The organism is Psychroflexus torquis ATCC 700755, assembly GCF_000153485.2.
Classification (GTDB): Bacteria; Bacteroidota; Bacteroidia; order Flavobacteriales; family Flavobacteriaceae; genus Psychroflexus; species Psychroflexus torquis.
The window spans coordinates 692,060-807,402 of the sequence record NC_018721.1; the positions used below are offsets into that span (position 1 = coordinate 692,060).

Genomic DNA, 115,343 nt, shown 5'->3' on the forward strand with positions numbered 1-115,343 from the left:
GGATCGCTTCGAACAATACTTGATGTAGCATCGCCTTGTGGTAAAACTATACTCCAATCTCCATCGGCATCTGTTACAAGTGTTGTGACCACTCCAAATACATCCGTAATTTCTACATCAACATCAGGCATATCTGCTTCACTTGGCTCCTGAGTACCATTTCCGTTTTCATCGAAGTATAAATGACCAGTTAAAGTACCTGATTCATAAAAACCATCAATTTCATTAAACGTTTGTCCAGTTACAATAGCGGTCGTGGTTGGATCGTCACCTTCTGTTTGTGCTGCTCCTGTCGGGAAATCTGGATCGCTTCGAACAATACTTGATGTAGCATCGCCTTGTGGTAAAACTAAACTCCAGTCTCCATTAGCATCTGTCGTTACAGTCTGAACTTGACTGAAAGAGTCAGTAATTTCTACATCAACATTTGGCATATCTGCTTCGCTTAACTCCTGAGTACCATTTCCATTTTCATCGAAGTATAAATGACCAGTTAAAGTACCTGATTCGAAAAAACCATCTATTTCATTAAACGTTTGTCCGGTTACGATAGTGGTCGTGGTTGGATCATCCCCTTCTGTTTGTGTTGCTCCTGTTGGGAAATCTGGATCGCTTCTGACAATACTTGAAATTGCATCGCCTTGTGGTAAAACTAAACTCCAGTCTCCATTGGCATCTGTAGTTACAGTCTGAACTTGACTGAAAGAGTCAGTAATTTCAACATCCACATTTGGCATGTCTGCTTCAGTTGGCTCCTGAGTACCATTGCCATTTTCATCAAAGTACAAGTGACCAGTTAAAATACCTGTTTCGAAAAAACCATCTATTTCATTAAAGGTTTGTCCAGTTACAACAGTGGTCGTGGTTGGATCTGTTCCTTCTGTTTGTGCTGCTCCTGTTGGGAAATCTGGATCGCTTCGAACAATACTTGATGTAGCATCGCCTTGTGGTAAAACTATACTCCAGTCTCCATTGGCATCTGTAGTTACAGTCTGAACTAGACTGAAAACATCCGTAATTTCAACATCAACATTTGGCATATCTGATTCGCTTGGCTCCTGAGTACCATTGCCATTTTCATCGAAGTATAAGTGACCAGCTAAACTACCTGTTTCGTAAAAACCATCTATTTCATTAACCGTTTGTCCAGTTACAACAGTGGTCGTGGTTGGATCTGTTCCTTCTGTTTGTGCTGCTCCTGTTGGGAAATCTGGATCGCTTCGGACAATACTTGATGTAGCATCACCTTGTGGTAAAACTAAACTCCAGTCTCCATTGGCATTTGTTACAAGTGTAGTGACCGCTCCAAATACATCCGTAATTTCAACTTCCACATTTGGCATGTCTGCTTCACTTGGCTCCTGAGTACCATTACCATTTTCATCGAAGTATAAGTGACCAGTTAAAGTACCTGTTTCGAAAAAACCATCTATTTCATTAAACGTTTGTCCAGTTACAATAGCTGTCGTGGTTGGATCTGTTCCTTCTGTTTGTGCTGCTCCTGTTGGGAAATCTGGATCGCTTCGGACAATACTTGATGTAGCATCGCCTTGTGGTAAAACTAAACTCCAATCTCCATTGGCATTTGTCACCAATGTAGTGACCGCTCCAAATACATCCGTAATTTCAACTTCCACATTTGGCATGTCTGCTTCACTTGGCTCCTGAGTACCATTGCCATTTTCATCAAAGTATAAGTGACCAGTTAAAGTCCCTGATTCATAAAAACCATCTATTTCATTAAACGTTTGTCCAGTTACAATAGCTGTCGTGGTTGGATCATCCCCTTCTGTTTGTGCTGCTCCTGTTGGGAAATCTGGATCAGCTTCATCGATATTTGATGTAGCATCGCCTTGTGGTAAAACTATACTCCAATCTCCATTAGCATCTGACACCAGTGTTGTGACTACTCCAAATACATCCGTAATTTCTACATCAACATTTGGCATGTCTGCTTCGCTTAACTCCTGAGTACCATTGCCATTTTCATCGAAATATAAATGACCAGTTAAAGTACCTGTTTCGTAAAAACCATCTATTTCATTAAACGTTTGTCCAGTTACAACAGTGGTCGTGGTTGGATCTGTTCCTTCTGTTTGTGCTGCTCCTGTTGGGAAATCTGGATCGCTTCGGACAATACTTGATGTAGCATCACCTTGTGGTAAAACTAAACTCCAGTCTCCATTGGCATTTGTCGTTACAGTCTGAACTTGACTGAAAGAGTCAGTAATTTCTACATCAACATTTGGCATATCTGCTTCACTTGGCTCTTGAGTACCATTGCCATTTTCATCAAAGTACAAGTGACCAGTTAAAGTACCTGTTTCGAAAAAACCATCTATTTCATTAAACGTTTGTCCGTTTATTATAGCCGTTGTGGTTGGATCTGTTCCTTCTGTTTGTGCTGCTCCTGTTGGGAAATCTGGATCGCTTCGGACAATACTTGATATAGCATCGCCTTGTGGTAAAACTAAACTCCAGTCTCCATTAGCATCTGTCACCAATGTAGTGACCGCTCCAAATACATCAGTAATTTCTACATCAACATCAGGCATATCTGCTTCACTTGGCTCCTGAGTACCATTTCCGTTTTCATCGAAGTATAAGTGACCAGTTAAAGTACCTGATTCATAAAAACCATCAATTTCATTAAACGTTTGTCCAGTTACAATAGCTGTCGTGGTAGGATCTGTTCCTTCTGTTTGTGTTGCTCCTGTTGGGAAATCTGGATCGCTTCGAACAATACTTGATATAGCATCGCCTTGTGGTAAAACTAAACTCCAGTCTCCATTAGCATCTGTCGTTACAGTCTGAACTTGACTGAAAGAGTCAGTAATTTCTACATCAACATTTGGCATATCTATTTCACTTGGCTCCTGAGTACCATTTCCATTTTCATCGAAGTATAAGTGACCAATTAAAATACCTGTTTCGAAAAAACCATCTATTTCATTAAAGGTTTGTCCAGTTACAACAGTGGTCGTGGTTGGATCTGTTCCTTCTGTTTGTGCTGCTCCTGTTGGGAAATCTGGATCGCTTCGGACAATACTTGAAGTTGCATCGCCTTGTGGTAAAACTAAACTCCAGTCTCCATCGGCATCTGACACCAGTGTAGTGACCGCTCCAAATACATCCGTAATTTCAACATCCACATTTGGCATGTCTGGTTCAGTTGGCTCCTGAGTACCATTGCCATTTATATCGAAGTACAAGTGACCAGTTAAAGTACCTGTTTCGTAAAAACCATCAATTTCATTAAATGTTTGACCGGTTACAACGGTGGTCGTGGTTGGATCTGTTCCTTCTGTTTGTGCTGCTCCTGTTGGGAAATCTGGATCAGTTTCATCGATATTTGATGTAGCATTGCCTTGTGGTAAAACTATACTCCAGTCTCCATTGGCATTTGTTACAAGTGTAGTGACCGCTCCAAATACATCCGTAATTTCTACATCAACATTTGGCATGTCTGCTTCACTTGGCTCCTGAGTACCATTTCCATTTTCATCGAAGTATAAGTGACCAGTTAAAGTACCTGTTTCGAAAAAACCATCTATTTCATTAAACGTTTGTCCAGTTAAAATAGTGGTTGTGGTTGGATCCGTTCCTTCTGTTTGTGCTGCTCCTGTTGGGAAATCTGGATCGCTTCGGACAATACTTGATATAGCATCGCCTTGTGGTAAAACTAAACTCCAATCTCCATTGGCATTTGTCACCAATGTAGTGACCGCTCCAAATACATCAGTAATTTCTACATCAACATTTGGCATATCTGCTTCACTTGCCTCCTGAGTACCATTGCCATTTTCATCAAAGTATAAGTGACCAGTTAAAGTCCCTGATTCATAAAAGCCATCTATTTCATTAAACGTTTGTCCAGTTACAATAGTTGTCGTGGTTGGATCTGTTCCTTCTGTTTGTGTTGCTCCTGTTGGGAAATCTGGATCATTTTCATCGATATTTGATGTAGCATTGCCTGGCGATAATCCTATACTCCAGTCTCCATTAGCATCTGTCGTTACAGTCTGAACTTGACTGAAAGAGTCAGTAATTTCGACATCAACATTTGGCATGTCTGCTTCGCTTAACTCCTGAGTACCATTTCCATTTTCATCGAAGTATAAGTGACCGGTTAAAATACCTGTTTCATAAAAACCATCAATTTCATTAAACGTTTGTCCGTTTACAATAGCGGTCGTTGTTGGATCTGTTCCTTCTGTTTGTGTTGCACCCGATGGGAAATCTGGATCGCTTCGAACAATACTTGAAGTTGCATTACCAGGCGATAACTCTATAGTCCAATCTCCGTTGACATCTGTCACCAGTGTAGTGACCGCTCCAAATACATCAGTAATTTCAACATCCACATTTGGCATATCTACTTCACTTGGCTCCTGAGTACCGTTGCCATTTTCATCAAAGTATAAGTGACCAGTTAAAGTACCTGATTCATAAAAACCGTCTATTTCATTAAAGGTTTGTCCAGTTACAATAGTTGTCGTGGTTGGATCTGTTCCTTCTGTTTGTGTTGCTCCTGTTGGGAAATCTGGATCATTTTCATCGATATTTGATGTAGCATTGCCTGGCGATAATCCTATACTCCAATCACCGTTGGCATCTGTTGTTACAGTCTGGACTTGACTGAAAGAGTCAGTAATTTCGACATCAACGTTTGGCATATCTGCTTCACTTGGCTCCTGAGTACCATTGCCATTTTCATCGAAGTATAAGTGACCTGTTAAAATACCTGTTTCGAAAAAACCATCTATTTCATTAAACGTTTGTCCAGTTATAATGGTGGTAGTTGTTGGATCTGTTCCTTCTGTTTGTGCTGCTCCTGACGGGAAATCTGGATCGCTTCGGACAATACTTGAAGTTGCATCACCTACTGGTAAAACTAAACTCCAGTCTCCATTAGCATCTGACACCAGTGTGGTGAACGCTCCAAATACATCCGTGATTTCAACTTCCACATTTGGCATGTCTGCTTCAATTGGCTCCTGAGTACCATTGCCATTTTCATCGAAGTATAAGTGACCCGTTAAAGTACCTGATTCATAAAAACCATCAATTTCATTAAACGTTTGTCCAGTTACAATAGCTGTCGTGGTTGGATCTTCCCCTTCTGTTTGTGTTGAACCTGTTGGGAAATCTGGATCAGCTTGATCGATATTTGATGTAGCATTGCCTGGCGATAATCCTATACTCCAATCACCGTTGGCATCTGTTGTTACAGTCTGGACTTGACTGAAAGAGTCAGTAATTTCTACATCAACATTTGGCATGTCTGCTTCGCTTAACTCCTGAGTACCATTTCCATTTTCATCGAAGTATAAGTGACCGGTTAAAATACCTGTTTCGAAAAAACCATCAATTTCATTAACCGTTTGTCCGTTTACAATAGCAGTTGTGGTTGGATCGTCCCCTTCTGTTTGTGCTGCTCCTGTTGGGAAATCTGGATCGCTTCGAACAATACTTGATGTAGCATCGCCTTGTGGTAAAACTAAACTCCAATCTCCATTGGCATTTGTTGTAAGTGTAGTGACCGCTCCAAATACATCCGTAATTTCAACATCAACATTTGGCATATCTGCTTCACTTGGCTCCTGAGTACCATTTCCATTTTCATCGAAGTATAAGTGACCAGTTAGAGTACCTATTTCGTAAAAACCATCTATTTCATTAAACGTTTGTCCAGTTACAATAGTAGTCGTGGTTGGATCGTCCCCTTCTGTTTGTGCTGCTCCTGCTGGGAAATCTGGATCGCTTCGGACAATACTTGATATAGCATCGCCTTGTGGTAAAACTAAACTCCAATCTCCATTGGCATCTGTTACCAGTGTGGTGACCGATCCAAATACATCCGTAATTTCAACATCCACATTTGGCATATCTGCTTCACTTGGCTCTTGAGTACCATTGCCATTTTCATCGAAGTATAAGTGCCCCGTTAAAGTCCCTGTTTCGTAAAAACCATCAATTTCATTAACCGTTTGTCCGGTGACAATAGTGGTCGCTGTTGGATTGTCCCCTTCTGTTTGTGCTGCACCCGTTGGAAAATCAGGATCAGTTTCATCGATATTTGATATAGCATTGCCAGGCGATAATTCTATACTCCAGTCTCCAATCGCATCTGTAACAAGTGTCGTGACTACTCCAAATACATCAGTAATTTCTACATCAACATTTGGCATGTCTGCTTCACTTGGCTCCTGAGTACCATTGCCATTTTCATCAAAGTATAAGTGACCAGTTAAAGTACCTGATTCATAAAAACCATCAATTTCATTAAACGTTTGTCCGTTTACAATAGCTGTCGTGGTTGGATCTGTACCTTCTGTTTGTGCTGCTCCCGTTGGAAAATCTGGGTCAGTTTCATCGATATTCGATGTAGCATTGCCTGGCGATAATCCTATGCTCCAATCTCCATTTGCATCTGTTACAAGTGTCGTAGTATCTCCAAACACATCGGTAATTTCTACATCCACATTTGGCATATCCGCTTCGCTTGGCTCCTGAGTACCATTGCCATTTTCATCAAAATATAAATGCCCTGTAAGCTCTCCTGAAACAAAGAACCCATCAACCTCACTAAGTGATTGTCCGCCTAAAATCGTCGTAATCGTTGGATCTGTGCCTTCTGTTTGTGTTACTCCTATTGGGAAATCTGGATCGCTTCGAATAATCCTTGAAATCGCATCGCCTTGTGGTAAAACTAAACTCCAGTCTCCATCGGCATCTGTTACAAGTGTAGTGACCGCTCCAAATACATCTGTGATTTCAACTTCCACATTTGGCATGTCTGCTTCGCTTAACTCCTGAGTACCATTTCCATTTTCATCGAAGTATAAGTGACCCATTAAAATCCCTGTTTCGAAAAAACCATCTATTTCATTAACCGTTTGTCCAGTTAAAATAACGGTGATGGTTGGATCGTCCCCTTCTGTTTGTGCTGCTCCTGTTGGGAAATCTGGATCGCTTTGGTCAATACTTGATGTTGCATTACCTAGCGGCAGGTTTTTACTCCAGTCTCCATTAGCATCAGTTACCAGTATGGTAATCACTCCAAATATATCCGTGATTTCTACATCAACATTTGGCATGTCTGCTTCGCTTAGCTCCTGAGTACCATTGCCATTTTCATCGAAGTATAAGTGACCCGTTAAAGTACCTGTTCCGAAAAAACCATCAATTTCATTAAACGTTTCACCGCTTACAATAGTGGTTGTGGTTGGATCTGTTCCTTCTGTTTGTGCTGTTCCTGATGGGAAATCTGGATCGCTTCGGACAATACTTGAAGTTGCAATGCCTTGTGGTAAAACTATACTCCAATCCCCATTGGCATTTGTTATAAGTGTGGTGACCACTCCAAATACATCCGTAATTTCTACATCCACATTTGGCATGTCTGCTTCGCTTGGCTCCTGAGTACCGTTGCCATTTTCATCGAAGTATAAGTGACCCGTTAAAGTACCTGTTTCATAAAAACCATCAATTTCATTAACCGTTTGTCCGGTTACAACAGTGGTTGTGGTTGGATCTGTACCTTCTGTTTGTGCTGCTCCCGTTGGGAAATCTGGATCGCTTTGGTCAATACTTGAAGTTGCATCGCCTTGTGGTAAAACTAAACTCCAGTCTCCATTGGCATCTGTTGCAAGTTCCGTGATCACTCCAAATATATCGGTAATTTCTACATCAACATTTGGCATGTCTTCTTCACTTGGCTCCTGAGCACCATTGCCATTTTCATCGAAGTATAAGTGACCCGTTAAAGTGCCTGTTTCGTAAAAACCATCAATTTCAGAATAAGTTTCGCCAATCTCTACATTTTGAATCACCGTTGGATTTTCCCCTTCAGTTTGCTCTGCTCCCGTTGGGAATTGAGGATCGTTTTGATTTATTGTAGTTGTAGCAGTTCCGGCAGATACATTTATGGTCCAATCTCCATTAACATCGGTTGTCTCTATTGATGTTTGTCCAATTCCATCAACTATTTCCACATCTACGTCAGGCATATCGGGTTCAGTTGGATCCTGAATACCGTTACCATTTACATCAAAATATAAGTGCCCAGATAAAGTTGCAATTTTGAAAAAACCGTCGATTTCATTAAAAGATTGATTTATTATAACCGTGGTAGTTGTTGGGTTTGTCCCTTCTGTTTGTGAAGCATTTGGAAAATCAGGATCATTATCCACATCTATTATAGTTGAACCCACAGGAACAATAGAGCTCCATTCGCCGTTGGCATCAGTTTGGACAGTTATGGTCTCTCCTAAAGAATTTGTAATATCAATGTTAAAATTTATAAAACCAGGCTCCCCTGGATCTTGGCTACCATTATTATTTAAATCGTCGTAAAGTAAACCTGAAACTTCTCCAGATTGAAAGAATCCACTATTTTCAGAATAAATTTCACCACTCGCCACTGGATAAATTGTTGGATCTGTTCCTTCTGTTTGTGTTGCTCCGGTCGGGAAATCTGGATCGTTTTGATCAATTGTAGCTGTAGCAGTTCCCGTAGATACAGTTGCTGACCATTCTCCATCAGCATCGGTTGTTTCTACAAATGTTTGTCCAATTCCATCAACTATGTCCACATCAACATTAGGCATATCGGGTTCAGCGGCGTCTTGAGTGCCGTTACCATTTAAATCAAAATATAAGTTCCCTATTAGTTGACCTACTTTAAAAAAACCATCGATTTCATTAAAAGATTGATTTAATATGACCGTTGTAGTTGTTGGGTTTGTCCCCTCTGTTTGAGCTACTCCGCTTGGAAAATCAGGATCACTTGTGTCAACTTCAGTTGTGGTTAAGCCCACAGGAACTGTAGAATTCCATTCGCCATTAGCATCTGTTGGTACAGTTATGGTATCCCCCAAAGAAGTGGTAATAATAATGTTTACATTTTCAAACCCAGGCTCTCCAGGATCTTGACTACCATTATTATTTAAATCGTCATAAAGTAAACCTGAGAGCTCTCCAGATAGAAAGAACCCATCGTTTTCTGTAAATAGGGGAGCAAGTAAATTATCCGGAAGATTATTTATATCTATTGAAAGTTGGTACGTAGTTAGGTCTGTCCCTTCTGTTTGTGTCGCTCCCGTCGGGAAATCTGGATCGCTATTATCAATATCCACATCAAATTCTCCAATATTAATAATAGCTGCCCAATCTCCATTAGCATCTGTTATTACTGTCACAAAATCTCCTAAAAAGTCTTCAATTACCACATCAACATCTGGCATATCTGCTTCACTTGCATCCTGGGTACCGTTACCATTTTCATCGAAATACAAATGCCCTATAACATTTTTAAAAAAAGCATAACCTGTAGGCCCTGTGTCTGTTGTTGTATTTGAATCAATTGTTGCACGACCACCACCAAAGCCTTCAGTAATAACTAGGTTGTCTGCATAATCGGCTGTATCTTCACCAAAAGGTTGAATGAAATAGATTATATCCCCAGGCTGAATATTTTGAGACCAATTGCCATTTACATCAGTTTCAACATTGTCAAGTGAACCACCAGAGGGAAACCGCCGAAATTGAATTATCACACCTTCTAGACCAGGCTCACCAGCATCCTGAAAACCATTATTATTAATATCATAATAGACTTTACCAGTTACGGTTCCTGGATCTGCAAATCGTGCTAATAAACTTTCAAAAGGATTCGGAAGAAAAGGATTGGAAGTATAAGATTTTTCTTCCTGTGCGAACGCTCCAATATTTATAAAAAGAAATATAAATAAGAATAGATAGGTTGGAGTAATAATTCTCATACAACAAAGGTTTAGACAAAAATAAACTATTATTTAATATTTTAAGATAATATTAAAAGTTTTTTATGCTCTGTTAAGAACTTTTTTTAGCAAAAAATATACATATATACCAATAAATATATATGTATAAGCAATAATTATAAATATACATCAATGCACAAACATTATCAATATATGTATCAAAACGATGGACATCAGAAATTAAAAAATTAAATTTGCAGCATGAAATTAAATAAAGAAATTAATAGGAGAAGAACCTTTGGTATTGTTTCTCACCCTGATGCTGGTAAAACAACGCTAACAGAAAAGTTACTCCTTTTTGGAGGTGCTATACAAGAAGCTGGAGCTGTAAAGTCGAATAAAATCAAAAAAACAGCCACAAGTGACTTTATGGAAATAGAGCGTCAAAGAGGGATTTCTGTTGCTACTTCTGTTTTAGGCTTTGAATATAAAGGTATTAAAATCAACATCTTAGACACACCAGGTCACAAAGATTTTGCTGAGGACACCTTTAGAACTTTAACGGCTGTAGATAGTGTCATCGTCGTGATTGATGTTGCTAAAGGAGTTGAAGAGCAAACTGAAAAACTCGTAAAAGTTTGCAGAATGCGTAATATTCCTATCATTGTTTTCATCAATAAAATGGATAGAGAAGGTAAAGATGCCTTTGGATTGTTGGATGAGATCGAGCAAAAATTAGGCTTACGTGTCACTCCGCTAAGTTTCCCTATCGGTATGGGTTATGACTTTAAAGGAATTTATAACATCTGGGAAAAAAATGTTAATTTATTTACCGGAGACCCCAAAAAGGATATTGAGGAAACTGTTGAAGTCAACGATTTATCTACCGATGAAATTGACCAGCTTATAGGCACAGACTCTGCCGACACCTTAAGAGAAGAGCTAGAACTTGTAGAGGGCGTCTATCCAGATTTTGATATCGAATCCTACAAGAACGGAGATTTACAACCTGTATTTTTTGGCTCAGCCTTAAATAATTTTGGGGTTCGGGAATTACTAGATTGCTTTATCAAAATAGCCCCATCACCACGACCTAAACAAAGTGATGTTCGAGAAATTAAGCCAGATGAGGATAAATTTACTGGATTTGTCTTTAAAATTCATGCCAATATGGATCCTAGACACCGGGATCGTCTAGCTTTTGTGAAAGTTGTTTCCGGTAAATTCGAAAGAAACAAACCCTATCTCCACATCCGAAGTAAAAAAACTCTAAAGTTTTCTAGTCCGAATGCTTTTTTTGCTGAACGCAAAGAAATTGTTGATGAAATGTTTCCAGGAGACATCGTTGGGCTTCACGACACTGGAACTTTTAAAATTGGTGACACCTTAACAGAAGGTGAGATTATTCAGTACAAAGGCATCCCTAACTTTTCTCCTGAACATTTTAGATATATCAATAATGTCGATCCCATGAAGTCTAAGCAACTTAATAAAGGGATTGAACAATTGATGGATGAGGGTGTTGCGCAATTGTTTACGCTAGAACTAAACAATAGAAAAATTATTGGTACTGTAGGAGCGCTTCAATATGAGGTGATACAGTATAGACTGGAACACGAATACGGTGCTAAATGCTCTTATGAAAACATCAACGTGCATAAGGCTTGTTGGATCGAACCGAAAGATGAGAAAAGCGAAGAGTTTAAAGAATTTAAACGTGTGAAATCTAAGTTTTTAGCCAAGGATAAAACCAATCAATTGGTGTTTCTAGCAGATTCTGAATTTTCCTTGCAAATGACTCAACAAAAATATCCAAATATCATATTTCATTTCACCTCAGAATTTTAAACACGTTTAAAAAGGCAAACCTAGTATACCAAATTAGACCTATAATAACGCAATAAATCGTTTCTTTTTCGCCTGCTTTTCATCAAAAATAATTCAATTTATTCATACGGCATTATAAATATAATTTGGTATTAGAAGCCGAGAACCTGCTTTCCGCATCAAGTCCGCAGTTTTCACTGCGTAAAAACCTTACGGGCTTTTACCTACAATCAGGGCTAGGGCCACCTGGTAAACTTTCAAGATCTACGTTTTAAAACAAAAAACAACCTCTTAAAATTTAAGAGGTTGTTTTTTGTAGTTATAGATAAGAGTTTAATCTATATATCCCATTTCTCTCATCCAGTCATCGTTAAACATTTTTCCAACATACCTGCTTCCATGATCGTGAAATAAAATCACTACCACATCCTCTTTTTTGAAATGCTCCTTCAATTGAAGCATACCTTTTACAGCAGCTCCAGCTGAATTACCTAAAAACATGCCTTCTTCTTTAGCGAGTCTTTGAGTATAAACAGCCGCATCCTTGTCGGTGACTTTCGTAAATCCGTCGATGCCATCAAATCTTACATTCAGCGGTAGGATATCCTCTCCAATTCCTTCGGTGACATAAGGGTAAATTTCATTTTCGTCGAACTCTCTAGTTTCATGGTATTTTTTAAAAACGGAACCGTAAGTATCTATCCCCCAAATTTTAATATTTGGATTTTTCATTTTCAAATAACTGCTTACTCCAGAGATTGTACCTCCAGTTCCAACGCCAGATACAAAATGGGTCACTTTCCCATCGGTTTGTTCCCAAATTTCTGGACCTGTAGTTTTAAAGTGAGCTTTGCAGTTGGACGGATTATCGTATTGGTTGACATACCAAGAATTTGGAGTTTCCCTAGCCAATCTTGCAGAAGTGGAATAGTAAGATCTTGGATCGTCTGGAGCCACATCTGTAGGACAAACATAGACTTCGCAACCTACGGCTCGTAGAATATCCATTTTCTCTTTACTCTGCTTATCGCTAAGAACGCAAACTACTTTATAGCCTTTTATAATTGCTACTAAAGCCAATCCCATACCTGTATTTCCCGAGGTCCCTTCAATAATAGTCCCTCCAGGTTTTAATGCGCCATACGTTTCGGCATCTTCAATCATCTGCAAAGCCATTCTGTCTTTTACAGAGTTTCCAGGATTAAAAGTTTCGTATTTGGCCAATACCAAAGAATCGATTTCTTCTACCATTTTATTCATCTTCACCATTGGTGTTTTACCAATAGTTCCAAGGATATTTTCAGCGTAATCCATAGTTTAATTTTAGTGTGGCAAATATAAAAAAAGTAAAACTCAAAACAGCGAGATTATCAAGGCTATAATAGCTATTCAAACTTCATTGCCTTTACTGGCGAAATTTTCACAATGATAACCGAAGGAATCAACAGCATCAATAAACACAAGACTAAAGTGCCAAAGTTAATCATTAAGATATAGTCTAAACTCAGATATATTGGAGCTTCAGAAACATAGTAAGTTTCTGGGTTGAGCTGAATAATTTTAAAATACTTCTGTATTAATAAAAGACTAATTCCTATTAAGTTACCCCAAAACAGACCTTTAAAAATCAAGTAACCAGCATTGTATAAAAAGATTTTACGGATAGACCAATCTGAAGATCCTAAAGCTTTTAAAATACCAATCATTTGAGTCCGTTCCAAAATAAGGACTAATAAAGCTGTCATCATATTAATTCCTGCTACCAAAATCATAATCCCAATAATAAGGATAATATTAAAGTCAAACATTTTTAACCATTCAAAAATGGAAGGATATAATTCGACTATCGTGCTCGCATTCAAAAAGGAGTCCACTTCTTCATAGACCTTGTAGCCAACTTCTTGAATATCGTTGAAATCTTCTACAAAAAGTTCAAATTGACCTATTTCATTTGCACTCCAATCGTTGAGTCTTTGGATTTGCTTTAAGTCGGCAATGATATAGGTTTCGTCAAATTCTTTAAAACCAGAGTCAAATATTCCTGATATCGTTAAGCCGACCGATCTTGGTAACCGGTCCTGATCCTCCCTCAAAAAATAAACAATAAGTTTATCTCCAGTTTTAAAGCCTAGACGGGTAGCCAAATAATCTGAAATCAATACTTCTCGACTTATGGATTCATCAAAAACAGGTAAAACTCCGTCTACCAAAAATTCTTCCAAATATTCCCAACGGTACTGTTCATCCACTCCTTTAACAACAATGCCTTCAAAATCTGTTTCAGTCCGAATGATACCGTACTTGGTCGCTACTTTTTGGATATGCTCAATTTCTGGAATGCTCGTAAAGGAAGGATAAAATTCCTGCTGAGTGCTCACAGGATTTTGGGTGATGGTAGCTTGGTTATTGGTGAAATTATTGATGACTATGTGACCATTGAAGGCTGCAATTTTTTCTCTGATTTTTTCCTGTAACCCAAAACCCGTTGCAACCGCAATAAACATCATGACTACACCAATAGCAATCGCCGAAATCGCAATTTTAATTATCGGTGCCGATATGCTACTTTTATAATCGCTTTTAGTAACTAGGCGTTTAGAAATAAAATATTCAAAATTCAAGGTGAAGTATGATTTTTAAGAAGCTCAAAAATACAGTTTATTTTATTCTTTTGGTGTGCATTTCTTGCACGGCTCAGGAGAATAGAAAAATCACTACAGAAAATACTAAAGTAGCGGCCAACAGAACTAAAGCCTACCTCCCACTCCTCCAAGGAAAGACTATAGGAGTAGTAGGTAACCAAACCTCTGTGATCTTCCAATCTGAAAAGGATTATACCCATCTTGTGGATTCACTTTTGAAACGAAACATGTCTATCAAAAAAGTGTTTGCACCAGAACACGGTTTCCGAGGGACTGCAGACGCAGGAGAGCGCATTGAGGACGGTTTAGATTCCAGAACGGGTTTACCGATTATTTCCCTCTACGGCGATCAAAAAAAGCCAGATCCACAACATCTCCAAGATTTGGATGTTATTTTATTTGATATTCAAGATGTTGGTGCTAGATTTTATACCTACATCTCAACTTTGCATTATATGATGGAAGCCTGTGCAGAACAGGGTATTCAACTCATCGTTTTGGACAGACCCAATCCCAATGGACATTATATAGATGGCCCAGTGCTTGAAGAAAACTATAAAAGCTTTGTCGGCATGCATCCTGTTCCTGTGGTTCATGGACTTACTATTGGAGAATATGCTCAACTGATTAATGGGGAAAAATGGCTTATGAATGGAATTCAATGCGATCTAGAGGTTATCACAATGGAAAATTATTCTGCGTCTAGAGCTTATGATTTACCGATAAAACCTTCCCCTAATTTACCAAATGCAAAATCTATTAATTTGTATTCTAGCTTATGTTTTTTTGAAGGAACCAATGTAAGTGCAGGGAGAGGAACTGATCTGCAATTCCAAGTTTTTGGATCACCAGTATTAGACTCTACGTATTTTAACTTTGAATTTACTCCTGTGTCCAACCCTGGAGCCAAATATCCAAAACACGAGAATAAACTTTGCTTCGGGAAAAATCTTCAAAATGAAAAAGAGCTTGATCAATTGAACTTAGACTGGTTGCTTCAGGCGTATCATCACACCCAAGACCAAGCCTTATTTTTCAACTCATTTTTTAATAAACTGGCAGGAAATTCAAGCTTAAAGGAGCAAATTCAGCAGGGAAAAACCGCTAAAGACATAAGGGAAAGCTGGCAAGCTGACTTGGAAATTTACAAAACCAGAATCAAACCTTATTTACTTTATGAGAGATAACCCTCTAACCTTCAAAAGGGTAATTAAAGGTTTTCCTAGCCCCAAAAGCTGATTTTACTCACCTCTCAAAGCCCCATTAACCTAAATGCTACTTTACATATTACCACCAGAGGACACAGTGTCTACATAGATTTTTAGCTTGTAATCGTAGAGAGTTTTCTAGTTGACCGGTTAACAAGCCGACCAGTTTACCAAGAACACATTACTCCAAAAGTATACCGTTGAGCTCCACTTGGTATTGAATATCTACAGTTTGATCTAGCATTTTGGACACCGAGCAGTACTTTTCAAAAGACAGTTGAGCGGCACGCTTGGCTTTGTTGGAAGGAATTTCACCCTCTAACTTCACCATCAATTTGATCGTATGAAACACTTTAGGATCGGTATCGTTTCTGAGACCCTCCACCTCAACGTTTAAGTTCTTAACTTCCAGATTTTGCTTTTTAAGAATATGGATGATATCAATACTACTACAGCCTGCAGTTCCCATTAAAATAAGTTCCATTGGACTAGGAGCTTTGGGATCTGGTGCTGTAGAATTATAAAGTTCTATTTTGTGACCTAATGCATTTTCAGCTTCAAAATGAACATCACTGTTTGGTTTTTTATGTAAGCTTACTTTCATAATTCTATAGTTTCATGCAAAGCAAATGAATCTTAAGTATAAATCTGCTAAAAATAACTTAATACAATTTAGAATGAATCAAATTTATTAAGTTTGCATAGAGGAAGGATTTGACTGATTGCAACCTCTTTTTAAAATGCTAAAGCAGTTTCATTTTTAGATGAGTCGTAGAACGTCATTTCCTTCCCAACGACTATAACTTTAAAACTTATTCTATGTCATATTTATTTACTTCAGAGAGTGTTTCTGAAGGACATCCTGATAAAATCGCAGATCAAATTAGCGATGCTTTACTCGATTCTTTTTTAGCTTTTGACGATAACTCCAAGGTAGCTTGCGAAACCTTAGTGACCACAGGACAAGTTGTTTTGGCAGGAGAAGTAAGAAGTAATACTTACCTCGATGTGCAACAAATTGCAAGAGACGTCATCAACGATATTGGATATACCAAAGGAGAATATCAATTTTCTGGAGATTCCTGTGGTGTTATCTCACTTATCCATGAGCAATCTAAAGACATTTACCAGGGCGTCAATAGAACTTCCAAGGAAGACCAAGGCGCTGGCGACCAAGGAATGATGTTTGGATACGCCACCAATGAGACTGAAAATTATATGCCTTTGGCGCTGGATATTTCTCATAAGTTGCTAATAGAACTAGCAAAATTAAGAAGAGAAGGCAAAGACATTACTTACTTACGACCAGATGCCAAAGCGCAAGTTACTATTGAATATTCTGATGATAATGTCCCTCAGCGTATCGATACCATCGTTGTTTCTACACAACACGATAATTTTGATGAGGATGAGCCTATGCTTAAACAGATAGAAAAAGACATCCATTCTATCTTGATTCCACGGGTTAAAGCCTTGTTTGATGAAAGCATTCAAGCCTTATTCGATGATGATATTGCCTACCACATTAACCCTACAGGTAAGTTTGTTATTGGAGGGCCGCATGGCGACGCAGGACTTACCGGACGTAAAATTATTGTAGATACCTACGGTGGAAAAGGCGCCCACGGAGGTGGTGCTTTTTCTGGAAAAGATCCTAGCAAAGTAGATAGATCTGCTGCATATGCCGCTAGACACGTGGCCAAAAACATGGTGGCTGCTGGTATCGCCGATGAAGTATTGATCCAGGTTTCTTATGCCATTGGAGTAAGTGAACCAACTTCTATTTTGGTGGATACCACCAATAAAAAAATAGATATGAGCGATGGAGATATTGCTAAAAAAATTAGAATGATTTTTGACATGCGTCCAGGCATGATCGAAGAGCGTCTAAAACTTCGAAATCCTATTTATAGAGAAACCGCTGCTTACGGCCATATGGGAAAAGAACCGAGATTCGAAACTAAAATCTTCAAATCCGATTATTCTGGTGAAATACGTAGAGAAGTGGAGCTATTTACTTGGGAAAAATTAGATTATGTCGATAAGTTGAAAGAGGCCTTTGATTTATAATATTTTCCTGATTTTGAGGTCTAAACAAAAAAAAACCAAGCGATGAAAACCTCAACCTAGGTGTGTTTTTATGAAAATGACCTAAAATTTAAGACTAACTTTAAAGTGATTAGGGAAGTATGTTGCTGATTTGTAACCCAAATGTCGTAAACGATAAATTTTTTACTTGAATCGTCTTATATTTTGCAAAAAAGGGGGAAAACAAAGGTTATACTTCGTTTTTACTGAGGTGAAAAATAATTCAGAGTCTATACATGACATTCTAAATTTAAGTTGATCTACAAATCATAAAATTAACTCTGTTTATTAATCTTAAAAAATTAATAAACAGGGTTAATCCGTCAATTTAGGAGTTTATGTAAATTAGTAAACGAACTTATACCAATTTAGTTCTTAAATGCTGTATTAAAAATTTGAAATATACTACGACGTAGCTCAGCACAGGTTTTTTACTTAGTTGAGTTAGAAAATATAAGCATAGCTGTAGTTACGGTTCTTTTTTATGACGATTAGTAAGTGAAAAAGAAACTGATTTTATACGACATTTAGATTCTAGTTTGGTATTAAAACAAGTTTGCAATCATCACGCTTCTAAATCATAATGTATTAAGCTTTCGATATGCGTTTCTATGGAAAGACAAATATCTAATTCATTTTTTAAATTTACGTCAATATTAAGGCAACCGCTGTTATAAGGTCCGTACATATCTTTGTTAGTCACATTAAACAGGGCTACAGTAGGGGTTTGAGTTGCTGCTGCAAGGTGCATTATTCCACAATCGCCAGTTATAAATAGTGAAGTTTGAGAAATAAAGGAAGCTATTTCTCTAATGTTTTTGCTGTAAAAAGAAGGAATTTTAAAATCTAAAGCAGATATATTTTCTACTGGTAATATTTCGATAATATTATAACCAGGAAACACTTTGACCAAATTCTCATAAAAATTACTCCACCAAACTTTCTCAAAACATTTTTTGTCAGTTGCAAAAGTGTACAAGCAAATGGTTGGTTTGTTCAAATCGGCATATCGTTTCAATAATTTCCTGCCGCTACAAATTTCTTTACTAGATAGTTTAATCTCCAAGCTTGGCAAGACTTCAGCTGTCGGTGATTGCCTAAGAAAATAACGAAGGCTATAAATTGGGTATTTGGATATGTGAATTCCATCTTCACAAGTGATTAAATTATGATGGCGTTCAAAACCAAAAAACTTGTGTTTGGCTCTGGATAGTTTGGTAGATAAACGCCCAGAAGATGAGCAAGCTTCAGCATTGATTACCAAATCATATTTTTTTTGTTTAAGTTTTGTCCATGCCAATAAATATCTACCTAGCTCTTTGAAGTGCTTTTTGGGTAAGCTCATAATTTTATCTACATAGTTGTAATTTTCAAAAATGAGTCCACCCAAATTACCCTTAAGAAATAAATCGATTTTAGCTTCAGGAAATTGTTCATGAACCTCTTTTACCAATGGTGTTATCAATAATTGATTACCAAGACGATGGTTTGGCCGCGTTATTAATATGCGTTTAACTTCAGATGAATTAGGAAAATTAACACTTTGTTTATCAAGTAATCCACTAGTCACTAATCTGGTCGCTTCTCTCCGAAAAATATTAATTGATTTTTTAAATGCAGTCATTTCATAAATAACGTTAATTTTATTTAATAAATTAACAATTAACAAGAAAAAATTAAGAAAAATTAATAAATATGAAAAAATAAGATTGCCAACTGATTATTGGAATGGGAGTATAAAACAAAAAAATATAATATATTTTAAAGGAAATATCTTATATTTTTTTGTTTTCACTATAATTTATAAATTACCTTACACATCACAATCCTAGGCTGAACAAATAGTCTTCGGTCGGCGACTATGAATTCATTGACAGAATTTTGCCTTTTAAATTCAATATCAAACAAGTTGGTGGCGTTTAACTCAAATCCCCAAGCTGAATCTTCTTTTCCGTAGAATAAAGATGCATCTGCCAGTTCAAATCTATTGACGTCTCCTGTGGTTTGATTTTCAAAATAATTGTAGTCGTAATTGAACTTAAAAATAAAATCTGCCCAATCATATTCCAAATAAGCAAAGGGAGACAAAGTGGTAAACTTGTTGTCGATAGCATCTGAGTTGAGTCTGGAAAAACTTTGCCTCACGCCCGTTTCCAGATTTGGCCAATCGTCATAACGTGTGGTTACTTTTGCATTATAGCCAAAATTAATACTTTCATAATCCAACACCTCATCGTTGATAATCCTGGAGTAGTCCGATAGGCTTGAATTGCCTCCTAGAGTAAACGTATAATTAGGAATACGTTTGTTGATGATTCCACTAACATCATAGGTGTTTTCGGGCAAATCGGTAAAAATACTAGTGCTTATTTGATCGATACCTTCAATCTGAGTCTGATTTCTAATGCTGCTTTCTCGATGTGTATAAGACAAACTAGCATTATAAAATAAACCTTTGAACATATTAAACTGACTATAAAGTAAACTCGCCGTTTGGTAAATTTGATTTTGTAAATTCTCGTTTCCTCGTCCGATCTGATTAAAACTTTGCAGGCTCAATCTGTTGGCATAATTTGAAGAATTCCCAAAGTTGGTATATCGGTTATAATTAAACCTCAGTTTTTCGTCTCCCGTAAAAAAGGCTTTGCCATCTACCATAAGTTTTGTCACAGGTTTTCCGTTAACGGTGACATTTCCTTCTCGGTCCACCTCCATTCCCGGTAATTTTTTAAGGATGTCCCTAAGTTTTCTTTCCTCTCCTGTTTTAAACTGGTCTGTGCGATATGCCTTATGTTACCGCTATCATTAGTCTTTCTTCTTTTTATTAGTATTAAAAGATTTGTCTGGATAAGCGGGAGGAACAGGGACTTCTCGAGGATCTTCTTTGATGAGTTGCTTAAGATACTTGATCGCAGCATCTAGTTGCGCGTCTTGTCCATTAAACGTGGCATGTGGAAGGTTATCCACTTCAATATCGGGTTCAAATCCATGGCCTTCAATCAGCCATTCTCCGTTGTCACCATATACACCATACATAGGAGCTCTTGCAATCCCATTATCACTCAGCCTGTTGGCACTATTTAACCATATCTCACCACCCCAAGTTCGAGTTCCTATGGTTGTCCCTAACTTTAGCTTCTTGAAACCATCCGCAAACGCTTCGCCATCGGAATACGTGTTTTCATTTACAAGCACAACAATATGGCCTCTAAAGGCGTAAGGCATATTCCAGTAGGGTTCTCCTGACCTTGATTTCCAATACATCCACGCTTTTCTTAAAAGTTTTTCCAGAATAAAACTATCGATATTACCTCCAAAATTGTATCTCACATCTACAATCAAGCCCGACTTGTTGAAAACAGGGTAAAATTCACGATAAAATTGACTGATATCGTTGCTGCCCATAGCCCTTAAATGGAGATAACCTATTTCGTTCTCACCCTTTTTTTCCACGTCAAGACGGTTGCCATATTCCCAATCGCCATAGCGAAGATTATAGTCATTGGCTACTGGCTTTACGATGATGTCTCTAGAGGCGGAGCCTCGGAGGACTGTCAGTCGGACTTGTTTCCCGGTCTCATTACGAATCAACGCGCCTATATCAATGGCTGATAAGGCGTCTTTACCATTGACTTGGGTAATTATATCCCCAGCACGCATTTCTAAATAGGGATCGTCTAAAGGTGATTTTTGATCGGGATAGTCGGGATCAACTTTATAGATATACTCAATTTTAAAACCGTTGTTCTGCACGTCTCTATTAAAGACAGCTCCCAAACTGGCTATTGAGATTTTGTTATCGTCATCTCTTCGATCACCACCGCGAACGCTGGTATGCAAGGCAGATAGCTCTCCAACAAATCTACCGATGAGATCAGAAAGTTCATTGCGCGTAGTGACCCGGTCAACAAGTGGTAAATACTTGGTATGCATCGCATCCCAATCTACACCATGCATGTTTTTATCATAAAAATAATCGCGCTCCATACGCCATGCATCGGTGAAGATCTGTTTCCAGTCGTCTTTCGGTGTGATTGGGAACTTCCATCCGCTCAAATTTATTTTGCTTTTTGAGAGATCACTTACCTTCTCTGTTCCTGCATGGATCATATAATAACTTTGCTCTTTTTTTACAAGAATTTTTTCTCCATTACCAGTGATTTCAAAAGAATTAACGTCACTTACCATGGTTTTAAGGCTGATATCTTTAGTGTCTATTTTTACAAAGGACAAATGACTCTTGGCATTGACCCCAGTTTCACTTGACATGACATAGAGTGCTTTTTTATTCACTTCAAGACCATCGTAATTGCCGGGTTTAATAGGAACTTCTATGATCCTTTCCTGAATTCCAGCTTCATCAATACTGACTACCAATTCAGCTATATTTTCCTCACTCTCATTTTTCTTCTTCTGATCTGTTTTAGAAGATGTGTCCTTTTTCTTGTTTTCATCAAAGAGTTCATCGTCTTCTCGGAAAGGGGAGCGTGTGCCACTTTTCAGTGCGACATGATATATTATTTCACTAGCGTCAAAGTAAGGTTCAGGCTGTCGAGCACCCCAAGGGCTGCCAACTAAAGAGGTGAAACTTCGATCCGAAAGAAAATAAATAAACTCACCATCAGGGCTCCATCTTGGATTGAAGCTGTTGGCTCTATCTGTAGTTAGGTCAAAGGAAACTCCAGTATCCACATTGTAAATTTTGATTTGTGTCATTGTATTTAAAGCAGACTGTACAAATGCCAACCACTTGTTATCTGGAGACCATGCAAAATCTCTAATACCTTCTTGGTTCGTAGAAATCTTTTTACTAACACCGGTAGCTATCTCAAGCACATACATATTGCTTTCTAAATCGTCATAGGCAATCCACTTTCCATCTGAAGAAGGTTCACCCCCATATCTAAGCAGGTCTCCATTACGTGTCAAACGCTTTTCTGCGCCCTGACCATTAGAGGGCATACTCATAAATTCAAACTCTCCAGATTCATCTGAGAGTGTATAGATAGTTGAGCCATCATGAGAAAATACGGCATCTCTAAATCTGACAGCCGCCTTATCTGCAAAGGATACAAATCGACCTGACTTGACTGGAGCAACGAAAACTTTACCCCTAGCCGTGATAACAATTCGCTCTCCATCAGCATCAGGATGCACAGAAGTGATGTATTGAACGGGGTTATCATCCCACTTCTCTCGCAGTTGATCCAAATCAGACACCAACTTGATATTGATTTTTTTACTAGCATTGGAGGCTAAATTATGCTGCCATAGATCTGCAGCCATCTGGTACACAATTATGCCCTTAGAAACACTAGCAGAACGGACGTCAAATTCTTTGTGCGTTGTATGCTGTTTGAGGTCTTCTCCATTTTCATTTATAGACCAGATATTCATTATACCATCTCGATCTGAGATGAAATAAACCCGTCCAGAAAACCACATCGGGTGATGACTACCACCAAGGTAATCTTTTGTTAATTTAATAGCCTCGTCTGCTCCTTGTGTAAATTTCCATATTTGTCTAGCTGTACCTCCTTTATAGCGCTTGGTCACATTTCTATGATAAGCTGGTCTTACGAAATACACCGTTTTACCAGTACTATCGTAGGACGCTTCACTGGCTTGAGCAAGAGGAATCCTCGTCTTTTCCTTGGTGGCTAAATCTATGGTTATAATTTGATTATCAGGCACCTTAGAATAGGCCCGAGTATTGTAAATGATTTTGCCATCTGGGGTCCAAGAATTGGTGATAGATACATCCCGTTCATAGGTCCAGCGTATAGGCAATCCTCCTGATATGGGCATGGTGTAAACCTCCACTGGCCCTTCATAGCTAGCAGAGAAAGCAATGGTCTTTCCATCAGGAGATATCGAAGGAAAATTTTCTTCTTCTTGGTGGGTGGTTAACCGTTGTGCTAAGCCACCGTTTAAAGGAACTGTCCAAAGATCACCTTCGGCGGCAAAGACAATTGTAGTGTTGTGAAGAGTAGGGTTCTGATAGTAGCCTTCAAACCCTTGTGCAGATAAAGAACTATAGGAAAAGAAAGTAATGAAAAGAAGTAAGAGGGGGCTTGATATCCGGAAAACTGATAATGTATTCATAGGTTAGATTTTTAGTTTACAGTCGAACTCTTAGGATAGACAACTATCATTTTTTTGACAGCCTACATTGATATTCTGAACAATGTTCGTTAAGGCATATAGCTTACTAAGTTAAAGGAACATGCTTTACACTAGATTTTGATTTCCTCTAATTAATACTTGTTTGTCTCTTATTTTATTTTCGACAAAGTAGCCTAGAAATATGTCTCTATAAAATACTCTCCATATTCCATTTCCTTGATCTTCAGTACCTACATATTTTTCCTTAGGTCCATCAGTTAAATATAACCAAAAATATGACTTCCAGCGCATGGCTCGATCTTGGCATACTTCGATGACTTTCATGGTTGATGGGTAGTCCTGTTTTGGAATTTTTTAAGACTATGTGTTGGAAAAATTGTGATTTATTTGCCCGATCTCTTCTACAATGGCAGATTTAGGTATTTATTTTTTTTCAGTATTTTGACTTTCCTGTTTACAACTCAATATGTAGATAACAAAGCAGTCTTATACCAATTTAGTTTTTAAGTGTTGCATTAAAAACTAAATTGGTATAATTTCTACATTACTTATTCTTTTACCACTGGTAGTGGAGTAAAGGGTTTTATACCAAAAGCAGGGTACACCTCACTTGGATAATAGAAAGTTCCCCCACGAGATACCATTGAAATTGTTTTGATAGCCTTTAAATCCTCTACTGGATTTCCAGGAATTAAGAAGAAATCTGCCAGTTTACCAGGTGCAATGCTTCCCAAATCCTTGTCCCCTAAATAGTTCGCCATATCATAGCTGGCCAATTTCAACAGCTCTGCAGGTGTATAACCTAATTGTTGGTAAAGCTCTAATTCTCTATGGTACATAAAGGCTCCTCCTAAATCAGTTCCGGGAACAATAAAGATTCCTTTATCTTTCATCATTTTTAAGGTCTCCACAATTTTGTCATATCCCCCACGATACTTTTGGTCGTCCTCGGGGGAAGCAATATCTGCTAATGCCACTTTATATCCACGTTGAGTATTTGGCGGCATATGATCTATAAAATCTTTGGTACCCTCTCGGACTTCACCATTTCTAGCTTTCATTAACACTTCGTGGATGGCCAAGGTGGGATCCATGGCAGTCTTGTTTTGAACAAATAAATCCATGGTTTCTTGTACTCTAGGACTATTCAGATCTAGTTCTGGAAATCTTTTTAACGCCGTAAGACGAAGCAGGGAGCGTGTATCTTCCTCTGGAGTTAATACCCATCCTAACATAGTTTGATTGATATGGGTCATTTCATCGTATCCAGCTCGTAACATGGCATTAGCATTTGAGAATGCAGGAACATGGCCGCAGACGAACATCCCATAGCCATGCGCCTTTTCAACTATGGCTGGTGCCCAATCGCCATTCATAGAGTTGTATAATTTAATTCCGTAGAAACCCATGTCATGATAGCTATCTACAGCAGCCAAGGCTTCTTCTTGGCTGGAGACTAAAATTCCATTATTTGCACTATAGTCACTTTTTCCTTCAATGAAACCCAATCGGTGAATTCTAGGTCCAGCTAAAACTCCTGAATTGATTTTTTTTATTAAATCCTCCAATACAGCATTATCGTTCCCCATATCTCGGAAAGATGTAACACCGGCTAACACATTTAGCAAAGCACCTTCATCTCCAGCATGAGCATGCATTTCATACATTCCTGCTACCAAGGTACCATTTGCCCCATCGATGACTACTTCATCCTGGCCCACTGCTTCAGGGGCATCGATACTCACAATCCGCTCGCCATCCACCAACACTGATGAAAGTTCTGTGAGTCCCAAAGTAGTGGGATCGAATAGTTTTACGTTGGTGATGCGTACCTTTTTCCCATAGTTATGGGCATATTTCTTTTGAAGTGATTCAAATCGTTCTGCAGAATATTTTTCGGCATAAGCCCGAAGTTCTTTTTCCTTTGCTTCAAACCCTTCACGTACAATAATAAACAGCGGGCTAATCACCGCAAACAAGCCTTGTTCATTATCGGCAATAAGATAAGATGGGTTTAAATCGGCTCCAGATATAGCATAGGTGGTGAGGCTGGTGGTAGTTGAATCAACGCTAACCTTAATTTTCTCCATCTCTGTGAGCCGCAGTGTGCCTGCTGGAAGTATATCTGCTGAATAGTCCTGTGCTTTTAACAAGCTACGCAGTGTTAGAATTGCTGCATAAGGACTCCCCGATTGATTGACATACCACAAAGCGCTATCAACTGTAGTACTTCCACTTCCGGTAGCATCTGTCCATGAAGCAGCGTTTCCATTCAATGTATACTGCTCATCGACGGTATTCCCAAATGTTGTGTTCCCAGTGATATTCCATTGAACTGGAAAACCCTCCGTATTTAGGACAATGGTTTCCTTCATGGTAGGTCCACGACCATTGTTTTTATAATCGTAATCTATTTGGATGGTATCACCATCGGTATGAGTTTTAAGATGTCCCACAGTAGTACTACCAAAAATAATGGAATAGGTTTCATCTCCCTGATAGTTGGCCAAAGAGGATACTTTGGGGGATTCTTGTTTACAGGAATTCAGAAATAATAAGATAAAAGACAAGAAGAGGAATTGTAGTTTCATAGTGACTTGATTTTAAATGATTTACTAAGATAGTATATTATTAGTTTCGCCCTACACTACTAGTCCAAGTCTTAATGCTTTGGCTTTAGCTAAAACTTGTGCTTTTGAATATCACCACAGGCACAAGTCCCCTGACTTTCTTTGTCATCCTAGATTTGAGCCAACTAGCGGTTTTTAAACTATAATCCTTCGGATTCACTCTTCTGAAACAAGTGCCAAATGTTTGCCATCAGCACTTCCCACCATCCTTGAAATTCCATTTATTTTATCTTCCTTAAAGTCATGAAAAACACTAATAGTGTTATTAACGGTATAGAGCTTGTTAATCGTTTTGCCATTAGGAATTAAAATTATTTGATCCGTTAGCCAATACATATCCTTAATTGGATTAAGCAATGTTATGATTGTATTGATAGCTTCAGAAATAGGGTATAAAGATTTGATGGATGGATGGAATCCCATTTTCTTGATTTAAAAAACTAGTCAAATTGAAATTGGAAATCATTTAGTAGGATTGCTAGGTCTATTTAAATACAGTATGTACCTATATTGAATTACATAAATAACAAAAGCACTAACGCTACAACAGAATCTTTCAATGCTAAAATTAAAGAGTTTAGAACTCAGTTTAGAAGCCTTAGAGATGTGAAATTATTTCTATATAAATTAGCTAAATTATTCGCATAATTGGATCTGCTCCCCTAAAATAGTGTTTGATCCAGCTGGTCTCTTTTAAACTTTGCTATTTCGTTAAGTGGTGTGCCTATCAATTTTAGAAAAAGAATGAATGGAATGATGTCTTTGAAATTATATAAAATAAAAAAGCCCTTCCTATTGGAAAGACTTCTAGAGGTTTAATAATTCTAAACCTATGAATGCTATTCACATTCACAACACAACATCTTCAAAAAAAGCGGTCTGGACGAGACTCGAACTCGCGACCCCCTGCGTGACAGGCAGGTATTCTAACCAACTGAACTACCAGACCGTTGCTTAATTGCGAGTGCAAATATAGAACCAATTTTTAGTTACACAAACATGTTTGATGAAAATAATTCAACAAATTATAACCTTAAGACTTTAGCTTCTGTGTTTCAATTAAGTAAGTAGATAAAATCTTTTCAAAGTCCTCTCTTATGTCGGCTTGAACGTATCGAATTTTGTATTTTGAACAAGTTAACTTCAATTCTTGTATGAATTCTGACATCTTTTGGGCGTATTCTTTTTTGATTTGCTGAGTCTGCAAATCGATTTTGGAACCATTTTCCAAATCAAAAAAGCGCTTAGGAGTATCATCAAAATCAAATTCAACTTCTGTTTTATAATCTAACGTATGGAAAAGGACCACTTGATGTTTATTATACTTAAGATGCCTTAAAGCTTCAAACAGATCTGCTTTAGAAACTTCAGGCTGAAATAAATCTGTAAACAGAAATACAAGCGATCTACGCTTTAACTTTTCTGCAATCTCATGTAAAAATTGATAGGTGTTGGTTTTGGTATTTACTTGAGGATGTTGAATACACTTTTCCAATTGATCGTAAATCATACTAAAATGCGAACTGCTCCCCTTTTCCGTGGCTTGGAAACGAAGTTCTTCATCATAGATAGAAAGCCCTACAGCATCCCTCTGCTTGCTTAATAACTGCATAATAGAAGCAATGGATAAGGCAGAGAATGATATTTTATCTAAATTAGATAACGACGGTGATTTAACTTCAGGATAATACATAGAGGCGGACTGATCTAAAATAAAATGGCATCTCAAATTTGTTTCCTCCTCAAACTTTTTAGTGTATAATTTATCCGTCTTGGCGAACAATTTCCAATCTATATGTTTGGTACTTTCTCCTGCATTGTAAAGCTTATGCTCTGCAAATTCAGCAGAATATCCATGAAATGGGCTTTTATGAATTCCTGAAATAAATCCCTCAACAATTTGAGACGCTAATAAGGGCAAATTTGAAATCGTTGAGGGCCTCTTAGTTTCAGAATTGATATCCATAAATAGATTTTTTATTAAAAATAAAAAAGGCTTGATTTAAACAAAACCAAGCCTTTTAACTTATAACTATTGAAGATGTTTACTATAACAGGTTATCAATAGCCTCTTTGTAAGTTTCTTTTTGAGCAACGCCAACTTGACGGTTTACCATTTCACCATTTTTAAAAAACAGTACAGTTGGAATATTTCTAACTCCATATTTAGCGGCGAACTCTTGGTTTTGATCTACATCCATTTTAGCAATGACAGCTTTTCCCTCATATTCAGTATTTAATTCGTCGATGATGGGCCCTACCATTCTACAAGGTCCACACCAAGCAGCCCAAAAATCTACTAATACTGGTATGTCACTTTCTAAAACTTTTTCTTGAAAATCTTTGTCTGTTATCTCTAATGTCATAATGCAATTTATTTATTTATTCAAAATTAGGGTTTAAGGCGGAATATGTAACTTAATTATATATTAATTAATCTTATTTAAGAATCAGACTTTCTTATGTTAATATGTTCTCCATTTGATACTGCAGCCCATACTAGGTTTCTGATCTTTTAATACCTTTCTATTATTGAGCAAAGCATCTAAAGCTTCTCGAATGTATCTACCCGAGGTTGGAATACCGTTTTTAGGTCTAGAATCATCCAATTGTCCTCGATAAACTAGTTCTAGGGTTTCATCAAACACATAAAAATCTGGAGTACATGCTGCGTTATAAGCTCTAGCAACTTCCTGATTCTCATCGTATAAATAAGGAAAAGGATAATTGAGCTCCCTAGCTATTTTGAACATATATTTAGGACTATCCTCGGGATGCGCTTTTACATCGTTACTAGAAACAGCAACAAAGCCAAAACCCAAAACTCTATAATCATAGGCTAACCTAACGATTTCACTATTCACATGTCTTACATAAGGACAATGGTTACAAATGAACATGATGACCGTTCCTTTGCTTCCTCTTAAGTCATTTAAAGACAAAGCCGTGTTAGAAACAGTATCTAACAGTTTAAAATCTGGAGCTTTTGTACCAAGCTCCAACATTGTAGAAGATGTTAATGACATTATTGAAAATATTTGATACCAAATTTAAACAAAAAAGCTATCGTAAACGATAGCTTTTAAAACACATTGTAAGTTAGACTTACTTTTTACTTACTTTCTTTTCCTTGCTTTCTTTACTTTCCTTAATTTCTTTAGCGGGAGCATTCACCTTTTGAGAAAGCTCAAAAGAGAGTGATGATTTGTCAAAAGTCATTTTGCCAGATCCTGTTTCTAGGATCACAGCATCTAATTTTTCACTTAAATCAGCAATTTTACCGTGAAGACCACTTTTTGTAACTACTTTATCTCCCCTTTTGATAGATTCAATAAAGCTTTTTTCTTTTTTCTGCTTTTTCATTTGTGGCCTTATCATAAAAAAATAAAGCACAACAAAAATTAAAACTAAGGGTAGTAAACTTCCTAATTGATCCATATAAATTATTTCACTGGAGAACCAGCATTGTTATTTTTTGGATTTACAAAAGCTTTAATTCTTAAAGTCTCTTTTCCAGATGATGTATTTGCTGTAATTCTTATTTGTTTCATCTGCTGATTTGGCTTACCTGTTGTGTTGAATTTTACAACCATCTCACCTTTTTCACCAGAAGCTACAGCTTCTTTAGTCCATGTTGGGACTGTGCAACCACAACTTGCAGTAGCATTAGAAACTATAAGTGGAGCATCTCCGGTATTCGTGAATGCGAATGTATGTTCTACAACTTCGCCTTCATCAACAGTACCAAAATCAAACTCTTTTTCTTCAAATTCCATAACAGGGAATGATTGTTGTTTTGAATCACGCTCTTCTGCAATTTCTTTTTTAGATTGATCTACTTTGTCTGAAGCTTCATTTTTACAAGCTGTTAAAGACAATGTTGCTATCGCAACAAATGCTAACATAAACTTTCTCATGATAAATAATTTAAATTAATTACAAAAATATGACATTTTAAGCAATTACATTAAACCTCTGCCTATTTTATTAATTTTCCCATTGGTTTGGTATTCTTTGGAAACCGTATCCAAAACACCATTTATAAAAGTACTGCTTTTGGGAGTACTATATTCTTTGGCTAGTTCCAAATATTCGTTAATAGTTACTCTAACAGGAATAGATGGGAATTTTAAAAACTCGCACAAAGCCATTTTTATAAGAATACTATCAATATCTGCGATCCTATCTTGGTCCCAGTTTGGGGTTTTATTTTTGGTGATTTCAGTAAGTTGATCATTTGCAAGAAGTGTCTTGGTAAAAAGTTCTTTTGCAAAGTTTTCATCTTCTACATTTTTATACAATCTAGGAACTGTAATCACCTCATCGCTTTCTTTTTGCTTCTGAAGGAATTTCAAAAAGGTGGTATTTACAATCGGAAAATCGTCTATCCAAGTCAGATTTTGATCTTCGTAATAATCGTAAAGATCTTCATTGGGCGCAATAATTAATTTAAAAACGTCCACAATAAATTCTTTATCTTCCTTAAAACTCGACGTTTCCGCAAGAATATAGTCGGCGTAAAGATCTGACTCTAAAATTTTATCCCAAATCAACTTAGGATATTCATCATCGCGTTTCCAGTGGGTTAATTTCCTATCTTCGACAAGATTACTTATGGCAGCGCTATCTGAAATTCTCTTCAGAAGTTGATTATTGATAAATTTTTTGTTAGGATTCTTCTCTTCTTCTGTAGCTAAGAATTTCTTTTTGGCAATCTTAAAGTAATCATCCGCATAGTCTCTGATGCTGACAAGGAGTTCAAAATCGAGTAAGAAAAGATTGTACATCTCTTCTGTGCTCTTTTTAAGAAACTTCTCTTCCGCCTGCATGGAGTCTTTACTTCCTTGATGAAAGGCATAGAGAGATTGCATTACTTTAGCACGAATATGTCGTCTTGTTAACATTTGTTTGTTCTTAATTTTAGCGCAAAAATAATATTTTAAAGAAGAGTTCAACACCTATTTGTATTTTTTTAAATCCTAATTAAAACCTTTCCTAACGCCTTAGGGTTTAGATGGGTCATGAATTGAGGGATTTATGCCATTAACAAACCCTTTAAAGGATTAAACTTATGTTATTAAAGAAGCTAAATATATCTTTTGGTTACATTTGCAATCAAAAAGTAAAAAGTGAATGAAGGCCTTACTCAGTCTCAATAAGTACTTATACAAATACAGAGGAAGACTCCTATTAGGGATTATTATTACAATGGGGGCACGTGTTTTTGCTGTATTTACTCCTCAACTCATAAGAAATTCTACTGTTGCCATAGAAGACTATTTAAATGGCGATATGGTAAGTATTGCTGAAGTTAGAGAAGAGCTTCTCATCAATATAGGACTCATCATTGGGGCCGCTTTAGCCTCTGGCGCACTCACCTTTTTGATGAGACAAACTTTTATTGTGGTTTCTAGGTATATTGAATATGACCTAAAAAATGAAGTATATACTCAGTATCAAAATTTATCCTTAGACTTCTATAAGCGAAACAGAACTGGGGATTTGATGAATAGAATTTCTGAAGATGTCTCCAAAGTAAGAATGTACGTAGGGCCTGCTTTGATGTACGGTGTGCAAACCTTGACCTTGTTTGTAGTCGTCATTTATTTTATGATAAAAGCGGCACCAACTCTCACGTTATACACTTTAATTCCATTTCCCATACTTTCCTTTGCTATTTACAAACTAAGTATGGCCATCAACAAAAGAAGTGCTGAGATACAAAGATTCTTATCACTCCTCAATACGTACACACAAGAAAGTTTTAGCGGTATTGCTGTTATTAAGTCTTATGGGATTTTAAACCGTTTCAACTCTGACTTTGAGAAATTATCCAATGAAAGTAAAGATAAGAATGTTAATTTAGTAAAGGTGGAGGCGTTCTTCTTCCCGCTTATGATCTTACTGATAGGTTTTAGTAACTTATTTGTGATTTACTTCGGTGGGATGCAGTACATCAATGGAGAGATTGAGAGTGTTGGGGTCATTGTGGAATTTTTGCTTTATGTAAACATGCTTACTTGGCCAGTGGCTTCTGTTGGGTGGATTACATCTATGGTGCAAAGAGCCGAAGCCTCTCAAGAACGGATTAACGAATTTCTAAGCGAAACTCCAAACATCAAAAATAATTCCCCAGAATCTTCTGAAGATATTTTAGGTGAAATAGAATTTAAGAATGTTAGTTTCACATACGAAGACACCAATATAGTGGCTTTAAAGAATCTCTCCTTTAAAGTTAAAAAAGGGGAGACTTTTGTTATTATGGGAAAGACAGGCTCAGGAAAGTCTACTATCCTAGAGTTGATTGGGAGATTATACGATGTGAATAATGGTGAAATATTAATTGATGGTAGACCTATAGAAAGCTACAACCTTAATGAATTAAGAAAACAGCTTGGCTATGTTCCACAGGATGCTTTCCTTTTTAGTAGTTCTATTCGCGATAATATAAAATTTGGTAAGGTTAATGCCAACGAAGAAGATATCGTAGAGGCTGCAAAAAACGCTGCAGTTCATAATAATATTATAGGATTTAGTAAGGGTTATGATACCATATTAGGAGAGCGAGGTATAACCTTGTCTGGCGGGCAAAAACAAAGGGTTTCTATAGCAAGAGCTATCATTAAAGATCCCAAAATAGTACTCTTTGATGACTGTCTCTCTGCGGTTGATACTGAAACAGAAGAAGAAATTTTCAATAAATTAGATAAAGTCTCTAATCATAAAACATCAATTGTGGTTAGCCACAGGGCCTCCTCTGCAAAAAATGCTAATCATATTATCATTCTAGATGAGGGTGTGATTTTGGAAGAAGGCACTCATAGTGAGCTACTTGCTTACAATGGTTACTATAAAGATTTATATAACAAACAACTTTCAGAAAAAGAAAATTGAATTTTTATTTGCACTTTTAATTTTTTTTAAGACTTTTGAACAAATGTTATATTAATCTTATTTAACTAAAGTATTATGAGTGAACAAGAGCCGATGAAAAACGAGGATATTTTCTCGAAGGTAATGAGAGCAGGAAGAAGGACTTACTTTTTTGACGTAAGATCCACAAAAGCTGATGATTATTACTTAACTATCACAGAAAGTAAGAAATTTACAAATGACGATGGATCTTTCTTCTATAGAAAACATAAGATTTATTTGTACAAAGAAGATTTCGAAAACTTCAAAGAAGCTCTAGAAGAAACTACAAACTATATTATTGATAAGAAAGGAGAAGAGGTGATCAGCGATCGTCACCAAAAAGATTTCACAAAACCTTCAGAAGATAATTCAGTGTCTTATGAAGAAGCTACTCCAAGTTCAAGTGCTACGGCATTCACTAACGTTAACTTTGACGACATTTAAAATTCAATTTTAAAATATGTAATACCAGAAAAGCCAGCTTTGTAAAGCTGGCTTTTCTGGTATTAAAAGTATTGACGTAAAAAGAAACCTTTAGAAATTATAGCAATTGACTAATACCAAATTAAATTTATAATGTCGTATAAATAAATTGAATTATATTTTTGATTGATCGAAGTTAAAAATATATATCATAGCCTTAGTTACGGTAATTATTTTTGATAAAAAGCAAGCGAAAAAAGCCTGTGCCGAATTCGTATCGGTAAAACGATTTATTGCGACATTATAGGTCTAATTTGGTATAAAAGCTAATCTGAAACTTTAAAGGTGATAGGCAAAGCAAAAATCACATCTACAGGTTTTCCTCTCTGTTTGCCAGGTTGCATTGTGGGTAATTTTTCGATAACACGTCGACTTTCTTCCTTCAATTTTGGGTGTGAAGCTCTGGCGTTAATAAATTCAGCTTCTCCATTAGCTTTTATTTTAAAAGAGGTATAAATTCTATTTATACCTGTCAAACCAAGATCTGAAGCTAAGCCCGTGTCAAATTCTTTATTTATAAAGGCTTTAAGTTGTTCACTCATACAAGCTTTCCGCTCAGTATTATCGGTATACTGTTCACATCCTGGGAAAATAGGAACATCTTCAATAAATTCAAATCCTATTTCTTTAATAGGTTCGTCTTCTATAGGTTCAAAATCATCAAAATCTAGAAGTCCAGGAATAAAAGTTGTCTTCTTTTGAATTGGCTTTTTTTCTGTTTTGGATTCTGGTTCTTTTTCATCAATAATGAAATCATCAACGTCTGGTTTTGGCCTTTTTATAGGTTTCAATACCTTTTCGGGTACTGTCACATTCGACATCTCTTCCACTTGAAGAAGTTGATAGGTAACCCTATCATTACTTGCTAGAAGCTGTGTTTCCGTTTTCCATTCTACAGAAATCAAGACCAGCAAAAGCACAGCAATCAGTCCGACTTGAAAGAAAATTAGCTTTTTATTATTTAAATTTTTGTGTGGATATTTTTTAGGTTTCATGGGGTATTCGTTTTAAAATTAAAGTGTAACCAAGTGAAAAACTTCAATCCTGTACTAGGGAATGAAGTCTTTAAAGTTCTAAACGAATTCGAAATAAACACTAGTAGTGAATTTATATAAAACAAGAATAATGCCAAAATCTTTAACACACTAAAGTCCACTAAGAAAGACTTTAAGGTGAGTTTTATAAATTCCTATAAAACTTATTGGAAACCCTTTATTGAATATTTTAATGCCTCACGACCACCCATCCGCATCACCATGATGCGACACAAAAAACAAGTAGGCATCTCGAATATAAACTTTGAACGTAGATTAATACCAAATTATATTTATAATGCCGTATAAATAAATTGAATTATTTTTTGATTGATTGATTGAAATCAAAAATAATTAGCATAGCCTTAGCTACGGTAATTATTTTTGATGAAAAGCAGGCGAAAAAAGCCTGTGCCGAATTCGTATCGGTAAAGCGACTTATTGCGACATTATAGGTCTAATTTGGTATAAGTAGCTTCAACTATTTCAACATATAATTTGAAGGATTACAGAACAATTCTACTTTCAGCAGGAAATAAGTTTTGTTATAGTATACATCATGGAAATACTAAAATTCAACCTTAGTAAGATTCATCTGAATCTAATTTTACTTTACCCCAAAACGTTCTATATACAAAATAACTATAAAGCAGAACCAAAGGTCCACCCACAGCGACAAAGCCCATCATGATTTTTAAGGTTTTTGTAGAGGCTGCTGCATTATATATAGTAATACTATGCTTCTCAACCCCACTAGAAAGAAGTAAACGTGGATAGAGTTCAAAAGCAACGAGAACTAGCAATAAAGCAATAGTAAGGCTCGTAAAAATAAAAGCCCAGCCGTATTGCTTCTTGCTAGCAAGCCTCGGAACGTTGGCTATGCTCAAAAACACGAGCAATGGAACGATAAATAAGGCTTTATTATCTTTAAATACTTGCGAAAGATGCTCTAGAAAGGTAAGACCATAAACAGTGGTGATCAAATAAGACATTATAAAAAAGACCATTCCCCATTTTAGAAAGCTTTGGATTCGATCATATAGTTTTCCTTCCGTTTTTAACAATAGATAAATAGCTCCGTGCATCATAAAAAGAGCTAAACTAGTAACCCCTACCAAAACGGAAAATGGATTTAGGAACTCAAAAAAGCCTCTTCCTGTATATTCATAATTATTATCCAAAGGCATACCGTTTAGGATATTCCCCAGCACTACCCCTAGTAAAAATGCCAACATGATACTAGAAATGGAATAACTCCAATCCCACATCTTCCTCCACCAAGACATGTCTTCCATATTCCTAAATTTGATGGAGATCCCTCTAAAAATGATACATAAAAGAAAAAGAATGAACGGTGTATACATAGCAGAAAATAAGGTGCCGTAAAACACTGGGAAACCTGCAAATAATGTACCTCCACCTATCACCAACCAGACTTCATTACCATGCCAAGTGGGATCAATTGCTTTTAGGGCTGTTTCTCTACTAGAATTCTTTCTGAAAAACATGTGCCAAGCACCAGCTCCAAAATCGAAGCCATCTAAAATGGCGTAACCAGAAAAGAGCCCTCCTACAACTAAAAACCACCACGTGGGATAATCTAAACCTAAAAACGTTTCCATAAACTTATTTATTATTTTGAAATGACATTTGAAATTTCTTTGTTTAGGCTAGTACTATCAAAATCTATTTCACTTTCAGGTCCGCTTTGGATTTTCTTATTCATAAGATAGACAAACAAGAGAAATAGGATAAAATACACGATAAAGAACAGAATGAGAGAAAATAAAACTTGGTTGGCTTGAACACTTTTAGAAAGAGCATCTGAAGTTCTTAACAAACCGTAGACTACCCATGGCTGACGTCCCATTTCAGCTGCAAACCATCCAAATTGATTTGCGATCTGAGGGAGTAAAGCTGTAAATACAAACGTCCATAAGAGCCATTTTTTATCAAAGAGCTTACCGCGTTTCCATCGCCAAACAGCAAATAAACTTAAGGCAATTAAAAACATTCCTATAGCAACCATTATATGATAAAACTGGAAAACAGCATTCACCTGAGAAGGTCGGTCTTCCTCAGGAAAAGCATTAAGACCTGTTATAGGAGTCGAAAAATCTTGGTGTATCATAAATGATAAACCTCCAGGAACTTTAAGCCCCGTCACTTCTTGGTTTTCTTTATCCACCCATCCAAAGAGATACAAATCGGCTGGTGCTTTTGCGTCAAAGTGCCCCTCCAGTGCTGCTAATTTTGCAGGTTGATTTTCAGAAACACCTTCTGCAGATTGATGGCCTGTAAACAACTGAGCTAGTGAACTAATTGTAGCTACGATAAGTGTTATTTTAAAGGCTTTCTTGGATAATACAACATATCGTCCTTTCAAAATATAATAAGCGTGAACACTTAAAATTAAAAAAGTCCCAGATAAAAAGGCTCCTAACCAAACATGGGTAAGTCGATCTACTGAAGATGGGTTGAAGACCATAGCCCAAAAGTCAACAATTTCTGCTCTGGCTCGCATGCCCTCGCCAACGATATGATAACCCGCCGGGGTTTGTTGCCAAGAGTTAGCTATGACAATCCAAACTGCAGAAAACATGGAACCTAGAAAAACTGCCAAAGTAGCTACTAAGTGGACCCATGGCTTAACTCTGTTCCAACCAAATAACAAAACTCCTAAAGCACTACTTTCTATGGCGAAAGCAAAAATTCCTTCAGCCGCAAGAGCACTTCCAAAAATATCTCCAACATACCGTGAGTAAGTAGCCCAATTGGTACCAAACTCAAACTCCATAACTATCCCTGTCACCACACCAACACCAAAAGTAATCGCAAAGATTTTGGTCCAAAATTTAGCTAATACTTCATATTCCTTTTTCTTGGTCCGAATATAAATACTTTCAAAAACAACCATAATAAGTCCAATTCCTATACTTAATGGCGGGTAGATATAGTGAAAAGCAATTGTAAAGGCAAATTGGATTCGAGATAGAATTTCTACATCCATAACTTTTTTTTTTTTTGCAAAGTTATAAAAAGGCATAAAAACGTTGTGTCATAAATGTTACGCAACAGATACTATGAGCGTTGAAAACACTTAAATTAAAAGCTTGATCGGCTATTAGAGTTAATCAAAATACCTAAGATTTCAGGGGTACCCTAAATAGAATTCAGAATAAGACTATAGTAACATTTAATAGACAAATGATTTTTATATTAAATCGAAAAATTTAACCTTATCCATACAAAAACTGATACATATCAGTTTTTGTATGGATAAGGTTAAGTAAAACAAACCCTCCTCATCAATATATAAAACTGATTTTGAGATACTTATGTACCTATTAAAGTAAAGGTTTAATTTTCTTATGACCTCAATCATATATTAAACAAGTCTTAAATTTTAGCTTTGTAGACGTATTTTAAATATGTAAAAAATGAAATCATTTACTAAAATCAGTTTTGTTTTTCTTATCAGCTTATTATTTGCCTGTGGAGGAAATGAAGAGAAGAAGGAAAACAAAAAAGTAAAAATTGGTCAACAACCAAAAACTGAAAAAAAAGCTAAACCTGCGAATAAATCAATCTCTACAACTTCAGCAGAAGAGGACTTGGCAAATTTGGGTATTGGTCCAATTAAATCTGTAGACATTGGAGAAGGCATAGATAAAAATCTTGCAAATCGGGGTAAAGAAGTTTTTGGGAATTTATGTACAGCTTGCCATAAGATGGAAAAAAAGTATGTAGGACCATCACTATCCGGGGTATCCGGAAGACGAAGCCCAGAATGGATCATGAATATGATTATGAATCCGGAGGAAATGATTAAAAAAGATCCAATTGCTAAACGTTTGATGATAGAAAACAACATGGCGGTAATGGCCAATCAAAATGTTTCAAAAGGGGATACCCGGGCTATTTTAGAATATTTTAGAGAGTATGACAAGAATAACTAAGCACAAATAAATATTTAAATTTTTAATCCTAATCCTATGAATATTCCATTTTTCTTAAAATCATCAGCATCTATTTTTTTGATGTTATGTCTACTAGGTTGCAATTCTTCAGAAAAAACTGAGAGTATAGACAAAACTACAGACGCTAAAGCAAACTTAAATGAAGTTTCCTCCTCAAATAAGGGGCAAGCTTTTATTGAAGGAGATAGCGATGTAGTAAATGCACTGAGTCTAGCAATTAACTCTCCAGATCACACAACATTGGTTAAGGCAGTACAAGCTGCTGGTGTTGAAAATGCCTTAGTAAATGTAGGACCTCTTACAGTATTTGCACCAACTAATGCAGCTTTTGACAAACTAGATAAAGCAACTTTAGAAGATTTACTGAGACCGGAAAACAAGTCTAAACTAGCTAATATTTTAATTCATCATGTTGCTCCAAGTAATTATCCTATCAAGACTCTAGAAAAAAATATAGAGAAAAACAGGAAACTTTACATGGCGGATGGCCAATATTTAGAAGTGACTAAGCAAGGCCAAGACCTCTATGTAGGTGGCGTCAAAATTATTACCTCCGTAGATGTAAGCAATGGCTGGGTGCATATTATCGAAGATGTATTATTACCAAAAAACTAATTTTAAAACAAGTTAAACAATGAAAACAATTCAAAAACTTTTACTAGGTCTAGGTGCAGGACTACTGCTTATAGGTTGTGGTAATAATTCAAAATCGGACTCTGGTGCTATGGCATCATCTAATGCAGAAAAAGTATATATTGCTCCAGGTGAGCACGACGAATTTTATGCCTTCATGTCGGGAGGATATTCCGGAAACTTGACAGTTTACGGTTTACCAAGCGGAAGAATGTTTAAAGAAATACCCGTTTTTTCTCAATTTCCTACCAACGGATATGGATATTCTGAAGAAACCAAAGCTATGCTTAATACTTCTTATGGCTTTGTGCCTTGGGGTGATTCTCACCACCCAGATATTTCCCAAACAAACGGAAAATTGGATGGTCGATGGATTTTCATAAATGAGAACAATACACCTCGTATTGCTAGAATAAGCTTAGAGACTTTCGAAACCGAAGAGATTATCGAAATTCCTAACTCTGCTGGAAATCACGCCTCATCGTATGTGACTGAAAATACAGAATATGTTGTAGCAGGGACTCGTTTTGCTGTTCCAAATCCTCAGAAAGACATGCCTATCGATGAGATGAAAGGTGAATTTAAAGGCCCTTTAACCTTTATTAAGGTTGATCCAGAACACGGACACATGGAAATTGATTTCCAAATAAATATGCCTGGCTTCAATTACGATTTATCACATCCTGGTCGTGACAAATCTCATGGATGGTTTTTCTTCACCTCTTATAATACTGAAGAAGCACATTCTATGCTAGAAGTGAATGCTTCACAAAACGATAAAGATTTTATCGCCGCTGTAAATTGGATGAAAATTAAAGAATATGTTGAGAATGGTGGTGGAACTGAAGTGGCTGGTACTTATGCACATAACATTTACGATGAATCAACCATGATGGCCACCACAGAAATGAAAGAAGGCGTAACTTCAGTTGATCCGCGTGATGTTCCAGGTGCTGTCTATTACATGCCAGTTCCAAAATCACCTCACGGTATAGATGTTAACCCAACAGGCGAATACATCATTGGAAATGGAAAACTATCTACACAGTTAAGTGTTTATTCATTTGCGAAAATTGAGGAAGCCATCAAAAATAAAGACTTTGACGGTGATGCCTATGGTATCCCAATCTTAAAATTTGAATCTGTTCTTGAAGGTGTTGTAGATAGTGGTGGTTTAGGCCCATTGCATACTGAATTTGATGGAAAAGGCTACGGTTACACTAGCTTCTTTATTTCTTCTGAAGTTGTAAAATGGGAAGTAGGGACTTGGAAAGTAGTAGATAGACAACCTTCTTTCTACTCGGTAGGTCATTTAACTATTCCCGGTGGTAACTCAAGAGAACCTTTTGGTAAGTATATGTTTAGTATGAATAAAATCACAAAGGACAGATATTTACCAACAGGTCCAGAATTGGAGCATTCAGCTCAGTTATATGATATTTCTGGCGATAAAATGCAGTTATTACTAGATTTCCCAACACACGGTGAACCTCACTATGCAGCTGCGATTCCTGCCGATTTAATAAAATCTAAATCTAAAAAATACTACGATTTAGAAGAAAACAATCACAAGTACGCTGCTAAAAATGAATCTGAGGGACGTGTAGAACGCAAGGGAAATGAAGTTCATATTTATACTACAACAGTTAGAAGTCACTTTTCACCCGATAATATTGAAGGAGTTAAAGTTGGCGACAAGGTATATTTCCACGTTACTAACTTAGAGCAAGATTTTGATGTTCCTCACGGATTTGCAATGATTGGAGCTAACACTTCAGAAATTTTGGTCATGCCTGGACAAACTAAAACCATTATTTGGGAACCTAAACGGGAAGGTGTTTGGCCATTCTATTGTACAGACTTCTGTTCTGCCCTTCACCAAGAAATGCAAGGTTACGTAAGAGTTTCTGCTAAAAATAGCGATACTAAATTGCGTTGGTCACTAGACGACGAATGGAAAGAGTAACGAGTTAATTTTAATGTTTTGGTTTTGATTACTCAATTTGGGGCGAGTAGAATCTCTGCTCGTCCCTTTTTCAATTAAAAATTTAAATTATGAAAACGGCAAGTATCACTATGATTATAGGTTCTGCCCTTCTGTTGGGATTGTTTTTGTTTCCGCTTTGGAGTATCACTTTAGAAGCCCCTCAATATCCAAGTGGCATTGGAATGTACATTAACCTTGATGGACTTGAAGGACATGAAAAACACGACATTCAAAATATAGATGGACTTAACCATTATATTGGCATGCGTAAACTGCCTAAACAAGATGAAATGTGGGAATTTTCTGTATTTCCTAAAGTCATTGGCGGAATGGCCATTTTAGGAATTCTCATTGGCCTTTTGGGCTTATTTAAAAAAGTATCTTATAAATGGTTTTTAGGCTGGCTTGTTTTAATGACTGTTTTGGGTGTTATGGGCATATTTGATTTTAATGCTTGGATGACAGATTACGGTACCCATCTAGATCCGAAAGCCATCATGAAAATGACTGATGCAGATGGGAACCCTTTAAGCTACAAACCTCCATTATTTGGCTCTAGAGATATTTTGAACTTTACTGCTCATTCCTATCCTGCTATAGGAGCCATATTAATGGGGATTGGCATGTTTCTTACCTTTATTGCTTACATCATAGGACTTAAAAAGACCAATTAGTATGAATAAATACATCATTTTAACATTCATTTTTATATCAATAACAGCCTGCGATAAATCGGCTAAACCTATTAATTATGGCGAAGACCAATGCGATTTTTGTAGCATGGGTATCGTTCAAAAAACACATGCTGCTCAATTGGTAACTGAAAAAGGAAAGCAACATAAATTTGATGCTATTGAATGCATGGTGAATTTTGTTAAAGACAAATCAGGAAAATTTAATAATGCAACTTTATTGGTTGTCAATTACAACCAACCTGGGAAAATGATTCTCGCAGAAAGCGCATCTTATCTAATAAGTAAAAATTTACCTAGTCCAATGGGCGCCTATTTAACTGCCTTTGCATCGGTATCTGATGCTGAAGCTGCCCAAGAAAAACTGAAGGGTGAGATTTACCAATGGGATAATCTAAAAAAAGTCATCAAAAAGGATATTCATAAAATTCACTAAAATGAAATTTAGCTTATTTATATTCTGTTTTATCTCAGCATTAAATTATGCCCCTGCACAAAACAGAACTATAGAGGTTTGTGCTAAAGATTGTGAATTTTCTTCTATTCAAAAAGCGGTTAACCAAGCTCAAGCTAACGATTCTATTTTCATTCAAAAAGGAATTTATAAGGAGCATAATATTTTTATCAACAAAAAGTCTCTTCATCTTTATGGAGAAGAAGGCAGTGTAATAGATAGCGAATACAAGGGATATGGCTTCAAGGTTGAAGCTACAGATTTTAGCATTACAGATTTAACAATTAAAAATATTGAAGTAAGTTACACGTCAGACTATGCCGCTATTTACCTCTTTAGATGTTTCGATTTTAAACTAAAAAACATCACCTTAAGAAACGCATTTTTCGGATTCTTAATTGAAAAGTCTAGAAACGGTTTCGTGCTTCAAAATGATATTTCTGGAACTGGTGATTCTGAAGCTAGCTCTGGAAATGCTATTCATCTTTGGGATTCAAAAGAAATTGAAGTGCGAGATAACCATGTCTATAACATGCGCGATGGCATATACATCGAATTTGGAAGCAATAACATTTTTGATAATAACGATAGCCACGATAATATGCGCTATGGTTTGCACTTTATGTTCTCCAATGATAATCGCTATAGCAATAATAGTTTCAGGAATAATAGTGCTGGTGTTGCTGTCATGTTTTCTAAGCGCATTGTAATGTATAATAATGTATTTAAAAAGAATTGGGGCACGGCATCTTACGGATTATTACTGAAAGAAATAAACGATGCCGAGATTTATAACAACACTTTTGAAGATAATACGGTAGGTATTACCACCGATGGTTCTACCCGAATAACGTATCGAGAAAATGATTTCATCAACAATGGTTACGCCGTAATATTTATAGGCGGTAGCTATCAAAACAATTTTATAAAAAATAATTTTCTCTACAATAATTTCGATTTGAGCTATTCTGGAGGCTTAAACGATAATAGTTTTGATAATAATTTTTGGAGCGATTACACGGGGTATGATCTGGATAAAGACGGGTACGGCGATGTCCCTTACCGGCCTGTGAAATTATTCAGTTATCTGGTGAATAATACTCCAGAAAGCATCATTTTATTGAGAAGTTTATTTATTGACATCATCAATTTTTCAGAAAAAGTAACCCCCATTTTCACTCCAGAAAATCTCACAGATCAAAACCCTTTAATGCGAAAAGTACAATGGTAGAATTTAAGGATATTCATAAAAGATTTGATAAAAACGATGTGCTTACTGGCATCCATCTAAGTATTCAAAAAGGTAAAACTACAGCAATTCTTGGCCCAAATGGTTCTGGAAAAACCACCTTAATTAAAATATTATTGGGAATGAGTCATGCCAATAAAGGTGAAGTTTTTGTAGACGAATCAAATATCAAAAATAATTGGTCGTATAGAAAATATATCGACTACCTACCGCAAATAGCCAACTTCCCTGGTAATATAAAAGTGAAAGAAATCATAGCGATGATCAAGGACTTGAGAAGTCAGCCAACTCGTGATGAAGAGTTAATCGAATATTTTGAGCTAACTCCCTACCTCAACATTAAACTCAGTCACCTTTCTGGAGGTTACAAACAGAAAGTGAATCTCGTTCTCAGTCTTATGTTTGACAGTCCTTTTATCATTTTAGATGAACCTACATCTGGTTTGGATCCAGTTTCTTTAATCAAATTGAAAGAGTTACTCAAAAAAGAACAAGCTAGTGGAAAAACCATTTTAATTACTTCTCACATCATGAGTTTTGTGGAAGAAATCTCAGACCATATCAGTTTTATTTTAGATGGGAAAGTTTACTTTGATGGAAGCATCAAGGAGCTAAAATCGACTACAGATGAAACCCATTTTGAGTATGCTATTGCTAACTTATTAAAAAACCATCATGCTTAAAATCTTAAAATACAGTTTTTTTGACTTGGTAAGAAGCCGCTGGAGTTATGTATATTTCTTATTCTACTTGCTTCTAAGTTCAGTGTTATTATTTTTGAACAACAATATATCGAACGCCATAATTACACTATTAAATGTCGTTATTGTTCTAGTACCACTTATCGGGACTATTTTTGGGGTGATGTATTACTACGATTCACAGGAATTTACTCAACTCCTTCTGGCACAGCCCATAAAGCGAAAATCTATCTTTATGGGACAATTCCTAGGGGTAGCTACCTCACTATCACTAAGCGTATTGCTAGGTTTGGGTATTCCTTTTGCCTTGTATGGCTTATTTCAATCCAACGTTATTTTCGACTTTTTGATTCTGATAGTTGTTGCTGTTTTTTTAAGTTTCATCTTTAGCGCTTTAGCCTTCAATATTGCATTATCGAATACCAACAAAATCAAAGGTTTTGGGTATGCCATCTTGCTTTGGTTGTTTCTCGCCGTTATTTATGACGGTGCTTTTCTCATTGCCTTGATCTATTTTCAAGAATATCCATTAGACAAGTTTACCTTAATTGCAACACTGTTTAACCCAATTGATTTATCAAGAATATTAATTCTTTTAAAACTTGATATCTCTGCTTTGCTAGGCTATACAGGGGCTATTTTTAAAGACTTTTTCGGGACTTTGTTTGGAAGTTTAGTATCCTTAGGTGTTTTAGTCATATGGGTGGTTTTACCGCTATGGCGAATGGTTAGACTAGCAAAACGAAAAGATTTTTAAAAAGGTTATGAACTTGATTCAAATCATAAACCAAAACTTTTTAAGGAGGTAATTTTAATGTAAATTAAATATAAATTATCATGGTTTCAATTAAGGATAAAACAGTAGCTGAATTAGTAAGTGAAAATATCAATACTGCTCATGTGTTCAAAAAACACGGCATCGATTTTTGCTGTGGTGGCGGTATAAGCATCAGCAGAGCTTGCAAAAAAAACCAAGTTAAACTTGATGTCTTATTAAATGATCTTCAAAATCTGGAAGATAAGGGCAGGACGTATGATTATAAAAAATGGAATTTGCATTTTCTAGCACAACATATTCAAAATGTACATCACAGTTATGTAGAAGACAGCATACCACTACTTATACAGTATTCCAACAAAGTTGCTAGTGTGCATAGTAAAACCAATCCTGAATTAATTCAGATAAAAAAATTGTTTGCTGAAGTAGCTAACGAGCTAAGCCAGCACTTAAGAAAAGAAGAGTTAATTCTATTTCCTTTTATTGCAAAAATGGAGGCTGCGTTTAAAAAGGGTGAAAAAGTGGAAAGACCACATTTTGGAACCATAGAAAATCCTATTGCAATGATGGAAGATGAACATGAAGCAGCAGGAGATAAATTTAAAGAAATCGCAGATTTAACCAATAATTACACATTACCACCACATGCCTGCAATACTTACAAAGCTTTATATCATAAGCTCGAAGAGTTTGAAAATGATTTGCATTTGCATATACATTTAGAAAATAATATCCTTTTTCCAAAAGCTTTAGCTATGGAAAAAGAAACCCTTTCATAGTTTTTTTGATTGATGATGACCCTAAAACAGCATTTTATAAATAGTCTTTTCTACTTTCTTATAACAGCTGTTTTAGGGTTTTTTCTTAGACTGGAAGCGACAGCATTTAGTGTTGACATTCCTACACAGTATCGTTTTATTGTCCACACACACTCACATATCGCCTTACTTGGCTGGGTGTATTTAGCTCTAAGCAGTTTTATCGTGTATTTTTTTGTTGAAAAATCTAACATCAATAAATATTACAAAAAAGTTTTTTGGGCAACACAAGCTTGCCTTATTGGTATGCTTATCTTTTTTCCTATTCAAGGTTATGCGTTGTTTTCTATTATTTTCTCAAGCCTTTTTCTGTTATACCAAATCAAATTTATAATGTCGTATAAATAAATTGAATTATTTTTTGATTGATTGCAGTTAAAAATAATTAGCATAGCCTTAGTTACGGTAATTATTTTTGATAAAAAGTAAGCGAAAAAGAAACGATTTATTGCGACATTATAGGTTTAATTTGGTATTAGTTAGTTATATGTTTTTTGGGTTTATTCTAAAACACACAAAAACACAATTGAAATTAAAAAAATCCTTTTTGCTTATCAAATATGCACTGTTGTATATGGTGATCTCATCGCTTGGACCCTGGGCGTTAGGGGTCATCATGACAACTCTGGGAAGCGAATCGGTATGGTATAGATTAGCGATCTATTTTTACTTACACGTTCAGTATAATGCTTGGTTTGTACTTGCCGCCATAGGGTTAATGGTGTTTTTGCTGGAACAATCTAAAGTAAAAATTGAAAACAGAGCATTCTCAAAATTCATAGTACTATTCAATATTGGAATTATAGGTACATTTTTCCTATCCTGTCTCTGGACAAACTCACATTGGTCTTTGTATTTGCTGAGTAATTTGGGAAGTTTAGCTTTATGGATAAGTTTATACTATTTGTGGAATTCCATAAAAAGTGAGTTTAGCCCATTTTTTCTAACACTGAGTAATCAATCCCGGTTTATACTCCAATTCTTAGTCTTAGTTTTCCTGCTGAAGTTACTTATGCAAACATTAAGCGGCATACCTTACATAAATGAAATTGCTACATCTAACTTAGACGTAGTCATTGGATATTTACATTGGTTTTTCTTAGGCTTCATAAGTTTATTTTTATTGTTTTTAGCCTCTTATTTGCAATGAATCAAGCTTTCTAATTTCAATTTAGCCCTATATCTCCTAGCTTTTATTTCAACTGAATTTTTTATTTTTTATCGTGCTGCAACCGTGGTCTTACAATGGGCATTTTTACCAAGTTTGAATTTATATTTAGCCGTCGCTTCTTTATTATTCAGCATTTCAATTGTTGGAATAAGCTTACAGTCCATTTTTACACATCAAAGTAAAAACCTCCAGCTTTAAGACCAAAATGGCTTTTGCCACAGGGCACAGCTTTCTTGACGTTTGTGTATTTTCTCGTAAATAGCAAGTTGTTGTTCGCTCAATGTACTTTGTATTAAGTTAAACAACTCCCGCTCTTCCAAACGAATATGCTTTTGAAGTAATTCATAAATTCTTTTGAAATCTGCATGGGTTTTTTGCTGAATTTGAAAAAGCACCTTTAAGTCTTGATGTTGAACTATTGCATCTCTCACTAATTCGTACTCGCCCTTAAGCATTGGAAATAGGCGTTCTTCTTCTAACTGAAAATGTGGCAGCAAATGATTTTCCCAAAACCAAGTGGCATACTCTTCCATAGATTGAAGGTCGGCTCTCTTAGCTACTCCTTTTTGCAAACGCAGAGCAAAAATAAGTCCATCGTGATGCTCACGACTCAAATTTCGTAGGGCTTTATGGCGTTTTATTGGTGGGTTGGACATGGTTAAAAAACTCTTCAGCAAATTTAACCACTTCTGTTAACATATAGTATTTCTATCCATATAAATATTCATAAAAATATGTGAAGCCATTTTTCTAGCATTGTTCTTTGCTCGATCGGCTAATTCACCTTCAAAGTATTGATCTATAGTTTCGAACCAAAGATTTAACCAAATACCGAAATGTTTTTGCTCAATACTTCCATTAAAGTGTTTGTCTACACGTTGGTGTGCCAATTTGGGATTTCCCTTATATTTTTGTTTAAAAAACAAATTCGTTTCCCAGAAATCGGTTAACTTTTCAAGATGATCATCCCAATCTAAAATGCTTTCATTAAAAAAATGACCTATATCTTTATTCTGACGAATTTTTTCATAAAAATGATGTACTAGTTTGGATACGTCTTCTCTTGTTTTTAAGTCATGTTTCATTAGAAAGAAATGTAATAAGCAATTGTAAATACGCTTGATAAAACACTAATTACCTGAAGAAGAAAAGCCATCTTTGGTTTAAAACCAACTAAAATAACTGCATTATAAATCATACAAATAATTACAATCCAACTCAAGTGAACAACATGGAATATCGTGTTTCCATCATTTAGAATAATCATTGCGACGATAGAACCCAAGCAACTTGAAGCAATAATCCCCAATACAGAATTAGCCAGGTAATACTTTTTAAAATCATCAGATAAACTCTTAACTAGATCCATTGTGTTATATTTTTATGTTACCGAAAAATACAAGTATGTATGACCACCGTTTATGATTTGAATCAATTCAAAATTATTGCAACTCATCTTATACCAAATTATATTTATAATGCCGTATTAATAAATTGAATTATTTTTTGATTGATTGAAATCAAAAATAACTAGCATAGCCTTAGCTACGGTAATTATTTTTGATGAAAAGCAGGCGAAAAAGAAACGATTTATTGCGACATTATTGGTCTAATTTGGTATTACACCATATTAGCATTCAAATGTCGTATAAAATCAGTTTCTTTTTCACTTACTAATCGTCATAAAATAGAACCGTAACTAGTGCTATGCTTATATTTTTTTCCTCAACTAACTAAAAAACCTGTGCTGAGCTACGTCGTAGTATAATTCAAATTTTTAATGAAACATTTAAAAACTAAATTGGTATTACCTCAAAATCTTCCGTGCTTTAATTTGTATTTTACCTTTTTTTTCCAAAGCCTTACAGGCACGAATAACAGTTTCTACGCGTAATCCAGTGAGATCGGCAATTTGCTGGCGAGTTAAATCGACTTCTAAAACATCCTTAGGATCTAGTTTATGAATATGCGTCTTAGTATAATCCAGCAACCTTACAATGCGATGCTCGGGATCTTGTGAGGAAATCTCAGAAGCCATAATTGCTTTGTAGTACAAGCGCGACGCCAATACTTCAGAAATTTTAAAATGCGCTTCTGGGTGTTTATTTAGCAAATCAAAAAAATCATCTTTTGGCAAACGAAAAATCTCTACATCTGTAATAGTTTCTGCTCCTGCTGGATAGCCCACATCCGCAAATAAGGGCGGTTCTCCAAAACTTTGATCTGGGTAAAAAATCCCTTGAATAAATTCTTTGCCGTCTCTATTAAAGTTATTCATCTTCACTTCACCCGTTTTGATTTGATAATAAAACTGAGCTTTACTTCGTAATTGAAAATAACATTACCTCTTTCAATTTTGAGAATTTCTGCCTTAAATTGGATCAATAATTTGGGATCTATCATAAAACTAATTTATAAACTTAAAGATGTGAATTTTCGTGAAAACTAAATGTGTTAGAATCAGAATTTTTTTTATAAATCTATCGGGAATGTGATTTAAGTCACAATTCAAAGCAAGCATTCTCGCTATTTTTGTAAAGTGAAAGATATCAAATTAAATATAGCTCTTATATTAAGCCTCGTGGTGCTTTTATTCACTGTGAAGTCTGCGTTTTGGATATCGTATTATATCGCCTTCACCGATAATTTTATAGAGAATTATTGTGAAAATGTGGACCGCCCTGAGCTGGAATGTGATGGAAAATGCTTTTTGAGTGACGTCCTAGATAACAAACAAACCGACACCCCCAAGAATGCTTCTATTTTTCTTGAAAGCGAACTTATTTTCACAACTCTATGTTCTGAAACTGATACCTTTATAAGTTTTTCTATCGCCGAGGTAGAACACTCTTTTTTGTATACCTCTCATTATAAATTTCAATTCTTAAACAAAAATTTTAAGCCACCTATACGTTCCGTTTGACTCCAGTTTTATTTAAAACAAATTAGTTAGACATTTTAAAGGCATCAACATGAAAATTATTTTAAGCGCCTTCATCTATTTATTTAGTTCTGTGATACTTATAGCTCAGACTAAATCTATAGAGGTTAAAGACGCACAAACCAAAGAAACCCTTTCCGGGGTTTACGCTATCGATCAAAACAACAATAACAACAACAAGTATCATATTACTAACAACAAAATTTTACAATTAAAAATCGGTAAAATTTATAAGATTAGTCACATTGGCTATGGTTATAAAATCTTGAAAGTTGAAACTACAACGACAGATATCCTGTATTTGGAAGCTGAAAATACTGAGCTGGCAGAAGTCTTGGTCACAGGTAGAGTTTTTGAAGATCCGGTGATGAACATCACTACACCAGACTTAACTGAAAGAGTGACTCAGCCTAAAAATGTAGCTGATTTGTTCAGAGACATCAATGGATTTGGACTCATCAAACGTGGGAATTACGCTATTGATCCCTCTTTCCGTGCTTCACAATATGAGCAATTGAATATTCAATATGACGGGGGAACCAAAGTTATGCATGCGTGTCCAAACCGGATGGATCCTATCACCACTCACGTCATGCCAGAGGATATTTCAAAAATTGAAGTTGTTCGCGGACCCTATACCATGCGTTACGGAGCTACTTTCGGAGGACTTATCAATATGGTGTCCAAACGACCAGAACTAGGAAATTATGGCTTTTCTGGAAGTGCTTCAACTGGATATGAAACCAATGGAAATTCATTGGTGAATATGGTTCGGCTTCAGTATGCTGAAGAAAAGTTTGATGTTGTTGGGATGTATGGCTATCGTGATTTTGGTAATTACGAAGACGGGGCTGGAAGAGAAATTCCATCATCGTTTAGAAGTATAGATTATAGCCTGCGTATGGGTTATAATTTCACTAGCCTTGAGCGTTTACAATTGCATTGGAGACAATCTTTTGGTAGAGATGTGCTACATGCGTCTTTACCAATGGATTCAGATTATGATGATTCTTCCATGCTGTCTCTGGATTATTTCAAGAAAAGACCAGGGAAGACCTTGCAGAAAATTCAAGCCAAAGCCTATTTTTCTTATGTAGATCATCTCATGAGTAACAGCAGAAGAAGCAACTTCGAAACGGTTGAAGCTGTCTCTCCTGTTGAAGCGACAACAGCTGGCGGTCGATTCGAACTAGAGTGGAAACTTGCTGAGTTCTGGACGCTTTTTACTGGAACCGATGCGCTTTTAATAAGTAGAGACGGTGTGAGAAATCGCTTGATAAAACAAAACATGATGGGAATGCCCTTCAATCCACCTCTGCAGCTTACCGACAAAATTTGGCAAGATTCGTTTATCAACGACTATGGCATTTTTGCGGAATCTCGCTACAGAATCAATAATTCTATGGTAGTAAATGCAGGTGTTCGATATGATTTGGTTAACTCAGACATTCAGGATCCCGAAGCAGATTTCCTAGCTTACTATCCTGGTTTGGGAAGCAGAACTGAGCATAATTTTAGTGCTACGGTATCGCTCAAAAAATTACTAGATGCCAATAATCAATTAGAATTTGCCATTGGACGTGGTGTGCGCTCTGCAAATATGATTGAGCGATTCATCAATCATTTTCAAGTTGGACAAGATCCGTTTGAATACATTGGTAACCCCAACTTGGACGCAGAAGTGAACAATCAATTTGAAGTTGCATACACAGGGAAAAAAGAAATGAATGGATTCATCGATGAGTTAAACTGGGGGGCTTCTGTTTATTTCTCTCATTTCGAAAATTACATTGTAGCCGTCATCGATCCTACCAAAACGAGAAAATTTATGCCCAACCAAGAACCTATCAATCCAAAAGTATTCAGAAATCTAGATGATGCATACAAAACAGGATTTGAAGCTAGCGTGGGCGTTAATTTCTTAACCCATTTTCAGTTAGATGCTGATATGGCTTACGTGTATACCCGAAACGAGGATTTAAGCGAGTCTTTGCCCCTTACTCCTCCCCTGCGCAGTAAAATAAGTTTGCAGTACAGCAAGAATAAGTTTTGGGCAGCAACCGACTTAAGGATGGTCAGCCAACAAGATGAGCTGGCTACATCCTTTGGCGAAAATGAAGCTACTCCTGGTTACGAATTGGTTGATTTTCGGTTGGGTTACGAACTTTTCCCTGGGCTCGACTTAGGAGCAGCAGTTTTGAATGCTTTTGATCAGCAGTATTACGATCACCTAAATTTTGCCTTTAGAAACCAAGCCAATGCCAGCTTAAGCGGACTGGAACGTCTTACCGATCCTGGTCAAAATTTTACAGTTTTCGTTAAATATGGATTTTAATTAAGTATTGGGCGTTTCAACGTGCTGTCCGTTTCTAGTCCGCAAGCCAAAAGCTGGAGATTCTAGGGCTGTAAAGGAGCTTCTAAGGTCGCTCTCCTCAGCCAAGACTCTCTGGCTTTTGGCTATTACGGGCTATCCACTTCCATCACGAACGCATATTACCAATTTCACTTCAAATGTGGTAAATTAGCTTTTTTTTGATCCTGGAAGAAAAAAATAATTCAGAATTTTTTACGACATTTAAGAGGTAAATTGGTGTAAAACCAAAATTTTATAACCAAAATTTATAGAACATTTGTTACATTCAGTGCACCTCTTAATTCCTAATTTTGCAATTATAAATTCAAAATAAAATGAAGGCATACCTAATGATAATTCCAGTTATAGCTTTTCTATTTAATTTTGGGCAACTTCAGGCCCAAGAAGAAATGGAGTTTACTCTTGAAGAACTCAAGAGCCAAGTGCTTCAAAATAATAGATCACTTCAAATTAATGAAAGTGAATTTAGAAAAGCAAGAGCCCGCTATAGGCAAACCAATGCTGCGTTTTTACCTCAGCTTAGTGTTTCGCATAATTTTTATAGAACCAATAATCCCGTCCAAGCATTTGGAACATTATTGAACCAAGGAATTTTTACAGAGCAAGATTTTCAAATCGATAATTTGAACAATCCAAGTGCCATTTCCAATTTTACCACTGCTTTAAGCATTCAACAACCTCTTATCAATATAGAAAAGTGGGCTCAACGTTCTGCGCTAAACGCTCAAAAAGAAGCACAACAACTTCAAAATAAATTTGAAGAAAAAGCGCTTTTAGTTGAAGTGGAAAAACTTTATATGCAACTTCAGCTCGCTTATAAAGGGATTGAAGTACTAGAGCAAACTAGAGAAATTGCCGAGCAAAATTTTAAAAGTATTCAAAATTTTTATGACGAAGGTCTATTGATCATGCCAGATTTACTAAGTGCAGAAGTAAGGTTAAATGAAGTTGAAAACGAATACATCGCGGCTTACAATCAACTCCAAAATCTTTCAGACTATCTTCTGTTTTTAATGAACAGAGATGCTAATACTGTGGTAAAACCAGTTTCAAAACTTGGGCTTAATATTGTGGAGACTATGGACGCAAGTCAAATAGAAACAAGAGAAGACATTTTAGCAGTCGATTTGCAAACCAAGGCCCAATCCAAAATGCAAACTGCAGCCAAACATTCCTTTTTGCCAACGCTTAATGCTTTTGGGAACCTACAATGGTTTTCAGATGAAGCCTTTACAACCAACACAAGAAACTTTTTTGTAGGTGCTTCACTTAACTGGAATATTTTTGAAGGTGGTAAAAATATTGCAAAACTTCAAGAAGAAAATGCAAGTTTAGATCAAGCCAAACTAGAAGCTTCTAGGTATGCCTCCAATTCCAATATGGAGTTGGAAAAAGCAAAACGCCAATTTCGCGAGGCAGAGCAAAAACTTAATAGAAATAGACTATCCCTGAAGCAAGCAGAAAAAGCATACCAAATCAGGAAAGATAGATTTGGAGAAGGTCTTGAGCGCACTACAGATTTGCTGCGGGCAGAACAACAACAATCTTCTATGCGACTGGCTTACAACCAATCCATATTCGAGTTTAACTACGCTCAGTTATACATTCAATTTTTAGCAAACACCTATACTTATGAAAAATAAATTACTGCCTATATTTTTTTCTGTGTTCTTATTAAGCATTTTGAGCTGTGGAGAAAAAACCGAAAATAAAAAGCCTGAGCAGATATCTGTCGATGTTAAAATCGAGTATCCTACCACCAGTTTACCTCAGCTTTTAAGCTATAAGGGGAAAATTCAGTCTTCAAAATCGATAGATATTCAATCTAGAGGATCAAGTTACGTGGATAAAATCCTTGTAGATGTAGGCGATGCTGTTCATGAAAACCAGTTGCTGGTTAAATTAAACAGCGATGACCTCATGTCGAAACAAAATCAGCTTACTGCCAAACTCGACGAGGTAAGTGCCACTTTAGAAAACACCGAAAAGGATTATAAACGATACAAAAGTTTAAGAGAAAAAAATAGTGTTTCAGAAAAAGAGCTGGAGTCTATCTCCTTAAAATATAACTCTGTAAAAAGTCAAAAAGCAGGAGTAGAAAGTCAGTTGAAAGAAATACAATCAGAATTAAAATATTTCAATATCAAGGCCCCATTTGAGGGTGTAATTACTTCAAAAATGGCTCAAGAGGGAGATTTAGCAAACCCCCGATTTTCGATTCTACAAATGGAAGTTGAGAATGCATTTGAATTTCACTTTTCAGTTTCAGAACGAGCTATTTCTTCATTAAGAAAAGGACAACTGGCCACCGTTGTAGTGTCGACAGATGGTCAAAAAATCGATGCCCAAATATCAGAATTGAGCTTATCGTCTTCAGAAACAGGAGGACAATATGTTGTGAAAGCAAAATTACTAACCGAAAATGATGTCCAGCTTTTTTCTGGACAACAAGGAGAAATACAACTTATTACGGATTCTTTGGATCAAGGAATTTTTGTTCCCAAATCAGCACTTATCGATCGAGGCGGTTTACAGGGTCTATACGTAGTTAGCCCAGAAAATAAAGCGATGCTGAGATGGGTGGAGACTGGGGTAAACTACGATGAATATATAGAGATTCTTTCTGGTCTAAGCAGCGATGAGTCCGTTGTAACTTCTGCAGACTCCAAACTTTATAACGGTATAACCGTGAAATACTAGATCTTATGAAAAATGGTATTGCTGGTAAACTAGCCAACGCATTTATGACTTCCAAAATTACAGTCTTACTTATGGTTGTATTTATGGCCGTGGGAATTTATGCTGCTTTATTGATTCCACGAGAAGAAGAACCACAAATAAACGTGCCTATGGCCGATATATTTGTTGGCTATCCTGGTGCGAGTCCTAAAGAAATTGAATCTAAAGTTATTATTCCTTTGGAGCGTGTTATCTCTAATATTGATGGTATTGAATATGTTTACACCACCTCTATGCAGGGACAAGGAATGCTCATAGCGCAATTCTATGTGGGTGAAGATATAGAAAGGTCTTACGTAAAACTTCATGATGAAATTATGCGCCATATGGATGAAATTCCTGAGGGCGTTACTCAGCCACTTATCAAAACAAGATCTATAGACGATGTGCCAGTCGTTGGCCTTACGCTTTTTAGCGAAAAGTACGATGACTTCCGCCTTAAACAAATCGCCAATGAACTGATTTTGGAGATTGAAAAGGTGGAGAATGTCGCTTCTAGTGAAGTCATTGGAGGCAGAAGTAGAGAGTTGAAAATTAATTTTGATCATCAAAAAGCAGCTTCCTATAATTTAGATATTTTGAGTGTTACCAAGATGATACAGGCTAACCACTCCAAGTCCAAAAGTGGAACTATACAGACCAAAGACGAAAACATCCTCATCACCACTGGAAAATTCATCGAAACTGAAAGAGACCTAAAGCAAATAGTTGTTGGCACTTCTGGAAACAGACCCGTATATCTGCATCAAATAGCAAATGTAGAAGAAGGTGCAGAAAAACCTAAGAACTATGTGGAGTTTGGCTTCGGTGCTGCAAGTGCAGAACAGGCAAAAATGCCTTCCTCCTATTCTGCCGTTACCCTATCTATTGCAAAAAGAAAGGGCGCTGATGCCATGCAAGTTGCCGACCAGATTTTGGCTCAACAAGAACGCTGGGAACAATATATAATCCCAGAAGGTGTGGAACTCGAGGTGACTCGTAATTATGGAGAAACAGCATCACAAAAGGTATCCGACTTACTTTTCAATTTACTAAGTGCAATCATTGCTGTAACCTTAGTTGTTATGTTATCTATGGGATGGCGCGGCGGACTTGTTGTCTTTATTTCTGTTCCTGTTACGTTCGCTTTAACAATGCTTAGTTACTATTTATTTGGTTACACGCTAAATAGAATCACGCTTTTTGCACTCATTTTTATTACCGGGATTGTAGTCGATGATTCTATCATCATTACAGAAAATATACACCGGCATTTCAAAATGAAGAAACGATCCTTAAGGAACGCCGCCATTTATGCTATAAATGAAGTAGGTAATCCTACTATTTTAGCTGCCTTTATTGTTATTGCTTCTGTACTTCCCATGGCTTTTGTAAGTGGCCTTATGGGTCCTTACATGAGTCCAATGCCCATTGGTGCATCTATTACAATGATTCTTTCTCTATTTATAGCGCTTACCATTGTGCCTTACTTGGCCTTTTATTTTTTGAAAGGCGATGGCAAACAAGACGATGGCGAAGAGGATGATGAAGAAGCTATTAAGAAAGCCGACAAACTCGGTGATGAAAAATTAAAATCGACCCGAATTTATAAAATTTATGAAAAAGTACAGAGACCACTTCTAGAGAGTTCTAAGAAACGTTGGCTTTTCATTGGAAGTACATTTGTATTGCTTATCGCTTCTGTACTTTTATTCTTAAATGAATCTGTTTTGGTAAAAATGCTTCCCTTCGATAACAAAAACGAATTTCAAATTGTTATTGATATGCCAGAAGGTACTACACTGGAGCGCACGCAAGCCGTCACATTAGAAATTGCAGAGTACGTAAAAGACCGAGAGGAAGTGGTTAATTATCAAACCTACGTTGGTGCTGCTTCTCCCATCACCTTTAATGGGCTTGTAAGACATTACGATCTTAGAGATGGTGATCATCTAGCAGACATTCAGGTAAATATTACCAATAAGAGCGAACGAAGTGAACAAAGCCACGATATCGCAAAATCGTTTAGGAAAGAGGTAAAAGCCATTGGTGATCGCTATGGCGCAGCTATCAAAATTGTGGAAGTCCCCCCGGGGCCACCAGTGCTATCAACAATTGTTGCAGAAATTTACGGACCAGATTACGAAGAGCAAATCAAAATTGCACAAAAGGTAAAGGATATTTTACACGAGACCCAAGATGTGGTCGACATCGACTGGCGTGTAGAAGCCGACCAAAAGGAGATTGAATTTAAAGTTGACACCGAGCGAGCCAACCTAGAAGGCATAAGCACTCAGCAAATTGTTGAAACCATGCGGTTGAGTCTCGGGAATACTTCCATTGGTAAGGCTTACAGAGAAAATGAACCTGAACAAGTTAGCATAACCTACTATACACCAAACTCAGAAAAGTCCAGTACCAAGGATCTTTTAAAATTAAAAGTAAAGTCTCAGCAAGGACATACCGTAAACATCGGCGACCTAGTAAATCTGGTAGAACAACCTATTGAAAAAAGCATCTACAGAAAAAATAAGCGCCGTGTAGTATATGTCACAGCAGAAATGGCTGGAGAACTAGAAAGTCCCGTTTACGCCATATTGGGTATGGAAAAGTATCTTAAAGACATGCACTTACCAGAAGGCTACTCTATAGAAGAATTGTACACAGATATTCCTGTTGATACAGAAGATTACTCTGTAAAATGGGATGGTGAATGGCAAATTACATTGGAAGTATTCCAAGATCTTGGTATTGCTTTCTTAGTGGTTATTTTTATCATTTACATGCTAATCGTTGGCTGGTTTCAAAGCTTCCGTTCCCCAATTGTGATGATGATTGCTATTCCGCTTTCATTAATAGGAATTATTTTAGCACATTGGCTGTTCGATGCATTTTTTACAGCAACTTCTTTTATTGGAATGATTGCTCTAGCAGGAATTATGGTTAGAAATTCCGTTTTGCTTATCGATTTCATAGAAATCCGCCTCAACGAAGGTATTGCCTTTAAGCAAGCCATCATTGAAGCAGGTGCCGTAAGAACCACACCCATTTTACTCACAGCAGGAACCGTGGTCATAGGAGCAGTCGCCATACTTTTCGATCCTATTTTTCAAGGTCTTGCCCTGTCTTTGATGGGTGGAACAATTGTTTCAACATTCTTAACCCTTATTTTGGTTCCTCTTGTCTTTTATATAGTGATGAAAAATAAGTATAAATAATAGGGCGTTTCAACGTGCTGTCCGTTTCTAGTCCGCAAGCCAAAAGCTGGAGATTCTAGTGCTGTAAAGGAGCTTCTTAGGTCGCTCTCCACAGCCAAGACTCTCTGGCTTTTGGCTTTTACGGGCTATCCACTTCCATCACGAACGCAGAGAACTTTGAGATAGAACTAATAGTTTGGGTTTATTAAACAACATTTATATATCAGTTGTTAATGAGAAAAATTAAAAAAACAAATAGCCTACTAGTCACTAAAGTGAAGAAGAAAGGATGACACTTCTAAATCTGAAAAACCACTCCAAAACCAACTCATCCCAATAGGATCATCGACGAAAGATCGATACAGACATTCCCAAAGGATCGGGGCATTAAGGTGAGGTTACCGAAAATTCGGCATAAGCTATACCGACAACAACAATCATAAATTATTGTTGTCAGTTATTTTATCCACTTCTTTAATAAACTATCAATCTCTTTTTCGTTCTTTTCGCTATGTCCAACCTTTGAATACACAATTTTTCCTTTAGTATCTATGATGTAGAAAGTAGGATAAGCTCTAACTTTATATTCTTTCGTGACTTTATGATCCACGAAAATTGTTGGATAGCTCATTTTATTTATCTCAATAAAGTCATTCAGTTTTTCTTTATTCTTTTCTTTATTGTCAAATGGATTTAACCCAAGAATTACTAAATCCTTTGCAGAATATTTAGTCCTTAATTCATTTAGCGATGCTATTGCTTTTATGCAAGGAAAACAGTCCTTGTACCAAAAGTCTAAAATGACATATTTTCCGTTATGATCTTGTAATGTAATTGAGTCTTTTTCTTTAAATCTTAATCCTTTAAATTTTGGCGCTTTCAAACCAATAGCCAATGGCTCCATTTCTTTAGGATTAGGTTCTTTATAATCTTCAATTTCATAGTCCTTAGTTAATCTATCAAACTCCGATTTTAATACTTTATCATTTACTTTATTAAATTTCTCATTTGAAAAATGCCATTCATTATATTGCCATTCGTTTTGAAATTTTACCGAATAAATAATATCTTTCAAATAGTTATCATCATTAAAATAAAATATCTTTGTCTGTTTTTCAATTGGTAATTCGTCTTCAAATGCAAATTCTATCGTATTGAGATTCTTTTTACCTATTAATGTGTCATTTAACTTTGCGACAATAGTTGAATCTTTTAGATATTTCGAAAGCCTGTTAGGTTTAAGAAAATAAGAGTCTAAAACTCCGCTTACCGTATTACCTCTTATAACCCCATCTTGTCCTTTTTTCGGGAAGAATTTTGTTATTTTTTTGCTGTTATGATTAATAATATAGATGTTCTCTAAATCATAATATCTGTCGATACTATCATTTTTAATCCAAAAACTACCACCGAAGATAGTATCTAACTTATGTTTGATTAGTCTACAATTTGAATAGTAGTTCAATGTATCCTCATCAGAACTGAAATATTTCATTTTGTAATGAACATCATATTCCCAAGATTCAGAGTTCAATATTCGATTTTCAAATTCAGATACAATCGAATTCGCTGTGTTTTCTTTCTGACAACTAACTATAGTAAGACATATAGCTAAAATGTAAAATATTGTTTTCATAAATTATTGGATAGAGGTTTTTTGTCAAATTATGCACAGAACCAATATAAACCCTATTTAAATCTCCAGCATAGGCTCTCTATCTATTAGAACGTTGTTTTTATTTTCATCTAAACTATCACTTTTATGTATTATCCAATGGTCTTTTCCATGGTTTTGTTGTGAATAGACAAAACTCGAGTATTTATTTCTTTGGTTTTAGTGAATTGATGCTTCTTTCTTTGCTATGTTAACGAAAGCCTGACCACAGAACATAGCTAGACGCCTCGATGACTTGAGTTTGTATGTATGCACTTAAGTTTGTGATGAGCTACACAATTAAAAGAGAAGGACTCTTCTTAGCCTCTTTTGATTTGTCTTTACCAGCGTTTTCAATAATTGAGTATAAAGAGCTTTTATCATTATTTTATTTTTCTGACTCTTTTTTTACTATATAATGAATGATAAAAGGTGCATTAACATCATCAACAAAAGTATTTATATCTTTTTCACTTTTGAATAATGAATCTCAATAGTTTTTCTGTGAGAATTGTGTAATACAACTAAATTTTTCCCTATTGTTTTAGAAAGTAATAGTGTTTCCTTTGGTATTGAAACACATGAGGTTATCAATGCAATTGTAATTGAAAATAAATTAAATAGAGATTTTACAGTATTAGGTTTTAGCTTTGGTAATTGATAAGTTTTTCTACAATTGCATCTAGTTCTTTATCTATACTCTGAATTGAAATATATGATAAACCATCTTCCTTTAATTTTTGTAAGTTCTCAAGGGATGCGTTGTCCATTTCAGTATCAGCTGTTATTATTTCAGGTTCAAGGCGGTGATAATCTTTTTGGTCTTGTTCTTCTAATGTTCCAAATATTTGTTTTAAATGATGGTGGACAGTTTTAGAATTACCAGACATCATTATTTCTATAATAGGTTTAATCCATCCAATGGCTCCCCAATCTTTGGCTTTCTTATATTCGTAACCTTTACTTACACTACCTGTCCCAATAGATACAATCATCATATTTTTAGCAGACGGAAAGTTTTCCATATTTTCAAAAGTCATAGACCTAACTTCTGAGTAGGCGACTAATGAGGGGTTGTTCACAAACACACCACCGTCTATTAAAGGATAAGGAGTTCCTAGATCATTTTTAACTCGCGCAGGTTCGAAATAGGTTGGGGCTGCAGATGTAGCTCTAGCAACATCTTTAATTTTAAAATTGTAAATGTCATTATTTGATTTGTGCTGCTTAAAAAAATGAGGTTTACCATTTCTTATGTCGTAAGAACTAATTATACAGGGTTTTAATAAATTTGATAATTTCAATTCTCCAAATGTATCTTCAAGAGCTTCTTCAAGTTCAGAAGCGTTATATTTTTCATCTGCTAGACCATTTAGGCTTTTTATTTTTTGCCAATTGCTAACATCAAATATGTCATCACCTCTATCTAAATAGATATTTACCGCTTCTTGAGCAGTTAATTTGGGACGGTTTTCTTCATTGGGTGTTAGATAAGCTAAAGCTAATATACCTCCTGTACTTGTGCCTGCCATAAAATCAAACATATCAGATAGTTTAACATTTGAGTCTCCCATTTTCTCTTGAAGTTTTTGTTCGATTTGGGTTAATACAATGCCGGGTAAAATACCTCGTATTCCTCCACCATCTAGGGATAGAATTCTGATTTTTTTCATGATTTTTTTATTTAATTTATATTCTTTTAATGATAGCCAACATCCATATAGACCCAATTCAAATCTTAGGTATAGGGAATATACCTATAAAAAAGTTGTTTTTTTAACTGAACTAAGACTTTTGTATGCTTTATCCAAGGGGCTTTTTGTTAACCACTAAAAATACTGTATTTGAGATTCTAAGGCAACGAAGGTCTGCCAACAGTATTCATTGATCTTTTTCACTTAAGGACAAACACAGGTTTTCGTCATCTTCATTTCGTACTGTCTTCTATAAATGCCCATGGACAACAGTTTGTCGTATCAGAGTTCAATGAAATTTTGAGTTCCTCTTGATTCCATTCTACATCATAATAGCGGTATCTCTCAAAGAGCAAGTTGTAAGCCGATTTATATAACCCTATACTTTTTAGATAATTAAAATTCTCTAGAGCTTTTGCATCTGTCAATGAATCTTCAAATTCTCTAATTTCAATCAATTTGAAAAGCGTGTCATTGACGTGGTCTACATTGTAAGGGATTGCAATGTCTTGGCACAATATGATCGATACTTCTTTTAATACTTCAAATACGATTGAGTCGTTTTGCTCTGTCCTTCTTCTATCCCAAAACTCTCGGTAGTACTTTGATCTAATTTTTTCAGAATCATGGGTGATGAGCAGACTGTCAATGATTTCATCACACGGTTTATTCACGTCTCCTAGAATCCAACACCAATCGTAGCTGTAGTTATACTCTAGAAATAATCTTCTATATCCAACTTTTTTGAAAGTCTCGTGCGCTACTTTAATATTCTCGGAATTTCTAATCCAAATCGAGCGATCAAAGTCCTTATCATAAGGGTCATAAAAGCTCAACATGTTTTCCACATAATATACATTAGAGGAATCAGAATTCTTGTCATACTCGCAGGAGGTAAGTCCAAGAACTAAAAATATGAATGTGGTAATTATCTGTTTCAAAGTTTTCTTTCTAATGCCCTACAACATCCGTATAAACCCTTTTCAAATCTTCAGTATAGAGTATACATCTTTTATAGGTACAGTTTTTTTTAACTAAATTAAGACTTTTACATACTTTATCCAAGGGGCTTTTAGTTAACCCCCTTAAATCCACAAGTAAGAATTAAGATAGCTAATTTCATTTTAATTGTATTCAGAATGATGCAACTAAAATGAAATTGGCTATTTCAACGTTCATTTTTACTTATTTTTTACTTTTTCTATTGTAGGCCTAAATCATTGAAATTTCATTTTTGAGAAGAAATAAAAAAGAATAAAGAATAAAGAAATTAACTATCTTATTTTAAGCAAATTATATTTTACGTTCGTATTTCCATTTCTATTTTCGATATGAACAATGTGTTTTCCAATAGCAGAAACGCCAGGGAAGTAGCCACGTTTCATTTCATAACAGACCCTTAGTCTTATTTTTGAATAAGGCTGTGATCAAATGAGAATAATGTAATTGGTTTACTTTAAATAAAAGTATAGGACTTATTGAACATAAAGAAAAATAATCCTTGATCTTTTGCATTACATTTTAAAGATTGTTTAGTTTTATAAAGTATCTCTTGGTTTATGAAAAACATCAATCTCCTTCTACCCTTTTTTTTCATTTTTTTTGGGATTCAAAGTTTATTTGCTCAGGAAAATTTTGAAAAGCAGGGAAGTGAATTCACCTATATTTTCAAAATTTCATCAGATCAGGCACTATCGCTTTATGAAAACAGTCCAACTGAACTAGATAAAGCTTTTTTTGAACAACTCATCGATTCTTTTCCTCGTTATGAAACCTATCAAAAGCAACTTCCAGTTGGGCATTATGTAAAAACCAATGCACAAAAAAATGTTCAACGAACCTATTATCAATATGTAGCGGATTTTGAAACCTTTGTCTTTAACAATTCAAAAGACTTAATTATTCAAGTGTATGAAAAAGATGGGGGAATTATTAAAAACGCTGTGGTTTTAGTAGAAAATAAAGAAATTTTGTTTGATGAAAAGCAAAAAGCCTACTTCAAAAAAAATGCAAACAGCAAAGGTATGCTAACGGTAAAGCATGAAAATTTCACAGCCTATTATTATTTGGAAAGAACTAAAAACAGCTCATTTTTAAGCAGAAGTTCTAAAAATTTGGCTTACAAATATCCCACAAAATATATTTGGCTACCCATAGAATATGTAGCCATGCTTCCCATAGATGCTGTAAAATCTATAAAATATTCTTACGCCACAGGTAAAATATGGACATCTAAATTTTTTTTAATCAAGTGGTTTAAGCAATTCACGTGTTGGTCTGGCATAGACGACTACCATTGCGAATCTGATAGTGACGATTATGAAGTCGCTTATTTTGTTTTCAATAAACCCAAATTTAAACCCAATGATACTTTAAAAGGAAAGGCTTTTATTTGGGATAGAAAGGGAAAAGCATTGGACGAGGTTTTGACTTTAAAATTATATAAAAATAACAGAAACGCTATTGAAGTCGGAAAAATTAAACCTTCTCCAAATGGAAGCTATTCTTATAAGTTACATTTACATGATTCATTAGAACTATATTTAGATAAGTCATATTCCTTAAGATTAGAAGATAAGGATGGAAACAAAGTAGCTCAAAAACATTTTTCATTTGAAGATTATGAGTTAAAAGGAATTCGGTTGGACATGCAGGTCAGCGCAAATGAACAATTTAACGGCGAAGAACTAGAAGTGACACTCCATGCTAAAGACGAAAACGATTTACGAATAGTAGATGGCAGTATGGAAATTCAGCTACTTACTGAAAAATCAGATTTTCAAGCTGAGGATTATGTTTTTGTACCCGACACGCTTTGGACTCATCAACCTGATTTATCTTCTTCAAAACCCACTAAATTCAATATTCCGAGTACTATTTTCCCCAAAGCCAATGTGGAATATAGACTTTTGGCGAAATTAAGAACAAGCGACCAAGAATACATTCAAGCCTCAGAACAAATAAAGTATCAATTTGAAGCTGAAAAATTTGAACACCACGTTTTAGGAGATAGTATTTTAGTTGAATTCCTTCAAAATGGAAAGAAAATAGCTTCAGATTTTAGTATTGAAGCCATAGACCACTTTGGCAATTCAACTGAAATATACAAGGAAACAACTCCCTTTCAATTTCAAATTAATGCTTTACAAAAAGCCTATCTATTCAAGACCAATGATGTTGAAAAAAAAGTTGATTTAAATTCAATTTCAACAGGAATAAATGCTCGAATGCTTAGGGGAAAGGATAGTGTATTTATAAAAGTAAATAACCCTAACCAGTTGGTATTTCACTACCACATTTTCAAAGAAAATAAGGAAATAAAGCGTGGTTTTGGAAGTGAATTAGATTTTTCAGCAGCAGAAAAACACGTTAAAGACTATTACTTAACACTCAATTATGTATGGTCGGGAAAAGTTTTGGAGCGAAATTTTGTGATGCCTATAAACGATAAAAATTTAAGTCTAAAAGTAAATCAACCTAAACTAATTTATCCGGGACAAGAAGTTGAGGTAGAGTTGGAAGTGCTAAACAACAAAAAACAACCTGTTGAAAATGCAGATGTCCTAGCCTATGGAATGACGAGTAAATTTGATTACACTCCCAACCGAATAAAAAACTATTCTACAAAACCAAAAAACAGAAAACTAAGGAATTACTTCAAAATAAACGAAATTCCTAACCAAGTCTTTGAAGAACATCTGAATATAGAAAGGTGGAATACTTTAGCCGATTTAAAAAAGCTGAATTATTACAAATTAGTTCATCCGGCTAAAGAAATTTTTAAACAAGAATACGAATTGGAAAATCAACCAACACAATTTGCCCCTTTTGTAGTAGATGAAGGCGATATTTTGCCGGTACATATTATTTACGTCAACAAAAAACCGATTTATTTTAGCGATATGACCAATGTGCAACCCTATTCATTTTCGGTAGACCATAGAAAGGTTCAGGTGCAACTGAGGACTGCAAATCATCTCATTACCTTAGATTCTATAGCGTTTAAAGTTGCTCATAAAACCATTTTTAGTTTAGATGTAAACCATAACTACCCAGATGTAAGCATAGAAAAAAAGCTGAGTAAATTAGAAGAATATGAGCGCAATAGATTATCGACCTATATTATGCCTTATAGAGTGATGACTAATGAGTTTGCCTATATACAAAACAAAGAGCGATTTCATCTAATGCAGACTACTTCGGTTAGCTATTCAAGTCATTCCTATTTAGGGCCTATCCATAACCAAGAACTGAGGTTTGTTCAAAATAAACAATACGAGTTGAGCTTCAATTTAGAAAGCAATTATAGATATGAATTTGGACCCAAGCACTTAGTCCAAAGACCTTTTTCTAAAAGTAGTTATCCTACTTTTCTAAACAATCAAACAATTCCTAGTTTTTATGATTTGGCACTAACCGAAAACAGAATTAAGGCCTTGGGAGAATTAAGTTTAGCAAAAACTAAACAAAATTTCAAGCTATTCGATTATCCTAATCATACTAGCCGAGGAAACGGAACCTTACGTATTGAAAAAGACAAAACACCGTCCACTATTTTTTTGGTGAACTTAAAGGATAAAGAAGATTATCGCATTTACAAGGGCAGTCAAAGTAGGTTTGCAAACTTAATACCAAGCACATATCGTTTAATTTTCATTTACGACAATGAAGATTACAATATAAAAGAGGACATCGAAATAAAACCAGACGGAACTACTTATCTGAAGATTAATAACCTTGATATACTTAAAAGAGACTCTTTTAGCGATGCTATTTCTGCAAGCATAAATGAAATTATTTTAGGTAAGCAAATCTCTAAGCAAGAAGGAAAAGAACAGCAACGCGAACTTAAAGAGGTGTATGATAAGTATGAAACATTTTTGGGAGACCATTTCCTTTTTGAAGGAACAGTTATTGATTTTTCTGGATTACCACTTCCTAGTGTAAGCATTAGCGTAAGTGGAACTGATTATGGAACCACTTCAGATTTCGATGGAAATTTTCAACTTAGAGTACCTAAAGAATCTAATCTAGTAGAAATACAATACATAGGTTATGAATCACAAAAAATAGCAATACATACAGATGTATATCAGCAAATTATATTAATGCCCGACTTTGTAAGTTTAAGTGAGGTTGTAATTACTGGTTACTCAAGTAATAAAATGAGAAATGAAGCTGCAGTGTATAGTGAAATGGCAAATTTTACTGAAAATCAGGATGATGTTGGCTATCTTCCTAATTCACTATTAATTCAACTGCTTCAAGGTACGCTTGTTATATCGGCTGAAACGATTGAAAATCGCCCTAACTCAAGTTTTATTCAATTGCTTCAAGGACAAGCTGCAGGTGTAAGAATTACAACTAGTAATGGTCAACCTGGAGGAATTGATTTCGTAAGAATAAGAGGTGTTAGTTCAATTAGTGGCTTGTCTAAACCATTAATTATAATAAATGGTGCTGCTTATGATGGCGATTTTTCTTCTATTTCGGCAGATTTAATACAAGATATAACCGTATTAAAAGATGCAGCAGCCAGGGCTATTTATGGAAGTAGAGGAGCAAATGGGGTATTACTTATCAACACTACTCAAAGCGATTTGCAAACAGATGAAGAAGGAACAGATTTGCTGCCAGATTTTGCGGTAGAGTCTAGTGAAGCCAATAGCATTAGAACGAACTTTAATGATGAAGCTTTCTGGAGACCCAGTCTAACTACCAATAAAGAAGGGAAAGTAAATTTCAGCATTACCTATCCAGATGATGTAACCAGTTGGGACACCCACTTTTTTGTGGCAACAGAAAGTCAACAAACGGGACAAACTACACAAAATGTAAAATCCTATCGACCATTAGTAGCGCAATTGCGTATCCCACGATTTTTAATTGAAGGCGATAGCGTTTTTGGAATAGGCAAAGTAAAAAACTACCTAAAAGATACTATTTCAATACAAACTCAGTTTGCAATTAATGAGGAAATTCAGTTTTCTAAAGACAAAGAAATCTTTGATTTTGGGGCAGATGAATTAAGCATACATGCAAAAAGTTTAGATAGTTTGCAAATTAGTTACCAAGTGATCCGCAAAGACAACAACTATTTAGACGGAGAACAATTGCGTATTCCCGTTTTCCCAAAAGGAATGGAAAAGGCAGAAGGAGAATTTATCAGGTTGCAGCAAAATGATACTTTATTATTGAATTTCAATACTGATTTAAGCGAAGTTCAACTTCAGATCAATGCTGATTTCCAACAAATTTTACAAGAAGAATTAGACATTGTAATTAACTATTTGCATGACTGTAACGAGCAAATTGCTTCCCGACTAAAAGCGCAGCTCCTCAAAAGGAAAATCTATCAACAACAAGAGCGTACTTTTGAAGACGATAAGGAAATTAAAAAGTTAATTCGGTTGCTTCAAAAAAACCAAAAATCCAATCAACTTTGGGGTTGGTGGAGAAATTCAAGTGTTAATTTATGGGCGAGTTTAAATGTAATGGAAGCATTGCTGATGGCAGGTGACCAAGAGTTTAAAGTGAAATTTGACATGGAAGCGATGACACAAAAAGTAACCGATAGGTTTTTTCTAGAAGACCAAGTTTCCGTTCGTTTACAGCTACTTCAGTTACTAGATGTATTGAAAAGTGATATCAATTACCTTCAAGAAATAGAAGAATTGCTTGAAGTTGAAAGCCTTTCTGTAGTTGAAAAATTCAAATTATGGGAATTGTATCAAAAGCATGGTGGCGAAGTTCCAATACTTGATTTGATGCCATACCAAAAAGAAACTGCTTTAGGAAATTGGTATTTTGAAGCGGAAGAAAAACACATTTTTCATCCCTATAAAAATTCAATACAAGCCACTTTAATCGCTTACCGTATTTTAAGTAAAATGGATCTAGAAAATGAAGATTTGAGTAAAATAAGGGATTATTTAATTATACAACGAAATAAGGACGGATATGCCAATACCTTTGAATCTATGAAAGTAATAGAAACGCTTCTGGATGAAGTGACAGAGCCAGTAGATTCGAAAATCAAGTATCAAATTCAAATTAATAATGGCGCTTGGCAAAATTATGATGTACTTACTATTTCTCAGGTTTTACAAGCCTCAAACCAAGTTAGGATTACCCATACTGCGCAGTTTCCACTTTATGTGAATTATGTTCAAACTTACTTTGATCCTGAACCAGAAAAGCGAGATGATTTATTTGAAGTCGAAACCCACTTTGAAAACGAATTTGGGGAAACAATTCAGTCAAATGAAATAAAAACGGGAAATCCAGTCAGTTTACAAATAGAACTGAATGTGAAAAAACAAGCCGATTATTTTATGATAGAAGTACCTATTCCATCTGGTACTAGTTACCACGAAAAGAAACAATTTCCAAATGAAACACATCGGGAATACACAAAAGACAAAGTCTATATTTATGTAGAAGCATTGGATGTAGGAACATACACTTACACTATAAAATTGATGCCGAGATACAAAGGAAGTTACCAGCTAAATCCAGCCAAAGCAAAACTCATGTATTTTGAACAATTTTATGGCAACAATGAAATGAAGAAGCTTGAGGTTGTTGAGACGGGAGATGGTAGTGAGTAGTGATTAGTCAGCAGTTGGTAGTGAGTATTAAGAAAAAAAAATTAAAAATCTGTGGTATCTGCGGGATGAAAATAAAATATCCTATTTAATATTAGAAGTGTAGTGTAAAAAGTAGACTGTCATTCCAAGCAAAACGTCATTCCGACGACAGGAGGAATCTCTTTCCGTTTTCAGTGATAAAGATTCTTCACTTCGTTGCTCTTCGTATAGAATGACAGGGGAAATGCCACTCACAAAGCAAAATGTCATTCCGATGATAGGAGGAATCTCTTTCCGTTTTCAATAGAAAAGATTCTTCACATCGTTGCTCTTTGTTCAGAATGACAAGTATTAGAATTCCACTCATAAAGTACACTGTCATTCCGACTATAGGAGGAATCTCTTTCTGTTTTCAGTAATAAAGATTCTTCACTTCGCTGCTCTTCGTTCAGAATGACACGGGAAATACCACTCACAAAGCAAAATGTCATTCCGATGATAGGAGGAATCTCTTTCCGTTTTCAATAGAAAAGATTCTTCACATCGTTGCTCTTTGTTCAGAATGACTGGGGAAATACCGCTCATAAAGCAAAATATCATTCCGATACAAAATGTCATTCCGACGACAGGAGGAATCTCTTTCCGTTTTCAGTGATAAAGATTCTTCACTTCGCTGCTCTTTGTTCAGAATGACTGGGGAAATACCGCTCATAAAGCAAAATATCATTCCGACGACAGGAGGAATCTCTTTTCGTTTTCAGTAATAAAGATTCTTCACTTCGTTGCTCTTCGTTCAGAATGACAAGAAGTAGCATGCCACTCATAGAGCAAAATGTCATTCCGACGATAGGAGGAATCTCTTTTCGTTTTCAGTAATAAAGATTCTTCACTTCGTTGCTCTTCGTTCAGAATGAGTGGGGAAATACCGCTCATAAAGCAAAATATCATTCCGATACAAAATGTCATTCCGACGACAGGAGGAATCTCTTTCCGTTTTCAATAGAAAAGATTCTTCACATCGTTGCTCTTCGTTCAGAATGACAAGAAGTAGCATGCCACTCATAGAGCAAAATGTCATTCCGACGATAGGAGGAATCTCTTTTCGTTTTCAGTAATAAAGATTCTTCACTTCGTTGCTCTTCGTTCAGAATGACAAGAAGTAGCATGCCACTCATAGAGCAAAATGTCATTCCGACGATAGGAGGAATCTCTTTTCGTTTTCAATAGAAAAGATTCTTCACTTCGTTGCTCTTCGTTCAGAATGACAAGAAGTAGCATGCCACTCATAAAGCAAAATGTCATTCCGACGATAGGAGGAATCTCTTTTCGTTTTCAGTAATAAAGATTCTTCACTTCGTTGCTCTTCGTTCAGAATGACAAGAAGTAGCATGCCACTCATAGAGCAAAATGTCATTCCGACGACAGGAGGAATCTCTTTTCGTTTTCAATAGAAAAGATTCTTCACTTCGTTGCTCTTCGTTCAGAATGACAGGGGAAATACCGCTAACAAATCAAAATGTCATTCCGACGATAGGAGGAATCTCTTTCCGTTTTCAATAGAAAAGATTCTTCACTTCGTTGCTCTTCGTTCAGAATGACAAGAAGTAGCATGCCACTCATAGAGCAAAATGTCATTCCGACTATAGGAGGAATCTCTTTCCGTTTTCAGTGATAAAGATTCTTCACTTCGTTGCTCTTCGTATAGAATGACAGGGGAAATGCCACTCACAAAGCAAAATGTCATTCCGACGATAGGAGGAATCTCTTTCCGTTTTCAATAGAAAAGATTCTTCACTTCGTTGCTCTTCGTTCAGAATGACTGGGGAAATACCGCTCATAAAGCAAAATATCATTCCGATACAAAATGTCATTCCGACGACAGGAGGAATCTCTTTCCGTTTTCAATAGAAAAGATTCTTCACTTCGTTGCTCTTCGTTCAGAATGACAAGAAGTAGCATGCCACTCATAAAGCAAAATGTCATTCCGACGATAGGAGGAATCTCTTTCCGTTTTCAGTGATAAAGATTCTTCACTTCGTTGCTCTTCGTTCAGAATGGCAGGGGAAATGTAGGTTTTTGTGATTTTCACTTGCGCAATTATTTTCAGGGGCATTATTTATTTTCAAAAATAATGAGTGGAATAATGGTTATTCCCTATTTGGAAAGCACTCTAAAAACAACCTTCTCTTCTTGTAAGGTTCTTGCCAACTCCTCGAATTTCCTCTTATTTAAAAATCCCAGATCAGTCAACAAATCATATAGCGGACTCCACTGGCACTATTTCCGAGCCAAATATTCTTTTGCACTTAAAACAGGAATTTTCGAGTTTTTAAAGTCCTTTTTATTCCGTGTAATAATCACATCAATTTGATTTTCGATGGCAGAATAGTATTGCAATCCATCCTCGAAATCTGGAAAATTATCATCACTCAAAGCTAATTCTGTTATTTTATCATCTAAGCTCAATAGTTCAACGAGCACTTTAAATTTTCTCAATATTTCTCTTGCTTCTTTTGCAGACTTAAGTTTTGTCAGAATATAATTTGTGTTGGCAAATGTCAAAGAGGAAATTGACAATTCTAATTCTTTTTTGTCCGCACGAGAAAATAAATCGGCAGCTTCATCATAAAATTTATCTCTTTTTGCAAGTAAATCAATGACGATATTTGTGTCAATTAGTAATCTGCTCATTTATATTTCTCAATTAGATAATCAGAATATGAATCTTTCACATCAAAATCTTTATCAAGTGATATTATACCACTCAAACTTTCCACAAGAGGCGTTATATCCACTGGATTTCTTTTTTGTTTAGTCAACGCAGTTAAATACGATTCGATAAGTTTTGACAAACTAATATTGTTCGATTTGGCATAATTTTTTGCGTTTTCAATAATAGTTTTATCCAAACTTAATGTCAATTTTTTGTCCATAACAAATATTTTACGTACAAATTTAATTATTTATTACGTAAGTTTAATTTTATTTCGATTTTTTTTTGCTTGTGGCTAACGGTTAGATAAGCGTTGTATATCAATAACTTAGCACTACCATACTTCGTAATATTTGCGATATTTTGCTAACCTGCTTTATTCATAAGTGACACAAAGCAGTGGTAAAAGAAGGCTGGATGCAACAGACTACTTTTATAAATATCTACGAGCAAATATTACGGGCACACAGACAAACCTTTCAAATAACTACCAATTTAGGTATGCCGCTTAGGTGCTGTTGTAGATGCATTTTTATTTTTGATTGATATTATCAAAAGTGTTATTTGAAAAGGTATTCCAACTCCATAGCATATTTGTCCAATTAGTTTTATTTTATGACCTGATGACAAGTAATCTTGAAGCCATAAGGGTAATCCAGTCAGAATGGTAATCAATAAAATTATTAAAGTGATAATGATATGGTATTTTGATTTTCTCACTTGATACATTGCTATAAGTGCCAATATTGATGCAATTAATACCGTTAAGTAAGTCAAAATAAATTGAAGGCCAGGAGGCCCTAGATACATTGTAAAACCAAAAAGATTTACAATTATTGATATGATTATTAAAGTTATATAAATTTTCATTTCTAATGCCCTACAACATCCATATAACCCCTATTTAAATCTTCAGTAGAGGGCATATCTGTTAAAGATGTCGATTTTATTTTTATCTAAATTAACACTTTCACACATATTATCCAAGGGCCTTTTAATTAACCACTGAAAATGCTGAATTCAAGATTCTTCATTTCGTTGCTCTTCGTTCAGAATGACAAGTATTAGAATTCCACTCATAAAGCAAAATGTCATTCCGACGATAGGAGGAATCTCTTTCTGTTTTCAGTAATAAAGATTCTTCACTTCGCTGCTCTTTGTTCAGAATGACTGGGGAAATACCGCTCATAAAGCAAAATATCATTCCGATACAAAATGTCATTCCGACGACAGGAGGAATCTCTTTCCGTTTTCAGTGATAAAGATTCTTCACTTCGTTGCTCTTCGTTCAGAATGACAAGAAGTAGCATGCCACTCATAGAGCAAAATGTCATTCCGACGATAGGAGGAATCTCTTTCCGTTTTCAGTAATAAAGATTCTTCACTTCGTTGCTCTTTGTTCAGAATGACTGGGGAAATACCACTCATAAAGCAAAATGTCATTCCGATACAAAATGTCATTCCGACGACAGGAGGAATCTCTTTTCGTTTTCAATAGAAAATATTCTTCACTTCGTTGCTCTTCGTTCAAAATGACAGGGGAAATACCACTCATAAAGCAAAATGCCATTCCGACGATAGGAGGAATCTCTTTTCGTTTTCAATAGAAAAGATTCTTCACTCCGTTGCTCTTCGTTCAGAATGACAAGTATTAGAATTCCACTCATAAAGCAAAATGTCATTCCGACGACAGGAGGAATCTCTTTTCGTTTTCAGTGATAAAGATTCTTCACTTCGTTGCTCTTCGTTCAGAATGACTGGGGAAATACCGCTAACAAATCAAAATGTCATTCCAACGATAGGAGGAATCCTCACTTAATTATTTTTTCACCATTAAATTACGCCTTTTTTTATTGGTGATAACGATGTATTTTTTAAAAGGATAAAAAAACACAGATGAGAAAGTTTATTTTTTCACTATTATTCCTGCCATTTATCATTAACGCTCAAATTTTATCGAAACGAGATCGTGCAACTTTAAAAGATAAAATATTAGCAGATCGGTTTGATAATCTGTTGCCGAGTTTAATGGATCGCGCTGATATTGACATGTGGTTGGTCATCTCTAGAGTATAATGAAGACCCCGTAATACTAACCATGCTTCCAGCAACTTGGCTAAATGCTAGAAGAAGAACGATATTGGTTTTTTATCGAAAGAAAGAAAAACGATAGAAAAGCTCGCAGTAGCTCGCTATGATGTTGGCGAGAATATTACTTCTGCATGGGATAAAGAAAAACAACCAAATCAATGGGCAAGGTTAGTCGAAATTATCAACGAAAGAAATCCAGAGAAAATTGGAATTAATGTATCTCCGACTTTCGGAATAGTAGATGAATTGGTTCAAACTGATTACCATGAGTTAAAAGGAGCGCTTCCACATAAGCATAGGGATCGCTATAGTAATGCTTGTCCATGCCTAAATAAATATAGTTGTTCTTGGCTACTTTAAGATCCCGATAGTATTTAAGCTCAAAAGCTTCTGTCGGTAAGCCTTGCAGGCTATGTTTTTCATCAGCTATAAATTTTTCTTCCCGGGAATACTCCTTCTGATGCATACGGGTTTGGTTATGTGCCCTTATCTTTTCTTTGATAGCTAGGTTCAGCGAAGCCAGATCAAAGAATTGTTGATTGCGTAATTTGGCGTATACACGGCTATAGATGAGTTTCACTTGATTCTCTACTAAGGATTTGTCTTTGGGTTTTCTGGGGCGTGTGGGAGTAACGGTAGTGCCATAATGAATGGCGAAATCTTCCAGTGCACGGTTTACATCAAGTTCGTAAGAGTTGGCCTTTATAACGGCAGATTTTAAATTATCGAGAACCGAGGTATTATATAATTAATCGCTTAAAATTAATCTTTTCTTTTACCTATCATTTCGCGTCCTCCTTGAAAAAGAGTGACACTATCTATATCGCCAGCATCATTTTTATTAAAAACTAATTGTGCATCAACTACTTTTAAATAAAATTCATTTTCAGATTTTGGAAATATATCAAATACCAGTTGCCCTGTGGCTTGCGTTTTTAATTGATTACCTTCTCTGGTAACGCTAAGAATAAAACCTGGTTGGAGCTCGTATTTACCTATATAAGTTTCTAAAACGGCATTGGATACTTTTACTTCTTTTACCAAATCACTTACATCATCCCCAAGGTTCTTTAAAGAATCGATACCATTTTGGTTATTTGGGTTTAATGCTACCGATTTTCTATAATTTTTGATGGCTAGGTCGTTTTTACCTAACTTCATTAAACTTTCTCCAAAACTATCATAGGCATTCGACGATGTAGGAAACTCTTTAATAATAAGTTGAAATACTTTGTTGGCTTCTTCTACTTTATCAGATTCCATAAGTTGATAACCAATCGTATTCATTTCATTTTCACTTAAGCTATAGTTTTCAGACTCTTTAATACTATTATAATGTGATAGTCCTGCCTCAATTCCTTTAGCTTCAATAACGGCCAATACGGCATCGGCAACCGATTTTTTAGGCATATCGTATTCTTTGCCATGCATGATGCCTAGAATAGCTTTTGTCATATCGTTAAGTGGTGCTCTACCTGTATTATTTAGAAGTACAACCAAAGAATTATTGGAAGTTGTTCTAGAAATATTAGTATTAAATCCGTTAATACCACCGCCATGCCCCATGGCATAAATACTATCTGTAGATTTTCCTATTTTGGCGTAACCAACAATCCATCCATAAGCATAATGGAGATTATCAAAACCAGGGATATGAGGTTTAAAATACATGGTCATATATTCTTTTGGTAAAATGCTAGTGGTATACAAAGCTTGATCCCATTTATATAAATCTTCAACAGTGGAATATATCGAACCGGCTGCATACGGAATAGACATGTCTAAATAACTAGAGTTCACATAATCTCCGCCTTGTTTTTCGTAACCAGTGGCTCTGTTTTTTAAAATATCACCGTGATTGTCATATCCTGAATCCTTCATACTTAGGGGGATAAAAATTTTATCTTGAAGCATTTGCTCATAGCTTTTTCCAGCCAATTTTTCAATAAGAACACCAAGAAGGAAATAACCAGAATTGCTATAACTAAATTTTTCACCTGGTGTAAAATCCAATGCTTTATCAGAAAATGTTTTCACAAACTCTTCTGGGGTATATGGATTGCGACTTTCGTCTTCCATAAACTTAGGAAATGCTGTGTAATTAGGTATTCCTGAAGTATGTGTTAGTAAATGATGGGTGGTTATTATATCACCGCTGGCTTTTGGATAATCTGGCAGATAGGTAGTAATAGGCGCTTTTAGATCTAGTTTCCCTTCCTCTACTAATTGTAAAATAAGCATTGCTGTAAATTGTTTGGTGATAGAACCCAAACGATGTTTTGTATTGGGCTGATTTGGAATATCCCATTCCATATTTGCCATGCCAAATCCTTTCTTGTATATAACCTTTCCTTGATCGGATACTAAAACGGAACCATTAAATTTGCCATACTCCTCATAGGTACTTAAAAGTTCTTCGATTTGCTCCACTTTCGCTTGAGCAAAACTCATACTGCTTAATAATAATAAAAGTATTAAGATGCCATTTTTAAAGAATAGATAATTTGAATTTGATTTCATAATTGAATATTTAGTTGGTTATAGTAAAGCACAATGTTTAGCCATTGGTACTAACATCCAGCAGGGTGTTAGTACCAATGGAATGTGTCGTAAGCTGTTTTTTATTGTTTCTCATTATTCTCTAAAAATGTATTGATTATCTTTTTAGCTTTTTCAAGATCTGAAGTATACACATAAAGTTCAACGTCATTTGCAGAAGTTCCAAAACCGGCAAGTCTGGCTGATTCAACATTATCTTTAATCAATGACGGAATCTCTTCTTCCTCTAGTATTTGAGCAATTCGATTTATTAAAATTGAGCTGTTCGTTAGAATTTTTACATGTTCATTCATAGTTTTATGCTTTTTTTCATGTTTTACAACAACCACATAACCTATTAAAATTTTCAGTGGAAGGCATATCAACTAAAGATGTTAATTTTATTTTTATCTAAATTAACACTTTCATATATATTATCCAAGGGACTTTTAATTAACCATTAAAATACTGCATTCAAGATTTTAATACAATGGAGGTTTCCAACACTACTCGTTTATCTTTTTCCTTATGCCAAATTAAATTTATAATGTCACATAAATAAATTGAATTATACTACGACGTAGCTCAGCACAGGTTTTTTGATTTATTGAAGTTAAAAATAATTAGCATAGCCTTAGCTACGATAATTATTTTTGATAAAAAGTAGGCGAAAAAAGCCTGTGCCGAATTCGTATCGGTAAAACGATTTATTGCGACATTATAGGTTTAATTTGGTATTAAAGGGCAAACGCAAGTTTTCGTCATTTTCATTTCTACAATTATTTTCAGTGACGATATTTATTCTCAAAAATAATAAGTGGAATAAAGGCACTCCCCTATTTGGAAAGCAGTTCAAAAACAACCTTCTCCTCTTATAAGGTTCTTACCAACTCCTCGAATTCCCTCTTATTTAAAAATCGGATCGGTCAACAAATCATTTAGCGGACACCACTTAGCCTGCCTGTTGTGCCTTGGCAGGCAGGCGTGGAAGTGATGGCCTATCGGCACGCCATATGCTTAGTTTTTGTAGCTCGTTTTAGTTTTTCTTTTATTTAATTTCAGAGGGGTTAAAATCAAACTCAAAAGTCCTGCAGAAATTGCAGTCACAATTACGTTTCCGTATTGTTTCAATTCAAGACCGCCTAAAAGTCTCATTGCAATTATAGTTAATGTCAGCCCTATAAGAATAGTCCAATATTTCAAGTTTACATTTTCTTTTTTCATTTTTCTAGTCGGTAGTTTATAAATAGCAAAGGCAATTGCCAGTCCACCGATGAGGGTTGATGAATGTTGTAAAATTTTCAAAATTGGAACTTGTTTACTGAAAAAGTCTACTGAATTTGTTAATGCAGGAATTATATTGACAAAATATCCGTGGTCGTGAGTAAAGCTATCCCAAAAATTGTGTGATGCAGCTCCAATCAAGATTGAAATTATCACAACTAACCAATTTCTATTAAAGTATCTATTCCAGTCAAATAATTTAAATACTGAAAACCGTGATTTTAAAAAGGTTGGTAAATTGTCGAATAAATCATTTCGAACAATGTTGTGAAAGATGAAAGTAAGTAAAAGTCCTAACGGAAGATCAAACCAAAAAAGTCCATCTATCGTGTGGCTGTAATCACTTCTTATTCTCATTCTTAAAAAATACTCAAAGTCAGGTGTCAAACTTCCGATTACAAGTCCCGTTAGAGAAAACCATTTTCTTGGAAAATATGTCAGTGGTAAAATAATCGCTGGATGTGAGAATGTAAATGGCATTAAATCTACTCGTATTTTTTTGATGTTTGCTAACGATTTGATATACTCAGTAGTGGGATTTATGCACTTACTTTTCGCTTTGAAACCGAGTTTAAATTTATAAAAAATTACTTTTGGTTAAGTCACAACTCCACTATTCCTTTCATACTCGCATTTTACTTAGTTCTTATCAGCCAAAAACTGTTCTGCGAAACTACTTTTCAATTCAAAAGATCGGCAGCCATTGGTTGAAATCGTATGATATTCACTCAGTAATTTTTCCGATTCGTCCGAGTGATCGATTTGTCTAATACGATCAGAAAATTTAACATCTTTAATCTCCTCACCAGTAATTAAATACTCCTTAGATAACTCAAAGTTTTCAGCACAATTTCCAGCATTGTTTTGATTGATCAAAATAGTGTGAATTGCCTTGTTTCCTTTTATTAAAGAGTCTATTTTAAAAATTATCATTTCTTCTTCGTAATCCGTTTTAGCCTTTATCTTTTCAATAGGTCTTCCAATTGCTATTAAATCACTTCTTGTTTTTAATCCATTGATGGATTTCGTGTTAAATGGAAAGCAATCACAGAATACGTTCGTCTTGTTCGACTCAATTGTCGGTATTAGAAGGGTTAACATAAAAAATATTATTTTCATTTTTTTATTGAATTATGCCTAACGTTTAGTACAAAAGAATTAGGACTGTAAATAAGGGATTAACTTTCAGATTAACCACAAGCCAAATCTTTTACATTTTGTTTTATCTTATTTTTCTAAAAGCCAAATTGAAAGATTTGGCGACCTCGCAAATATGCGTGAACCATTGGGTTTAAAACTTATTTGTCCTATTTTTTAATACTTATGTTGTGGTGCGTTTTTATGCCACGTTTTGTTTTTATTCAATTTTCCATTTAAACCTTTTGTAGATCCAAATGTTTCTTAAAATTGTCGCGTAGTCGATTTCTAAAAAACATTCCCATTAGATAAAAAAATATTCCAACTGCGATTATAATTAGTCCAAAAATTAAGCTTTCATCATTTGATTCTGCCACTATTATGGTAAATATTCATATTAATAAAGTAAAAATAGGGAAAATGGCTATAACAGGATTTGGTTTAATGTTTAACTTTATTAATGTGCCTTTTCCTGACTTTATAATTTCTCCATTTAAATAAGCCGTTTTTCTTTTAAAATTTGGTACGAAATACGTAATATATGTCCATTTGTCATAAGTCCCAAACTCATTTTGACTTGTAAATCTTCCAACAAAGCTTAAGTTACTTTGCTTAAAAACATCTTCAATTTTTTGCCTTAAATTACTTGCATTCAAATTTGAAGAATAATTTATTTTTTTGGTATTGAGTATTTTTTCAATCATTTTGTATCAGTATATGATTTTCAATAATTTCGTCTCGGTTTGAGCTCCCACCATTGTAATATCGAATGAACTGTCTTAAAAATCATTATATTCATTCGCTAAATGATTTAAATCATTTCTTTTGTCAATAGAATAAAGATAATAATAAAGTAATTCCGTTTCTGCCATTCCTAAATTTTATTGGTTGTCACAAGATTTTTTTTTAGATGCACCACAACATCCATATGAACCCTATTAAAATCTTCAGTATAGGATATATATTTAGAACGTTGTTTTATTATCAACTAAACTAACACTTTCATATATATTATCCAAAGGACAATTAACTACTAAAATACTGTATTCAAGATTCTAAAGCAACGGAGGATTACTATTGCAAAATCTGGTAGGCCTTATGATGAAAATTACGTTTCTGTATTGCCTAAATAAAGAAAAATCAATTTAAAAAGCATAATGAATCAGTTTTATGAATCTCTGAGTCAAGACTACTCCTGTTTCAAATTAATGTAGAAAAAGGTTGCTTTTTACCTCAGTTCTTTGTTATAGCAAGTGTTGACTATTTGCGGAGTATTTTGAACCGATTTTTTTTACTCCTTTGGTAGTTTAGGTGAACAATTTCATTTTGCAGATCATGATAAAAACCCTTACTCTCTGGATGGAGCCTCTGCCAAATTTTATCCAAACCAAGAAAACCACCTATGTTGCGATCATCTATAAATATATCTACATTTATTTTCCTGCTATAATTTCCTTCTTCAGTTTCAGCAGGATAATTTTTGTTAACCGCGAAAAATTAAACTCCGTTATCAGAACAGAATTTTACTGTATCCTCCAAACGCTTACCTTAACGGTAAGTCCACAAAATTAAAGGGTGACCTTTCTTCTGTAGTTCTTTCATTGTGGCGAAAGCATAGAGCATTTCCCTATCGATTATGGGGTAGGTGTGCTCTACAATTGTGTCGTCAAAGTCAATTGCTATAATTTTACCTGTCTATTGAATCAAACAGTAGAAGTAGATTTAACATGCTCTTGAATATTGGCAAATACCGTTTGCTGATCTTGAGGTTCTATCGCATTTTTGTCTGCGAAGTGCTTGTATGTTAAGAGGGCCATTTTTAGTTCGTTTTGAATAACAGAATCATCTGCTTGACCTTTAGATAAAAACATAAAATAATAGATGACCCTTTTAAGCATCTTTTCACCTTTTTCTATTTCACCCATTTCTTCATAAGTAAAAGCAATATTTTTACATGATATAGCAAATACTTGCATAAATGGTATTCCCATCTCTATGGCATCAAGTTGATGATTATTCAAGACCTCAGCTCGACATAAAGCTTCTTCATAGCCCATAAGAGCTTCTTTAAGCTTCCGTTCATTGAAAAGTTGGTTGGCTGAATTTGTTTTTTCTTTCCAAACAGATTCTATATGCTGCATACACGACTCACTCATGATAATTTTGTTTTTGATTAAATTTTCATAATAACTTTTCCTTCAATCATGTTGAAGTTTACTAAACCGATAGATTGGCTAGTTGTACTTTTCGGATAACTGCCTTGAACGTAGTATCCATTTTCGTTCTTCTGGCATATTTCTTTTATCAAATAGCCGTAAGTGGGATGTTTAAAAATGATGACATCTCCCTTCCGAAGTTTGACCAGCTTTGTAGTTACCGATACAACATAGTCGCCTTCCAAATAAGAAGGTGACATGCTATATCCTTTTATTTTTGACAGTTTCAGCATTACAGCTGGGGATAGACTACCTCTAATGAAGGAGGGTAAGGACAAACGGCTTTTTTGGTAGATACACCTTTGATTTCCCAGAATATTTCGGCAAACCTGTTTACTTTTTCCAGTAATTGTAAGGCTGCATCTTTGTTTACTTCCTGTCTTGTCTTAGAACCAAGAAGCATAATACTATGGGTTAGCTCGTGCAACTCAGGATACTTTTCAAATTGTGGTGCTTTGAAAAAATCACCCCAGATGATGCGTATTTCATGCTTGACAATGGCCGCGTGCCGCTCTTTTTCAGCAATGTATCTGTTTATTTCATTGTGCCAATCTACAGAATGCTTTACTTCTTTATGATCGTTGATTAAATCCGTCATACGAATCACAGTTAAACATGCTACAAGTACATGCCCAGGATCATAGATTCCACAAGGGATATCACAGTGTGCCTGTACTTCTTTTATAGGTATGATTCTTTCTAAAATATTTATCGTTTTATTAAACATGGTTTCTGTTCTTTTTGAGTTGTTTTTTGATTAGAAATAACGCAGAAACAGTGAGGACTGTAGCCAAGACAGTAATAATTTCAATACTCAAAGATTCAGTCACGTGAATATGAGGTGTGGATTGATGGCTAGCGTGAGCCATAACAGAAGTTACCCCAATTAGAGATAAACATAATGTACTGATGATTTTTTTCATAATTATTTGTTTTTAGATTTCAAATTTTTAATTCCTTTTTAGATTTCACTTATTTTGTAAAGTTCCTTCGAAGCTTTTCTCATATCTCTTTGCATCAAGGTCTTATTCTCTTTTCGATTTCTATTTTATGGATTTCGAGATACCTTATTGAATAATCCATTAAATAATAATTGTTACTGCAAATATAGATAAAATTATACTAATCTAAATTATTATTTAGACTAATCTAAATTTTTAATAAGATCAGTCTAATAAATATAATTAGATGCATATTATTTCCTGTATAAAACAAGGAAGTGGTTATATTTAATGCATAAATCTATTATTTGATGAGTTGTAAAACCCTAATGAAACCTAGAATTATAGGGATGAAAACGATTGTACCGATAATAAAATCGGGCTTGTATTTATTGAGGTAATCGCCTAAAAGTCCTGCTGCAATGACTTGCAAATTGATATACACTACCTAAAAAAGTGAAAATTGAATGAATTTAATCTCGGATTGGCTATAACGTCCCCATATACTCTATTCAAATCCTCAGTATAGGGTATATATCTATTATAGAATGTTGTTTTATTATCAACTCAATTAACACTTTCAAACATTTTATCAAAAGGTCTTATAATTAACCACTAAAGATGATGCATTCAAGATTCTAAAGCAACGGAGGATTGCCAACACTACTCGTTTATTCTTTTTCATTACAAAACAAATGGAGTTTTTGTCAATTTCACTTTCGTAATTATTTTCAAGAGCATTATTTATTTTGATAAATAATTAGTGTCATAAGGGGCTTCCCTATTTGTAAAGCATACTGAAAACAACCTTCTCCTCTTGTAAGGTTCTTACCAACTCATGAAATTCCCCCTTACCAGCAATCCCGGATAAGTCAACACATCATAAGCGGAATCCACAGAGCTTGCCTGTCGTGCCCTGGCAGGCAGGGTGTCGAAGTGTTGGCCTATCGGTACACCATATTCTTAGTTATTGACATTAGTTTTTTGCGAATTCAATTAAGTGTTTGAAATTACCATTATCAGCTTCTCTCAAGGATTTTATATATTGATTTCTTGTTTCGCTAGCTTTAACCATATTGGATTGGTGCCAGGAAAATATGTCATTCCCAAATATTGATTCTATAATAATGTCAGCCATCATTCTAGAGTGTCTTCCATTTCCATTTGGAAAACAATGAATAAATACTATGCGATGTTTAAATCTTATAGCTATTTCTACAGGCAAAAAAGTTTTGTTTTCTATCCAATATTTAGTGTCGTCCAATAAATTTTTTAATTCAACTCCAATTTGCGTCCATGGAATTCCAATGTTCTTTTCTGTCCTTCTAAATTTGCCTGCCCAATTCCATACTTCACCATACATTCTTTTATGCAAGTCTTTTACAAACTTTTCTGTTAAGATTTTTTCAGGTTTGAATTTTGTGCGAATAGTCCATTCGACTGCATTTTCAATGTTCAATTGCTCAAATTCATCTAGTTCTCTTTGAGTAGTAATAGACTTTATTTTAAGACCTTCCTTTTCTTCTTCGTCTAAAGGTGTTTGTCCATCCTTATAATCGAATTCTAATCCCATAATGATTTTTTCATCTCTCGTTTTATTTCATCAGCAAGTTCTTTTATGGTTTTAGTTATCTTTTCATCTCCGATTCCTTGGTCCTCTAATTTCATATTTTGGTTAGTCCTTAAAACTATTTTTTGGGCCAATTTTTCAGCCTTTAAGTTGACTAGGCTTTCAATAGTCTCGTCTTTAGGAAAAAAACCATAGACAAATTTCATATTCAAAGCATTACCAACATCCTTTAATTTATTAATGGTTATCTGACCTGTAGCTTCACGTTCCTCGATTTTTTGTATTGCTCCTTTAGTTAAGTTAAGTTTGGTCCCTAATTGGTTCCTCGTCATATTAAGAGTGGTTCTAATAGTATTTACCCAACCTTTTTGGGGGACTAGGACCATAGCTGCATCTTTAAAATTTGCTAATTTGTGGTCAAGTTGTTCTATGAGTAGTTTTTTCTTATTTCTCATTTGTTAATATTTTTATACATATATGTATTTAACTTTATTCAAAAGTATACAAATACATATAAAAAAAACAAATTAAAGAATACTTATATGTATTCTTTAAAAATTTAAATCATACTAATACGTATGATTAAGTTTGTGTAAAGGGTTCTGATTTAGTTAATGCAAACATCTATATAAACCCCAATTCAACTCTTCAGTATAGGGTATATATCTATTTAGGACGTTGATTTATTATTAACTAAACTAACACTTTTGTATACTTTATCCAAGGGACTTTTGATTAACTACAAAAATGCTGCATTCAAGATTCTAATGAAACGGAGGTTTACTATCGCAAAATCTGGAAGGGCTTATGATGAAATGTACGTTTCTGTGTTGACTAAATAAACAGCAAAAAATCAATTAAAAAAGCTCAAAGAATCAGTTTTATGAATCGATGAGCCTAGACAACTCATGTTTTAAATTAAAGCAGAAAAGAGTTGTTTTTTACCTCAGTTCTTTGCTGTAGGTAGTTTTTATTCCTTGTAAACGTACAATCTTATCTCTCGATTACTGCTGAAATTAAACATATATGCATTAATCCCTTGTTCATTTTTCCATCTAATTTTTCTTCTTCCACTTTCCTCTGTAACATTCTGAATTGGAAAACCTAAAATATCATTTAAAGTTTTTAGTACAAATTCAAATTTTTCATTGAATTTGTTTTCTAAATCTTTTTCTATTTTTGGATTAGCTCCAAAATTTGTTTTTTTAAAGGTTTTCCAATTAAATGATGCAACTTTAATGTTTTTATCGTTTTTGGTATAGAAATAGGTTGATTTTCCTTCAAAATATGGGCATTCAATTCTTCTGTAACTTATAGGGTTGTCAAATTTGAATCGTTTTTCATTTGGATAAATTCCTTCTCCAAGAGACCAAAAGTGACCAAGCGAAAAATCTTCCGAATTAATAGAATTCTCATATTCTGTCATTTTCGTAAGCTCAAAGTCTTCACTATTGTGAAGCTCTGAAATTAATATCTCAAAATGGTTTTTGAATTCTTTTTCTCCAAACTCAATATTTTTATCTGTATTCTTAATACAGGTTGAATCTATTTTTGTCTCAATTTGAAATTGTTCAAAATTTTCTTTAGGAATAGTCTTAAACTTCTTAAAATCAATTTCCTCAATTTGATAAGGCCAATATTCAATTGATTTTACACCTTTAAATAGTGCAGAAGTAGAAGTCTTTTGAAACTTTTTTTTATTTGGAATTTTGATTTTTAAATCATAATTAAGATTGTTATTTAAACCACTAATTAGTACAAGCATAGAATTAGTTTTGTTTCCAAATTTTCCATTTGCAAATACACCAATTATTTGATTTTCTTTTGGCTTGATTTTTATAATAGAATCCATTTTTGACAATTCAATTGTTCCATTATATGAACTTTTTGATATTAACTCAAAATTCATATTTTTTATAGGATTACTAAATTCAATTGTAAATATTGTTCCAATTTCAATTTCTTGAGAATTGGCTGAAATTGAAAGGCTCAATATTATGAATATGTTTATTAGTTTTCTCATTTCTTAAATTGGCTACAACATCCATTCAAATCCTCAGTATAGGGCATATGTCTATTTAGAGCGTTGTTTTATTACCAACTAAACTAATACTTTTGTATACTTTATCCAAGGGACTTTAAATCAACCAGTAAAAATGCTGCATTCAAGATTCTAAGGCGACGGAAGATGGTCAACACTAATCGTTTATTCTTTTTCACTACAAAGCAAACGCAGGCTTTTGTCATATTCATTTTCACAATTATTTTCAGTGGCACTATTTATTTTATAAAAATAAATAGTGGAATAAAACGGTCTTCCTAATTGCAAAGCATTCTAAAAACAACCTTCTCCTCTTGTAAGGTTCTTGCCAACTCATCGAATCCCCCTTTATTTAAAAAGCCCAGATCAGTCAAAAAATCATTTAGCTTTGGCCTATCGGCAAGCCATATGCTTAGTTATTGCTACACGCATTTATTCCGTGTTGATTAGTTTACCATTCTCGTAAGTTTCCGTTTTGGTCAGTTTTCCTTGTTCGTCGAAATATGTCCAAACTCCGTCTTTTTTTAATCCGTTACCATAAAATCCGCTCTCGCTTATTTTTCCATTTTCGTGAAATTCAGTAAAATTTCCAGTCACAAGTCCATTGTCATAATTTGCCAGAAGTCGGATATTTCCATTTTCATAATATGCGGTAAAAGATTTGTAAGTCAGATTATCGAGTGGAAATCTTGTCTCGCCAGTTTTATTTTGGTGTCGGTCAAAATCTATCGTTATCAAATGAGTAAAATCACGATACTTTATTTTTTTCACAAAGCCTGTATCATCATAATTTTCTGAAACCACTTCGCCAGATTCCGGAATTTTCTCTTCCTCCGCTCCGAGAATGACTTTTACATTTGGCATTCTTTGTACTTTTACAATATCTATACTGTAAATTTTGGTAAAGTTATTTTCGTTAAGGAACGAAGTTTCTAAATAATCTTTACTATCATTTTTCTTCCCTATTGGGAATTGATAAACCACATAATTAAGTTTAGAATTTCCGTCAATCGGAACGACTAATTTTTTGTTGAAATTGTCAAAATCAATTTTTGCATTCGATAAGGTTTCGTTGAAATCATCAACCGTTTTTTGAATGTAATCCGAACCTGCGCTTTTTTGATACTCCTCAATTCTCATTTTTATTGTATCCTCAAATGAATTGAAAAATTCAGTGTAATCTTTTTGCTTTATCAATTCTAAAACACCCTTTGATGTTTTCACAGCTTTTTTGTCATTTTGAGCAAATCCAAATTGAGTTATCAAAATTAAAATGGTAAATACGATTGTTTTTTTCATATGTGTGCTATCATCCCCATAACCCCTATTCAAATCTTCAGTGTAGGCTATACATCTATTTAGGACTTTGTTTTTATTATCAACTAAACTAACACTTTCAAACATTTTATCCAAGAAACTTTTAATTAACCACTAAAAATACTGCATTCAAGATTCTAAGGCGACGAAGGATTGCCAACACTACTCGCTTATTCTTTTTTATTATATCGCAAACGCTGGTTTTTGCCATTTTCATTTTCACAATTATTTTCAGTGGCACTATTTATTTTATAAAAATAAATAGTGGAATAAAACGGTCTTCCTAATTGCAAAGCATTCTAAAAACAAGCTTCTCCTCTTGTAAGGTTCTTGCCAACTCATCGAATCCCCCCTTATTTAAAATCTTGGATCAGTCAACAATTCATATAGCGCTAGTCTATCGGCAAGCCATATGCTTAGTTATTGCTACACGCATTTATTCCGTGTTGATTAGTTTACCATTCTCGTAAGTTTCCGTTTTGGTCAGTTTTCCTTGTTCGTCGAAATATGTCCAAACTCCGTCTTTTTTTAATCCGTTACCATAAAATCCGCTCTCGCTTATTTTTCCATTTTCGTGAAATTCAGTAAAATTTCCAGTTACAAGTCCATTGTCATAATTTGCCAGAAGTCGGATATTTCCATTTTCGTAATATGCGGTAAAAGATTTGTAAGTCAGATTATCGAGTGGAAATCTTGTCTCGCCAGTTTTATTTTGGTGTCGGTCAAAATCTATCGTTATCAAATGAGTAAAATCACGATACTTTATTTTTTTCACAAAGCCTGTATCATCATAATTTTCTGAAACCACTTCGCCAGATTCCGGAATTTTCTCTTCCTCCGCTCCGAGAATGACTTTTACATTTGGCATTCTTTGTACTTTTACAATATCTATACTGTAAATTTTGGTAAAGTTATTTTCGTTAAGGAACGAAGTTTCTAAATAATCTTTACTATCATTTTTCTTCCCCATTGGGAATTGATAAACCACATAATTAAGTTTAGAATTTCCGTCAATCGGAACGACTAATTTTTTGTTGAAATTGTCAAAATCAATTTTTGCATTCGATAAGGTTTCGTTGAAATCATCAACCATTTTTTGAATATAATCCGAACCTGCGCTTTTTTGATACTCCTTAATTCTCATTTTTATTGTATCCTCAAATGAATTGAAAAATTCAGTGTAATCTTTTTGCTTTATCAATTCTAAAACACCCTTTGATGTTTTCACAGCTTTTTTGTCATTTTGAGCAAATCCAAATTGAGTTATCAAAATTAAAATGGTAAATACGATTGTTTTTTTCATATGTGTGCTATCATTCCCATAACCCCTATTCAAAACTTCAGTATAGGGTATATATCTATTTAGGACGTTGTTTTTATCACAAACTAAACTAACACTTTCACACATAGCATCCAAGGGGACTTATAATTAAACCTCTCAAGATTTTGCATTCAAGATTCTAAGGCGATGGAAATTTTGCTATTGCAAAATCTGGTAGGCCTTATAATGAAAGTTATGTTTTTGTGTTGCCTGAATAAATAGAGAAAAATCATTTAAAAAAGCTCAAAGAATCAGTTTTATGAATCCATAAGCCTAGACTACAAGTGTTTCAAATTAAAGTAGAAAAGAGTTGTTTTTTACCTCAGTTCTTTGTTAGCTGCTGTGGTTTAATTCGAGAAAACACGAACTAGCAATGTATTAGTCTACCTATTTATTCCGTAACGTGTTCAAAAAGGCACATTTTATTGGGTAGATTCAAGGTATAGGTATCATAACTTGGAATCGTTACGCCAAACCAAAGTAAATACAAATTAAAGCAATGGTGTCAAAAAAAGCATGTACAGCAATAATAAACCATAAATCGTATTTACGCAAGTAGAATATCAGGGCCAAGAGTGCTCCGACAATCCCTGTAACAAGTTGCCCTGTAATTCCTTGTTGACTATGCATAAAACCAAAGAAACAAGCAAATAGAACAATATTAAGCACAATGCTGACTTTGCTTTCTCCTAAGAATTTTACAAATTGTCGCATAAAATAACCACGAAAGATAATTTCTTCTCCAAACGCCGTAGCACTCCACACTAATAATAAAGCAATTAAACAGGCAGGGAGATTTCCTCTCAACTGATCAAAACTTGTGTAATCTATAGGAGCTCCTGTGAGTTTTGTAATTCCAGGAACCAATGCAAAGACATAAAAAGCAAAGAGTCCTAGTGCAACTAATGGAGCAAGTACAAAGATATTTTTAAATGTGAATTTTTCACGTTGAAATCCAAGTGCTGAAAATGGTTTTGCTTTGTATTCTATATAATTCGCTATAATGATTAATATAGAAATAATGATATTTTCTACGTAACTAATACGCACTGGTCCAAACCATAAAAAGCAGATGATTATAAAGGTAATTAATGGAATTAATGTTTGTCTTAAGGTAATTTTATTCATTGTTTTCTGATTTTAAATCTTAAACGAAATAATGAACAAATTCTTGAAATACCCCTTTAAATACTTATGTTTTTACCGAATGGTCGTTAATTTATAACTGAATAGTCGATAGTTTTTGGCCTCTTTTATTGAAACCAATCTATAAATGCTTTTCGCTTGTAACGACTGATCATGATTTCAGCAATCGTATCGTTTACAGTGGAAACTTTTAACCTAATACGCAACTTACCATTTTCAATTTTTTCAATTTGATCTACAGCATCTTTGTGAATGATAATTTGCCGATTGGCTCTAAAAAACAATTGATCATTTATTTTTTCTTCGAGCTCGTTCAATGTAAAATCGGTATTAATTTTTGTGCCATCACTTTGGAGAGTATATACAATTTTGTTTTCGCTGTAAAAGCACGCAATATTTTCATAGCGAAGCTTAATTATTTTCGCGCCGCTTTCAATGGTGATTTCAGCATCTTTTATAGATAACTTATACAAATTGTATATGTCTTGTGCATACCATAAACCTATGAGAATAAAACTCAGTAATAAGGTAATTAGCAATCCAATTAATAAATAATAGAACTCTGTCTGTCCACCTGCAACTATATTGAAAATAATATTTACAGGAAAATACATGATTGTAATATATCCTAGAGTAGAAGCCATATACCATGTGATAGTGACAATTTCTACTTTTTTAGAGAAATACTTTTTCTTGTAAAATTTTAAATTAAGATGCGCTATGATACCAATGAGAATAGACAAAGCAATAGACGACAGAAAACCTTCTATAGGAAATCTATACGATTCACCGTCTGGAAAACTTTCGCGCTTAGTTAAATGATTTAGCACTAAAAATAAAATCATCAATACAATTGCTTTCTGAAACCAACGCCAAGCAGAACTATAAAAAAATGTATGCCATACTTTTTTTTGTATAGCCTTGGCTGGTTGTATCTTATTCATGAATAAGCGGATATTTTTTTGTTAAGATATATTTGAATTAGAATGCTTTTTTGCCGTTGCATATAGCGTTTAGTATATGGCGCGTTTTAATGCCCTATATATATTGTTGTAAATAGTTTTGATATTCTGGATTTCGTATTATTCTGCATTTTATCAACACGGAAGATCTAAAAAGCTTATTTCGCCAACTATTGTTTTTTCATAGCATTATAAATAAGTGCATTTTGTAATCCTGCTGCAACTAATAATACACCAAATAGATATTTGTAATTTTCTGTACCACTATAGAGATATGAAGCTAAGAGAATTACAACGGCCCATATTATGGCACTTATAATCAGTATATTTTTCATTTTTGAATTTATTTTATTGGGATTACTTATAGTTTAAGTTAGTATTCAATTACCTACAACATACGTATAACCCCTATTCAACTCTTTGGTATAGGGCATATATCTATTTAGAGCGTTGTTTTATTATCAACTAAACTAACACTTTCAAATATTTTATCCAAGGGACTTATAATTAAACCTCTCAAGATGCTGCATTCAAGATTCTAAAGCAACGGATGTTTTTCTATCACAAAATCTGGAAGGCCCTATTGAAAGTTATGTTTATGTGTTGCCTAAATAAATAGAGAAAAATCAAATAAAAAAGCTCAAAGAATCAGTTTTACGAATCCATGAGCCTAGACTACTTCTGTTTCAGATTAATAAAAAAAAGAGTTGTTTTTTACCTCAGTTCTTTGTTAGCTGTCTGGCTTTATTCTTTACAATGTTTTTCTAATGCTTCTAAAACCATCCCATTATCATCTCCAAATGATACCGCTTTTTTCAAATCCGCACAAATTTTATTCAATTCCGATTCTGGTATTTCAATTTCTTTTGAAGCGATTATTTGAATGTCTTTTGTTTTCGATAAAGTCCGACCGTTTCCAAGTTCGTGTTTTCTTAAAATTGCAAAAGCCCGATTTGAGTATGCATTGGTAAAATAAGGCTCAATTTCGACGGTTTTATTGAAGTCTTTAATTGCCTCGTCAAATTGAAAATCGTTTAATTTCATAGTGCCTCTTGCAAAATATCCTTCTGCCCAACTTGAGTCCAATTCCAACGCTTTGTCCAGTTTTTTTTATTGCTCCTTTATGGTTTACTTGTTTGTATAATTCTTGTGATTCGTTATAAAGTTTGAAAAGCTTATCGTTTATTTTGTCTTTTTGATAAACTCCTTTTTTATAAATGTTTTTCCCTTTTTCATTTCCTGTTGAATAATAAGAAACAGATTCTCCATCCATTTTCCCGTATTCGTTGAATGTAGTTCGTTGTTTTAATTGCCCATTTGGATGGTACATTTCCCAAATTCCAATTTCTTTTCCATTTTTAAAATTTCCTTTCTGCATTAAAGTTCCATCATCGTAAAACCTTTGTTCAAGTCCGTTTGAAATTCCGTTCTCGTATTCAATTTCGTCTGATACACATCCGTTTATGTGATAGTGTAGGCGTTTGCCCTTTAATTTTCCATTAAATAGAATACCTTCGCCTTGTTTTTTACCAATTAGGTAATAGTCAATAAATTTTCCTGAATATGTTGATGTACTATTTTTTAGATACCAAGCACCATTTTTTTTGGTCATTATTTTGGTCGACGGAATTGCTTTAATGCTATCAGGTCTTTTTACATATTCTTTAGTAAATACATAAATAATTCCATCCAAATCTTTGTAACCAGAAGATTCGATTACTTTTTTATCTTTTACGACAACTACATTATCAATTTCGTTTTCTGTTAATGTTCCAAAACCTTCTTTTGGTTCTTCGATTACAGGAATTGAATCGACTACGTAAAGGACATTTTCATTTTGTCCAAAGCCAATTATTGACGATAAGGTCAATAGTAAAATCATTATTTTGTTTTTCATTCGTATGTTTTTTCAGCTTGTTACCAACGCTCACCTATATGACGGTCATGCCCAGCTTTTGCTAGACATGACCGTCATATAAAATGTTAGGTATCGTGTTAATGGTTCTCTTGTCCTTTTTTGATTAATCATTAAGCAATTAAACACATTGATTTAAGTTTTTTGAATTCACACTCAAATAGTAGGACTCTAATTTGGTATGAAATGCATTATCTGAATTTACTTCTCGCTCTTATTTCTTTTTGAACTTCCTTTAACTCTGGGTAAATTGTTGCAGGACCACCTAATGTACAAATCGCAATTGTTAATATTGCCCAGTCCATTTCTTTACCATTCAGATAATCTCGGATTACAAAGAAAAATAGACCTATGATTAGCGGTATAAAGATTCCGATATACATTTTAAGGCTCTTTTCTTTTTTCTTCACTTGTTCAAGAGACAATTCTTGCAATTTTGGTTTTTCCATTTTACGATAGTTATAATTTTAGCGGTTGTTTATTTTTTCTTCATGATACCTAACATCCTCATAACCCTATTCAAATCCTCTGTATAGGATATATACATATTTAGGACGTTGTTTTATTTTTTATCTAAACTAACACTTTTGTATACTTTATCCAAGGGACTTCTAATTAACCATTAAAATACTGCATTCAAGATTCTAAGGTGACGTAGGTTTGACAATACTAATCGTTTATTTTTTCTTTATAGGCCATATGTAAGTTTACATCATCTTCACTTCCGTAATTATTTTCAGGGACACTATTTATTTTAATGAATAATTACTGTCATAAAGGTACTTCCCTATTTGGAAAGCACTCTAAAACAATCTTTTCCTCTTGTAAGGTTCTTGCCAACTCATCGAATTTCCCCTTACCAGCAATCCCGGAGCAGTCAACAAATCATTTAGCGGTCTCCGCTGGCACTATTTTTCAGTTCCTTCCAACATTTTTTGAAGTTCAGAATTTGTCTTTTCTCCAATAATATCAGTTAGTTCCCCTGTTACGTTGTTGTATTTTTTAATGATAGTTGGCTCATTCAAATCCTCATATTTCCCATCATTATTTTTGTCAATTCCGAAACTTACAATCAAGTCTTTACTTTCATTTAAAAACTTATAAGAAACAATATCCATTTCCTCATTCTCTATTTTTTTTAATCTCTTTTCGCTTAATGAATAAATATAAAGTGATTTAAAATCTGATAAATTTATAACACCATCTTTGTACGTGTCTTTTTCAGCAACTTTAAATAACAAAAGGATATCGTCAACAAAATATTCCACTTTTATGTCATTGAAGTTAACTCTTTTCTCAAATAGTTTGTTGGTCAAATTATTTTTTTGATTGTAAATAATCAGATTGTTATAAGAGCCATAGAATCGTCTTGAATATCTACTATCTTCAGAATCATACCCTTTTCTAATACTTAGAAGACCATTAATGTTTTCTGCTTCATTTAAGTTTTTATGAGAAACAGGAATTATGTATACTGAATTTAAAGTGTCAATCAGTTTTGGGTTTTCATAGGATATTACTTGTTCTCGTTTATTTTCGTTTTGCAATTCTTCGATTTTCTCATCTGAAAGAATTCCAGTTTCTATATCGTCATCATTGTTAAATCTAAAGAAATCTGAAATTGCTGCTCCTCCTATTCCTAAAATTGAAACAATTACTAAAATAATAGCAAGTGTTCCAAGAATTGCTAGAATTTTTTGATTGTAATTTTTTACTTTCTCTATTTTCATTTATCGTTCGGTTTTAATGAAGTACAACATCCCCATAACCCCTATTCAAATCCTCAGTATAGGTCATATATCTATTTAGGACGTTGTTTTATTTTTATCTAAACTAACACTTTCACACATAGTATCCAAGAGCCTTTTAATTGACCACTGAAGATGCTGTATTCAAGATTCTGAAGCAGCAGATGTTTACAATTACAAAATATGGTAGGCCTTATGATGAAAGTTACATTTCTGTGTTGCTTAAATAGATAGCGAAAAATCAATTAAAAAAGCTCAAAGAATCAGTTATATGATTCCATGAGCCTAGACTACTCCTGTTTTAAATTAAAGTAGAAAAGAGTTGTTTTTGACCTCAGTTTTTGTTGTAGACCGTGTATTTATTTTGTGATAGCTGAATTCTCGGCAACAGGAGTAATAGTTGCAAATTCATTAGAGTATGTTACTTTCCACGAATCATCAATCTTTTTAAAAACTAATGTTGCTGCAAATGGATCTATTTTGAATTGCTGCTTGTCTTTAAATGTTGCATGTCCTGTTCCAATAAAAGTCATAATGACATTCTTCTTGTCAATATATGTAAATAGAATGCGGGTTTCATTGTATTTTTGATGGTCCACTGCACCAAAATATTCTTTATTTGATTTGATAAAACCAGTATAATCAGCAAGTACTCCATTGCTAATAGCAATAAATTCAGGACTATTTAAGTAAGGTTCGGTTGCTTTTTCAAAATTTCCAGCTTCACTATTCTCAACAATTTGATTAATTACCACTTCAACTTCCATTTTAATAGTTGCTTTATCTTGGTCACTTAATACTTCTATTTTTTTTGTATCACACGATGCAAGTAATAAAGATGCTAGAGTCAGGATTGTCAGAGTTAATTTTTTCATCATTATGAATTTTTGTGGTTAATATAAATAGTTTTAAATAGCCTCAACATCCGTATAACCCCTATTCAAATCCTCAGTATAGGGTATATATCTATTTAGAACGTTGTTTTATTTTTATCTAAACTAACACTTTCACACATAGTATCCAAGAGCCTTTTAATTAACCACTGAAGATGCTGCATTCAAGATTATATAGCTACGCAGGATTGCAAATACTACTCACTTATTTTTCCCTTTTAGGGCAAACGTAGGTTTTGTGATTTTCACTTGCGCAATTATTTTAAGGGCATTATTTATTTTCAAAAATAATGAGTGGAATAAAGGTATTTCCCCATTTGGATAGCAGTTTAAAAACGACCTTCTCATCTTGTAAGGTTCTTGCCTACTCATCGAATTCCCCCTTATCTAAAAATCATGAATCAGTTAACAAATCATATAGCGTTGGCCTGTCGGCACGCCATATGATTAGTTGTTGCCCATAATACTTCTACATACTACTAGACAATACATTCTTCCTATTAGTTTATTCAGTTCGTTTCTCTTGGTCATTTATGCTTAAAAAATGAATTGCGATTAACAATTTTATGTTCGGATTTTCTAAATCAAAACTCTCTTTGTTCGTGTAAATCCATTGCTGTAATAAAGCTGAACTCTCAAAATCGCCAGAAGCAATTAATCGTTCGGCATATTTCTTTACAAACTTATTTTCTTGACCAACTGCAAGTAAAAAATCCGCATATTTTCCTTCAACACCTTTTGGGCAAAGCGATTGATATTTTTCGTTAGTCTTTAATTTTGTTGTTTTGCAAAAGTTCCAAATTTCGTTGAATGTTTTTTCACCAATTGATTTATATAGTTCTTTCTGCAACTGAAAATCGATAAACTTAAAAATCGGTTTATAACCAAAATCAATCAAGTTCGGGAGAATTGGCTCGAAACAATTTTTGAAATCAGTTTGGTTAGTTTTGCAGATTTGGCTCTCAAAAAACTCAGTTATTTTTTGTAAATCCGCAATTTGGTCGGCTGAAAAATGAGCTTTTAATTCAGGGGTTGAGTACTGGCTTTTGCAAGACAAATTTAAAATCAGAATAAGTAAAATTAATTTTCTCAATGTCTTTTTAGTGTCATGGGAAACGTTTAGACTATGCGAAGTATCCCGTAAGGTATTGCACATAGCTTTTCTTGAGTGCTTTTTTAATTTATTGACTTGGCATAGTCATAACATCTGCTGTTTTCATATTCTGATATGAATTTTTTCAAATCAGCAATTGAAATATTGCATTCGTATGCTACGTCTTTAGTTTCTATATCTTGCCCTTTTAGTTTTAAAATTGTTTCGCCTAGGATTTGTGTTAATCTATCACCTTGCCAATTTACAGGAAGTTGGCCTTCTTCATCAACTATGTTTTTAGATTTAGAGTCATATTTCAAACCTTGTTTTTTAAGTAGTGGTTTTCTTATATTGACAACATCGAGAAAGTTGATTTTATATTTTTCTGAGATTGCATAGATACTTCTACCTATCTCATTTTCAAATAAGGTTTTGATTTCTTCTTTAATTGAAGAGGCTATCAAATTCTGATTCGTGTTCGTAGTTTGGCTGATGTTAAACATCTTTATTTCTCCTTTTTTCTTAGACTCATTAATCCAATAGGTTTCTCGTTCGTTGAGCTCTTTAGTTTTAGAAACTACTTCAAGAATTAAAAAAGAGAAATTAGTGAAACCAAACCGCTTAATTTCTTTATCGATATTTTGTTCATTGCCATCACAATGTTGTCTCCATCTATTAAAAATTCCAATAGATTGGCCCACATAATAAACTGGTTCTTTATCGCTTTCTTTGATATTAATTCTCTCAATTAAATAGATTCCTTTTATATCTTTCCAAGACGCCATTTTCTTTTTATTTTTTTAATTACCGCCAACATCCATATAACCCCTATTCAAATCCTCAGTATAGGGTATATATCTATTTAAAACGTTGTTTTATTATCAACTAAACTAACACTTTCATATATAGTATCCAAGGGACTTATATTAACCACTGAAAATACTGCATTCAAAATTCTAAGGCGACGGAGGATTGCTGTAGCAAAATCTGGTAGACCTTATGATGAAAGTTAGGTTTCTGTGTTACCTAAATAAATAGAGAAAAATCAATTTAAAAAGCTCAAAGAATCAGTTTTATAAATCAATGAGCCTAGACTACTCCTGTTTCAAATTAAAGTAGAAAAGAGTTGTTTTTACCTCAATTCTTTTGCTAACAAAAGTTTTTACGTTTCTCTCTGTACTAGATTATATGGAATATGTCTTGATTGAATATTTAATTTTTTTAGTCCATATACTCCCAGATTTCTCGTTAGATTTAATTTATCAATAGATTGAACAACAGTCATTTGTTCGTAAAACTCTCCAAAATGTGAGCCACTCATATTAGATCCTAAAATGATTTTTCCATCAATGATACTAATATTTTTGTTCAAATCTTCCACTTGTTTAAGGGTCTTATTAATTGCAATAGAGATTTTGCCATTTGGATATAAACAAATCTCCAGTAAGAAATACCTATCTAATAAATTTGCAATGTCTATAACTATAGTTTTAGACATTGATATTTGGAAAATAAGTTTGTTTTTACTTTGAAAAATTCCAATGTTTAAATCTTTGTTCAATCTATGTCCATACCAGAGTATATGGTTTTTGTCTGATTTGTTTGAACTTAATAGTTTAATTAATAAAGAAATACGAATTCCTTTGTTTTTCTTATATCTGATTGGAAACTGCATAAAAGCTCTTTCAAAATAAATTCCATCAAGCACTTTTCCTGCTTTAACAATCATTGGTTGAAAGTTCTCGTTTGGGGATTGGCCATCATTGTTTCCTGCTAATAAAGATTGAAATCCATCAAAGATTTCAAGTAATACTTTAGAAATTGATTCTACGAGTTCAAAAGTGAAATCTGGGAATTTTTCAAACAGGTTTTTATAAAAAAAATTACTTTTATCCTCGTCTTTTTTATCTGGTTTCATGTGCAATCCTCCATTGTATGCAAGAATTAATAAGAATTCATGAATGGTAAGATCATATTCAGTACTCTTAAGAATTGTGCTCTGAAAAAAATCCTCGAGTTTTATTTCTAATTTTTTTTTATTGTCAGAAACTTTAATTTTTTTGTAACTAAATTTTCCTATTAATATTTTTCCAAAATCATCAAATTCAGATGAAACAACAGCTAACCTTAAGAAATCAAATCGATTTATTTGTTGAATCCAAGGACTGGGTTGGTCAAGAAACATAATACGATAGAACAAAGGCAAAGAATCAAAAAGCCTATCAGATTCAATTTCGAAATCCTGCTTTAAATTTAAATAGTGTTTTACTCCTCGTGTATTTCTATTTAAATCTTTTTTCATTTTGTTTTAATGTGCCCTAATGCCACCAAACTATAAATAGTGAAGGAGATGAGAAGAAATTCACATTCCTCCTAGCTCGTAGCAAAAGATTTATATTTTTGTTATGTACCAAAGGTTACTTATTATAAAAATTCCTGAAATTATTTTGCTTTTAAAGCAATTCTTATTCATAAATTTAATTGCTTCTTAAATAATAAATCCCTCAATAGAGGGATTTTAATTTTAGTAAAATAGGATGAATTTTTATTTGTTATCCCATCCTTTACGATAAGCTTTTGACTTTTCGTCTGTGTTCTTCAATCTGCTACTTGATGGATCTAAATAATCTAAAAAAGTACTTCCGTTGTTGTACTTTTTTCCAGCAGCTCTGTCTTTTTGTCCTTTGATGTGTGATTCCCATTTCCCATAATAATAGTTTTAAATTTTCATATTAAATGTAATAAAAAATATTGATACTTTCTGTTTTTTCTTTTAAATTTTTGCTAACATCCATATAACATTTACTAAAATCCTCATTATAGAATGTATATCTATCTAAAACATTGTTTTATTACAAACTAAACTAACACTTTCACACATAGTATCCAAGGGACTTATATTAACCACTAAAGATGTTGCATTCAAGATTCTAAGGCGACGAGTATTTGCTATTGCAAAATCTGGTAGGCCTTATGATGAAATGTACGTTTCTGTGTTACCTAAATAAATAGCGAAAAAATCAATTAAAAAAACTCAAAAAATCAGTTTTACGAATCCATGAGCCTAGACTACTCCTGTTTCAAATTAAAGTAGAAAAGAGTCGTTTTTTACCTCAGCTCTTTGTTGCCATTCGTACTTTCCTCAGTCTTATTCCGAATTTAATTTTAGTCAACGAAGGTTTCTTGGATTATATCTTTGCAGTTTTGTATTTCCGATTTAGTTAATTGGTCAAACTTTTTTAGTATTCGTGATTTGTCAATGGTCCGAATTTGGTCTATTGCAATCATTCCTTTTTTTCCGTTATGCTTTGCCTTAATTCTGGTTGGATAACTTTTTAAATTCGTTGTCATTGGTGCGACTACGATTGTTCTCAAAAACTTATTGATTTCGTCAGGTGAAACAATTACACAAGGTCTTGTTTTTTTTATTTCGCTACCTATTGTCGGGTCAAGATTTACCAGTATGATGGAATACTGTTCTAATTCCATTCCTCAAAGTTTTCGTCCTCAAAGACATCATTGAATAATAATAGGTCATCATTATTTTTTCGCATTTCTTCAAATGCTTTTCCCCAGTTTTTTCTCGGACTACTTATTGGCTTAAGGATTATTTGTCCTTCTTCTAAAATCATTTCTACTTTGTCCTTTATGTTATATTTTTCCAAGATAGTCTTGCTCAAACGCAGACCTTTTGAATTTCCAATTTTTATGATTGTTGTTTCCATAACTTACTTTTTGTAATTACAAAGTTAGTACATAATATTCAGTTCGCAAAGTTTTTATAAAATTAAGGTAACATCCGTATAACCCCTATTTAAATACTTAGTACAGAATACATATCTATTTAGGACATTGTTTAATTACCAACTAAATTAACACTTTCACACATAGTATCCAAGTGACTTATATTAACCACTGAAAATACTACATTCAAGATTCTAAAGCAACGGAGGATTACTATCGCAAAATCTGGTAGGCCTTATGATGAAATGTACGTTTCTGTGTTGCCTAAATAAATGAAGAAAAATCAATTTAAAAAAACAATGAATCAGTTTTATGAATCTCTGAGGCAAGACTACTAATGTTTCAAATTAAAGTAGAAAAAAGTTGTTTTTTACCTCAGTTCTTTTGTTTTTCATTCACTCGTTTTCTAATATTCAAAAGGCTTGGGATTATTAATACGAACTGTACAAAAATCACAAATACAATTAAAGCAATTACAATAGTCCAAATATTTTCTTTTTCTATATTTTCAAAATAATTCAAAATCACCATTGCTATTGGTATATAAATAAAAGAATAGAAATTCGGAATTGGGATTATTTTCATCTTTAAATCATTATCCGTTTTAAAAATAAATTCAGGCGAATAATAGTCGGCATAATTTCCGGGTAAATATTTCACGAAATATTTAAATTCGCATTTATATTTAGTTGTTATTGAAGAACCGTTTTCAAACATAACTTTTCTATTCCCTTCTAATTTAGTCGGGATAAAATGTTTTAAAAAAAGTTGTTTGTCTATTTTGGTCATTCAAATTAAAGCTAACATCCCCATAACCCCCATTCAAATCCTCAGTATAGGATATATATATATTTAGGACTTTGTTTTATTTTTATCTAAACTAACACATTCATATATAGTATCCAAGGGACTTTTAATTAACCTCTCAAGATGCTGCATTCAAGATTCTAATACAACGAAGGATTACCAACCCTGCTCGTATATTCTTTTTCATTACAAATCAAATTCAGGTTTTTGTCATTTTCATTTGCGTAATTATTTTTAGGGACACTAGTTATTTTATAAAAATAATTAGTATCACAAAAGTGCTTCCCTATTTGGATAGCACACTAAAAACCACCTTCTCCTCTTGTAAGATTCTTGCTAACTCATAGAATTCCCTTTATTTAAAAACCCCAGATAAGTCAACAAATCATATAGCTTTGACCTGTCGGCAACCATATGCTTAGTTATTATCTCTAGTTTTTTAGATAATAACAATCAGTTTGTCTATTTAATAAATCTATAAATTGTTCAGTTGATATATCTTTTTCTAAGCCAATTTTAAATGTAGCAGCATTAGTATAAAATAAATCATAGTGATCCAGTGGGTGTTTATGCGGTACCCCTTTCTCTTTAGCTATAGCAAATCCATTTGGGTCGTTGTCATACCTTATGTAACCATCTTCTAATAACATAAGTTCTCTAACAAAAAACCATAAATCTTCGTTAGTCTCGTCATTTACAATATCATGTATAGTGTCTGCAAATCCTAACACACAATGATCTTCAAAACCATTGCAATTAATAGCAGATTTAGTTTGAGTTATTAAATAAGAATCAATCTCAATATTGTTGTGAAATGATAAACTAAATTGATCTTCTTCTTGGTAAATTTTAAATGGAAAGATAATTGAATATGATTTTTTATCAGATACAAAGAATAATCTACTCATTTTATCTATAACTAACCTGATTTCTCCTTTTGCATCTTCTTTTTTAACTTCAGGATTTGACAGTATATATCTACTAGCCTCTAAGAGAATATTAATAATTTGAATTTTATTTTTAAGTCTTTCTTTAGGAAAGAAAATATCTTTTGATATAATATCGATTTGAAATGTCCAATTTTTCATTAACTATAGAATTCTATATTGGCATTAATAAATTTTTTCGTTTGGTCTTTATCAAATTGTTCAATATCCGTTTGTGTAATTGCCTTTTCAAGTTTTTTTCTAAATTCGTTGGCTATTTTTAGTTCATCGAAAATTTCTGTTAAGAAATCTTTGTACGATATATTTTTTTTATTCTGCAACTTCACAAGAGTATTATTTATTTCTTCTTTCTCTTCTAAAGTGGGTTCTTTAGTTATTATTTTTCTTTCCGCATTTATCGTTTTCAAACCTTCTTTCAAAATATCTAATCTTTCATTACTTTGTACTAATAAATAAGATTGAATAAAAGATCTAGTTAACATTGTATATAGTATATTCCTATAACGATATGTGTTTTTAATTGAGTATGTTATACATATCACGAAAGGAAACTCCAATCCTTTTACGTTATTTGGATTAGTAATATAAACCGCATCATCACTCTTTTCTTTTGTTTCTACACCTCTGTTAACTTTCCAATTTAACTCATTAAAAATAGCATAGCTTATTTTATCAATATAATCATAGATTTTATTGTTATCATCTAAAATGATTATCCCAACATCTTCTGGTTTAACAGTTGGATGGTCTTTCTTAATTTGATTTAAAATATTTATTACATCACTGACTTTTGTAGAATTTTGAATAATTGTACTATTGAAATTTTCAATGTTTAATTCTTCAAATCTCCTTATTGGTTCTCTAGATAATTCTACTTGACCATCACCTTCTCTTTTCATATCATAACCTAAAGCATTCCAATAAGCATCATCAAACCAATTAAGTTTTTTTTCTTCAAATAATCCTAGTCCAATTGAATGAGCAAACATTAAAGTTCGAGGGTCAGTTCGATAACATCGATTTAGTATAATATCGACCTCTAGCTCAGTCTCTTTTGTGTTTTCGAAAATATCTTGAAATATATCACCAGCTATAAATACCTTCTCTTTTGTAACCTTTTCACATAGTTCAAAAAATACATTAGGGAAGTCTTGTCTTTCATCTATTAAGATATAGTCAAAAGCAAATTTAAAATTATCTAAAGCAAGTTTATTTATATGTTCAAGAGCCTGATTAAAAATTTTATTGTAATTGGTAGATGAACTATATCTTAAAAACGGTATATTATAAAAATAACATAAATAACTATAAAGGCCTGAATTAATATCTCTTTGAGAACCCCAAGCTCGATTTACCCATAGTTTTGAATTCCATTCAATTTGTTTCTCAACTTTCATAAAATTGAAAAAAGATGGAATTCTAGCTCTTAAAGTGTTTGCTAAAGCTATATTATGACACGTAAAAAAAATCTTAGCCTTGTCTTTTGTAATATATAACTCTTTTAATTTATGTAGTAAAAGTTCCGTTTTACCAGTACCAGAAAGTCCTTGAATCGAAACTGTTTTGTTCGCGAATTTTTGGTAAATAAATCTCGTCTGTTCTCCATCAAAAAGTATGATATTCTGTTTAACTTTTTCTAGAATGGACTCTGGTTCTTTAGCGCCAATTTTAGCAACATCATTTATACTACTAGTTAATAATGATATTAATAATTCACCAACTCTATATGATTGGCTATCTAATTTATTTTGTTTTAATAAATCCTCTACAGAATCTAAATTTTCATACTTTTCTTTTACTGTAATATCTTTTTTCCATTCTCTAGGTCTTCCAATAAATTCTTTATAGTTGTATTTATCAGAAATATAACTTAAATCCTCAACGAAATCTTCATAATATGTTGAAAATTCTTCAGTGTTATCTGTAAGATTAAGGAAAATTATTTTATGCTTAGGTGATAAAATAACAAGTACATTTTGAGAGTAGTTGTACTCGTATTTTTCCCCTAGTGGTGCGTTTATTAAGTATATTTGCCTTTGAGAATCTTGATTTGTATAGTCTCTAAATTTCTTAATAACTTCCTTATTTGAGTCATCCTCTTTAATGTGACTGTAAAATAAGCTTTTTTCCATTTTTCTGTTGTTTTGTTTAAATTAAAGATAACATCCATATAACCCCTATTCAAATCTTCAGTATAGGGTATATATCTATTTAAGATGTTGTTTTATTATCAACTAAACTAACACTTTCACACCTAGTATCCAAGGGACTTTTAATTAACCACAAAAAATGCTGCATTCAAGATTCTAAAGCTACGGAGTTCTGCCATCACAAAATCTGATAGGCCTTATGATAAAATTACGTTTCTATGTTGCTTAAATAGATAGCAAAAAATCAATTAAAAAAAGCTCAAAGAATCAGTTTTACGAATCCATAAGCCTAGACTACAAGTGTTTCAAATTAAAGTAGAAAAGAGTTGTTTTTTACCTCAGTTTTTTGCTGTGTGTAGTGCTTTAATTTTTTATTATATCGTTTAAGTATACTAACAGCCATATTGTAATTCCAGTTTTTACTTTCAAACTTCTTACTTGGTTTTCTGTAATTCCAATATTTGGTTGATGAACATTACAAAGAACTGAATAACAATCACAAACATATTGAATTTCGTTTTTGGTAAACTCTTCTAACATTCCAAATTCAATTTTTGAAGTGAAATATTCAATTTTATCCGCTCTTTTTACTTTAACGTATTCCAATTTCTGCTTGCCTAAATGGTATCTTTTAAATTCCTTTTTGAATCTCTCATTATTTTTTAATTCCTCAATTGGTGCAAGTTTTTCGTCAATTAAGTATTCCAAAATTGTTCTAAGTGAAATTAGACAATGCCTCAGTTTGTCAGGATTGTTTTGTGATTCTAAAACATTATTTGCTCCAATCCAAAGTGTGTCGATTCCAAGTTCTTCTAAATATGGAATCAGATTATCGTTTAAAAGTTCATCTTTTTGTTTAATATCCTCATCTGTTAAATCAGAAATCAGAGATGCTTTAAATTCCTCTGCTGATTTTAAGTTTAAAACTTCAAGGTCAGAAATAAATACAAACTGTAATTCTGGATTGTTTTTAATCCGCTCTCCAATTTTCGAAAACTTTTTTAATGTTTCTAGAAGTTCAGAGTTTGCAAAATCGAACTTGGGGATATTAAGTTTAGGGATATTCAAATTTAAATATTCGAAATTGGGTATGTCGAGTTTTGAGAAGTTGTATTTAGGGATTTCAATTTCTGGAATGTTAGACATATATTTGTTTTGTCTTTCAATCATTTTTTGAATACTCTCTGGAACAAAACTCATCTGTTTAGCCATTTTTGATAATTCAGAAGTTTTTAAATTTATTTCTGTGATTTTTTTTATGCTATCTAAATATTTAATCGGCATTACATACAACATCCGTATAAACCCTATTCAACTCTTCAGTATAGGGTATAAATCTATTTAGGACGTTGTTTTATTTTTATCTAAACTAGCACTTTTGTATACTTTATCCAAGTAACTTATAATTAAAACTCTCAAAATGCTGCATCCAAGATTCTAAAGCAACGAAAGTTTGCCAACACTCTTGGCTTATCTTTTTCATTACAAAGTAAACGCAGGTTTTTGTTATTTTCACTTCCACAATTATTTTTAGATGTATTTTTCTTTTTTTCGAGGCTTAAAAATTACCTTAAAGTAATTATTTTCCTTCCCGTAAAAAGAGGAATTGCAGGTAACGTTTTTTACATGGAGCGTAGCATCCCAACGGTTGTTATGATTACATATATATTGCTATATGTTTTTCATTGTTATCTCTCCTCCTTTAGGAATAAACGAAGGAATTATTTCCATAAAAAACTGCGAAACAACACTAATCCATGCCTCAATCGTTTTTAGATCTATCGAAGTAACAACATCATTTTCTACATCATGCTTGACTTTATTTTCCTGGCTAAGAATACTTCTATTTACAGAGAAGTCAGAATTATGCACGACATTATGGCGTCTAGAAATGATATCATTAATTTGAGGAAGTAAATTTATTACTTTGGTTTTGTCCACTTTGCACTTGTCCAACCAACGTGCAATGTCATTTGAATTGTTAAAAGTTTCTCGATTTACAAATTCTTCAATTGATTCTGAAATTAAGGAAGTAATGGACTTATCTTTAAATTTAATTAGTTCACCTAAAAAGAACTTTTCGGCTCTTTTAGTATTTGTATGACCTATCAATGGTATTGAATTAATATTTTCTATCGAATGATTAGAATCTAAATAATGGAAGATTAGATTTCTCATACAATCTTCTAATGTTGAATGCAAATAGACAATAGATAATCTCAGAATATCTTCGTTTTGAGAATTTTTATATGTCTCAATTAAACTTGATACTCGTGATACGTTGGAAAAGCATCTACTCAAACTTGCAGCTAAGATTGGTGCTGAATTACATTCTATTGAAATCATTTTATTAGGTTCTTTGATTACATATAATATTTGGCTTAATTGGCATGTAGGCTTAGCCACATTCAGTTTAGGTTTTGTTATGCAATGCTATTCTCCATTTTCCATGTAAACCTTACCATCTGGCCCCATTTGATTAATAGAACGATGTTTTCTTGATCTAAAGGATTTATTGTGCAAATACGAATAACTAAATGCTGGTAAAAAGTGTCCCCTATTGTGTTTTTTCTGGATGAATATCTCGTCAATTGTTCCAAGACCAACATCAGAATAGATTTTACTCCTCAATAAAAAATAAAATTCATCTACTTCGTTCAACATATTCATTGATATCGAACTTCCTTTATTGATTACATATCTACGATAAAAATATTCTTGAAGTTTTTCTAAAGTGGTCTTATACTTTGTAATATCAAGCTCTGGATATTCTGCGTTAATTTTAGCTATTAGTTTGCCCACATCATGACCAAGTTTTTTACCTTTTTTGTCAAGAACCTTATGAAGTTCGTCCATATTTGTAGATTCAGCTGAATAGGTGTCAATTTTTTCTTGTAACAGTAAAATCTTTATCATTTGTTCACATGCCAGCCACAGTAAATTACAAGAGCCATCTACTAGCCAATTAAGCCATAGGAGTCTCCCTTCTATATAGTTGGAATCAGCCTTTTGTAGCCATGAATTCAAGCTTAAATATGATTTTGAGTCCATCTTTTAGTTTTGCACAACATCCCAATAACCCCTATTCAAATCCTCAGTATAGGATATATCTATTTAGGACGCTGTTTTATTATCAACTAAATTAACACTTTCATATTTATTATCCAAGGAAATCATAGCTAACCACTAAAAATGATGCATTCTAGGTTCTAATGCATCGGAGGAAAGCCAACACTACTCGCTTATTTTTTCCTTTTAACGCAAACGCAGGTCTTAATCATTTTCACTTCCGTATTTATTTTCAGGGACACTATTTATTTTCAAAAATAATGAGTTTCATAGGGGTGTTTCCGTATTTTGAAAGCAATTTAAATACAACCTTCTATTCTTGTAAGGTTAATGCCAACTCATCGTATTCCCCCTTATTTAAAAAGCCCGGATCAATCAATAAATCATATAGTGGTCTCCACTTAGCCTGCTTGTCGTGCCTTGACAGGCAGGCCATATACTTAGTTATTAGCTACAATACTTTCTCCTAATTGGATTAGATTCATAACTTCATCTATCAGAATTTTATTTTCCTGTTCACTCAAAAATTCTCTTTCAAACTTGGATAATTTACTCAATCTTTTTGGCGAAAAAACTCTTGCTACCTTGTTTTGAGGTTTAGTGATTTTAATTAATGTCAAGGATGGTTTCAATAAATTTTCTGTTTTGTGGAATTCATCACTATTTATATCATAAAAATTACCTGTTGTTAATTTTTCGGATTTAATGTCAACTAACTTTTGTTTAGAAGAATCAATTGACAAACGAGATTTCTCATTTCTGAATTGAACATCGTAAATAAACCCAACTGCATCTTTTTCATAGATAGGTTTATAAAGATGGTTCTCAAGCAATCCGAAAACCACAAAGGATTTAAAATTAAAAGAATGGTCGTGGATTTGTAAATCATCATCGTGATTTTCATTAGTCTTTGTCCACAAGTGTAATCTCAATTCTTCGGTAGCTGAAATATTACCAAGTTTGAAATATTTAAAACCTAATGGATGTTTTTGAAAATATATTTCATCTCTACAATTATCAAAATATATTCTTAATTCGGAATATATTTGGTGAGCATCAGAACTCTTAAAACCTAGATTGATGTTTTTTAAATCAAATTTCATAAAATCAAAATACATTTATGCTTTTTAACTTTTTAAAACATTTCAGAGTATGAAGTACATCAATCTCTGCATTATGAGAATTTTTTACTTCATAATCAAATAGTTTATTGTAGAGCTCAGACAATTTTGGAAATTTGTAACCGAATTTGTTAGGTATTTTGCAATAGTTAACGGTAGATTTCATTGTGCATATTGTCGCTTTTCTTGAAAGTGGATTAATCCCATAAAGTTTTGTGTAATAATGACCTAAAATACTTAAATCGAAATCGGTATTGTGTGAAACTACGTAATCACATATTTTTATATCCTCTGTTAATTTCTTAAGTGCGTGTTGTAGAGGAAACATAACCTTACGTGCAACTTCAAAATCTATATTTACGATTGAGGAATAATTATTTTCTTTAATAAAATCTGTCTCAATTATGATTGAGTTTTTTTTGAGGACTAATCCTTTTTTATTCGTAACAACCCAAGCAATTTGTATGATTTCAGGATAATTAGTTCCATTAGCCGTCTTTTGCGGAAGACCAGATGTTTCTATATCGACAATCAGATATAAATCGTCAAGCAAATGTTTTGTAATATCCATGTCGTCACTAAAATCGTTTACAAAATCAATTTTGGAACTAATTTTGTTCAGCACTCCACCATATCCTGTACCGACTTGTATTTCATTAAAATCTAAAAATTTATCAATAAAATCATATATAGTTTCTGTATCAATTTCTTCGGGTTTATTTTTAGGAAACTCATTATTTAAAAATGAATATTTATTTCCAGAACCGTGAACAGAAGGCGGAAGGACGGTATGTGTTCTCCATAAAAACTCGATTTTGTCAACGTATCTTTCAAATTGTGATTTAGGCGGAAATGCAGAAACTACATCATCTTCTCCGCATTCATCAATTTGGTCGCCAAGATAATAAATATGAAATCCGTTTTTACTTCCGGACTGAACAACCCATTCATAATCGGATGGTAAATTTAGTTGACGTAAAATTTGTTTTAAGAAATTTATATCGTTACAACCATCTATGTCTATTACAACCAAATCGCTCCAGTAAGTAAATGTACCTATTCCAACAGAATTAGGCCAATTAAATCTATTTAGATCATCTATTTCTTGTTTTGAATCAAATAAATTTGTCCATTCGTGACTGGGTGTTTTGAAATAACTTCTTGAATTTAAGTTATATTGATTAGGTTTATTTGTTATGCAAGAAACATTAAATCCAAATTCCTTATATTTTGTTGCTAAAGTTTTCAATTTTTCACTCATAAATTATGGTTCAATGATTTATTTGTATTCTGAGTAACGTTTTGTTCACACCTTGTTTTTACTGGTATTCAGGCTAGCTTAATGTCACTCATTCTTGCATCTAAATTATATATGTTAAATCCGTCGTTGGATTTCATAAGTATTAATCTCTTCTACGTTTTCTCTTATCAGAAAGAATAGTTAATTGAAAAATCTCATAGATTATTTCTGTAGTTCCGAATCCACTCCATTCATCAAATTCCAAATCTTCGTTTCTTTGAAAATATTTTAAATAAAGTGTTGGCATTCCTTTATAAAAATCAAGAAATAAATATGAAGTATAATCATATATTCCTAAATCGGCAAATTCATTTAATAAGGAAGTATTCCAAACAGTACATTCTCCTGTTTTAGATTCGTATCCAGACATTTCAAATCTTTTGTGTTGTTTCTCAATTTGGTCTGATTCTAAATATCTCATTGAACTTTTTACATTTTCACTGAAACTCAATCTTTGTCTAATGAAGTTCATTACTTCATTTTTAGACTTACTTTTTAATTCTTCTGTTGTCATATTTTGGTTTTATGTATGTCATTGGTCAAATTGCAAACAACATCCCCATAACCCCTATTAAAATCTTCAGTATAGAGCACATATCTATTTATAACGCTGTTTTTATGACCAACTAAACTAACACTTTCATATATAGTATCCAAGGGACTTTTAATTAAATACTAAAAAATTATGATTTAAAATTCTAATACAACGAATATTTGTCAACATTACTCACATATTCTCTTTCACTACAAAGCAAATGCAGATTTTCGTCATTTTCACTTCCGTCATTATTTTTAGAGACACTCCTTATTTTATAAAATTCAAATTTTAGGTTTCCCAGCAAATACCTGCTTAAAATTATAGAGTCCCATAAGCAGAGCTTTTATAAACCCAGATTTCCGCCCCATAATTAGCCTATTATAATTACTTTTAAACCCAAGAACTCTGAAATTTTTTAAGCTTATCTCTATGAAAAAGTCCTTCCTCCTTTTAAGTCTTCTCCTCTTATTCCAATCTTGCTCAGACGGTACTTCTGAAGATCAAGCTGCTATTGCTTCAAAATACATTCAGAATTACACTCAACAGCCTATTTCTGTGGCATCTCCTGTTGAAATTCAGTTGAAAGAAAAGTTGCCTCAATACACTACCGATCAAAAACTTCCATCAGAATTTATAAAAATTGAACCTGAAGTAAAAGGCGATTTGTATATCGAAAATGGAAATCGACTGCGTTTTATTCCGAAACAAAAGCTCCAACCTGCGACAACCTATCAATTCAACCTTGACTTGAGTGAGTTGTATGAAAACTTACCAAAAGAGGACAAGGTGTTTCAGTTTAAGTTTGAAACCATAGTCCCCGATTTTATAATCGGACTCCAATCCATACAATCTTATGATGCCGATTGGCAATATATTTCAGCAGAAATAGAGGCGTCTGATGTGCTTAGTTTAGAAAATATCAAAAAGAGTATTTCTGCACAACAAAACGATAGTGACTTAGATGTTCGGTTTTTAACGACTTCTGATGCCAACTATTTTGAATTGGTCATCGATAGTATTTACCGTGAAAAAGATGATTCCAAAGTTTTGATTTCTTGGGATGGATCACCAGTGAACTCCAAAACTGAGGGAAGTGAAACTTTTAAAATCCCTGGAAAAGATAATTTTAAAGTGATGGACGTTCGCATAGCAAAAGCAAAAAAGCCCTATTTAGAAATTAATTTTTCTGAAAGTTTAGACCCAAATCAAGAGTTTTTAGGTTTGGTTCAATTGAATGATGACACTGATCTAAAATTTGAAGTCAATGGAAATGTGTTAAACGTTTTTCCAAATAGCAAATTCAAAGGTGAGGTCACTTTGAGGGTTTTTGAAGGCATAAAAGCGGAATATGGCAGTAACCTTAAAACTGAATTTTCAGAATCTATCCGCTTTCAGCAACTTAAACCACAGGTAAGGTTGATTTCTCAAGGGGTGATTTTACCGAACAGTTCATCTAACCCCTTTTATTTTGAAACTGTAAACTTAGCCGCTGTGGACTTACGTGTTGTTCAAATTTATGAAAACAACGTACTGCAGTTTTTGCAGGATAGTGAACTCAACTCCACAAGCAACTACTACTTAAGAGATGTAGGTAGATTGGTCGCCAAAAAAACCATTCCGCTTAATCAAGATGACTTAAATAATGCTGGCGAATGGCAGGCTCATGCGATGGATTTGAGTTCCATATTTGAAGTGTCCCCTGGTGCCATTTATCAAATTGAAATCAGTTTCAGAAAAGCCTACAGCCTATACAATTGTGGTGAAGATGAGCAAATAGGTGCTGAAAAAATAAATCAAATTGCCAAAGAATTTGAGAAGGATAAGGAAGAGGAGTATTGGAATAAAGAAGCTTGGGGGTTTAGAAATACAACTTACAATTGGCAAGAACAAGATAATGCGTGTCATGAGGCCTATTACAATGATGAAAATTTTGTAAATGGCAATGTGATGGCCTCCAATTTAGGGGTGTTGATCAAAAAAACAGAAACGGGAAATTACTTTGTAGCCACTACAAACTTACTGTCTGGATCTCCAGAGGCGCAAACAAAGGTTAGCTTTTACAATCAGCAACAGCAGGTTTTAGGAAGTGTAGAAACCGACAATGACGGGATTGCTGAATTTAAGCCCTCTCAAAAAGCATTTTTTGCAATCGCCCAAAATTCAAACAATTACGCTTACTTAAAACTTGAAAATTCGAATGCTTTAAACCTGAGTAGTTTTGAAGTTGGAGGCACCAAAATCACCAAAGGCATTAATGCTTTTATGTACACCGACCGTGGGGTGTATAGACCGGGAGACGCCATTCAGTTCAATTTTGTGCTAGATGATTTTGCCAATCCACTGCCCGAAAATCATCCTGTTAAACTTGATTTTTTTGATCCTCAAGGGAGACTTACGTATTCTGAAGTGAAAAATTCTTCTGTCAATGGTTTTTATCATTTTCCGCTTTCAACAGATGAAAAAGACGCTACTGGAAGCTGGCGGATAGCTGTAAATGTAGGTGCGGTGAAGTTTACAAAATTTATTTCTGTGGCTACAGTAAAGCCCAACCGATTGAAAATTGAATTATCCACGACAGATGAACCTCAACGACTTGACAAAAGTATTCAATTGAACTTATCAACCGAATGGCTAACGGGCGCCACTGCTAAAAATCTAAAAGCGGATGTAAAAGCTAAGTTCATTTCTGCTGAATACCGATTTGAGAAACTAAAAACTTTCAAATTTAGTGATCCTGTAAGACGCTTTTACCCACAAGAATTGCAGGTGTTTGTAGGAGAAGTAAACCAAAATGGACAAGCAGATATCCGCTCAAATATTAATTTCAATAACAATCCACCTGGAATGATCAAGGCTAACTTTTTGACCAAGGTCTTTGAAGGTGGTGGTGATTTTTCAATAGATGTCGATGAACAATGGTACGCCCCTTACTCGCATTTTGTTGGATTAAGAGCCTTAACGTCTCATCAAAATCATCGCTTCGAAACCGACCAAGCGACAAATTTTGAAGTGGTAAGTGTAACTTATAAAGGTGAAATAGCACCTAGGCGGAAAGTAAAGGTTTACATCCATCAAATTGAATGGCGTTGGTGGTGGAATCGTGGAGATGACCAACTTTCCAGATACGAAGATGCTGAAGTACACAAGCCTTATAAGGACTTTGAATTGACTACCGATGCAAATGGAAAAGCTAAATTCAGCTTAAACATTCCTGAAGATGACCGAGGTCGATATTTAATTCGGGTAGTGGATGAAGAAAGCCAGCATGCCAGTGGTGAAGTGGTTTACTTTTTTAAAGATTGGTGGACTATTCAGCGGACCTCTAAAGAGCATAATCTGGTGTTCACCACCGATAAAGACACCTATAGCGTAGGTGAAAAGGCAAAAATCAACTTTCCCTCCATGGCAGAAGCAAAAGCATTGCTAAGCGTCGAAAATGGAGCAGAAATTATTCATCATGAATGGATTGATGCCCAAAAAGGCATGACCGATGTGGAGCTCACTATCACAGAAGCCATGGCTCCAAATGCTTACATCAGCATTTCGTTATTGCAAAAACATCAAAACACAACAAACGATTTACCCATTCGTCTATTTGGAGTTATCCCAATTGAAGTGGAAAACCCAAAACGCAAACTTCAACCTCAACTCAAACTTCCTGAAAGTATTCGACCAGAATCTACTTATAGCATAGACGTTTCAGAAGAGAATGGAAAAGCAATGACCTATACCATCGCCATAGTTGATGAAGGTTTGTTGGATTTGACCAGCTTTACAACACCAGATATTTATGAACATTTTAATGCGAAGCAAACTTTAGGCGTGCGCACCTTCGATGTTTTTGACGATGTGATTGGCGCTTATGGCGGAAGTCTTAAAAACGTGTACAGGATTGGTGGTGGAGATGAAGCAGCAGGGAAGAAAAACAGAAAAGCAGAGCGTTTTAAGCCAGTGGTGACAAATCTAGGCCCTTTCTATTTAGCAGCGGGGAAATCTAAAACACATCAACTGCGCACGCCCAATTACATCGGTTCTGTAAAAGTGATGTTAGTCGCTGGAAATCCAGAGGAACAGAGTTATGGAAGTGTGGATAAAGTGATGAAGATAAAACAGCCCTTGATGCTGCTAACTTCAGTACCGAGGAAATTATCACCTGGAGAAGAAGTAAGAGTTCCTGTCACTATTTTTGTGATGGACGATAAGCTTAAGTCTATCCAAGTAAGTGTAAAAAACCACGACCAACTTCAATTAATTGGTGAGGCGACACAAGAACTCCAAGTTTCTGAAACTGGTGAATATCTAGTGTATTTCGATTTTAAAGTTAGCGATGATTTACGTCCGCAAAAAATTAAGATCCAAGCCAAATCAGGAAATGAACTAGCTTATAACGACGTTGAAGTCGATGTTATTAATCCAAATCCTGTGAGTTCCACTGTTCGCAAACTCGAACTTAAAGAAAATGAACAGAAAGAATTGGAATTAAGCACTTTTGGTACGCCGGGCACAAATTCTACACGTATCAGTTTTAGTGCATTTCCTCCAATGAATTTAGAAAAGAGATTGCATTACTTAACCTCTTATCCGCATGGGTGTGTAGAGCAAGTCACTTCCAAAGCGTTTCCTCAGTTATTTTTATCAGACATTGTCGATTTAGATGTACCACAGGAAAATCAACTGAAGGAACAGGTTCAAAAAACCATTCAGAAGATAAATAGATACCAAGCAATTTCTGGAGGAATCGCCTATTGGCCAGGCGGAGACCCCGACAAATGGACTACCAATTACGTGGGGCATTTCATGTTGGAAGCCAAAGAGAAATCTTATCAATTGCCTTTTGGTTTCCTTTCCAAATGGAAGAGCTACCAAAAAGAAGAGGCTAGAAAATGGACAGAAACACCTAGAGAAAGTGATTTTGTACAAGCCTATCGCTTATACACTTTAGTCTTAGCTGGTGAAGCAGAAGTTGCTGCGATGAATCGCTTGAAAAACAAAAGTGATTTAAGCAGCCAGGCCAAAGCAAGATTGGCGTTAGCTTATGCCAGATTAGGACAAGAGTCTACTGCTAAAAAACTAGTACAAGAATTTAGTAATTCGCAAATAAGCGAAACTGAATACCGATATACGTATGGCTCTAAACTTCGGGACTTAGCTATGATACTGGAAACGTATGTGTCTATAAAAGATAAAAAAATGAACAGCTTAGCTGAAGAAGTGTCCCAGATCCTTTCTTCAGACCAATGGTTGCATACCCATGAAACGGCTTATGCGTTACTCGCCATGTCCAAATACATCAAGTATAAAGGGGGTAAAGAGCTAGATTTTAACTATCAAGTGAATGGAAAGACCACTCCTGTAAACTCTTCAAAAGGAATTTATCAAACCAACTTGGAAGTAGATTCAGCATCAAAAATC

General features: G+C 34.3%; 88 protein-coding genes, 1 tRNA gene and 1 pseudogene (2 of these 90 running past the window's edge). 24 read left to right on the forward strand and 66 right to left on the reverse strand.

The annotated features are described in order from the left end of the window. Positions 1-9,785, reverse strand: the 5' portion of a protein-coding gene (locus P700755_RS03080) for an SdrD B-like domain-containing protein (RefSeq protein WP_015023296.1). The gene continues 3,442 nt to the left of window position 1, outside the view; 9,785 of the gene's 13,227 nt are visible here — the first part of the coding sequence; the start codon lies at positions 9,783-9,785; its stop codon lies off the left edge, out of view. A gap of 222 nt (positions 9,786-10,007) precedes the next feature. Here P700755_RS03080 and P700755_RS03085 point away from each other — a divergent pair, with 222 nt between their 5' ends. Further along, positions 10,008-11,594, forward strand: coding sequence for a peptide chain release factor 3 (locus tag P700755_RS03085; protein ID WP_015023297.1), 1,587 nt, complete (start codon positions 10,008-10,010; stop codon positions 11,592-11,594). Positions 11,595-11,906: 312 nt separating this feature from the next. Here the strand turns inward: P700755_RS03085 and P700755_RS03090 are convergent, their stop codons facing one another. Next, the gene (locus P700755_RS03090) at positions 11,907-12,887 is read right to left on the reverse strand and encodes a PLP-dependent cysteine synthase family protein (RefSeq protein ID WP_015023298.1); all 981 of its coding nucleotides are present in this window, start codon (positions 12,885-12,887) and stop codon (positions 11,907-11,909) included. 71 nt (positions 12,888-12,958) lie between these two features. Then, positions 12,959-14,194 (reverse strand): ABC transporter permease, encoded by a 1,236-nt coding sequence (locus tag P700755_RS03095; protein ID WP_015023299.1) that lies wholly within the window; start codon positions 14,192-14,194, stop codon positions 12,959-12,961. Positions 14,195-14,202: 8 nt separating this feature from the next. Between P700755_RS03095 and P700755_RS03100 the strand changes: the two genes are divergently transcribed. Further along, the gene (locus tag P700755_RS03100; protein WP_015023300.1) at positions 14,203-15,402 is read left to right on the forward strand and encodes an exo-beta-N-acetylmuramidase NamZ family protein; all 1,200 of its coding nucleotides are present in this window, start codon (positions 14,203-14,205) and stop codon (positions 15,400-15,402) included. Positions 15,403-15,604: 202 nt separating this feature from the next. On the opposite strand, the gene P700755_RS03105 is transcribed toward P700755_RS03100, so the two are convergent. After that, positions 15,605-16,027 carry an OsmC family protein gene (locus tag P700755_RS03105; RefSeq protein WP_015023301.1) on the reverse strand — a complete coding sequence of 141 codons (423 nt, stop codon included), beginning with the start codon at positions 16,025-16,027 and terminating at the stop codon, positions 15,605-15,607. A gap of 215 nt (positions 16,028-16,242) precedes the next feature. Between P700755_RS03105 and metK the strand changes: the two genes are divergently transcribed. Further along, positions 16,243-17,493 carry a methionine adenosyltransferase gene (gene metK, locus P700755_RS03110; RefSeq protein ID WP_015023302.1) on the forward strand — a complete coding sequence of 417 codons (1,251 nt, stop codon included), beginning with the start codon at positions 16,243-16,245 and terminating at the stop codon, positions 17,491-17,493. Positions 17,494-18,076: 583 nt separating this feature from the next. Here the strand turns inward: metK and P700755_RS03115 are convergent. From P700755_RS03115 to P700755_RS03140, 6 genes are all read right to left on the reverse strand, one after another. Then, on the reverse strand, positions 18,077-19,135 hold the full coding sequence (locus P700755_RS03115; RefSeq protein ID WP_015023303.1) for a glycosyltransferase family 9 protein: 1,059 nt from the start codon (positions 19,133-19,135) through the stop codon (positions 18,077-18,079). A 170-nt stretch (positions 19,136-19,305) separates the two neighbouring features. Next, positions 19,306-20,226: a BamA/TamA family outer membrane protein gene (locus P700755_RS03120; protein WP_245535996.1), complete on the reverse strand. Its 921-nt coding sequence runs from the start codon at positions 20,224-20,226 to the stop codon at positions 19,306-19,308. A 90-nt stretch (positions 20,227-20,316) separates the two neighbouring features. After that, complete coding sequence (locus P700755_RS03125) at positions 20,317-23,616, reverse strand: S41 family peptidase (protein ID WP_015023304.1); 3,300 nt, start codon at positions 23,614-23,616, stop codon at positions 20,317-20,319. Between the two features lie 126 nt (positions 23,617-23,742). Continuing rightward, on the reverse strand, positions 23,743-23,961 hold the full coding sequence (locus tag P700755_RS03130; RefSeq protein WP_041758119.1) for a hypothetical protein: 219 nt from the start codon (positions 23,959-23,961) through the stop codon (positions 23,743-23,745). A gap of 224 nt (positions 23,962-24,185) precedes the next feature. Next, the gene (locus tag P700755_RS03135; RefSeq protein ID WP_015023305.1) at positions 24,186-26,228 is read right to left on the reverse strand and encodes an amidohydrolase family protein; all 2,043 of its coding nucleotides are present in this window, start codon (positions 26,226-26,228) and stop codon (positions 24,186-24,188) included. A gap of 195 nt (positions 26,229-26,423) precedes the next feature. Next, positions 26,424-26,690: a hypothetical protein gene (locus P700755_RS03140; protein ID WP_015023306.1), complete on the reverse strand. Its 267-nt coding sequence runs from the start codon at positions 26,688-26,690 to the stop codon at positions 26,424-26,426. A gap of 87 nt (positions 26,691-26,777) precedes the next feature. On the opposite strand from P700755_RS03140, the gene P700755_RS18995 reads away from it, so the two are divergent. Then, the gene (locus tag P700755_RS18995; RefSeq protein WP_245535997.1) at positions 26,778-26,915 is read left to right on the forward strand and encodes a transposase; all 138 of its coding nucleotides are present in this window, start codon (positions 26,778-26,780) and stop codon (positions 26,913-26,915) included. A 227-nt stretch (positions 26,916-27,142) separates the two neighbouring features. On the opposite strand, the gene P700755_RS03145 is transcribed toward P700755_RS18995, so the two are convergent. From P700755_RS03145 to P700755_RS03175, 7 genes are all read right to left on the reverse strand, one after another. Further along, a tRNA-Asp gene (locus P700755_RS03145) sits at positions 27,143-27,216 on the reverse strand. An 84-nt stretch (positions 27,217-27,300) separates the two neighbouring features. Then, positions 27,301-28,233: a DUF58 domain-containing protein gene (locus tag P700755_RS03150; RefSeq protein ID WP_015023307.1), complete on the reverse strand. Its 933-nt coding sequence runs from the start codon at positions 28,231-28,233 to the stop codon at positions 27,301-27,303. An 82-nt stretch (positions 28,234-28,315) separates the two neighbouring features. Then, entirely contained in the window at positions 28,316-28,633 is a 318-nt protein-coding gene (gene trxA, locus P700755_RS03155) for a thioredoxin (protein ID WP_015023308.1), read from the reverse strand. Positions 28,634-28,732: 99 nt separating this feature from the next. Next, positions 28,733-29,293 carry a thioredoxin family protein gene (locus P700755_RS03160; RefSeq protein WP_041758120.1) on the reverse strand — a complete coding sequence of 187 codons (561 nt, stop codon included), beginning with the start codon at positions 29,291-29,293 and terminating at the stop codon, positions 28,733-28,735. A gap of 79 nt (positions 29,294-29,372) precedes the next feature. After that, complete coding sequence (gene yajC, locus P700755_RS03165; protein WP_015023310.1) at positions 29,373-29,705, reverse strand: preprotein translocase subunit YajC; 333 nt, start codon at positions 29,703-29,705, stop codon at positions 29,373-29,375. A 5-nt stretch (positions 29,706-29,710) separates the two neighbouring features. Then, positions 29,711-30,184: a DUF1573 domain-containing protein gene (locus P700755_RS03170; RefSeq protein WP_015023311.1), complete on the reverse strand. Its 474-nt coding sequence runs from the start codon at positions 30,182-30,184 to the stop codon at positions 29,711-29,713. Between the two features lie 45 nt (positions 30,185-30,229). Further along, positions 30,230-31,171, reverse strand: coding sequence for a transcription antitermination protein NusB (locus tag P700755_RS03175; protein ID WP_015023312.1), 942 nt, complete (start codon positions 31,169-31,171; stop codon positions 30,230-30,232). A gap of 229 nt (positions 31,172-31,400) precedes the next feature. Here P700755_RS03175 and P700755_RS03180 point away from each other — a divergent pair, with 229 nt between their 5' ends. Together P700755_RS03180 and P700755_RS03185 are read left to right on the forward strand one after the other, a co-directional pair. Next, positions 31,401-33,161: an ABC transporter ATP-binding protein gene (locus P700755_RS03180; protein ID WP_015023313.1), complete on the forward strand. Its 1,761-nt coding sequence runs from the start codon at positions 31,401-31,403 to the stop codon at positions 33,159-33,161. A 75-nt stretch (positions 33,162-33,236) separates the two neighbouring features. After that, the gene (locus P700755_RS03185) at positions 33,237-33,626 is read left to right on the forward strand and encodes a PUR family DNA/RNA-binding protein (protein WP_015023314.1); all 390 of its coding nucleotides are present in this window, start codon (positions 33,237-33,239) and stop codon (positions 33,624-33,626) included. Between the two features lie 305 nt (positions 33,627-33,931). On the opposite strand, the gene P700755_RS03190 is transcribed toward P700755_RS03185, so the two are convergent. The 3 genes from P700755_RS03190 to P700755_RS03200 form a co-directional block, all read right to left on the reverse strand. Continuing rightward, positions 33,932-34,660 (reverse strand): energy transducer TonB, encoded by a 729-nt coding sequence (locus P700755_RS03190; protein ID WP_015023315.1) that lies wholly within the window; start codon positions 34,658-34,660, stop codon positions 33,932-33,934. A 620-nt stretch (positions 34,661-35,280) separates the two neighbouring features. Beyond that, positions 35,281-36,321, reverse strand: a complete 1,041-nt coding sequence (gene cydB / locus P700755_RS03195; RefSeq protein ID WP_015023316.1) for a cytochrome d ubiquinol oxidase subunit II — start codon at positions 36,319-36,321, stop codon at positions 35,281-35,283. Positions 36,322-36,332: 11 nt separating this feature from the next. Next, positions 36,333-37,709, reverse strand: coding sequence for a cytochrome ubiquinol oxidase subunit I (locus P700755_RS03200; protein ID WP_015023317.1), 1,377 nt, complete (start codon positions 37,707-37,709; stop codon positions 36,333-36,335). A 430-nt stretch (positions 37,710-38,139) separates the two neighbouring features. On the opposite strand from P700755_RS03200, the gene P700755_RS03205 reads away from it, so the two are divergent. From P700755_RS03205 to P700755_RS03255, 10 genes are all read left to right on the forward strand, one after another. Further along, entirely contained in the window at positions 38,140-38,658 is a 519-nt protein-coding gene (locus P700755_RS03205) for a c-type cytochrome (RefSeq protein WP_015023318.1), read from the forward strand. Positions 38,659-38,694: 36 nt separating this feature from the next. Then, positions 38,695-39,294: a fasciclin domain-containing protein gene (locus P700755_RS03210; protein ID WP_015023319.1), complete on the forward strand. Its 600-nt coding sequence runs from the start codon at positions 38,695-38,697 to the stop codon at positions 39,292-39,294. Between the two features lie 19 nt (positions 39,295-39,313). Further along, complete coding sequence (gene nosZ, locus P700755_RS03215) at positions 39,314-41,278, forward strand: Sec-dependent nitrous-oxide reductase (protein WP_015023320.1); 1,965 nt, start codon at positions 39,314-39,316, stop codon at positions 41,276-41,278. An 89-nt stretch (positions 41,279-41,367) separates the two neighbouring features. Continuing rightward, positions 41,368-41,973, forward strand: a complete 606-nt coding sequence (locus tag P700755_RS03220; RefSeq protein ID WP_015023321.1) for a hypothetical protein — start codon at positions 41,368-41,370, stop codon at positions 41,971-41,973. Between the two features lies 1 nt (position 41,974). Beyond that, positions 41,975-42,427, forward strand: a complete 453-nt coding sequence (locus tag P700755_RS03225; RefSeq protein WP_015023322.1) for a nitrous oxide reductase accessory protein NosL — start codon at positions 41,975-41,977, stop codon at positions 42,425-42,427. 1 nt (position 42,428) lies between these two features. Next, the gene (locus tag P700755_RS03230; protein WP_015023323.1) at positions 42,429-43,676 is read left to right on the forward strand and encodes a nitrous oxide reductase family maturation protein NosD; all 1,248 of its coding nucleotides are present in this window, start codon (positions 42,429-42,431) and stop codon (positions 43,674-43,676) included. Next, on the forward strand, positions 43,670-44,377 hold the full coding sequence (locus tag P700755_RS03235) for an ABC transporter ATP-binding protein (protein ID WP_015023324.1): 708 nt from the start codon (positions 43,670-43,672) through the stop codon (positions 44,375-44,377). Before P700755_RS03230 ends, P700755_RS03235 begins: the two co-directional genes overlap by 7 nt. Next, positions 44,370-45,152, forward strand: a complete 783-nt coding sequence (locus P700755_RS03240; protein WP_015023325.1) for a hypothetical protein — start codon at positions 44,370-44,372, stop codon at positions 45,150-45,152. Before P700755_RS03235 ends, P700755_RS03240 begins: the two co-directional genes overlap by 8 nt. An 80-nt stretch (positions 45,153-45,232) precedes the next feature. Further along, the gene (ric, locus tag P700755_RS03245; RefSeq protein ID WP_015023326.1) at positions 45,233-45,952 is read left to right on the forward strand and encodes an iron-sulfur cluster repair di-iron protein; all 720 of its coding nucleotides are present in this window, start codon (positions 45,233-45,235) and stop codon (positions 45,950-45,952) included. A gap of 586 nt (positions 45,953-46,538) precedes the next feature. Further along, positions 46,539-47,141 carry a hypothetical protein gene (locus P700755_RS03255; RefSeq protein WP_211206090.1) on the forward strand — a complete coding sequence of 201 codons (603 nt, stop codon included), beginning with the start codon at positions 46,539-46,541 and terminating at the stop codon, positions 47,139-47,141. 215 nt (positions 47,142-47,356) lie between these two features. Here P700755_RS03255 and P700755_RS03260 read toward each other — a convergent pair whose 3' ends face one another. The 4 genes from P700755_RS03260 to P700755_RS03275 all read right to left on the reverse strand — a co-directional run bounded on the left by P700755_RS03260 (position 47,357) and on the right by P700755_RS03275 (position 49,440). Beyond that, positions 47,357-47,818 (reverse strand): hemerythrin domain-containing protein, encoded by a 462-nt coding sequence (locus tag P700755_RS03260; RefSeq protein WP_015023327.1) that lies wholly within the window; start codon positions 47,816-47,818, stop codon positions 47,357-47,359. 36 nt (positions 47,819-47,854) lie between these two features. Next, positions 47,855-48,247 carry a group III truncated hemoglobin gene (locus P700755_RS03265; protein ID WP_015023328.1) on the reverse strand — a complete coding sequence of 131 codons (393 nt, stop codon included), beginning with the start codon at positions 48,245-48,247 and terminating at the stop codon, positions 47,855-47,857. Further along, positions 48,247-48,531, reverse strand: coding sequence for a hypothetical protein (locus tag P700755_RS03270; protein ID WP_015023329.1), 285 nt, complete (start codon positions 48,529-48,531; stop codon positions 48,247-48,249). Before P700755_RS03270 ends, P700755_RS03265 begins: the two co-directional genes overlap by 1 nt. A 438-nt stretch (positions 48,532-48,969) precedes the next feature. Further along, positions 48,970-49,440, reverse strand: coding sequence for a Crp/Fnr family transcriptional regulator (locus P700755_RS03275; RefSeq protein ID WP_015023330.1), 471 nt, complete (start codon positions 49,438-49,440; stop codon positions 48,970-48,972). A 261-nt stretch (positions 49,441-49,701) separates the two neighbouring features. Between P700755_RS03275 and P700755_RS03280 the strand changes: the two genes are divergently transcribed. The 5 genes from P700755_RS03280 to P700755_RS03300 all read left to right on the forward strand — a co-directional run bounded on the left by P700755_RS03280 (position 49,702) and on the right by P700755_RS03300 (position 58,413). Further along, positions 49,702-50,085 carry a hypothetical protein gene (locus P700755_RS03280; protein ID WP_157609241.1) on the forward strand — a complete coding sequence of 128 codons (384 nt, stop codon included), beginning with the start codon at positions 49,702-49,704 and terminating at the stop codon, positions 50,083-50,085. A 49-nt stretch (positions 50,086-50,134) separates the two neighbouring features. Further along, positions 50,135-52,438, forward strand: a complete 2,304-nt coding sequence (locus P700755_RS03285) for a TonB-dependent receptor domain-containing protein (protein WP_015023332.1) — start codon at positions 50,135-50,137, stop codon at positions 52,436-52,438. Positions 52,439-52,791: 353 nt separating this feature from the next. Next, complete coding sequence (locus P700755_RS03290; protein WP_015023333.1) at positions 52,792-54,120, forward strand: TolC family protein; 1,329 nt, start codon at positions 52,792-52,794, stop codon at positions 54,118-54,120. Beyond that, on the forward strand, positions 54,110-55,177 hold the full coding sequence (locus P700755_RS03295) for an efflux RND transporter periplasmic adaptor subunit (RefSeq protein ID WP_015023334.1): 1,068 nt from the start codon (positions 54,110-54,112) through the stop codon (positions 55,175-55,177). The genes P700755_RS03290 and P700755_RS03295 overlap by 11 nt, the downstream gene beginning before the upstream one ends. A 5-nt stretch (positions 55,178-55,182) precedes the next feature. Then, positions 55,183-58,413, forward strand: a complete 3,231-nt coding sequence (locus P700755_RS03300; protein WP_015023335.1) for an efflux RND transporter permease subunit — start codon at positions 55,183-55,185, stop codon at positions 58,411-58,413. Positions 58,414-58,849: 436 nt separating this feature from the next. Here P700755_RS03300 and P700755_RS18575 read toward each other — a convergent pair whose 3' ends face one another. The 3 genes from P700755_RS18575 to P700755_RS03315 form a co-directional block, all read right to left on the reverse strand. Then, positions 58,850-60,028, reverse strand: coding sequence for a TlpA family protein disulfide reductase (locus P700755_RS18575; RefSeq protein ID WP_015023336.1), 1,179 nt, complete (start codon positions 60,026-60,028; stop codon positions 58,850-58,852). Between the two features lie 662 nt (positions 60,029-60,690). After that, entirely contained in the window at positions 60,691-61,719 is a 1,029-nt protein-coding gene (locus P700755_RS03310) for a CBASS cGAMP-activated phospholipase (protein ID WP_015023337.1), read from the reverse strand. Between the two features lie 254 nt (positions 61,720-61,973). Continuing rightward, positions 61,974-62,681, reverse strand: coding sequence for a hypothetical protein (locus P700755_RS03315; RefSeq protein ID WP_041758122.1), 708 nt, complete (start codon positions 62,679-62,681; stop codon positions 61,974-61,976). A 618-nt stretch (positions 62,682-63,299) separates the two neighbouring features. Between P700755_RS03315 and P700755_RS03320 the strand changes: the two genes are divergently transcribed. Next, entirely contained in the window at positions 63,300-69,350 is a 6,051-nt protein-coding gene (locus P700755_RS03320; RefSeq protein ID WP_015023339.1) for an alpha-2-macroglobulin family protein, read from the forward strand. Positions 69,351-71,606: 2,256 nt separating this feature from the next. Here the strand turns inward: P700755_RS03320 and P700755_RS03330 are convergent. From P700755_RS03330 to P700755_RS03340, 3 genes are all read right to left on the reverse strand, one after another. Beyond that, positions 71,607-72,020: a type II toxin-antitoxin system VapC family toxin gene (locus P700755_RS03330; RefSeq protein ID WP_015023341.1), complete on the reverse strand. Its 414-nt coding sequence runs from the start codon at positions 72,018-72,020 to the stop codon at positions 71,607-71,609. Then, a complete protein-coding gene (locus tag P700755_RS03335) occupies positions 72,017-72,262 on the reverse strand; it encodes a DUF6364 family protein (RefSeq protein WP_015023342.1) in 246 nt (81 codons plus the stop codon). The genes P700755_RS03330 and P700755_RS03335 overlap by 4 nt, the downstream gene beginning before the upstream one ends. A gap of 275 nt (positions 72,263-72,537) precedes the next feature. Next, entirely contained in the window at positions 72,538-72,912 is a 375-nt protein-coding gene (locus tag P700755_RS03340; protein WP_015023343.1) for a hypothetical protein, read from the reverse strand. Between the two features lie 1,026 nt (positions 72,913-73,938). Here P700755_RS03340 and P700755_RS20530 point away from each other — a divergent pair. Then, positions 73,939-74,422 (forward strand): annotated as a pseudogene (locus tag P700755_RS20530) (M24 family metallopeptidase); the annotation flags it as partial. On the opposite strand, the gene P700755_RS20380 reads toward P700755_RS20530, so the two are convergent. From P700755_RS20380 to P700755_RS03525, 36 genes are all read right to left on the reverse strand, one after another. Further along, positions 74,345-74,599 carry a hypothetical protein gene (locus P700755_RS20380; protein ID WP_211206092.1) on the reverse strand — a complete coding sequence of 85 codons (255 nt, stop codon included), beginning with the start codon at positions 74,597-74,599 and terminating at the stop codon, positions 74,345-74,347. The pseudogene P700755_RS20530 and the gene P700755_RS20380 overlap by 78 nt on opposite strands. 296 nt (positions 74,600-74,895) lie before the next feature. Then, on the reverse strand, positions 74,896-76,653 hold the full coding sequence (locus P700755_RS03350; RefSeq protein ID WP_015023344.1) for a serine hydrolase: 1,758 nt from the start codon (positions 76,651-76,653) through the stop codon (positions 74,896-74,898). A gap of 101 nt (positions 76,654-76,754) precedes the next feature. Continuing rightward, complete coding sequence (locus P700755_RS03355; protein WP_015023345.1) at positions 76,755-76,985, reverse strand: putative signal transducing protein; 231 nt, start codon at positions 76,983-76,985, stop codon at positions 76,755-76,757. Between the two features lie 703 nt (positions 76,986-77,688). Further along, complete coding sequence (locus tag P700755_RS03360) at positions 77,689-78,435, reverse strand: DUF4184 family protein (RefSeq protein ID WP_015023346.1); 747 nt, start codon at positions 78,433-78,435, stop codon at positions 77,689-77,691. A gap of 159 nt (positions 78,436-78,594) precedes the next feature. Next, complete coding sequence (locus P700755_RS03365) at positions 78,595-79,074, reverse strand: hypothetical protein (protein WP_015023347.1); 480 nt, start codon at positions 79,072-79,074, stop codon at positions 78,595-78,597. Positions 79,075-79,484: 410 nt separating this feature from the next. After that, positions 79,485-79,796 carry a hypothetical protein gene (locus tag P700755_RS03370; RefSeq protein ID WP_015023348.1) on the reverse strand — a complete coding sequence of 104 codons (312 nt, stop codon included), beginning with the start codon at positions 79,794-79,796 and terminating at the stop codon, positions 79,485-79,487. 999 nt (positions 79,797-80,795) lie between these two features. Then, entirely contained in the window at positions 80,796-81,248 is a 453-nt protein-coding gene (locus P700755_RS03380; RefSeq protein ID WP_015023349.1) for a hypothetical protein, read from the reverse strand. 17 nt (positions 81,249-81,265) lie between these two features. Continuing rightward, positions 81,266-81,508 (reverse strand): S26 family signal peptidase, encoded by a 243-nt coding sequence (locus tag P700755_RS03385; protein WP_245535998.1) that lies wholly within the window; start codon positions 81,506-81,508, stop codon positions 81,266-81,268. Positions 81,509-81,540: 32 nt separating this feature from the next. Then, positions 81,541-82,035 (reverse strand): superoxide dismutase, Ni, encoded by a 495-nt coding sequence (gene sodN / locus P700755_RS03390; protein WP_015023351.1) that lies wholly within the window; start codon positions 82,033-82,035, stop codon positions 81,541-81,543. Then, positions 82,028-82,231, reverse strand: a complete 204-nt coding sequence (locus P700755_RS03395) for a hypothetical protein (protein ID WP_015023352.1) — start codon at positions 82,229-82,231, stop codon at positions 82,028-82,030. Before P700755_RS03395 ends, sodN begins: the two co-directional genes overlap by 8 nt. Before the next feature lie 994 nt (positions 82,232-83,225). Then, complete coding sequence (locus P700755_RS03400) at positions 83,226-83,822, reverse strand: mobile mystery protein B (protein WP_015023353.1); 597 nt, start codon at positions 83,820-83,822, stop codon at positions 83,226-83,228. Then, a complete protein-coding gene (locus tag P700755_RS03405; RefSeq protein WP_015023354.1) occupies positions 83,813-84,274 on the reverse strand; it encodes a mobile mystery protein A in 462 nt (153 codons plus the stop codon). Before P700755_RS03405 ends, P700755_RS03400 begins: the two co-directional genes overlap by 10 nt. Positions 84,275-84,789: 515 nt before the next feature. After that, on the reverse strand, positions 84,790-85,842 hold the full coding sequence (locus P700755_RS03410) for a hypothetical protein (RefSeq protein WP_015023355.1): 1,053 nt from the start codon (positions 85,840-85,842) through the stop codon (positions 84,790-84,792). A 450-nt stretch (positions 85,843-86,292) separates the two neighbouring features. Then, positions 86,293-87,264, reverse strand: coding sequence for a toxin-antitoxin system YwqK family antitoxin (locus P700755_RS03415; RefSeq protein WP_015023356.1), 972 nt, complete (start codon positions 87,262-87,264; stop codon positions 86,293-86,295). Positions 87,265-87,613: 349 nt separating this feature from the next. After that, the gene (locus P700755_RS03420; RefSeq protein WP_245535999.1) at positions 87,614-88,480 is read right to left on the reverse strand and encodes a toxin-antitoxin system YwqK family antitoxin; all 867 of its coding nucleotides are present in this window, start codon (positions 88,478-88,480) and stop codon (positions 87,614-87,616) included. A 483-nt stretch (positions 88,481-88,963) separates the two neighbouring features. After that, positions 88,964-89,626, reverse strand: a complete 663-nt coding sequence (locus P700755_RS03425; RefSeq protein ID WP_015023358.1) for a CPBP family intramembrane glutamic endopeptidase — start codon at positions 89,624-89,626, stop codon at positions 88,964-88,966. A gap of 125 nt (positions 89,627-89,751) precedes the next feature. Beyond that, complete coding sequence (locus tag P700755_RS03430; protein ID WP_015023359.1) at positions 89,752-90,588, reverse strand: LytR/AlgR family response regulator transcription factor; 837 nt, start codon at positions 90,586-90,588, stop codon at positions 89,752-89,754. 762 nt (positions 90,589-91,350) lie between these two features. After that, on the reverse strand, positions 91,351-91,650 hold the full coding sequence (locus P700755_RS03435; RefSeq protein ID WP_041758125.1) for a hypothetical protein: 300 nt from the start codon (positions 91,648-91,650) through the stop codon (positions 91,351-91,353). Beyond that, complete coding sequence (locus P700755_RS03440; protein ID WP_015023361.1) at positions 91,625-92,503, reverse strand: toxin-antitoxin system YwqK family antitoxin; 879 nt, start codon at positions 92,501-92,503, stop codon at positions 91,625-91,627. Before P700755_RS03440 ends, P700755_RS03435 begins: the two co-directional genes overlap by 26 nt. 209 nt (positions 92,504-92,712) lie before the next feature. Further along, on the reverse strand, positions 92,713-92,970 hold the full coding sequence (locus tag P700755_RS03445; RefSeq protein ID WP_015023362.1) for a hypothetical protein: 258 nt from the start codon (positions 92,968-92,970) through the stop codon (positions 92,713-92,715). A 459-nt stretch (positions 92,971-93,429) separates the two neighbouring features. Next, positions 93,430-94,251 (reverse strand): hypothetical protein, encoded by an 822-nt coding sequence (locus tag P700755_RS03450; RefSeq protein WP_015023363.1) that lies wholly within the window; start codon positions 94,249-94,251, stop codon positions 93,430-93,432. A 377-nt stretch (positions 94,252-94,628) separates the two neighbouring features. Next, entirely contained in the window at positions 94,629-95,144 is a 516-nt protein-coding gene (locus P700755_RS03455; RefSeq protein WP_041758126.1) for a nuclear transport factor 2 family protein, read from the reverse strand. Positions 95,145-95,667: 523 nt separating this feature from the next. Then, complete coding sequence (locus P700755_RS03460; protein WP_245536000.1) at positions 95,668-96,255, reverse strand: hypothetical protein; 588 nt, start codon at positions 96,253-96,255, stop codon at positions 95,668-95,670. Between the two features lie 83 nt (positions 96,256-96,338). Continuing rightward, a complete protein-coding gene (locus P700755_RS03465) occupies positions 96,339-97,040 on the reverse strand; it encodes a GIY-YIG nuclease family protein (RefSeq protein ID WP_015023366.1) in 702 nt (233 codons plus the stop codon). A gap of 377 nt (positions 97,041-97,417) precedes the next feature. Next, entirely contained in the window at positions 97,418-98,557 is a 1,140-nt protein-coding gene (locus tag P700755_RS03470; RefSeq protein ID WP_015023367.1) for a hypothetical protein, read from the reverse strand. Positions 98,558-99,420: 863 nt separating this feature from the next. Next, complete coding sequence (locus tag P700755_RS03475) at positions 99,421-99,744, reverse strand: type II toxin-antitoxin system PemK/MazF family toxin (protein ID WP_015023368.1); 324 nt, start codon at positions 99,742-99,744, stop codon at positions 99,421-99,423. Beyond that, a complete protein-coding gene (locus tag P700755_RS03480) occupies positions 99,735-99,980 on the reverse strand; it encodes an AbrB/MazE/SpoVT family DNA-binding domain-containing protein (protein ID WP_015023369.1) in 246 nt (81 codons plus the stop codon). Before P700755_RS03480 ends, P700755_RS03475 begins: the two co-directional genes overlap by 10 nt. A gap of 394 nt (positions 99,981-100,374) precedes the next feature. Then, positions 100,375-100,788: a hypothetical protein gene (locus P700755_RS03485; RefSeq protein WP_041758128.1), complete on the reverse strand. Its 414-nt coding sequence runs from the start codon at positions 100,786-100,788 to the stop codon at positions 100,375-100,377. A 449-nt stretch (positions 100,789-101,237) separates the two neighbouring features. Then, positions 101,238-101,894 (reverse strand): STM2766 family helicase-associated protein, encoded by a 657-nt coding sequence (locus tag P700755_RS03490; RefSeq protein ID WP_015023371.1) that lies wholly within the window; start codon positions 101,892-101,894, stop codon positions 101,238-101,240. Continuing rightward, positions 101,894-103,885, reverse strand: coding sequence for an STM2767 family DEAD/DEAH box helicase (locus P700755_RS03495; protein WP_015023372.1), 1,992 nt, complete (start codon positions 103,883-103,885; stop codon positions 101,894-101,896). The genes P700755_RS03490 and P700755_RS03495 overlap by 1 nt, the downstream gene beginning before the upstream one ends. Before the next feature lie 381 nt (positions 103,886-104,266). Beyond that, the gene (locus P700755_RS03500; protein WP_051007998.1) at positions 104,267-105,115 is read right to left on the reverse strand and encodes a pPIWI-associating nuclease domain-containing protein; all 849 of its coding nucleotides are present in this window, start codon (positions 105,113-105,115) and stop codon (positions 104,267-104,269) included. A gap of 459 nt (positions 105,116-105,574) precedes the next feature. Beyond that, positions 105,575-106,249, reverse strand: a complete 675-nt coding sequence (locus P700755_RS03505; RefSeq protein WP_157609242.1) for a HEPN domain-containing protein — start codon at positions 106,247-106,249, stop codon at positions 105,575-105,577. A gap of 87 nt (positions 106,250-106,336) precedes the next feature. Continuing rightward, positions 106,337-106,954 (reverse strand): hypothetical protein, encoded by a 618-nt coding sequence (locus P700755_RS03510; protein ID WP_015023375.1) that lies wholly within the window; start codon positions 106,952-106,954, stop codon positions 106,337-106,339. Between the two features lie 458 nt (positions 106,955-107,412). Further along, the gene (locus P700755_RS03515) at positions 107,413-108,075 is read right to left on the reverse strand and encodes a hypothetical protein (protein ID WP_169314459.1); all 663 of its coding nucleotides are present in this window, start codon (positions 108,073-108,075) and stop codon (positions 107,413-107,415) included. A 4-nt stretch (positions 108,076-108,079) separates the two neighbouring features. Further along, positions 108,080-109,354, reverse strand: a complete 1,275-nt coding sequence (locus P700755_RS18580) for a bifunctional DNA primase/polymerase (protein ID WP_015023377.1) — start codon at positions 109,352-109,354, stop codon at positions 108,080-108,082. A 142-nt stretch (positions 109,355-109,496) separates the two neighbouring features. After that, positions 109,497-109,907 (reverse strand): hypothetical protein, encoded by a 411-nt coding sequence (locus P700755_RS03525; protein WP_015023378.1) that lies wholly within the window; start codon positions 109,905-109,907, stop codon positions 109,497-109,499. Positions 109,908-110,360: 453 nt separating this feature from the next. Between P700755_RS03525 and P700755_RS03530 the strand changes: the two genes are divergently transcribed. Continuing rightward, on the forward strand, positions 110,361-115,343 hold the 5' portion of the coding sequence (locus P700755_RS03530) for an alpha-2-macroglobulin family protein (protein WP_015023379.1). The gene runs 507 nt beyond the window's last position; 4,983 of the gene's 5,490 nt are visible here — the first part of the coding sequence; its start codon is at positions 110,361-110,363; its stop codon lies off the right edge, out of view.

Coding starts and splice junctions, on each gene's coding strand:
- P700755_RS03335 (WP_015023342.1), bottom strand. CDS start 72,262: ATGGACAAAAAATTGACATTAAGTTTGGATAAAACTATTATTGAAAAC.
- P700755_RS03330 (WP_015023341.1), bottom strand. CDS start 72,020: ATGAGCAGATTACTAATTGACACAAATATCGTCATTGATTTACTTGCA.
- P700755_RS03105 (WP_015023301.1), bottom strand. CDS start 16,027: ATGAAAGTAAGCTTACATAAAAAACCAAACAGTGATGTTCATTTTGAA.
- P700755_RS03130 (WP_041758119.1), bottom strand. CDS start 23,961: ATGAAAGTCATCGAAGTATGCCAAGATCGAGCCATGCGCTGGAAGTCA.
- P700755_RS03515 (WP_169314459.1), bottom strand. CDS start 108,075: ATGAAATTTGATTTAAAAAACATCAATCTAGGTTTTAAGAGTTCTGAT.
- P700755_RS03270 (WP_015023329.1), bottom strand. CDS start 48,531: ATGGATCTAGTTAAGAGTTTATCTGATGATTTTAAAAAGTATTACCTG.
- P700755_RS03275 (WP_015023330.1), bottom strand. CDS start 49,440: ATGAATAACTTTAATAGAGACGGCAAAGAATTTATTCAAGGGATTTTT.
- P700755_RS20380 (WP_211206092.1), bottom strand. CDS start 74,599: ATGCATCAGAAGGAGTATTCCCGGGAAGAAAAATTTATAGCTGATGAA.
- P700755_RS03090 (WP_015023298.1), bottom strand. CDS start 12,887: ATGGATTACGCTGAAAATATCCTTGGAACTATTGGTAAAACACCAATG.
- nosZ (WP_015023320.1), top strand. CDS start 39,314: ATGAAAACAATTCAAAAACTTTTACTAGGTCTAGGTGCAGGACTACTG.
- P700755_RS03400 (WP_015023353.1), bottom strand. CDS start 83,822: ATGGGATTAGAATTCGATTATAAGGATGGACAAACACCTTTAGACGAA.
- P700755_RS03320 (WP_015023339.1), top strand. CDS start 63,300: ATGAAAAACATCAATCTCCTTCTACCCTTTTTTTTCATTTTTTTTGGG.
- P700755_RS03180 (WP_015023313.1), top strand. CDS start 31,401: ATGAAGGCCTTACTCAGTCTCAATAAGTACTTATACAAATACAGAGGA.
- P700755_RS03490 (WP_015023371.1), bottom strand. CDS start 101,894: ATGAAAAATTGGACATTTCAAATCGATATTATATCAAAAGATATTTTC.
- P700755_RS03410 (WP_015023355.1), bottom strand. CDS start 85,842: ATGAGAAAACTAATAAACATATTCATAATATTGAGCCTTTCAATTTCA.
- P700755_RS03265 (WP_015023328.1), bottom strand. CDS start 48,247: ATGAAACATGACTTAAAAACAAGAGAAGACGTATCCAAACTAGTACAT.
- P700755_RS18580 (WP_015023377.1), bottom strand. CDS start 109,354: ATGAGTGAAAAATTGAAAACTTTAGCAACAAAATATAAGGAATTTGGA.
- P700755_RS03310 (WP_015023337.1), bottom strand. CDS start 61,719: ATGAAAAAAATCAGAATTCTATCCCTAGATGGTGGAGGAATACGAGGT.
- P700755_RS03295 (WP_015023334.1), top strand. CDS start 54,110: ATGAAAAATAAATTACTGCCTATATTTTTTTCTGTGTTCTTATTAAGC.
- P700755_RS03450 (WP_015023363.1), bottom strand. CDS start 94,251: ATGAAAATAGAGAAAGTAAAAAATTACAATCAAAAAATTCTAGCAATT.
- P700755_RS03230 (WP_015023323.1), top strand. CDS start 42,429: ATGAAATTTAGCTTATTTATATTCTGTTTTATCTCAGCATTAAATTAT.
- P700755_RS03385 (WP_245535998.1), bottom strand. CDS start 81,508: ATGTCACCTTCTTATTTGGAAGGCGACTATGTTGTATCGGTAACTACA.
- P700755_RS03480 (WP_015023369.1), bottom strand. CDS start 99,980: ATGGAAACAACAATCATAAAAATTGGAAATTCAAAAGGTCTGCGTTTG.
- metK (WP_015023302.1), top strand. CDS start 16,243: ATGTCATATTTATTTACTTCAGAGAGTGTTTCTGAAGGACATCCTGAT.
- P700755_RS03140 (WP_015023306.1), bottom strand. CDS start 26,690: ATGGGATTCCATCCATCCATCAAATCTTTATACCCTATTTCTGAAGCT.
- P700755_RS03235 (WP_015023324.1), top strand. CDS start 43,670: ATGGTAGAATTTAAGGATATTCATAAAAGATTTGATAAAAACGATGTG.
- yajC (WP_015023310.1), bottom strand. CDS start 29,705: ATGGATCAATTAGGAAGTTTACTACCCTTAGTTTTAATTTTTGTTGTG.
- P700755_RS03350 (WP_015023344.1), bottom strand. CDS start 76,653: ATGAAATCAAATTCAAATTATCTATTCTTTAAAAATGGCATCTTAATA.
- P700755_RS03415 (WP_015023356.1), bottom strand. CDS start 87,264: ATGTTTGAAAGTGTTAGTTTAGTTGATAATAAAAACAAAGTCCTAAAT.
- P700755_RS03160 (WP_041758120.1), bottom strand. CDS start 29,293: ATGTCATTAACATCTTCTACAATGTTGGAGCTTGGTACAAAAGCTCCA.
- P700755_RS03465 (WP_015023366.1), bottom strand. CDS start 97,040: ATGGCGTCTTGGAAAGATATAAAAGGAATCTATTTAATTGAGAGAATT.
- P700755_RS03395 (WP_015023352.1), bottom strand. CDS start 82,231: ATGAAAAAAATCATCAGTACATTATGTTTATCTCTAATTGGGGTAACT.
- P700755_RS03495 (WP_015023372.1), bottom strand. CDS start 103,885: ATGGAAAAAAGCTTATTTTACAGTCACATTAAAGAGGATGACTCAAAT.
- P700755_RS03440 (WP_015023361.1), bottom strand. CDS start 92,503: ATGAAAAACAAAATAATGATTTTACTATTGACCTTATCGTCAATAATT.
- P700755_RS03115 (WP_015023303.1), bottom strand. CDS start 19,135: ATGACTGCATTTAAAAAATCAATTAATATTTTTCGGAGAGAAGCGACC.
- P700755_RS03260 (WP_015023327.1), bottom strand. CDS start 47,818: ATGTCCAACCCACCAATAAAACGCCATAAAGCCCTACGAAATTTGAGT.
- cydB (WP_015023316.1), bottom strand. CDS start 36,321: ATGGAAACGTTTTTAGGTTTAGATTATCCCACGTGGTGGTTTTTAGTT.
- P700755_RS03085 (WP_015023297.1), top strand. CDS start 10,008: ATGAAATTAAATAAAGAAATTAATAGGAGAAGAACCTTTGGTATTGTT.
- P700755_RS03500 (WP_051007998.1), bottom strand. CDS start 105,115: ATGGCTAAACAGATGAGTTTTGTTCCAGAGAGTATTCAAAAAATGATT.
- P700755_RS03150 (WP_015023307.1), bottom strand. CDS start 28,233: ATGGATATCAATTCTGAAACTAAGAGGCCCTCAACGATTTCAAATTTG.
- P700755_RS03220 (WP_015023321.1), top strand. CDS start 41,368: ATGAAAACGGCAAGTATCACTATGATTATAGGTTCTGCCCTTCTGTTG.
- P700755_RS03425 (WP_015023358.1), bottom strand. CDS start 89,626: ATGAATAAAATTACCTTAAGACAAACATTAATTCCATTAATTACCTTT.
- P700755_RS03185 (WP_015023314.1), top strand. CDS start 33,237: ATGAGTGAACAAGAGCCGATGAAAAACGAGGATATTTTCTCGAAGGTA.
- P700755_RS03360 (WP_015023346.1), bottom strand. CDS start 78,435: ATGCCATTTACATTCTCACATCCAGCGATTATTTTACCACTGACATAT.
- P700755_RS03100 (WP_015023300.1), top strand. CDS start 14,203: ATGATTTTTAAGAAGCTCAAAAATACAGTTTATTTTATTCTTTTGGTG.
- P700755_RS03300 (WP_015023335.1), top strand. CDS start 55,183: ATGAAAAATGGTATTGCTGGTAAACTAGCCAACGCATTTATGACTTCC.
- P700755_RS03200 (WP_015023317.1), bottom strand. CDS start 37,709: ATGGATGTAGAAATTCTATCTCGAATCCAATTTGCCTTTACAATTGCT.
- P700755_RS03225 (WP_015023322.1), top strand. CDS start 41,975: ATGAATAAATACATCATTTTAACATTCATTTTTATATCAATAACAGCC.
- P700755_RS03455 (WP_041758126.1), bottom strand. CDS start 95,144: ATGAAAAAATTAACTCTGACAATCCTGACTCTAGCATCTTTATTACTT.
- P700755_RS03405 (WP_015023354.1), bottom strand. CDS start 84,274: ATGAGAAATAAGAAAAAACTACTCATAGAACAACTTGACCACAAATTA.
- P700755_RS03205 (WP_015023318.1), top strand. CDS start 38,140: ATGAAATCATTTACTAAAATCAGTTTTGTTTTTCTTATCAGCTTATTA.
- P700755_RS03370 (WP_015023348.1), bottom strand. CDS start 79,796: ATGATTGAAAAAATACTCAATACCAAAAAAATAAATTATTCTTCAAAT.
- P700755_RS03135 (WP_015023305.1), bottom strand. CDS start 26,228: ATGAAACTACAATTCCTCTTCTTGTCTTTTATCTTATTATTTCTGAAT.
- P700755_RS03355 (WP_015023345.1), bottom strand. CDS start 76,985: ATGAATGAACATGTAAAAATTCTAACGAACAGCTCAATTTTAATAAAT.
- P700755_RS03175 (WP_015023312.1), bottom strand. CDS start 31,171: ATGTTAACAAGACGACATATTCGTGCTAAAGTAATGCAATCTCTCTAT.
- trxA (WP_015023308.1), bottom strand. CDS start 28,633: ATGACATTAGAGATAACAGACAAAGATTTTCAAGAAAAAGTTTTAGAA.
- P700755_RS03445 (WP_015023362.1), bottom strand. CDS start 92,970: ATGGAAAAACCAAAATTGCAAGAATTGTCTCTTGAACAAGTGAAGAAA.
- ric (WP_015023326.1), top strand. CDS start 45,233: ATGGTTTCAATTAAGGATAAAACAGTAGCTGAATTAGTAAGTGAAAAT.
- P700755_RS03290 (WP_015023333.1), top strand. CDS start 52,792: ATGAAGGCATACCTAATGATAATTCCAGTTATAGCTTTTCTATTTAAT.
- P700755_RS03285 (WP_015023332.1), top strand. CDS start 50,135: ATGAAAATTATTTTAAGCGCCTTCATCTATTTATTTAGTTCTGTGATA.
- P700755_RS03510 (WP_015023375.1), bottom strand. CDS start 106,954: ATGGACTCAAAATCATATTTAAGCTTGAATTCATGGCTACAAAAGGCT.
- P700755_RS03505 (WP_157609242.1), bottom strand. CDS start 106,249: ATGATTTCAATAGAATGTAATTCAGCACCAATCTTAGCTGCAAGTTTG.
- P700755_RS03475 (WP_015023368.1), bottom strand. CDS start 99,744: ATGGAATTAGAACAGTATTCCATCATACTGGTAAATCTTGACCCGACA.
- P700755_RS03380 (WP_015023349.1), bottom strand. CDS start 81,248: ATGAGTGAGTCGTGTATGCAGCATATAGAATCTGTTTGGAAAGAAAAA.
- P700755_RS03340 (WP_015023343.1), bottom strand. CDS start 72,912: ATGAAAATTTATATAACTTTAATAATCATATCAATAATTGTAAATCTT.
- P700755_RS03525 (WP_015023378.1), bottom strand. CDS start 109,907: ATGACAACAGAAGAATTAAAAAGTAAGTCTAAAAATGAAGTAATGAAC.
- P700755_RS03365 (WP_015023347.1), bottom strand. CDS start 79,074: ATGAAAATAATATTTTTTATGTTAACCCTTCTAATACCGACAATTGAG.
- P700755_RS03210 (WP_015023319.1), top strand. CDS start 38,695: ATGAATATTCCATTTTTCTTAAAATCATCAGCATCTATTTTTTTGATG.
- P700755_RS03430 (WP_015023359.1), bottom strand. CDS start 90,588: ATGAATAAGATACAACCAGCCAAGGCTATACAAAAAAAAGTATGGCAT.
- P700755_RS03470 (WP_015023367.1), bottom strand. CDS start 98,557: ATGAAAAAAGATTTAAATAGAAATACACGAGGAGTAAAACACTATTTA.
- P700755_RS03190 (WP_015023315.1), bottom strand. CDS start 34,660: ATGAAACCTAAAAAATATCCACACAAAAATTTAAATAATAAAAAGCTA.
- P700755_RS03170 (WP_015023311.1), bottom strand. CDS start 30,184: ATGAGAAAGTTTATGTTAGCATTTGTTGCGATAGCAACATTGTCTTTA.
- P700755_RS03125 (WP_015023304.1), bottom strand. CDS start 23,616: ATGAATACATTATCAGTTTTCCGGATATCAAGCCCCCTCTTACTTCTT.
- P700755_RS03435 (WP_041758125.1), bottom strand. CDS start 91,650: ATGAAATTAAACGATTTTCAATTTGACGAGGCAATTAAAGACTTCAAT.
- P700755_RS03485 (WP_041758128.1), bottom strand. CDS start 100,788: ATGACCAAAATAGACAAACAACTTTTTTTAAAACATTTTATCCCGACT.
- P700755_RS18575 (WP_015023336.1), bottom strand. CDS start 60,028: ATGAAAACAATATTTTACATTTTAGCTATATGTCTTACTATAGTTAGT.
- P700755_RS03420 (WP_245535999.1), bottom strand. CDS start 88,480: ATGAAAAAAACAATCGTATTTACCATTTTAATTTTGATAACTCAATTT.
- P700755_RS03120 (WP_245535996.1), bottom strand. CDS start 20,226: ATGGAGGTGGACCGAGAAGGAAATGTCACCGTTAACGGAAAACCTGTG.
- P700755_RS03240 (WP_015023325.1), top strand. CDS start 44,370: ATGCTTAAAATCTTAAAATACAGTTTTTTTGACTTGGTAAGAAGCCGC.
- sodN (WP_015023351.1), bottom strand. CDS start 82,035: ATGTTTAATAAAACGATAAATATTTTAGAAAGAATCATACCTATAAAA.